Here is a 115343-nt window from a genome sequence, read left to right on the forward strand (position 1 = left end):
ATTTGACTTAGAGCCATTTATATTAATTATTTATTTATTGAATTAAGCATTCAAATTATAGTGAACGTGAAGCACCTTTGTAAACAACACCACGTCTTGAATCAACTGTGACAGTTTCACCATCTTTGATTGCTGAAGTGGCATCTTTAGCACCAACAACTACAGGTAATCCCATAGCAATTCCAACAACAGCGGCGTGTGATGTCAAACCACCGTTTTCAACAACTACGGCTGAAGCTTTTTCAAGAGCTGGAAGGTAATCTTTGTCAGTCATTTCTGTAACTAAGATGTCCCCTTCGTTGACCTTTTCGTTAGCTTCCTTAGCTGAGTGAGCAACAACGGTCTTACCAACTACTGATTCTTCACCAACACCTTGGCCTTTAACAAGCTTTGAACCGATCAATTGAACCTTCATTACGTTTGTAGCACCAGTTTCACCAACTGGAACACCAGCAACGATCAAAATCAAATCTCCTTCTTTAGCAAAGCCACGTTCTTGAGCTTTTTTAGCAGCTAAGTCGAACATTTCATCAGTATTTTCTGGTCTTTCAGTAACGATAGGATCAACACCCCAGTTAACTGTTAAACCACGTTGTGTTTTTTCATCAAATGTGATTGCCAAAATATCAGCACTTGGACGATATTTAGAAATCATACGTGCTGTATAACCAGATTTAGTAGCAGCAACGATTGTATTGATGTTTAATTCTTCGGCAGTTCTAACAACGGCTTCACCGATAGATTCTGTAACGTTTGAACCCTTGTAATCTTCGAAACGTTGGATAGCAAGTTCGTTATTTGTATCGAGTTGCTTTTCTGTACGTTCGTCGATGTTAGCCATAGCAGCAACAGATTCTACAGGGTAATCACCATTAGCACTTTCACCAGAAAGCATAGTTGCATCTGTACCATCAAGAACAGAGTTAGCAACATCAGTAACTTCGGCACGTGTAGGACGTGGGTTTTCTTGCATTGAATCAAGCATTTGTGTAGCAGTGATAACTGGTTTACCAAGAGCGTTACACTTCTTGATTAATGATTTTTGAACGAATGGAACATTTTCAAATGGAATTTCAACACCCATGTCACCACGAGCAACCATTAAACCATCAGAAACTTGTAAGATTGAATCAATATTGTCGATACCTTCTTGTGATTCGATCTTAGGGAAGATTTGTACATATTCGCAGTGTTTTTCTTCAAGGATTTCACGAATATCCAAAACATCTTGAGCTTTACGAACGAATGATGCAGAAATGAAGTTAATACCGTTGTCACAACCAAAACGAATATCTGAGGCATCTTTTTCTGTGATACCAGGAAGACGGATTTCAACACCAGGTGCATTAACACCCTTTCTTGAACCGATCATACCTTCGTTTTGAACTTCTGTAACTAATTCGCGGTGTTCGTCATCTTTTTCTGTGATCTTCAAGTCAACAAGACCATCATCGATCAAGACATGTCCACCAACATGAGTATCATCGTAAAGACCAGGGTAAGTAACAGCAATCTTTTCTGGGTTACCAGTTAATGAGTCATCCATTGAAATACGGATAACATCACCGATCTTAGCTTCAAACTTGTTACCTTCTTGAGGTGTTGTACGGATTTCAGCACCCTTTGTATCAAGAACGATACCAACTGTCTTGCCAGTGATCTTTTCTGCTTCGTGAACCATCTTCATACGTGACAAATGTTCTTCATGGTCACCGTGTGAGAAGTTGAAACGGAAAATATTTGCGCCAGCTTCGATCAATTTTGTAATTGTTTCAACATCATTACTAGCAGGTCCGAGTGTACTTACGATTTTTGTTCTTTTCATTAGAATCCTCTTTTCAAAATTTTGTTGTCTTTAATTTACAACATTAACAAATTAAATGAAACTATCTACTCAATGATTTATTCAAATCATACAAGTCAAGATCAGGTTTGTGCTTGCCATCAAACAAATCAAGCATGTTATGGTATGTCAACTTGTTGTCTTCCATACCAATTGCAACTCCACCTTTGCCGTCTTCAAGTAAGTCGACAGCATAGGCGCCCATTTTGCTTGCCAGAACACGATCTCTAGCAGTTGGTGAGCCACCACGTTGAACGTGACCTAATACAGTAGCACGTGCTTGGAAATCACCATACTTGTTAAGCTTATCCATAAACTCATCAGCATGCATAACACCTTCGGCTAAAACAACGAGCATATGTTTTTTGCCTTTTTCACGACCACGTTTGATCCGATCAGCGATTTCACCGATGTCGAAGTCACGTTCAGGAACAACGATTTCTTCGGCACCACCGGCAACACCAGCCCAAAGAGCGATATCACCAGCACCACGACCCATAACTTCAATAACGAAAGTTCTTTCATGGGAAGTGGCTGTATCTCTAATCTTATCAATTGATTCAATAACTGTTGAAACAGCTGTATCAAAACCAATTGTAAAATCAGTGTATGGAATATCGTTATCGATCGTACCTGGAAGACCAACAGCATTATATCCATGTTCAGTTAAGCGTAATGCACCATGATATGAGCCATCACCACCGATGACAACAAGTGCATCAATACCAAACTTTTTAAGTTGTTCGATACCTTTTAATTGACCTTCTTCTTTGGCGAATTCGGGATATCTTGCTGAATACAAGAAAGTCCCACCACGTTGAATGCGGTCTGATACATCAGAAGCTGTTAGTGGAAAAATATCACCAGCAACCAATCCAGCATATCCATAATTGATACCAAACACTTCAAGACCCTTGTCAAGGGCTCGACGTGTGACTGCTCTGATAGCAGCGTTCATACCAGGGGCATCTCCACCACTGGTCAATATACCAATACGCTTCATTTATTCACACTCCAAATTTATTTGTTTCTAAAACAAAACCTAGTAAAATATAACATTTTTTTCACATTCAGTGTAGAGCTGAAAACGTTTTAATCATAAATTAGTTACCTTTTTTAAGGAAAACGTTCCTATCACCCAAAAAGCTAATCAATTTTTGCTTAATTTCCTCATTAAAATTAATCCAGCAATTAGATTTTAATAAAACGGCTTGTTTTTCAGTCTCACGATAAATTATCACAGGAGTTTTTCCTGGTGAAGTTTCTATCAATTGATAAAGTCGATTCAAATCATTTTGATCATCCAATGATTTTTTAACTCTTAAATATAAAACGATTTTTGGCAACTGAATCATGAATTGATGAGGGTCAACGATTCGATCAGCAATAACTTCCAAATCGCCACGAAGTCCGTCATTCGGAGTCCCGCTAACGACCCAAATTTTACCCTCAAGGGCTTGATCAGCAATTTTTTGATAAAGTCTAGGAAAAATTGTTACCGAGATCGATCCAGTTTCATCTTCGAAAGTGGCAAAAGCCATCTGCTGACCCTTCTTGGTCCGGATCACTCGCATGTTTTTAACTAGGCCCACCATATAAATACTATTTTGTTTGAATCGATTCAAATGATTTATCTTAACGGTGTCGATTTTCGTTAATCTTTGACGATATTTTTCGACTGGATGACCTGAAACATAGATACCCAGAAATTGCTTTTCTTGATTCAATTTTTCACTCAAGGAGTAATCATCCATTTGATGCTTCTTGGGTTCTAAGGCGTCAAACAAGGAAATATTATTTCCAGCCAACTGGATGCTTTCAATCAAATCGCGCATATCATAAAGTGTTTCTTTACGGTTACGATTAAATTCATCAAATGCTCCGATCAAAATCAAAGGCTCAAGATAATCATTTTTAACAAAGCGAACATCGATCCGTTGTAAAAAGTTCAAGGCACTAGTGAATTTACCACTCTGAACTCGTTCATTAACTATTGCCTGAGCAAAATCACGTCTCATCCCTTTGATACTTAAAAAACCAAACCTAATTGCCTGACCATGAATCTGAAAATCATAGTCACTCTGATTGAGATCAACATTCTCAATCTTAATACCACGGTCTTTAGCCGCTTGGATATAGTTAGCAATTTTGGCTTCATTATTCAAATTTGAATTCATCAAGCAAGTGAAGAACACAGTTGGATAATGAACTTTAATATACGCCAGCCAAAAGGCAATCATTGAATAGGCAACTGAATGGGATTTATTAAAACCATAATTACCAAACGTTTCAATATAGTTATAAACATTTTCTGCTGCTTGTTGTTGATGACCAAGTTGGACTGCTCCATCAACAAACTTTTTATGATTTGCAGTCATTAATTTTTCATTTTTCTTACTGATTGCCCGTCTTAAAAGATCGGCATCAGCCAAAGAGAAACCTGCCATTTCTGACGAGGCCTGCATGACCTGTTCCTGATAGACCAAAATACCGTATGTTGGCTTCAAAATTTTGACCAAAGACTCATCAGGGTATTCAACCTTTTCTTGACCATGCTTACGAGCAATAAAAGTTGAAATGTTTTGCATTGGACCTGGACGATACAGAGCGTTAGTAGCAACAATGTCGTTAAAACTAGTTGGCTTCAATTGTCGCAAGACGCTCTTGATACCTTCTGATTCAAATTGAAACACCCCGTCTGTGTCACTACGTTGAAATAACTGAAGAGTTTCCTGATCATCAAGTGGGATCGACTCTGGTTTAAAGACTTGACCGGTCTGCTGACTGATCATTTGGATTGCCTTATCCAAAATAGTCAAGTTTCGTAGCCCCAAAAAGTCCATCTTCAAAAGTCCTAAACCTTCGACATTGTTTTTGGTTTGCTGGGTCAAATTGATACCATCTGATTCCAGTTGAACAGCCACGATATCAGTCATATTCTTCTGACTGAGGACGATACCAGCGGCATGGGTAGAATAATGCCGCGGTAGGCCCTCAAGACGTTGAGCGGCCTTAAATATCAGTTTGTTCTCAGCTGACTCATTTGCCAATTCTCTCAATTTAGTTGAATCATCGAACGCAGCTTTCAAAGTCACATTTTGACCATTCTGCGCGTGTGGAATCGCATTCGACCATTGCGACATTTGAAATTGTGTTTGACCAAAAGTTCGAGCAATGTCTCGCAATGCCATTTTAGCTGCAAGTGTCCCGAAGGTAATGATCTGAGCCATATGATCCGAACCGTATTTATCATGCATATACTGGACCATCTCGTCCCGACGGTCGTCCGGTAGATCAAGATCGATATCAGGCATATTAACTCTTTGTGGATTTAAAAACCTTTCAAAAAGTAAATCATATTTGATCGGATCGACTTGAGTGATGCCCAAAGTATATGAAACTAACGAACCAGCTGCAGATCCACGACCAGGGCCAGTTTTTATCCCTACTTCATGGGCGTGCTTGATCACATCCCAAACAATCAAAAAGTAGTCTGAAAAGCCCATTTCTTGTATGACCCCAAGTTCATAATTCAATCGCTGCTGATATTTAGCCTCAACCTGTCCATGAAATCGTTTTGACAACCCTTTAGTCGCTAAGCCTTTTAAAAATTGTTCCGAGGTAACACCTTGTGGGGTGTGAAATTCGGGTAACTCAGTCGACTTGAATTCGATCAAAATGTTGCATTGCTCCGCGATCTCATCAGCATTTTGAAGTGGCTGTTGGAGATCGACATTATCATATTCAGCAGAAATATTTTCTGGTGTGCGTAAATATTTTTCACCATTTTCAGACAGCTGATTAATATTTTCGATTTTGTCACCGGTCCGAATATTATTCATGATCTGATATGGCAAAACATCATCAGATTTGATATAACGAACATCATGCAATGCTACCAGTGGTGTATTTGTCTCAGCTGAAATCTTTCTGACTCGTCGGACATTATTTATTTGATCAGCAAACAGACCGACACCTAAATAAACTGACTCTGGGTCGCAATTTTGTTTCAACAAACTCAAATATTGTTGATAATCATCGATCTTTAAAACTTCTGCCCCCGTAGCTGGGGTGATAATAAAGAGCCCCGATAACCAGTCGAAAAGATCAGTCAACTGAGTTGAGTCTTGGGACATGATCATTGAAGAAATTTTTAACAAGTGATGATATCCTGCAGTAGTTTTGGCTAAGAGTATTAATGGATAAACATTTTGATCAACTAATCCTTGCGTTTCAATCGTCAAACCAATAATTGGCTTGATCCCCTTCTCATTACAGTATTTATAAAAATCAATTGAACCATATAAATTATTGACATCTGTCAAAGCCAACGATTTGTAGCCCATTTCCTGGGCAACATCGACCAACTCTGTCAATCTTATGGGACTTTGCAATAAACTGTAACTGCTCATAATTTGTAATTGTGTTTGCAATTTCAAGCCCCCTTCAGTTAAAATTATAACAAATCTATTAGAAACATTATTGGTGAAAAACTTAATTTATGTTAAACTACGTAAGAAAGCGAGATGGAAAAAGATGAGATATGTTGCAGTTTTCTTTTGGGCAATCGTATTAGGACAAGTTGCAGGATTTATTGGTGGTGCACTTAACCAACAAACATATAATTTCCAATTAACTTTGATCGTAAGCATAGTTTTTGCCGTTATTTTCAGTATCATTCCATTTATTTTCAGAGATAAAGATGATAAAAAGAACGCCTAAGGTGGTCTTTTTTTATTTTTCAAATACAAAAGTCGCAGACTCACTTAAGTGAATCTGCGACTTTTTGTATATCATCATAACTTTTGAATGATTTACTTGGTGACATAGACATAAAACGCATCATCAGCAAGATCCATATTAAATTCAATATTATGAGACTGATATGGTTTAATGGTGGTTTTACTGCTTTCGTTCAAATGCTTCAATTGCTTATTAAAATGCTTTATAACGGCTTTTTGATTTGCACCGGATAACTGGGCAATCAACGACAAACTAGCCTTGAACTTCGTTAAATTAGCTTTCCGGTTCCTGTCTGACAGTGAGCCCTTCATAGCCACTCCCATTAAGTTCGAACCTTGAACATTGAGATACATCTGAGTACCGTTATTCCGCTTATATTTTAAAATTCCATCCTTGGCAATCAATGGTAATTGATCACTTTGGACACCATCTAGCAATGAATAGTAATTATATTCTTGAGCAAAGGCTGTATAGTCAGCTATTTCAGCTATCTTATTAACTGTCACACTTTGACTTTGTTTTTCCTTGCCATTACTTACTGTCAGACGGACAGTTTGGTTTTGGGCTGAAACTGGAACTGAAAAAGCAAAATGCTTGTTATGTAGCTTAACTTTCTTTGTCTTACCGTTTAACGTATAGGTAAGTTTATCGGCCTTAGTAGTTTTTCCCTTAATGACAGCGACTAAACCAGTCGCATCATAATTATCTTTGGTAGTATGGATTCCTAAGTTAGAACAGCCACTTAAAAACATGAAGAAAAGTGGAATAAATAAAATCAGAAAGTACTTCTTTTTTTTCATAGTCATTCCCCATTCATACAAAAAAAGCCAAGCCGCAACGACTTGACCTGTTTAATTAAGCTTGTGCATCATTTTTGTCATCGATAACTTTGTTACCTTTGTACATACCTGATGGTGAAACATGATGACTTAAACGATATTCACCAGTAGTTACATCAAATTGCATGTTAGGAACACTCAACTTGATATGTCCACGTCTTGAACGTTTCTTTTGTTTACTTGTCTTTCTTGCTGGTACTGCCATATGTAAAAACTCCTTTATCTTTATATTACTTAATCAAATCTAACGTTTAATATAATACTAGCATAAAAACGTTACGGCAAGCAAAAATCTAATTTTGTTTACTTTTTGTTTGATTATCCTTGAGTGCATCAGCTATTTGATTATCATCTGAGATTTTAACGTTCGATAATTCCTTCTTAGCTGACCGGGATAACTTTTGGTCATCTTTTTTCTTGGAATTAGTATTATTGGCCAATAGTACAGTCACTAATGCTCCTAACAGTAAAGTAACAATGATCAAAAGAATCAATGGTAATTTTACTTTAGTGAATCCAAAATTTACTGTGACAGGATCGATATTTAAAATTGCAAAGATAACAACGACCAATACGATGATTAATCCAATCACAAATCTCCATTGTCTCTTCTTATTATTCATAATTAAAATCCCCTATTTTCGATTTCCAAAAGTCCCTGCTATGTAGTCTCCCACACTTGGTGCCATTTTGTAAAGGACACTGGCAAATTCCATGATCCTGGGACGATTGATCTCCCGCTTTTTACGGTTGAAAGTTTTGACGATTTCTTTAGCCAATTGATCAGGTTGAATCACAAAATTCGAAACTGATTTAAGATAATTGCCACTCTTATCGGCAATATTGAAGAAATTAGTTGCAACGGGGCCAGGATTAATTGTTGTAACAAAAATATTTAATGGCTTCAATTCCAATCGCAATCCATCAGAAAAGCTAATTACTGCTGCTTTTGTAGCTGAATAAGCAGCCGATTTAGGTGTTGTGATCTTACCGGCCATTGAACCGACATTAAAAATATGTCCATGACCATTTTCAATCATATGACTTGCAACTAACCGTGTCAGTAACATAAGCCCTAACACGTTCACGCGAAACATTTTTTCAATTGTGTCAAAATCAGTTTCTAAATAATTATTGAAATCTCCAAAACCAGCCGCATTGACTAAAACGTCGACTTGACCAAAATTGCTAAAAATAGTTTCGGCACCTTTTTCAATTGCTTCCGGATCACTCATATCGATCGACAAATAAAAATGATTGGAATATTCACTTCCTAATGAAATACATTGTTCTTTAACTTTTGCCAATTTCTCAGAATTTCGAGCAACTAAAATCAAATTAGCCCCCGCCTCAGCCGCATTTAATGCTACATCTTTACCAATTCCTGAAGATGCTCCTGTGACTAAAACTGTTTGATCCAATAAATTAACCATGACCATCCCTCTTTTCAATTAGTTGAATGGAACTGGATAGATATCAAAATCTTTTACTACCCGGGTATTATTAAAAATCTTTCGTGCTTCATTTTGTAATAACAAGGCTGACTTTCCAGTATACCTTGCAGATATGTGCGTCAATAGCAAACCTTTTACATGACATTTCTTGGCTACTCGTGCAGCCTGAGATGCTGTCGAATGAAAATAACTATAAGCCAATTTTTTATCTTCTTCAGAAAAGGTCGATTCATGAACTACAACATCTGCATGATCCACTAAATGGTCGATTTCTGGAGTGTAACGAGTATCTGAGATAATCGAAACGATCTTTCCAGCTTTATCCGGTCCGATAAAATCTTTCCCATCTAAATCGGTCCCATCTGGCAATGTGACAACTTGCCCTGCTTTCAACTTACCATAAATTGGTCCATTTGGAATATTGAATTGTTTTAATTTATCAACTAATAATTCACCAGTTCGAGGTTTTTCGACTACCCGATATCCATACGAGGCAATTCGATGTTCCAATTTACCCGCATAGACTGAAAAAGTACTGTCATTAAAAATTTCTCCACCAGTTTTCAGTTCAATGTATTTGATCCGATAACCAAGTTTCGTTCCAGTCACACCTAATGAAGTTTCAACGAATTTTTTTAAACCGACTGGTCCATACAATTCAAGTGGCGAATTGCCACCTTGATTCGCACGACTTGATAATAAACCTGGCAATCCAAAAATATGATCGCCATGCAAGTGTGAAATAAAGATCTTGGCAATTTTTCGAGGGCGAATATTCGTCTCTAAAATCTGGTGTTGTGTTGCTTCTCCAACATCAAATAACCAAACCTCATTGCGTTCATCTAATAATTTCAATGCAGTACTGGAAACATTGCGACCTTTTGAAGGTACACCAGCACCAGTTCCTAAAAATTGTAATTCCATACAAAAATCCTATCTATTTTTTATCTAAGTCTTTCAATATTTGTTTGGCTACATATGATGAATAATACATAGAACCATCTGGGTTTGGATGAACTTGGTCATCATAGAACCAATCAGGATGGCCTTTCGAATAGCCGTTCCAATCAATAACAGAAAGATTCTTATACTTCTTTTGCGATTTAGCTAATAAATCATTAACTGGTTTTTCCCAAGGACGCGACGGAACAAAGACATTGATCCAGAAGACGTGACGCTTAGGTCCAACTAATTTCATTACTTGATCAAGTTGTTGTTCATTGAATGGTCCATTAGTACCAAGACCGACTAAGACGTTAGGTGCTAATACTCCTTTGTCTTTATAGCCCTGTAAAATATCAACACTGGCTGATAACTGACGACTAACAGCAGCATCGATCACAACTTTGTTGTCGTCGAACAACTTGTTAAAGTTGTTCAACCCATCGGCCATGACGGAATCACCAACACCAGTAAGTTGAAGATCCTTCAGCCTTTGTAGCTCGACCTGTGTTAGACCATACTTCTCAAATTCTTTATTAACTGGATGAGACTTAGCTAATTTCTTATATTTAGCCATTTGAGCTGCCGTTAATTCAGAACCATCAGAACCTTTATTCTTATTCTTTTTCAAGTTCTCAATAGCTTTTTGACGTTTAGCACTGCTATTCTTAGTATTTTTCTTAATAGTTTGAGCTAATTTACTGTTATTTGCATCAGGTTTAGGAGCTGACGTTGCTTTTACAACCCCATATCCACCAGTAACACAAATAATAGCAATTACCAATGCCAAGACACGGCTAATAGCTTTAGATGATTTAAAGAAGTTCTTAACATCACTCCAGTGAGCTTTCGATAATGGCTTTTCAACGAAACGGTACGAAAACTCAGTTATCAACAGAATCAAAATAACTTCAATGACTGGATATAACACTGGATGATCAGCAATGTTCCTGAACTTAGACTCAAAGAAGATCATCACTGGAAATTGATACAAATATAATCCATAACTTCTTGCACCAATATAATGGAACACTTTATTGGACAATATCCTATCCCAGAATGCTCCTGGATGAGCTACAACGGCAATAAAAATACATGTAACGACTGAGAATATAAACATTCCACCACGATATAAGAATGGTGAAGAATCCTTGACCGTCAAAATCATGAAAATCATCAAAGCAAACGAAAGTAATCCTACTATGTTGAGAATCACTTTATCGCTCTTCATGACCCCGACTTTCAGTTTCTCAGCTGGCCAGATCAAGGCTAGGCCACAACCTAATAGTAACGAATACAGTCTCGTATCAGTTCCATAGTAGACCCGACTAGGATCAACTCCTGGTTGGTAAAGTACTGCCATCCAGATTGCCGAAATGATTGAGATGATGATCGTAAACCAAAATACGCGGCTCTTCTTTAGACCCATCTTGGCGAAGAGCAATAATAATAATGGCCAAAAAATATAAAATTGACCTTCAATCGACATTGTCCATAAATGGGTGAATGGCGATTCGTTATTAGCAAATCGTTCAAAATATGATTGACCGTTAAAAATTTGCCACCAATTATAGACATTTAAGACATTAGTCAAAAATATCTGGTCAAAGTGGTAGAGTAAATTTTTCAAAAATAAAACAATATATGCACCTGAAGCTAGGAGTACAAACAATAGCCCTGGATAAAGCCTACGTACTCTTTTAACATAAAAATTTCCTAGCGAAAATTTATTTCCTGCATCGACTGTATTATAGAAATGATCTGTAATTAAATAACCCGATATCAAGAAAAAGATGGGCACACCTAGGTACCCACCAGAAAAGACGTTTGGGTTCAAATGGTACATAATTACGCCGATCACACCAAGTGTACGCAATCCGTCAAATCCGCCAATGAATCTTCTTTTTGGTGACTTATTCATAATATTAACTACCCCTAATTACTAAATAAACTCGAATGTGAAATCAAGAATTGTAACTGAATCGCCGGTTTCAGCACCGGCCTTGATCAATCCTTCTTCAATACCCATACCCTTTAGTTTTCGAGCAAAGCGCATGATACCATCTTGATGATCCAAGTTACTCATCGTAAGTAATCTTTCAACCTCATCGCCGGTAACTTCAAAGTGATGCTCGCCAGTGCGAATGATCTTAAATTTATCTGCTTTTGGTTGATAGTTGTATTCAACAGTTTCGTCATTAACAACATTGAAGTGAATTGGTTCAGCATGTGCAAGGACCTCACTTGTATGGTTCAACAATTGTTTAACACCAGTATGTTGAATACTTGAAATAGCAAAAATATCAGCATCTTCTGGTAGTTTCTGCTTAAATTCATCTAATCTTTCTTGTGAACCTTCAATATCCAATTTAGTTGGTACGATCACTTCTGGACGACTCAAGATATTTTCATCATAAGTACCCAATTCCTTACGGATGGCTAGATAGTCTTCATAAGGATCACGTCCATTATTTGGATCCATATCTACTAAGTGTAAGATGACCCGAGTTCTTTCGACATGACGTAAGAATTGAATCCCGAGTCCAACACCATTTGAAGCGCCTTCGATCAAACCAGGCAAATCAGCGATCACGAAATCATTCCCGTTATCTAATTGAACCATCCCTAAATTAGGGTTCAAGGTCGTGAAATGATAAGCCGCTATCTTAGGTTTTGCTGAAGTTGCTACCGATAAGAGAGTTGATTTACCAACAGATGGGAAACCGACCAATCCAACATCAGCAATCAATCTAAGTTCTAAGCGAATATGTTTTTCTTGACCAGGTTCTCCGTTTTCAGCAATTTCTGGAGCTCGATTTTTTGAGTTGGCAAAGTGAATATTTCCACGTCCACCTTTACCACCTTTTGCTACTACTAATTCTTGTTCATTATCGACCAGATCACCGACCAATTGACCACTATCTTCGTCATATACTGAAGTACCAGTAGGCACAACAATATAAATGGGGTCAGCTTTTCTTCCGTACATTGACTTGATCTGGCCATTCTGTCCAGCTGAAGCCTTAAAAATACGTTTGTAACGAAAATCCATCAAGGTATTCATACCTTCATCAGCCTTTAAGATGACGTCGCCTCCGCGACCACCGTCGCCTCCAGCTGGTCCACCTAGAGGGACATACTTTTCATGTCTGAACGCAACTGAACCGTCGCCACCTTTTCCGGATCTGACAGTGATTTTTACATTATCTACAAACATTTAAGCCCTCCTTTCTTCCTATATCCTATTAATTTGATTATCATTTTTAAATTTTAGCACAAAAACAGTCTTCATCATACTTCAAAACCTAAAAGACTGTCCACTTATTTTTATCGCAAATGAATGACTTTGAATTTTTTTGAAAGAATTTGGAAGATTATGATTGATTTTGAATGAATTTGCTGTATTATATTTCGAGGAGGTGATTGAAAGTGCTTACCGAGGAAAGGCATCAAATCATCCTGAAGCAACTACAACTTCACAATATCGTAAAACTACAAGATCTGATTCCTTTGACTGGTGCTTCCGAATCGACTCTTAGGCGTGATCTGCAGGACTTAGAAGAGTGTCACAAACTCCAACGTATTTATGGTGGAGCACAAAACATTTTGTCATATCATGACGAGCCTGCTCTTTCGCAAAAAATATCTACCAATACTGATGAAAAAGATAGTATTGCCAGATATGCTGGCGACTTAGTTCAAAATAACGAGGTCATCTTCTTGGATGCTGGAACTTCTGTTCAAGCAATTATTCCTTATTTATCTAAAGCAACTGACCTATTGGTAGTAACTAATAGTGTTGTCAATGCATCCATTTTAGCTGACTATCAAATCGAGACTTTTGTCCCTGGCGGAAAATTAAAAGCAAGCACCAAAGCTTTAGTCGGCTCCACGACGACCAAAACATTAACTGCCTTTCATTTCGATAAGGCATTCTTAGGAACCAATGGCTTTTCAGTCAAGGCTGGATATACGACTCCTGACCCTGAAGAAGCTGATACTAAGAAAATTGCTTTGTCCAATTCCAACGAAAGTTACATTTTGGCAGACGGTTCTAAATTAGAACAGGTCAGTTTCACACGTTTTGCAAACTTAGATGAGGCGACTTTGATCACTAATGAATTACCAGTCAAATCACTTGAGTTACTCAAAACACATACTAAAGTTATGGAGGTTAAATAATTGATCTATACTATCACAGCTAATCCATCGATCGATTATGTATTACGACTCAAAGAGCTTGTCCCTGGCGAGATCAATCGGACAAACAATGATGTCAAACTCCCAGGTGGAAAAGGGATCAATGTTTCTCGCATTTTAAACGAGTTACAACTAGATTCAACTGCTCTTGGATTTGTGGGGGGAGCAACCGGTTCATCTTTTGAACAATTGCTAAAAAAACATCATTTGCAAACTGACTTTACTCAGGTTGCTGACGATACCCGGATCAACGTCAAGATCAATGCCACTGAGCAAAAACAAGAAACTGAGATCAACGGCGGCGGTCCAGTGATCACCGACACAGAAAAGCAAAAGTTCTTTGATCAAATGAAAAAAATTGGTCAAGGTGACGTCGTAGTAATGTCTGGAAGTTTACCTCAAAAAGTTGAAACTTCTTTTTACTTAGATATCGCCAAGATGATCCAGAAAAATGGTGCTGACTTCGTGATCGATACTACAGGTCAGGCCTTACTTGACACTTTGCCTCTACATCCATTAGTCGTTAAACCGAATAATCACGAATTAGCAGATTTATTCAAGACTGATTTAGATACAGAGCAAGATATCATTGACCACGCCAGAAAACTTTTGGAACAAGGTGCTAAACATGTACTCGTTTCCATGGCTGGCGATGGCGCTTTGTTAGTCACTAAGGATCATGCCTACAAGGCCAATGCTCCTAAAGGTACGGTCGTTAATTCTGTTGGAGCTGGTGATTCAATGATTGCTGGCTTCGTGGGTACATTCATGAAGACTGAAGACCCAATCGAAAGTTTCCATCAAGGTGCTGCCTGTGGCTCTGCTACTGCTTTTAGCCAAGACATCGCTGTCAAAGAAAAAATTGATGAAGTTTATCAAAGTATCAATATTACAAAATTGAGCTAGGAGGAAAAACAATGGACCTTAAGGAACTACTTCTTAAAGACGCCATGATCATGGATCTCAAGGCTACCACTAAAGCTGAAGCCATCGACGAGATGGTCTCTAAGTACTATGAGATCGGCGTGATCGATGATAAAGAATTATATAAATCAGATATTTTAAAACGTGAAGCACAAACTAGTACTGGTATCGGTGACGGGATCGCTATGCCACACGCGCGTGACAAGGCTGTTCAACGTGCCACAGTACTTTTTGCTAAGAGTAAAGCCGGTATCGACTACGAATCACTTGATGGTCAACCTACTTACCTCTTCTTCATGATTGCTGCTCCAGATGGGGCTGATAACTTGCACTTGCAAGCTTTAGCCGCCCTCTCATCACTTTTGATCAACCCTGATCTAGTGGCCAACTTGAAGAAAGCCACAACTGCTGATGAAGTTCAAAAACTTTTCAGTGATGCCATGGCTGCAAAGGAAGCAAAAGATAAGGCTGATGAAGAAAAAGAAAAAGCTCAAGAAGCTGCTGCTAAAGAGGCTGCTGAAAAAGCCAATGATTCTAAGAAAAAGCCATACGTTGTTGCTGTTACAGCTTGTCCTACAGGTATCGCCCATACATATATGGCTGAAGCCGCTTTAAAGGAACACGCTGAAAAATTAGGTATCGACATCAAAGTTGAAACTAATGGTTCTGAAGGCGTTAAACATAAACTGACAGCTGCCGATATCGACCGTGCTGATGGTGTTATCATCGCAGCCGACAAGAAAGTCGACATGCCTAGATTCGATGGCAAGCACTTGGTCAACCGCCCTGTTACTGATGGTATCAACAAGTCTGATGAACTGATCAATCTAGCCGTTGAACAAAAAGCCCCTATTTTCCATTCACAAGGTGGCGCAAGTTCTGAAGAAGAAGAAAGTTCAGAAAAGAAATCTCTTTGGTCAAAAATATATGCTGACTTAATGAACGGTATCTCGAACATGTTACCATTCGTTGTCGGTGGTGGTATCTTAATGGCCATCTCATTCCTACTCGAGCCATCAGTAGGAAGTCATTCACAATGGTTCGTCTTTTTCCATGGCATTGGTAATTATGCTTTTGAATTCTTGATCCCAATTTTGGCAGCTTATATTGCTGAATCGATTGGTGATCGCCCCGCCTTACTACCTGGTTTTGTTGGTGGTTACATGGCTTCTCAAGCCAGTGCTTCCATTATTTCTTCCAAGAGTCCGGCCGGATTTATCGGTGGTCTACTAGCTGGTTTTATCGCTGGTTGGATCGTCGTTGGTTTGAAGAAATTACTCAAGGGCTTACCAAAATCTCTTGATGGTCTAAAACCAATCTTGCTTTACCCTGTACTTGGTCTATTAGCTACTGGTGCAGTTATGTACTTTGCCATCGATCCTGTCTTTGCGATTGTTAACCACGCGATCACAAGTTTCCTTGAGTCGATGGGTACCGGTAATGCCGTCATTCTTGGCGCTCTACTTGGTGGAATGATGTCAGTTGATATGGGTGGTCCTTTCAACAAGGCTGCTTATACATTCGCCATCGGTACTTATACCGCAACTGGTGACGGTGCTTTAATGGCTGCTGTTATGGTCGGTGGTATGATCCCACCTCTAGCAATTGCTATTGCAACTACTTTCTGGAAGAACAAATTTACTGAACAAGAAAGACAAGCTGGTCTTTCTAACTACGTTCTAGGTATCTCCTTCATTACCGAGGGTGCCATCCCATTTGCTGCCAGTGATCCACTTCATGTTATCGTTTCTAGTGTGATCGGATCCGTTATTGGTGGTGGCTTGACACAGCTATGGCAGGTTAATGTCCCTGCACCTCACGGTGGTATCTTTGTTACTCCATTAGCATCTAATCCTGCCTTGTATTTACTCGCAGTGGTGATCGGTGCGATCATTGCTGGTGTAATTTACGGTTTATGGAAACCTGCTAAAAAAGTTGAAACTACTAAATAGAATTTATGATAAATTAATAACCCTATCTCAATGAGATAGGGTTATTTTTTACATCTTTTTATATTTTTTATGAGTTTCAATACTCGATAAGGTGATCTTGATCGTCTGAGCAGTCGTTTGTGGTATTCCCAAATCAATGATATCTTCGATCGGAGCTTCTTTGATTTTTCTGACTGAACCATACTTTTTGAGCAGTTTAGTCCGTGTCTTAGGACCTACGCCTTGAATGCTATCAAGCTGTGAGGATAAAGCATTCTTACTTCTGGTCTTGCGTTGAAAAGTGATTGCAAAACGATGGACCTCATCTTGGATCCTTTGTAGCAAATAAAATCCTTGGCTCTTTTGGTCTAAAGTGACGGCTGTACCTTCTTCACCAAAAATCAAATGCGAAGTATTGTGGTGATTGTCCTTGACCATTCCTGCGACCGGGATGTTGATACCGAGCTCATTTTGCAACACATCCATAACTGCTCGCAACTCGATGATCCCACCATCCATTAAAATCAAATCAGGTAAAGGTTTCTCCTCTTTGAGCAAACGTGAATAGCGACGATAGATAACTTCACGCGTGTTGGCGGCTTCATCAGCACCGGAATGATCTTCTAATTCATATTTGATCTTATATTTACGATACATACTTTTTTCGGGACGGCCATCTTGGAAAACGACCATGGCTGAAACTGGATTGGTGCCTTGAATATGCGAGTGGTCAAATGATTCGATGACGTGTCCATATGGCAAATTGAGCGCCTTGAAAATCTGCTCCTGAGCACCATAGGTTTGACGATTATCCAATTCCATTAAACGAAATTTTTCCTGCAAGACTAACTTGGAATTTTCAGCTGCCATGTCCATCAAAGCTTTCTTCTGGCCTCTTTGTGGAGTTCTAAATGGCACTTTCAGGACATCTGATAAAGTATCTTTATCTATATTGTCAGGAACCAGGATTTCTCTAGGCATGACCTGATTACGGCGATTATAAAATTGCAGGATAAAGGTCGACAACTCTTCTTCTGGTGAATTGACACAAGCAAAAACTCGTTTCTCACGTTTCATCAAACGAGCTTGGCGAATGAAGAAAACTTGGGTCGAGATCCACCCTTTTTCAACGTAATAATTAAAAATATCACGTGGGGTGCTATCGTTGGAAATGATTTTCTGCTTTTCAACAGTAGCTTCAATATATTGAATTTGGTCACGTAATTCGGCAGCACGTTCATATTGCCGGTTTTTAGCGGCAGTTACCATTTTATTCTTCAAACTGGCTTTTACTTCGCCAACGTTCCCACCCAAAAAACGTTTGATTTTTTCAATCTGACGGTCATATTTTTCCTGCGGGACCTCTTTGAAACAAGCCCCAAGACATTGACCCATATGATAGTACAAACATGGACGTCCCAAATGTCCCTGACAGCGTCTGAGTGGATAAACTTTCTGAAGAAAGTTAAGTGTACCTGAAGCGGCATAAACGTTTGGATATGGGCCAAAATAGTACGCTCCATCTTTTCTGATCTGTCCAGTGATCTCCATCTTGGGATCTCGCTCATTGGTTATTTTGATATAAGGATAGCCTGTCCCCTTCTTAAGTCTAATATTGTAATAAGGCTGATGTTTTTGGATCAAGGTGATTTCTAGTAAAAAAGCTTCCTTGTCGTTAGATGTGATAATTGTTTCAAAATCACGGATCTCAGAAACTAATTTAGCAGTTTTCCCCTCGTGAGAACTTTTAAAATATGATCTAACACGATTCTTGAGGTTTTTTGCTTTACCAACATAAATGATTTTAGAATTGATATCTTTCATCAAATAACAGCCTGGTCTAGGCGGTAACAAACTTAATTTATGTTCTAAGTATTCTGTTGCCAATTTCTAACCTCGTTTCTTCATAAATAAACTAATTATGCCTATATTATTTTAAGCTTATATTTTTAAGTTGCAAGGAATTGAGATTTTCCTCCAAACGTTCTATAATGGATTTAAATAAGAATTAAGCCATACCTGAAAGGGGCTGATACCGATGGGCTTAACAGTGAAACGTGAAAATGATTTTGGAAGTTTGTTTGATAAATTTGCCTCACTTCCCGATGATGTTAAAAAAAATGTAGAACGTGTCGATTCTGCAGATAAGAAATCTTCTAAAAAAACAGATGATTCAAAAGAAAATAAGTAACTTCTTCTACTCAGTTATATTTACAACCTGCCTGAATTGTGATGTATCTGTAGTATGATTATCGTTAGTTCTAAACAAAACCCTTTTGATAGTTTTCCGAAACACCATTCAACGTTTGAATGGTGTTTTGTTTTGCCCAAATTTTGTAGTAACATTAAGTTGAAATCGATTTCAAGGGGGAAACTATTTATGGATTTTGTGGACAGAAACTTAAGCAGACATTTTGAAGAAATGATCGAATCATCAACTAAAGGTTTGAATTTATATCAACATACAGATCTAACTGATTTTCCATATGCTAACATCGTTATCGTTCATGGTTTAGCTGAGCATTCAGGCAGATATGACACCTTGGCTAACTTCTTTTTATCCCATCATATGAACGTCTTTCGATATGATCAAAGAGGACACGGTAAATCAGAGGGCAAACGAGGCGATCTAACTAATACAGATGAACTTCCAGACGACTGCAAAATCGTCATTGACATTGCCAAGTCACAATTCCCTAATCTTCCAACATTCTTATTAGGACACAGCATGGGTGGACATACAGTTCTAAAGGTGGCCACGAAATATCCTGGCATCGTCGACGGCATCATTGCAACCGACCCACTGTCTATTTCTTTCGGTCCTAAAGTTGATGGCGATCCAGAATCATATATCAAAAATGACCTAGCCAATGGAGTCAACACCGATCCAAGAGTCATCAAAAAATATAATAGCGATCCGATGAATTTAAAAGAATACACCGTTGGTTTGATGAACACTTTACGTGATAGTACATCTGAATTAAAACAAAATTTAGATAAAGTTGTCGATCCTATTTTATTATTGCATGGTGCTGATGACGGCATTATCCCAGTTGCAGACTCATTAGAGATATATCAAAAATTTGCCACAAAGGATAAAGAAATTCACATTTATCCACATTTGATGCATGAAATTTTAAACGAGCCTTCCCGTAAATGGGAAATTTATGAAGAGATCCTTTATTGGATCAAAAAACATAGCTATTAGAAATCAAAAAAACTTCTAGACTCTTTGAGTTTAGAAGTTTTTATTCATATTCAATAAAATGTGCATCAATTACAGGATAATGACCTGTCTTATCTAGTGAGTGCCCCTCACCATATACTTTGATACGGTCATTTTCCTTAATATTGGTAATTCCCTTGGCAAGATCGCTTAAATGGTAATCAACGACTACTAGATCAGATTGATTAGATTCGTTTAGATCCATAATTATTTGACGACCAACTTTGTCATTGGCAATTACTTTTTTGACTTTTCCCCATTGATCGATCAAGTGACCACGATAAAGAGAATTATTTTGTGACAGTTCAGTATAAGTCACATAATCATAATCAGATTGATTTTGTTTAAAATCCTCCACTGAAACCTGAGGTTTGCGATCATCTAAATCAGCTTTGACTGTATCGACCTTTTCAACAAATGGAAAAGAACCGGTAAATTGAAATTGAACTGGATTTATTGCATAAAAAATCACTGGAGCAAGACTGGCCAAAATCAGGATGTACATTGCGTAATGAACCCATCTAATCTTGATAATTTGAATCAATGCGACAATGATCAAAATCGCCAATAATTCCCCAAATAAAACCGTAAGTACCATAAAATCCCCTAATCGTTATTTATTGTGGCAGTTTCAACAATTACTAACTGTATCAAAAATTTATCTATGACACCACCCCAATTTATCCAGGTGTGACTGCATTGACTTTAGTAATATTGTCATTCCCGGCTAAATCCTCAACGACGTTAACATAAGTTAATTTATGTGGCAACTTGACCTCATAAACACTCGTGTATAAATAACCATCATCGGTCTTATTAGCTTTATAGCTGACATTGTTAACGACAATGTCTTTTTCTTTGAAATATTCTTGAATAAACTGTTTAAAATCGCTTTTGTGTAAGTATTGTATTTCTAAATTACGAACTGGACTGACGCGGACAAATCTCTTCAAAAATGCAATCACACCATAAACGACAATAAAACTAGCAATCGCGATGACATAGTTACCCATTCCGACTGCTAAACCTAAACATGCAACTACCCAAAGACTGGCGGCAGTCGTTAGGCCTTTGATCGAATGATGTTCAACAATGATCGTTCCGGCACCTAAGAAACCAATTCCACTAACTACTTGAGCAATCAAACGAGCATCATCAGCACGAACGATACCCTTATATTGTGGATATTGACGAGCTATTTCTAAAGCGTTGAAACCAATTTCTTTTTGGATCAATGCAATGATACAAGCACCTAGACAAACAAGAATATGAGTTCTGATACCTGCGGGACGATGTTTCTGAGCTCGATTATAACCAATCACACCTGAAATCACAGTTGCCAGGATCAAACGAATAACGACTGTTGCAATATCTAATTGAAATGTCAATTGAAGGACTTCTTTCTATTTAAGTTGCAGATATTAAAATACCTGAAAAAGGATTTCAACTTTTTCGATTATTGTAGGTCTTTCAACCAAAGAGGTAGGACTTCCGATAATTCTGAAAATGTTCGATCAAATCGATGATCGTACCATGGATTTTTAATTGCTCGACTCGAACCAGTAATATCATAAGCTTGTTTGATTTTTTCGGACATTCCTGCTGGAGCAATATTTTTAAGATCAATAATATTCTGGTCGTCCATTCCAATAACAATATCAGCGGCTGCTATATCATCAGCAGTAATTTGTTGAGCCTGATGAGCAACCAAAGGTATTGAATGTTTCTTAAGTTCAGCAATGGCACCTGGATGTGGAGAATTCCCAATTTCATAATTGGCAGTTGCCATAGATGAAACAGAAAATTCTGATTGCAAATTATTTTTTTGCAGCAAGTCATCGAACATCATTTCAGCCATTGGGGACCGACAAATATTGCCTAAACAAACAAAAATAACTTTCTTCATGGGATCACTCCTATTTGATCAAACCTAAACGACGTTTGACGTCTTCTAACTGTTTTTCTAAAACGGGATCACGACGACTCAAGACATCTAAAGTGGAAGCCTGGTCATCTTTATCTACTTTTGATGACTTTTGATTATCCGTCTGCTCTTTTTTGCTATTCCTTGTAGAATCAGTCGATTTCTCTTCACCAGTTAACTCAGCTTGATATTTACGAACCCAAGCTGCAACTTGTTGATATGAAATATCATACTTTTGCCCGATTGCTTTATAGTCATTTTCCTTTAAAGCATCAGCAGCAATGTTTTTTTGTTGTTCGTTCGTGAATTTCATTAGTATCATTACTCCTAAATTACATTATCAGTCAAAATTATACCATACTGAAATGGCTGACAAAGTCATGCTAAGACTGATTTTAATATTCTTTTACCAAAATCATTTTGACAATTTTTCAGTCAAAATATTATCCATACAATTAATAATATTAGTTGCTCAAAAATATTAAATATCAATCAAAAATTGTCAGCTAGCAGCCTCTGAATAATATCATTTTATAGTTATTTGATAGTCGAAAATATAATAATTACTTCGACTATTTAATCAAAATACAGTTTTAAAGAAAAAATATCGTATCAATTCTAAGTTGAATTGATACGATATTTTGTTTTGGACTGTCAAATACAGTCTAGTCTAATCCGGTGATTCAAATCATTCCTACCTCGGTAGAAATGACAATAAATTGGATATATTTTACTGAGCAAACTATCCCAAAGTTTTCTTAGATAAATAGAAGAGGTATCCAATCACCCAGTTATTTTGACTAACGATCACAATTACCCAAAATAGTTATTCTTATAGTCTTACCAATAGACTCATAATCTTTAGGTCTATACCAGTATAGTATTTATAAACAATTTTGTATACCTTGAATAAGCAATATCTAATCATTTAATTATTTATATTTGCTTAAAAATTTTACCACTACAATATTTTCGTTATTAGTAATATTTTCAGATTTTAAATTAAAATAGCCACAAAAAACGAGACATTTCGTTTTACAGAAATATCCCGTTCAAGGTTTCTGACTCTTTGAAATCACTTCGAGGAGTCTGTTATCTGATATAGATTATGAAATAGATTATATAGGAGTTAGTATTGTTTTTAAATCTGTTTATGTAATCATTGCTGATTACGTCTGAATAATACAAAATTTTTATGAAAAAGACAAATTATTGGTCCATCAAATTTGATTAGTTAATCATAATTCACTAAAAATATCAATTATCTTTTGCGTATGTGGACCAGCCTTCAATGAACTACGGTAGATCAACATGATATAAAATGGTGGGAATGTCTCATCTACGACATTCAGCTCTTGGATCCCTTCAACAACTTGTAAGGCCGTCTCCGTTATCAAACTGATGCCTTTATTGCGCTTAACTAAATCGAGCAAAAGTCGGTAATCACTAGTTTGATAAATAACATTGGTAAAAACATTGTACTTCTCGATTATATTATTGACGATCAATTGATGAACAGAACTTTCATCTAAAATCAAAACATCCTCATTTTGTAGGTCACGTATCTTTAATTCTTTAGGAAATTGACGCTCTGAACTGGCAATGATCTTGAAATTGTGGACTTTGATGATATTAAAATCAAAATTACCATTTTCTGGGATCCGTGTCGTCCCTAATAGTGCGATATCGATATCACCATTATATAACTTATCGAGCAACTCCTTTGAACCTGAACGAACTGGCTCGATCCTTGACAGGAGATCATTGTCCCGCAACTGATCAAAAACAAGTGGGACTAAATAATTGGTAATGATTGGTGGAAAGCCCATTTTGATTCGACTGTCCCTGATCCTCTGCAAATCTTTTTGCATCAAATGGTCTTCGCGGAGGATTTTTTTTGCGTGGGCTAAGATTTGATCACCAGCATGAGTCAAAGTTACCGAATTAGCATAACTCTTACGAACGATCAATTCAGTTTGATACTCAGTCTCTAATCTTTTGACGGCATATGTAATAGTTGGCTGACTTACGCCGAAATAATGAGCCGTGTCGGAATAACTCTTCAACTCCTGCAGCTTAACAAAATACTTTAAATCCTTAACATTCATATTTTCACCTATAAATATTTTTTATTAATTATAACACATTTGACTATAAAATTTATAAGGGTTTATAGTACACAAAGTAATTAAACGGGAGGCATTTTTATGACTGAAAAAGGTTTTAATGTATTAAATAACCCATTTGTTAATAAGGGAACTGCTTTTACTGAACAAGAAAGAAAGGATCTTTCACTTGAAGGATTACTTCCTCCTTTCGTTCAAACTTTGGACCAACAAGTTGAACAAACTTACGCACAATATCAAAAACGTGACTCTGATCTTGCTAAGAGAATTTTCTTGATGGACATCTTCAATGAAAATCGAGTACTTTTCTTTAAGTTATTCAGTGAACACGTCAATGAATTCATGCCAGTTGTTTACGATCCAACTATTGCTGACACAATTGAAAATTACAGTCGTTTGTTTGTGGATCCACAAAACGCTGCTTATCTTTCAATTTATGATCAAGACAATATCGAAAAAACTTTGAAAAATGCTGCTGGTGACCGTGACATTAAATTGATCGTGGTTACTGACGGTGAAGGAATCTTAGGTATCGGTGACTGGGGACTTCAAGGTGTCGACATTTCTGTTGGTAAATTGATGGTTTATACCGCTGCTGCAGGCATTGATCCTAAATCTGTTTTACCTGTTGTCTTGGATGTAGGTACTAATAATCAAAAATTATTAGATGATGACCTATATCTTGGTAATCATGAAAATCGTGCCACAGGTGACAAGTATTACAACTTTGTTGATAAGTTCGTTGACATTGCTGAAAAGACTTTCCCAAACATGTACTTACATTTTGAGGACTTTGGACGTAGCAATGCTGCTAACATTTTAAACAAATATAAAGATAAGATCTTGACTTTCAATGACGATATTCAAGGAACAGGTATCATCACTTTGGCTGGTATTTTGGGCTCACTAAATATTTCTAAGCAAAAATTAACTGACCAAGTTTATGTTTCATTTGGTGCAGGTACTGCCGGTGCTGGTATCTTAAAACGTATTTTTGATGCCATGGTCGAAGAAGGCTTGTCTGAAGAAGAAGCTAAAAAACGTTTCTACATGGTCGACAAACAAGGTCTATTGTTCACAGATACAGAAGGTCTAACACCAGAGCAAGAACCATTTGCTCGTGACCGTAGTGAATTCGACAATGCTGATCAACTTACTGACCTAGCTTCAGTTGTTAAAGAAGTTCATCCTACTATCTTAGTTGGTACTTCAACACAACCTGGCGCATTCACTAAAGAAATCGTTACAGAAATGGCCGCTCATACAGAACGTCCAATCATCTTCCCTCTTTCAAACCCAACTAAATTAGCTGAAGCAACAGCTAATGATTTGATCAAGTGGACTGATGGAAAAGCGTTAGTTGCCACTGGTGTTCCTGCTGGTCCTATCAACTACAACGGCGTTGACTACAACATTGGTCAAGCAAATAACGCTTTGGTTTATCCAGGACTTGGTTTAGGTGCATTAGCTGTTAATGCTAAATTACTTTCTGACGGAATGATCAACCGTGCCGCTCACTCACTTGGTGGGATCGTTGATCCTGAACAACCTGGTGCTGCAGTATTGCCTCCAGTTACTAAATTGGACCAATTTAGTTTAACTGTTGCTGAAGGCGTTGCTGATCAAGCAATCAAGGAAAACTTGAGTGACTCAACAGATGCCAAATCAGCTGTTGAAGACTTCAAGTGGGAACCTAAATATTAATTAAACTATTCAAATAATAAGGGGATATCATAATGGGAGCATTTATTACTTCATTAGAGAGCGTTGCCGAAATCGTTATTGTGATTGCACTTGGTTTTTGGCTTCGTAATTCTGGTCGGCTCGGTGATGAGTTCAAGGGGAACATTTCATTCTTGATCATGAACATTGCCCTACCTGCCTCAATCTTCGTTTCAGTTTTGAAATACCTTAGCCGAGATAAATTAGCTAGTTTATCCGGTGGACTTATTTTCGCTTTCGGAAGTTTTGCCGTCAGTTACATCGTAGCTTGGTTGATGACAAAGATCTTACGGATCAGAAAAGGTCGTCGTGGTACTTTCATCAACATGTTCGCCAATGCTAATACAATTTTCATTGGACTACCATTGAACATGGCTCTATTCGGTACAAAGAGTTTACCTTACTTCTTGGTTTACTATGTTATGAACACTATTTCAACTTGGGCAATCGGTGTCTTCTTCATCTCCGGTGATGATCCAACTGTTGAAAAGAGTCAGAAAAAAGACTTCAACTGGAGAAAACTTTTACCAGCTCCTCTAGTTGGTTTCTTAGTTTCATTAGTATTCCTATTGTTGGCTATTCCAATCCCTGATTGGATCACTAAGACATTAGATATGGTCGGTGGTATCGTTACACCAATGTCACTTATCTATATCGGTATCATCTTAGCCGATGCAGGTTTGAAATCAATCAGATTCGACAAAGATACTATCTGGGCTTTGATCGGTCGTTTCATCTTCGCACCAGCTATCATGATTGGCTTTGTTCTATTGGGCGCTTCAATGGGACATGGCTTACCACAACTTGAATCAAGTACTTTGATTATCCAAGCAGCTGCTCCAGGATTAGCGGTCTTGCCTATCTTAGTTGATCAAGCACATGGTGACGTCGATTATGCAACTAACTTAGTTACGACCTCAACCGTACTATTCGTTGTCGTTGTTCCAATCTTAATGCAAGTCGTCAACTTTATTTAATCAATTAAAAATGAGTACTCGTCAAAAGACAGTACTCATTTTTTTGTGGCCAAAATCACGATTGTTTGTAAAATTTTATCCTTCCCCATCTTCAGTTGATTTTCTGGAACCTTGATGAATAGCTGTCCACCTCGATACTCAACACCAAAATGGTCGGCTATGCGCGTTATCGTCTCATCTAAGGTCCCTAATGATTTCAGTTGTCCAATTACCCGACGGTCGACTTTTAAGGTACTAGATCCCTTCTGTGTGGATACATGAATATCGATCGAAGTCAATTGATTGAGTTTCAATGGAAAGGTCAGTGTTTTATTCATCATAGTTTTCCTCCTTATTACTTTTTTTGAAGATTTGTTATACTACTAATGATAATAACTTAAGGAGGTTTTGTCTTGTCACTTATAAATTTAAGTTATCGGACGAATTATTTACATACTTATTTCAAAACCACCGCAGTCATTCCTGATACGAATGAAAAAGAATATCCAACTTTATTTCTACTTCACGGATACACCGGCGATGATTCGGCCTGGATCAGACATACAAACATCGAAAAACTAGCTCGTAAATATAACATTGCCGTCGTCATGCCAGAAGCTAGGAATGCCTTTTATACCGATTCTGATTTCATCCCCTACTATTCATTCTTTGTCGATGAATTGATCGACAAATTAAGAAACAATCTACCGTTAGCAACTAATAAAGCTGAAAACTTCATTGCGGGTTCCAGTATGGGCGGTTATGGTGCTCTGAAAATAGGTTTCAAAAATCCTGATCTTTTCAGTCATGTAGCGGCACTTTCACCGATTACAGATATCATCCATTTCCGTAATAACCCGCAAACACCGATGGCTAACAACACTTTTGATACGATTTTTGATAGTCCTGAGAAAATTGCTGACAATCAGTTGGTCAATATTGTCTCTAATAAAAATTACAGCCAAAAGATCATGACTATTTGTGGAACGGATGATTATATGTATCAAGATAATCTCGACTTCAAAAATTTCATGACAAATAAAATCGGTAAAAATTATACTTGGCACGAAGTATCCGGAAATCATTCTTGGGATACTTGGGTCGATAATGTCGAGACGATCTTCCGATGGATCTCCGAATAAAATGAAATCAAAAAAGACAATCTGCAGAAAGAAAATGCTGATTGTCTTTTTTAGTTTATTAAGATTTATTACCAAACAAACAAGCCAACGAAGCCTGCCGAAAGCAAGGATACTAGGATACCTGAAAGTAACATGTATCCAACATTTTTTGAGATGACATCATTTTTTTGCTTATCAACGATCCCTTTGAAACAACCAATGATCATTCCTAAAGTTGAAAAGTTAGCAAATGAAGTAATGAAGACGGTCAGAACAGCTTTGAAGTGTGGATCAAAGTCATTGATGATTTTTGTGACCTTGCCCATTACTACGAATTCGTTAGTAACTAATTTGGTACCCATATATTGAGCCATTTGGAATGAATCATGTGAGCTTAGACCCAACAACCAGGCAAATGGATACATGATGACTCCTAAGATGTGTTCCAAAGTCAGCCATGGATTGACTAATTGGAGAACTTTATCGATCAAGGCGGCCAAGGCAACGAAAGCAATAACATTAGCTGTGATAATCAAGATCAATTTTCCAGCACCGAGGATCGAATCACCCAAGAATGAGAAAAATGGTTCCTTCTTGCCATTATCATCAGTATCACTGACCGTGGCAACTGTATCTTCACTTGGATCGACCGTAACTGGATTTAATAAACTTGTCACAATAATTGCATTAATAATATTGATCGGTATCGCGGTTAAAATAAACTGCCCCGGCATCATTTGAATATATGCACCAATGATCGATGCTGTGACACAACTCATTGACATCATGGCTAAGGTAACGTTCCGCTCAGCCTTCATTTTCTTAAGCTGTAAACCTGATACAGCTAAAGCTTCAGTATTACCTAAAAACATCATTTCAACAGCGAAGAATGATTCGAATCTAGGCTGTCCAGTGATTGCTGACAAACCTTTTCCGATCCATTTAATGATGAACGGTAAAACTCCGATATAAGTTAGGATATCGAAGAGCGGGACGATCAATAGGATCGGTAATAAGGCACTGGTAACGAAGTCCATACTTTTGACATGGACCCAACTAGGCAAGGCGAATTCAATCCCGACATACGCAACTTGAACCAGCCAATCAAAACCGGCTGCTGCACCAGAGACAATATCACGACCGACACTCATGCTGGTCAAAAACCAAGCTAAGACCAAATTCAAAACGACCATTACAATAATCGAACGCCACTGGATTTTTTTACGATGTTTTGAGAATAAAACACCGATGGCTAAAAATACGATAATTCCAATAATATTAACAATCAAATACATACTCATCTTACTTAATCTCCTTTTATCCCTCCAATTGTTTATTAAATCATATCATCAATTGAGGTTAAAAATGTCAAAAATGACTATTTTATTATTAATATCATGTGATAGAAATTGATATTAGGTATTTTGCTGTTAACTATAAAAAAAATCATCGATTCTATTAATATAATCGGTGATCTCAAGTGATATTTTCTCGGGTATAACTTTTGTTTAAGACATAAACAAAAGTTAAGCCTCAAAAATTAACGTATTGATTAATGATCTGATCCACCCTTTGACGTAATTCGTCCAAAGTATGATTTTGTTGTGTTTGACACTCATCAGCCTGACGGTCGCAAAGAAGGCACGTCCGCGGTTCAAGATCCAATTCTTTGCGGGTAACTTCAGAAACATTATCATTAACAACGCCAAAAACACTGATTTCTGAAATTGGGCCTAGTGGTTCTTCTTCTTCGTAATTGACTGCTTGCTGTTTTAAATAAGCTGCATCCATTTCAATTATCAAAAAGGCCTGTGGTCCACTGGATAGATCCCACAAAACTTCCTTTAAAACTTTATATTTTTTCAAAAACTCATTAACTACAATATTAAATGCCCGACTAATGTAACGATTATTTTTAATTGGACCCGGAATCCGCATTGTAATATTTAGCAAAGCACAATTTTCCGGTATCTCATCAACTAAATAATTTTCTTCATCGCGTGCATTTTGACGACTTTTTACAATTTGTTCGTCAGTTTTAACGTATCCTTCAGAAAATACTTTTACCATTTATAAAACCCCAATGATTTAAATTTAATATAGCAGAAATTTATTTGTTTATTTTATATAAAACATCAAATTTATTCTACCACGAAAACCTATTATATTGCCGATACTCGCCTAACTTAACAGTTATTTTTTCCTTGGTCAGCTTAATCAAGCATATATGACAAAAAAAGTGCTTTGAAAATGCCACTAAGGCATTTTCAAAGCACTTCACTTTTGAGGATTATTTGAGATAGGAATAGAAATGAAATGAAGTTAAAAAATAGTTTTAATCTAGTGCATGTAACTTTTGAACAATATTGTCATAGAAATTGACCATTGGGTTTCTCAAACTTGCAGCCTGTTTAGTATCTGCAAGAATGAAGTCCTTATGATCCCAACCTTGTTCTGGATCGTTATATTGCCATACACCTGTCTGGGTATCAGGTGTATCGTCATCTCTGACAGCAGCTTGGTTCAATGGATATTGTGCCGAAATAACTGGCACTTCACCATCGTTTGGCCACCATCTTGGATCGTTACCATGAGCACCAATATAAGCTGCTCCGATAACATCGACTGAATTCATCGTTGACATTGGAACATAACGTCCTAATGCATTGGGTTTTGTTGCAATACCGGAATAAGTAAAGTAGTGTTCATCAGGAGCAAGATCAGTTCTGGCATTGATCGAATTTGCCCCTTTAGTTGTTAAATCGTAAAGTGAGTTATCAGTTGTCTTCCAAACCTTACTATTAACAGCAGATTTCAAAAAGCTCAAACTTGATTGACCTTGTTTTCTAGTCAATCCCCATTGGTCAAGCTTGTAATCATTTGAAATGACTACCTTTGGAACTTTGACGCCCATAATGGCACCAGTATAAAGCAAGTTTCTAACGACTTGCAAATTACCAACATCAGTGGCAGTTGGCGTACCATTAGAAGGTGCAGCAACAGTTACGACTGAATCGACCCAATCCTTGCCACCTTGAAATAGTGAACTAGTGTCTGAGCCAGTAGCCTTAACTTCTTCAGGACTACCATTTCTGAGTAATGTATCTAACTCACGAACGGTTTGACCACCCATTGAATGACCTAATAGATGGACTTTATTAGTGCCATTCCATTGTGGATAGATACCTGGGAATGTTCTCCCATAACGATCATGACCATATTTTTCAGCATGGACTTTACCATAATCAACGGTACCACCTTTGATGTAATAATAAAGTTCCACTGCCCGATCATAGTCACTACTATATGGACTGACTGTACCTTCAAGAGCGTTAGGTGTTTTACCATTGGTACCATAATTTAAATCTTTAATAATATCAGTAGTAGTGCCGCCCCAATAAAGGTTGTCGCCATCTTCGCCACGTCCCCAGCCTGTTAAGCCATTAACGAAAACTACTGGGTAGTCATTTGAAGCATAACTGGTATTGACCAGTCCAGTAAATCCAATAACGGCAAAAAACAAACCAAATAATAAGGCAATTATTGATTTCTTTTTCATTGTGAAATCCTCTCCTTCCCTATGTACTCGATAATACTGCATGTAAGCGGTTTCTTCAATAGTTCTTCACAATTATGTCGTTTCTATTTTACAAATATAATTTCCTAAATTATGACTACATTCATAATAATCAACCATAAAACTACGATAATCAGATTTAAAAGCAAAATTTTTAAAATTAATTTCAGAAAATAAAAAAATGTGCCGATTTTTAAAAAATCAGCACATTTTTTAGTATTTTAATTTACTTGATCTTCAATTTTTTCAAGCTATCTTCAATCGTGGTCAACGGAGAATCTATCTCAGCTAGTGTAGCGGCTGTATAGGCTCCTTCTACCAAGGCCACGTCATATTTATGGACATCTTTGTCGGTCATTTCGAGGAACATTTCTAGATTCATCTTCGAACTTCCCAGATCATAAAATGCCAAGATAGTCTGACCTTGATTGTCATCAAAAGCTTTTTGGATATTTTCTAATGATGAACCGATCTTACCTTCGTCAGTCCCACCAGCATATGTTATCGAAAGACTTGGTGCAGCTTGGCTAATCAAATCTTTGACACCTTCAGCTATTTTTGGTGAATGAGAAACTATCACGATTCCATATTTCATTATTTTTCTCCTAACGCTTCAATTAATGAGTCGAATAAATAGGCACTGGATTGTGATCCGGGATCAAGATGACCGACGGATTTTTCTTCCAAATAACTAGCCCGGCCTTTAGTTGCAACCATACCTTTTGTTGATTGCAAGGCTTGATCGACCTGATCAGCTGTCAACGGACCAGCACTTAAATCGTCGGCAACTGGTTGCCAAACATCGATCATCGTTTTCATCTTAACATCTGATTGTCCACGTCTTTTAATGCCATCAGCACCAACTTGAACTAATTTAGCTAAGTCAGCTTCATCTTTGGCCGCCTTGGACATATCTAAAAAGGCCGTCCCATACAAAGGACCTGAGGCTCCGCCAACTTTTTGGATCATCGCAAATGCAGTCGTCTTGAATAAGGCGGATAAATCAGCAGGCGTCTGCTTATCTAGAGCTTCTTTGACCGCTTTAGCTCCACGCTCCATATTAGTCCCATGATCTCCATCACCAATAGCAGTATCCAACTCATTCAAAGTTGACACATTTTCATCCAACTTACTGGTAAATAATTTGATCCATTGTTCAGCATTCGTTAATTCTAATTTCATCTTTTTTTCACCTACCATGCAATCGTTTTTACAGGCTCTTTCAGCCATTTTATCCAGTCATCGTCCACTTTCATTATAGTCAAAGATAAACCTTGCATATCAAGCGAGGTGACCATATTGCCAACTTTACTAAATCCAACCTCAATATTTTGTTTCTTTAACTGGTCGAGAACATCATTGGCGAAAATAAATTGTTCCATTAGCGGAGTAGCACCCATACCATTAACGAGAACAGCAAATTTACCATCTTTCTTAGCGAAATCTTTTGTGATTTTATTTACTAAATCAGCGGCTAATTGTTTTGACTTGCTGATCTTCTCGATCGAATATCCACGTTCATTGTGAATACCAATGCCAAATTCAATCTCGTCATCCTTCAGCTCAAATCCAGGATGACCGACTGCAGGCACAGTAGCTGCATGTAAAGCGATACCGATAGTCTTGGTATTCTCGATAACGGTCTTGCCTAGTTGTTCCAACTCATCAAGTGACTTGCCAGCCCGAGCAGCTGCACCAATGATCTTTTCAACTAAGACGGTCCCAGCAACGCCACGTTTACCTTGAGTAAATTCACTGTTTTCAACAGAAATATCATCATCGACAACGATCGACTTGACCTTGATGTCATCAGCCTCTGCCATTTCTTTAGCCATGTCGAAGTTCATCACATCGCCAGAATAGTTCTTAACGATCAATAAAACCCCTTGACCATGGTCAACGGCCTTGATAGCTTCATAAATTTGATCAGGTGTTGGTGAAGTAAAGATCTCGCCCGCAACAGCAGCTGATAACATGCCATCGCCAACGAAACCAGCGTGCAATGGTTCATGTCCACTACCACCACCAGAAACGATGCCAACTTGCTGGCTATCCGCAAAATCATCATCATTTCTGACAACGGCGGTAGTATTTGGGATCTGTTTTACTAATTCATGATTGACTCTGACCAAACCTGAGATCATCTCAGGTACGATATTTTCAACCTCATTGATAATTTTTTTCATCCAATCCTCCTCACGTTTTACAAACAACAAATTCATTATAACGTAAACGCTTTATTTATATGAAAAATTAGCCAATAAAAAAAGCCCTCCCGGACAGATCAGTCGATTTCTCCACGAAGAACTTTATTCAGCATCCAGGCAACCCCGTCTTGATTATTGGTTTTGGTTACTAGGTTGGAAGCTTTTTTGACCTCTGGCATCGCATTTTCCATAGCGACCCCATGACCAACTCCACGCAACATCTCTAAGTCATTACCATAGTCACCGAAACACATAAAATCATTGATTGAGATCTGTGAAAAGGTCGAAAGTTTCTGCAAAGCGGAAAATTTCGTGCAATTCAAAGGATTGATCTCATAATAATATTTTCCAGAACGACTGACTTCAACTGGTAAAGAACTATATGATTCAATGATCTTGATTAATTTTTGAGCTTGTTGTGGACTGGCACTGAAGCAAACCTTATAAATGACATTATCTTTATTCTGAGCAATTTCTCGAAATCCTTCAATTGAACTTACCAAAATGGTCTTCGAACTGACTCCATGATAATAGGTTGCTCCACTCAATTGAGGATCAGAGATATAAGTCGTATCTAGACTATCCAAAACGACTTTAAAATCTTCATTCAAGACCCCTTTCAACAATTGATCGATCACTTTGGGATCAAGTGGATGATCATTAAGTAAATGACCATTTGGATCAACAATCACAGCCCCATTCAATAAAATTTTATACCCAGGTACTTTCAAATCACGTTCTAAATACTGTTTGACTGAGTTCAAAGTTCGACCTGAACAAATGGCAAATTGCATCCCTTGGCTGACTGCCAAACGAATCGCCCGTCGATTAACTTGCGAGATCTCACTTTGACTATTTAAAAGGGTCCCATCTAAATCGGTCCCGATGAAACTGATCATAAAATAACTCCTAACTGATTGTTCATTTTTATATCTAATGCTAATAGGATAACATTAATTTTTGTATATGAAAGTATCAGTTGCTTAGACCAACTTCATCAAAAAATCAGCAAAATATTTTGGAGCTTCAAAATGAATATTGTGACCAACGCCAGATACAATCGAAAGTTTGGCTGATGGTATCTTCTGCTGCAATAAATGGCCAATTTTAACAAATTTCTGATCTTTTTCGCCCGCAATGATATCGACCGGTAGATCATTCAAAGTATCCAATTCATCCCAATGATTAGGTTGCTGGCCTGTTCCCATTTCTCGCAAAGAATTGGCTACATTAGTCGGGTCTTGATCAATGCGTTGTTGATGCATGAAAGCAAAATCAGTTTCAGAAGTATTCTTTTGGCTAGCAAATAAAGGCATATTTTCCCAATCATGAATGAAATCATCCATGCCAACTTGTAATACCTTATCAGCTAATCTGTGGTCATGAATTTGTCGCTGCAGCCGTCGTTCTTTATCAGCAATACCGGCTGTGGTACTTTCCAAAATCAAATGCTTGATCATTTGGGGATACTTCAATGCAAAAGCAATGGCGATCCTGCCACCCATTGAATAGCCACATAAATAAATGTTCTTTAAAGACAACGCAGTAAATATCTGACTCAGATCAGCAATTTGTTGACTTTGTGAAAAGCGACTAGGCTCAATCGATTGCTGTCGATTATCGGCAAACCCTAACAAATCTATAGTCAAATATTGACCTGAAAAATCTTTGATACTTTTATCAAAGTCATGTTTAGAACCTAGAAAACCATGCAGCATGACAAAAACATGCTGACTTGGATCAGTTATTTTAGTCTGATAATGATAATCAACGCCATTAATGGTTATTTTTGACATAGTTGTTCAATTCCTTTTTAAGACCAGCATCAAAATCACGATGATCTTGTAAATTCTTGATTCGATCACTAGTGACTTCAATGATTTTTTGATGTTTGGGAGTCGATAGACTAGCAATCAATTCAGCTTGGTCAGTCGCCTGATAATAGTCGAAACCATAAAGTTTGGCGACCTGATCAAAATCAATATCTTGAGGTGTTCCAAAGAGTTGCTCAAAATACTCTTTAGCATCGGCCTGTGGCAAGAAAGAGAATATCCCCCCACCATTGTTATTGATAACAATGATTGTCAAAGAGAGGTCATATCTCTTGGCCATCATCAAGCCATTCATATCATGAAACAGTGCCAAATCACCAATCAACAGGTAGTTATCACTTGAAAAAGCACTCACGCCAAGGGCAGTCGAAACGACTCCATCGATTCCATTGGCACCGCGATTACAGTATATTTGACGAGTTTCTTTGCCTTGATAGAAGTTTTCGAAGTCACGGACAGGCATACTATTGCTCAAAAAAATGTTGGCATCTTCAGGTAAATGCTCATCCAAAATTTGTGGGATCATCAATTCTGAAAAATCATTTTCGAGATATCTAGTTTGATAGTTGGCTACTTGATGACTTAGCTTCAATAGTCTTTCCGTAAATTGTGGTTCACTTGTTAATCCCTCGATAGTCAGTTGTTCGATCAGATCTAACTCGTCGATATCGACAGTCTCATTACTGCTGAGCGTGTGATCGGCTAATCCATTATTGGCCACGTTAATGATCTCGGTCTCACTTTCGATTGCTTGCAACCATCTGGAAGTCGGTGCTGAAACCAAGGTCCCACCAAATCTGATCACGACATCAGGTCGATAGTCGCTATTTTCTGATAAATCATAATTTTTGACGATTTGATCAAAGTTAGTGATGACTTCAGGAGAATTTTGACGAATATTAGATAATACATCAGCAATGACGGGAATATTTTGTTTCTGAGCTAGTGCCAATAACTCTTGATGATAATCTTTGACTTCTGGTCCGGCCAAAATGACTAGCTTACGTCCACTCAAGTGATCGATGAACTTTTGATTCAAACGAGTTTCTGAATTGATAGCCGCAATTTTTTTCACGATTGGATCTTCAGTATTTAATTCCGGCATCAGCGGTTTTCTAAAAGGTAAATTTATTTGAACCGGAGCTATCGGACGCTTTTGAGCAGCTAAGACGATCCGCTGAGTCTCAAAGGTAACGTAATCTTTGATAGTATCAACGGCTGTTTGAAGGTCAAAAGAAACAAAATCTTTAGTATTTGATCCGTATAATTTCATTTGATCGATTGCTTGAGGTGCTCCAATATTGGACAACTCCATCGGACGATCAGTCGTGATGACGACTAAAGGGACCTGTGATAATTTAGCTTCTGCAATTGCTGAAGCATATTCAGTGGCAGCAGTCCCTGAAGTACAGATCAAAGCAATCGGTCGACGATTTTTCTTTGACAAACCAAGCCCAAAAAAACTGGCGCTTCGTTCATCAACATCAATAAACAAATTCAAGTCATTATTTTTTGCCATCTCAGCCAATAAAATCACCACTGGGGTACTCCGTGAACCTGGAGAGATAACAAAATCTTTGATCCCGGAAACTATCAAAGATTGTAAAAAGATTTTTATATTCTGTGTCAAAGCCTTGGTCACTCTATTTATCCTCCAAATACTGCAACAATTTAGTCATTGGTTGAAATTTCAATTCTGTCTCTTTAAATTCCGTTGTCCCAACTGAATCGGGCATGATACCCGCACCAGCAAACATCAGAAAATTGGTCTTATAAACATACATTGATCTGATGGCAACGATCATTTCGCTGTTGTTAGCTAAGGTTATATAGCCAACTGGTCCGCCAAACAAAGCCCGGCCTTGTGATTCCAAGCGGTCGATCAAATGCAGTGCTGAAGTCAATGGCAACCCGCCTAAGGCAGGTGTTGGATGCATCACTGAAATCAGTTTGAAAACATCAGTCTTTGGCTCCACTTGAGCACTGATCGGCGTATATAAATGTTGGACAGTCTGGTTTTTTAGGATCATTGGTTGTCTTTGATACTGCAAGTTCTCAGCAAATCTGCTGACACGGGTAGCAATCTCATCCACAACGATCTGGTGCTCTTGACGATTTTTATCGTCTTTGAACAGTTCAAGAGCCTTGCGGTTGTCCTCAGTTTCACTATTACCTCGACCAATGGTACCAGCAACAGCGGCAGTCCAAAATTGTGTGCCATCTATTTTAAAGAGGCGTTCTGGCGTTGCACTTACAAAACATTGATCTTTGACCCTCATCATAAAGTGATAGGTCGTTTGATTTAAGGCTCTTAAAGCTTTCAAGGTCTTATACCAATCCAGTTCACCAATGATCGTACCCTTTTTGTAACGTCCCAAGACGACCTTTTTTAAAGAATTCGACTGTTTGATCTCAGTAGCTAATTTGTCGACCTGACGGTCCCACTTTGGATCCAAGTCGACCAAATCAAAACCAGTCATCTTCTTATCTGATGTGGCTAGTTCGATGATCGTATCGAGAACACTTTCCAATGAATCTTCGGAAAATTTATGCAATTTGATCTCGGTGATAACGGTTTGCTCAGGGGTCACTTTCATAATGATCCGAGGTAAAACGAAAATCCCAGTCTGCCAATCTTTGAAGAGTGATTTTGCCTCAAACTTCTCATCGAAAGGAAAACCTCCCAACACTGCGATAGTATCAAGATCTATTTTATCAGGGATCTGACGCTTGATATCATCAAACCACTGACTAACTTTTTGCAAATAATTACTATTTTGATCCGGAGAGATCCGCAAAGTACTGCCGATCCCTAACCACTTAGTCGTTTTGTCACTGGATTCGAAGTAACTGAATATTTCTTGTTGCAAAGCAGCGTAAATCAACTGTTGCATCTTCGTATCGCTGTATTTCCCGTGCATCTGGCGGACATTCAACATTTTGGAACACTCCAATTAAAAAATTCTGACAAAAAGGGTTGAGAAATAGCATCTCAACCCTTCGTTTTAGTCGTTATTACGAAAATCGATCAACTCATGATTCATCATCTTAGTTTGATCATAAACTTGTGCGTATATATTATATAATTTTTGATATTGTTCAACTTTATCTGGTTCAGGCCAGTAAGTCTTACCTTTTTTCACGAATTGGGTCTCACATTGCTCTAAGCTACTAAACCATTTTACTCCAACTGCAGCAATCATGGCAGCTCCTAGTCCAGGTTCTTGAGCATTTTCTAAGGTTTTGACCTTGGTGTTAAAGACATTAGCTTGAATTTGTAACCAAGTTTCACTCTTAGTACCACCGCCAATTGAATAGACAGTATCAAAATGTTTCCCATGTTCATGATAAATTTTTAGGATATCGGCATATGAGAAGATCACACCTTCTAAGACTGACCGAACAAAGTCAGATTTGGTATTGATACTGGATACTCCAATAAAACTTCCACGGATCTTACTATCTGCGTAAGGTGTTCTTTCACCAACGATATAAGGCGTAAAGATCAAACCATGTGCACCGACTGGCGACTTATCAGCTAAATTAGCGAAATCACTCAATGATTCACCATCACCAAATGTTTCGTAAAGCCAGTTCAAACTGTGTCCAGCCGCTAAAGTGACTCCCATTGAATAATATTTATCAGGGATAGCATGATTAAAGAAATGTAACTTGCCTTGATAGCCTTGATCATCATTTTCATATTTCAAAACGACACCGGATGTTCCAGTACTGATCATGACTTTATTTTCATCCAAGATACCTGCACCTAAAGCTCCAGCTGCATTATCTGCTGCACCAGCGAAAACTTTTGTTTCCGTAGACATCCCTGAGTATTTTGCATATTCAGAACTTATTGTTCCAACAGAATCAACAGAATTGACTAGTTTTGGACAAATCGACATGTCGATCCCTAATTTGTCACCGATCTCTTGGCTCCATTGTTTTTTAACAACATCCAAAAGGACTGTCCCAGCAGCATCAGAATATTCCATACTGATGTCACCAGTCATTCGATAACGTAAATAATCTTTTGGCAACAAAAATGTTTTAGCTTGTTTGTAGATCAAAGGTTCATTTTCTTTGACCCATAAGATCTTAGGTAAGGTAAATCCTTCTAAGGGAACGTTTTTAGTGATCTTGATAAACTCATCACCGCAAACGTCCATGATCTCCTTACATTGTTTAGTAGTTCTTGTATCGTCCCACAAAATTGCTGGACGTAAAATCTGATTGTCGGACCCTAATAATACTAATCCATGCATTTGACCAGAATAACTGACCCCTTCAACTTGATTGAGATCGATGTGGTCCTTTAATGCTAAGTTGACAATGGCAACAGTCGTTGCAGTGACCCAATCCTCGGGATTTTGTTCACTGTAACCAGGTTGTGTTTGTGATAGCGATAAGCTAGCACTCTCCTGAGATATTATCTGACCTTCCTTGTCCATTACAGAAACCTTCACAGAACCGGTTCCTAGGTCGACTCCCATTACATAACTCATCTATTTTTATACTCCTCAAAATTAGAGTGTCTAACTAAGCATAGTTTTCAAAAACTAATTCAAGCCACTATTTTGAGTGACTTTTTATTGTGTTCATGAAGTTCAGCCTCATCACACATTTTTATACTGCAAATGGTTTTCACCAGTGATATTTTGCAGCCTCTTTGTTTATAGTAAACAGTGTATAACATAACTTTACTTAACACAAAGACGATATATAGCTTCCGCATAAATTTTCATCGCTGTGTTCATATCTTGAATACTCCAGCGTTCATTGACTTGGTGCATAAAGTCCGGTGTAGTAGGCAACATTGCTCCAAATGCCACCGTATTTGGCATCGTCCGTGCAAATGTGGCTCCACCGGAAATCGTCGGTTGAGATTTCAAATCGCCAGTGACATCTCGATAGGTCGATAACAAAGTCTCGACCAACTTGCTATCAGTCGGTACATACAATGGCGCTAAATAGTCAAAATCTTGATAAGTCAAAGTAAATTTTTGCACTGCTTCTTTTAATTGCTTGATCAATTGATCATGGTCGATCTTCACGGGAATCCTTAAATCAATCTGTAGCCTAGATTGCTTTGAATCGATCTGTAAACTAGAAATATTAAAGGTCAATCTACCAGAGACATCATCTGAGACATCCCCTAGTAAATTAGTCCCGTTGGCATCTTCACCAAAAGCTTTGAGAAATTGAAAAGCTTCAATCTTTGGGAAAACATCTGCCAGAGCGATCCCTAATCGAACAGTTGAATTGATACCTTCGGGGGCATTCATCGCATGTACCGATCGACCCTTAACGATGATCTGATCAACTTCTTGATCAGCATCAAATTGATGTTCTTCCAAAGATTTTAGTACTTCATTTTGTTTAGGTCCGCGATAAATGGACTGACCAGGCACAGCATTGAACGAATCGACTACGTTCATCTGTAATTCATCCGATCCTGGACCAACTAAATAAGCTTGTTGAAGACCCTTTTCAGCATAGATCAATGGAAATTCAGCATCAGGAGCAATACCCAAATCAATAGGACGCTCCTTTTTATTATATTCCGCTAAACAACGCCACAAAGTCTCCTCATCGGTCCCAAAAATAAAGCGGATCTGGTAGGTAAATTTTTGACCTGCGTCAAGCAATGCTTTTACAGCATACATGGCTGCGATCGTTGGCCCTTTATCGTCTTGAGTCCCGCGACCAAATAATTTTCCATCTCGTTCCTCTAAATGATAAGGATCACTATCCCAATCATCTACATTACCGGCGGGAACTTCATCCAGGTGACAAACGAGACCAAAGGTCTTATCCCCTTGACCGACATCGGCATAACCATAATATCCATCTGGGTCTTCAAAAGTCTTGAACCCCATATCATCAGCAATCGAAAGAATTGTTTCCAGAGCTTTTTTGGGTCCAGGACCAAAGGGTGCTTTATCGCTCGCTTCACTTAAATACGAAGGGACCGCGATCACTTTTTTCAAATCTGAGATAGCTTGTGATTGGATCCGATCAGTAATAAAGTTTTCCATCATGACACTCCTTTTTTCCTAAATATGTAACAAAAAAGTTCTGAATTAAGCATCTTATCATAATTCAGAACTATTGAAAAATTTCTTATTTTAAAGTTTTAGCATCGAACAAATCACTAAAAAGACAATCGAGAAGACGAACAAGATCAACATCAATTTCCCAATATATTTTAGCCAAGTGCCGATCCCGACATGTGCTACAGCCAAGGAACCCATAACGATGGCAGACGTTGGTGTGACTAAATTAACGAACCCTGAGGCAGATTGAAAAGCGGTTACGACTAACGAGCCACTGACACCAGAAAACTTGCCTAGAGGTCCAATGATACCCATAGTAGCAGCCGCACAGCCGGAACTTGATGGAATCAAAAATGACATTGGGATATAGAAGATATACGTTAAGGCAATAAAGACTCCTGATGATAATCCTTGCAGGCCAGTTTCTCCAGCATGCAAGATGGTTGCGGTGATATTCCCATCATTCATAACAACTTGAATACCACGAGCAACCGCCACGATCATAGCAACATCTAACATATCGCCCATCCCAGACATAAAACTATTGATAAAGTCAGTTTCGCTCATCTTGAAAATGAACATGATCAAAACTGAACCAATCAAGAATAAAGTCGTGATCTCAGTAAAATACCAATTACCCAACGGCAAAATATTGGTGCCGACAAAATCACCTAAGAATGGCACATGAGTCAGCCAATGAGTGAAATCATCAAAAATGGTGAACTTAGAATTCAAACTCGTCCAAGGTATCAAACTACAGATCATGATAACGAAGATTAAGATGAAAGCAACCAAAACATGTCTTTGTTTAGGGCTTAATTGATCAACAACTTCATGGTCTTTGTCGACGAATTCTTTTAGATCTCTTTGACGACGTTCAAAAACATATGAATTCTCTGGGTCCTTTTTTACTTTAGTGGCGTAATGCATGACATATAAAATTGAAATAACCAATACACAAATAAAGAAAATCAGACGAGAACCGATACCGATACCTGGTGAGATATGGATCGTTTCTGAAGCGACGCCAGTCGCAAATGGGTTGACTGTTGAACCAATACACCCCACTTGGGACCCGATCAAAGAAATCGAGATAGCAGTGATACTATCATAACCAACTCGGACCATGATCGGAATCAAAATCGGTACAAATGCAATCGTCTCTTCACCCATCCCAAAAGTCGATCCACCGATGGCAAACAAAGTCATAAGAAATGGTATCAAGACTTTCTCTTGTCCAGCATATTTTTTAACCACTGAACCGATACCGTCATCTAGCATCCGAGTTTTCGTAGTCACACCTAAGAAACCACCGATGACCAAAATGAATAACGAGACAGAGATAGCCCCGTCGGTGGTTTTAGTACCGAGCATTCCTTTGATCGGTGCTTCAAAGATATTCCAAAGCCCTTGAGGGGAATTGGCGCGACTTTGATACGTACCAGCAATCACATTGCCGGCCCTAGTCGTTTCATATTGACCTGCGGGTATAAGCCAGGTCAAGACTGCCACAACTATTATTAATAAAAATAAGATTGTAAAGGCCGAAGGCATTCGCAATCTTTTATTTAAGTTTAGCATTTATCTAACCCCTATCTACAATGGTTTTATGATACGAGTAATTATCGTAAAAAACAACAGTTCTGAAGGGTCAAATTGGGAAATTTTAATTTTTTGCTAATTATTGGATAAATTTGCTAATAACTTTTTCTGTTCAAGATAATCTTGCTTACGTAAATCAACACGTTTTTCCCAGCCAGAACAGATAAATTTTTCTTCAGGTGTTTCTGGCACTAATTGTGGAAAATCGACTTGGCCAAATTGACGTAAAGTAATCAAAGTCGAAAAGCTCGTAAAAGCGACGGCCGATTCTTTAGTTTTCATATCAGTAGCGATTATTTTAGTAAAGACTTCGATGGCTCGATTTTTTGCGCCACTGACATATGAGATAACTCGCAAATAGTCTTTAGTCGTCAATGGTTGCCAAAAATTAGTGTGATCGTAATTAGCAGTCGCAAATTTAACATTGACGTATTTGAATGCCGCCAAACCAGCATTCTCATCGAGAATACTGAGCGTCTTGCCACCAAAAAGCGTTCCTTTGTCATTTAAATCACCATCAAAAACCAAACGGTCACTGATAGCTTTAGTCTGTGCACAAGTTATTTGATCCATAAATTTACCCCTCTCGATTTATTGAAACATAGATTCAATGATCTCCTTAGCTGGACGGACTTGGTTGATCTCACCGGCAATCGTCCCCGACATGAACGAACCAGTTTCCACATTGCCATCATAAACCGCCCGACCTAAAGAACCAACTAATAATTTTTGAGCTTCCGAATCATCTGAACTTGTTTGTTCCATCTGAGCCACTTTTTCAGTCAACGGAGTTTTCAAACTACGTACCTTGTCTCTCAAACTATTCCCGGTCACGATCGTATCAGTGTCTCCAGCTTTTAAAACTAGTTGTTGATAATTTTTAGCAATTGGAGTTTCACGGGCCCCTAAAAAGGCAGTACCTACTTGAACTCCACTCGCTCCCAGAATAAAACTAGCGGCCACGGACCGTCGATCAAAGATACCACCGGCAGCAATGACGGGCAGATCAACTGAATCAACGACTTGTGGCACTAACGTCATCGTCGTCAATTGACCAATATGACCTCCGGATTCCATTCCTTCAGCCACGACTGCATCGACACCGAGATCTTGCATCTTTTGGGCCAATTTAACATTAGGTATGACCGGGATTACTTTGATACCAGCCTGATGCAAATCGTCAAAATAAGGAGCCGGCGTCCCCGCTCCAGTCATCACTACTGGGACCTTTTTTTCAAGCAAAACTTCAACCAACTGATAAATATTGTCTTGTTGCAACATCAGATTGACGCCAAAAGGATTATCAGTCTCACGCCTGACTTGATCGATCTGGTCAGATAATCCATCTTTATCCATACCAACTGAAGTCAAAACGCCCAATCCACCTGCGTTGCTGACAGCACTGACCAATTTGTGAGTTGAGATCCGGGCCATTGAACCTTGGATCAAGGGATATTTTATCTTAAGTAGTTGATTGATTTTCATAATTTCTCTCCCATTAAATAGCTATACTCAGAATATCATAATTTATTGGATACGCTTTCTTAATAGGAAATAAAAAAAACACCTAACAGGTGTTTGAACATTATTTTATAAATTTGAGCAATCGATTTTCCGATAATTGGCGATTGATGGTTTCAAGCTGACTAGGTCCGTTATAGATAAAGCCAGTATAAACTTGCACCAAACTAGCACCGGCATCGATGGCAGTTTGAGCATCCGTGGCCGTAAAGACCCCACCGGAAAAGATGATCGGCAACTGATCAGAAAATTTGGTACGAACTGCCTTAGTCAAACGCAAAGATTTTTCAAACAATGGTTTACCACTCAAACCGCCCTTTTCAATTTTGTTCTTGGAAACCAATTGATCTCTGGAACGACTAGTATTCGCCAAAATGATACCATCCATCAGTGAATGGGTGCGCTCTAAAGTATCCAACAGCTCTTCTTTGAGCAAATCACTACTGAACTTGCAAAAAATTGGGGTCGACAAGTTCAATGCTTTGATCTCTTGCAATAGATCAGTCAATATTTGTGGTTCTTGTAAAGATAAAACGCCCGCTTGATTAGGACAACTTAAATTAAGTGCCAAATAATCAGCAGCATCGGATGCAAATCTCACATCATCGACCAATTCTGAAACCATTTGACTTGTATCCAAGCCATGAGAAGGAGCAATGCTCAAACCAATTTTTGTCTTATGATCGACTTGTTTGATCCGTTTAACAACTTCTTCGATCCCATCATTGTTCAAGCCCATCCGATTGATAATGGCACTATCTTCTGGCAAACGAAAGATCCGTTTTTTCGGATTGCCATTTTGAGCTTGCTTAGTAACACTACCTACTTCAACAAAGCCAGCACCTAAGGCACCTAAACTATTGAAAAATTGACCATTCTTATCGAAACCAGCAGCGATCCCGACTGGTGAACTAAAATCGACCCCTTTAACAGTCGTTTTCAAGGTAGTCCTGTTTTTGACCCAAAACATTTTTTGCAGAGGTTTCGTATGATGATTGAAAACTTTCAAACCATCAGCCACAATATGGTGATCGACTTCTGGATCAACAGCAAAGATCAGCGGACGAACTGCATGATACCAATCCATTATTTGCACCAGCTCTCAGGATCTTTATACCATTGATGTAATAAGTCCACATCTTCTGATTGAACGTAGCCTAACTTTTCAGCCATTTTGATCATGACTGGATAGTTGGTCAAAGTTTTCAAAACAGTTTCGTTCTCAGCCACATTTTTATCAGCTTCAGGTAAGTTATAAGTGAAAATAGCAGCTGTGCCAACCACTTCGGCTCCAGCAGCTCGGATAACGTCAACTGCTTCGAGGACGCTACCTCCTGTTGAGATCAAATCATCAATCACGACTACTTTGTCACCTTTGTTCAACCAACCCTCGATCTGACGCTTAGTACCATGTCCCTTTGGCTTTGAGCGAACATAATTCATTGGCAAATTCAAAATATTAGCGACACCACTAGCATGAGGAATACCGGCAGTAGCGACGCCACTAATGACGTTAGCTTCTGGATAATTTTTTTTGATTAGATCAGCTAGATCCGTAGCAATCTGTTGTCTGAATTCTGGATAAGCAATCGTCATGCGATTATCAGTATAAATTGGTGATTTTATCCCGCTGATCCAAGTGAAAGGTTCTTGGGGACTGAGTTTCACTGCTTTGATTTTTAATAAATTACTAGCAATATTTTCGGCAACTTGATTATTTTCCATTATTTCCACTCCTGATAAATATCTTTGTAGGCAAAAAAGCCGTCGTTTGCTTGGGTGATCGGACGTCCGACAACAATCCCGTCACTACCCAATTCTCGAGCTTGACTAGGTGTTGCCACTCGTTTTTGGTCACCGACCTGAGATGACTTTGGTCGAATACCAGGCGTTATACAGAGAAACTCTGGACCGGTCACATCTTTGATCATTGGCACCTCAAGAGCGGAGGAAATAACTCCATCAGCTCCATTGTCATAGGCTAATTTTGCTAGATGAGTGACATAATCCTGCGATTTTAAAGGGATCTGCAATTCGTCCTCTAATTCAGTTTGACCTAAGGAAGTCAATTGTGTCACAGCCAACAGCTTAGTATTGCTATCGGCTAAACCTTTTTTAGCTGCAGCAATCATTTCTGAACCGCCACTGGCGTGAACCGTTAGCATTTGAACATCCCACTTGTCGATCATCTCGCAAGTCCTTTTAACAGTGTTAGGGATATCATGTAATTTTAAATCCAAAAAAATTTTATAGCCACGATTTCGTAAACTACGTACGAACGGATAGCCAAATTGGCAAAACATCTCTAGTCCGATCTTCAAAAATAAATCGGTATCCTTGGGAAATTGGCTTAAAAACTGTATACATTCAAAATCATCGGCAAAATCTAGTGCCACTATTACTGGTTTATCCATTTCTATCCCCCATCTTTAATAAACTTGTTTCCCGGCAACAAAAGTCTTTAAAACACGACCACGAACCTTTTCTCCAATAAATGGACTATTAACTCCCTTAGAGAGAAAGTCAGCTTTGTCGATCGTATAAGCGTTATCTAAATCGATTATCGTAAAGTCAGCTGGTCGGTCGAATAATATCTGTCCGGCATTCTTTAATCCAAAAAGATCCGCCGGTTTGGCCGACATCAACTGCAATAGACCTCCCAAGGTCATCACACCTTGTTCAACCAAGTGCGTATACATCAAAGCAAAAGAAGTCTCGATACCGGTGATACCAAAAGCACTCTTCAAAAAGCCTTGATTTTTCTCATCAACCGCATGTGGTGCGTGATCGGTCGCAATCATGTCGATCGTGCCATCTTGAATCCCTTCGATCAAAGCGGTCCGATCTTTTTCACTTCTTAGTGGTGGGTTCATCTTAAAATTGGCATCATCGCCCACGATATCTTGGTCACTCAACAACGAATGATGAGGCGTGACTTCACAAGTTACATTGATACCAGCATCTTTGGCGATCCGGACCAAATTGACGCTCTCGGCCGTCGAAATATGGCAAACATGATAATGGACACCTGTCTGCTTGGCTAAAATCAAGTCTCGAGCTAACTGAGATGTTTCTGCGGCTTCATTGATCGCCGGTAATCCCAACTTCTTGGCCGTTGGTCCTTGATTGATAACACCATGATCAAACAGATCCTGGTCTTCGACGTGCGCTGCTAATACTCCCTTAAAAGAGGCAATTTCTTCCATGGCGTCAAACATCGACTTTGCATTGCCAATACCGTGGCCATCATTAGAAAAGGCAAAAGCTCCAGCTTGGTGCAACTTATCGATATCTACCAATTGACTACTGACCTCATCTTTAGTTACTGGTGCATATTGTAAAGTATGAATCAGTGATTCTTTTTGGTTCAAAGTCAATTGAGCTTGAAATTTTTCGATCGTATCAGGAACCGGCGTAACATTTGGCATCGCCATAACAGTCGTGAAACCACCATGAGCCGATGCTCTTGAACCAGTACTTATCGTTTCTTTGTGGGTCTGGCCCGGTTCACGAAAATGAACGTGGACGTCGACCAATCCCGGAGTCACTAAATTATTTTTAGCATCGATCACTGTAGCTTGGGGAGCTTCGATTTTTTCTTGGACTTGTGCAAATTTCCCGTCTTTGATCAAAAGATCACGGTTCAAAATATTATTATCGTAAAATAATTTGGCGTTTTTTATTAGCAATTCCATCTGTAGTATTCTCTCCTTGCAAGACTGCTTCGATCATTGCCATTCTCATAAATACTCCATTGTGCATTTGTTGGAAGATGTATGATTTGTCACATTCAACCACATCATCGGCAATCTCAACACCACGATTAACAGGTGCTGGATGCATGATCATCGCATCGTCTTTCATCAAATCAACTCTTCGCATATCAATGCCATAATCTTTGAAGTAAGCTTCTTTTGAAAAGCCTTGATTCTCATCGTCTGACAAACGTTCGTGCTGAACTCTCAGTAACATGACAACGTCCATTTCTGAACAAAGATCATAGACTGACATGTGAGGACCGAATTCTTTAAATTCATCCGTATACCACGAGTTTAACCCACCAAAGCTGACTTGTGCACCTAATCTTGATAAAATTTCGGCATTAGAATGTGCCACACGTGAATGAGACAAGTCACCAATGATGCCAATTTTTAATCCTTCAAATTGTCCAAAATGCTCCAAGATCGTCATCATATCTAACAATGATTGTGAAGGATGTTGGCCAGTCCCGTCACCTGCATTGATGATCGGAATATTGATATTTTTTCCTAAAAGATCTTGATAAAATTCATCTTGAGGATGTCTGATGACGGCGACCGATGCGCCAATGCTTTCGATAGTTCTAACAGTATCATAAAGAGTTTCGCCCTTAGTAGTCGAAGATGAGCCAGCTTCAAAAGCAACTTCTTTCATTCCTAAGTTCATTTCGGCAACTTGAAAACTTGATTTTGTTCGAGTGCTATTCTCAAAAAATAGATTCATCGCATACTTATCAGTTCCAGCTAAGGAATGTTTGCCTGATTTGAATTCGATCGCACGGTCGATCAATTGATAGACTTCTTGGTTTGAGAATTGTGACATAGAAAGTATATTTTTCATTGTTTTCCTCCAAATAAAAAGGACTCTAGTTTTCACCAGCGTCCTCATGTGTAGAGTTTCCCCCACTAAATCTTTGAGACCTCACTGGATCTGATTAAAAATTCCTTTTATTTTATTTTTTGTAAACAAAAAACTTCCTATCCCACAAGGTTAGGAAGTTTACACTTTTAGCACAAATGTATTTAACCTTCCAAGCCTCACAGGACTTGTTTAAAAGTTTTCGTTGCAATTAATATAAGTTAAATTCAAATATTAGTCAAGCCCTTTCTCTGTGATCGAACTAGTTTCAGCGACTGACTTTTTCTGAGTATATCTGCTACCAAATACAAAGCCAAATATGACTGTTAACAAGGGGTTCAACCAGACATAAAAAGCAAACGGGATAAAGACTAGTGGGCTGACGTGTAGGATACCAGAAATAAAGATCCCACTGACGCCCCAAGGGACCAATGCATTGATATCAGCTCCACCGGTTGCTAAAACTCTCGATAAATATTGAGGCTTGATACCTTGTTGATCAAAATTCTTCCGATATGTAGTACCTGGCAAAATGATCGATAAGTATTGCTCACCCACTAAGAAATTGACGCCAATAGCACTGATGATCGAAGTCAAAATTAGTTTACCTGGAGTATTGACTTGTTCACGCAATTTATTGATCAAGTTGTCTACCACGCCTAACTTCAATAAAACTCCACCTAAGGTCAGAGCGACTAAAATCAATGAGATGCTATCTAACATGCTAGAAACTCCGCCGCCAGATACGATTGCATTGATTTTCTTATCAGGAGAATTTAATTTGAATCCTTGCATGATCTGTTGACTGATGGTTGCAAATGTTGGATGATCGATCACCACATGCATCAAGATAGCTGTCAATGACCCGACCAAAAGCGTTGGGATAGCGGGAACTTGCATCAAGGCGCAGATTATCAAGATGACGATTGGGATCAACATGACCGGTGAAACGAAAAAGTTACTCTCCAATGCATTGATGATGTGATGAACAGAACTCATATCAGGATTAGAATTCGTGTGCCCTGCGACTAAGAAAATGATGGCAGCGATCAAAGCCGACAACAAAGCCGTGTGCGAAATGGTCCGGATATGATCAAAAACGTTATCGACACCGGCGATACCAGTCGATAGATTAGTCGTTCCTGACAGTGGTGACATGTTGTTCCCAAAGAGGGCTCCGGAAACGATCGAGCCAGCTGTCAAAGCAGTATTGATCCCCATAACTTGGCCAATGCCCATGAAGACGATACCTAAAGTACTGATGGTCGTAAATGAGCTACCAACGATAACTCCGACTAAACAGCAACTAACAAACACAGTGAACAAGAAGAAACGAACGTTCAACAATTCCAGACCATAGACCATGATTGTCGGAATAACACCTGACATCAGCCAAGCTGAGACCAACACACCAATCATGATGAATATTATCATTGGGATGATCCCAGGTTTGACCCCATCGATTATCCCTTGCTGTAATTCGTTCCACGAAAAACCTCGAAAATGTCCATAAAAAATCAATAAGGTAAACGTCAATAAAATCGGAATTTGTGGCGTTAATTGTAATTTGATCATCATAAAGGCTAACAAGCCAAACATGACGACCATGATAATGAGACTTTCCCAAAATGTTAATCGATTTTCTTGTTTCATTTTTGTCATCGCCTTAGTATATCTATTTGATTTCAGCTAAGAAATACTTCTTCTTACCACGACGGATCACGATGTATTTACCATCGAATGAAGTGCTTGGATCGATCATCAAAGTAGTGTCAGTTAATCTTTCACCATTGATACGAATTGCACCATTTTGAATATCTTCACGTGCTTGACGTTTAGATTTATCAACATTGGCGGCGATCAACAGGTCAACTAGATTGATTTCATCTTTAGTGATCTCAGCACTTGGAACACCATTGAAAGCTTGAGCTACTTCAGCAGTTGTCAATTCTTTGATCTCACCTGAGAACAAGACTTCAGTGATCTTTTGAGCAACTTTCAAGGCATCCTCACCATGTACAAAAGTTGTAACTTCTTCAGCTAATTTTCTCTGTGCTTCACGTTTCTCCGGATGAGTTTTCACTTTTTCAGCCAAATCTTCGATCTCATCTTTTGACAAGAAAGTAAATTCCTTCAATAAATTGATAACATCTCTGTCATCTTGGTTGAACCAAAATTGATAAAACTCATAAGGAGAAGTCTTCTTAGAGTCTAACCAAACAGCTCCACCAGCAGTTTTACCAAATTTAGTTCCATCAGCTTTCAGCAATAATGGAATAGTCAAAGCGTAGACTTCAGCATCTTGACCTTCAGCTTTGTGGATCAAATCTAGTCCGGCAGTCAGATTACCCCATTGGTCACCACCACCGACTTGTAACTTCACGTTGTGTTGACGATAAAGTGTTAAGAAATCGAGTGATTGTAAAATTTGATAGGTAAATTCAGTAAAGGAGATACCAGTTTCCAAACGGCTGGAAACAATTTCCTTATTCAACATTGTATTAACATTGAACAATTTTCCATAGTCACGTAAGAAATCTAAAATGCCAATTTGAGCCGTCCAATCATAATTGTTGACCATTGTGAAACTAGGGAAAATCCGTTTAGCTTGTGAACTTAAAGCTTCAACATTGTGATCGACTTGTTCCATAGTCTGCATAGGACGTTCAGCCTTTTTACCACTTGGGTCACCGATCGAACCAGTTGCTCCACCGATAACGATATAAGGATGGTTGCCAGCCTTAGCAAAACGTTGCAAAGTCATGAATGGTAATAAATGTCCGATGTGCATTGAATCTCCAGTGGGATCCATACCACAATAAAGTGCGATGGCTTCCTTTTCGGTCAGTTTCTTTAGACCCTCTTCATCTGAGGTTTGATTGACCAAACCTCGCCACTTTAATTCATCAATAATATTCATCAAAAAATCCTCCTAAAAATTATCCTACGAAACAAAAAAAGAGCGTCTCTGCATATTGCAGGGACGCTCTTTGCGCGGTACCACCCAAATTCAAATAGCACACGCTATTTGCTCTTACTCCTGTATCGTAGGACACGAAATCTTCATTTTGTATTTTGTCGCGACAACCTGCTTGACTCGCACCAACCGTCAATTCTCTGAACACTGAGTTGCTCAACTACTTGAGTTAAAATGAAAATTTAATTTATGTCTAAAATGATAGCAGACGAAAAAAAAATTTCAAGTCAAAATTAAATTTTTCCAATTGTTGTATAATAATTCTAATTTAAGAAACGGAGATGACTAGCTTGTTGATCGATGATTTTGACAGTGATAGTGAAGAAATATTGCAACCAGATCAACGTAACAAGCCCATCGCAAACTTCCCTAAAATCATCATTGCACCATTTTATGGTGACATGGTCCAAAAGTTTGCCATCGACAACGGCTTGCCCATTATTGGTAATTCTAAATCTTTGAATGGTTCAAACTATGTTTACAGATATCAATTTCATGACTTGCGTTTGGGATTGATCATGGCTCCCGTAGGTGCTCCTCAATGTATCGAAACGATGGAAGACTTGCGGATCATGGGTGCGACCAAATTCATTACTTTTGGCACTTGCGGCGTGTTGGATACAACCATTGGTAAAGGAAAAATCGCCATCCCTAGTACTGCCGTCCGTGATGAGGGTACTTCTTACCACTACCAACCCGCTTCTGAGACTATTCAGATGCCCAAAAAGACACTCCAGATCATTCAAGAAGCTTTAAATACAGCTCAAATACCTTATATGGAAGGCAAAACTTGGACGACTGATGCAATTTACCGTGAGACTAAAAACATCTTTCAAAAGCGTAAACGCGCTGGTTGTTCCTTCGTGGACATTGAAGCCTCTGCCATCCTTGCTTGGTCAAAATTCCGCCAGATCGAAGCCTATCCATTCTTTACCACGGCTGACAACCTGGACTCCAAAATGTGGGAAGTTCGTTCAGACTATCGGGACGATATCCCTACCGCTTTAAAAGCAGCTCTAGCAATTGCTAGATTGATCAACTAAACACAAAAAAATGACTATTCGATTTTTATCGAATGGCCATTTTTATTTTTAACCAACAGTTCCTTCCATTTCGTAACTGATCAAACGGTTAAGTTCAACAGCGTACTCCATAGGTAATTCTTTCGTAAATGGTTCAACGAATCCCATGATGATCATTTCCGTCGCCTTAGATTCACTAAGGCCACGACTCATCAAGTAATACAATTGTTCCTCAGAAACTTTCGAAACTTTGGCTTCATGCTCCATTGAAACATTTCCGTTCAAGATTTGATTATATGGAATCGTATCTGAACTGGAATCCTCGTCCATGATGATCGTATCACACTCAACGTGGGCTTTCGATCCGTCAGAATTACGTTCAAATCTAACAGTACCACGATAATCGACCGCTCCACCGTCTTTAGAAATAGATTTGGAAACGATTGAAGAAGATGTGTTCTTAGCATTATGGATCATTCTTGCACCAGCATCTTGATCAACGTTGTGTCCAGCAACGGCAATCGACAACATCGTTCCTCTGGCACCTTCACCATCAAGATAAACACTAGGATATTTCATAGTGATCTTTGAGCCAAGATTTCCATCGACCCATTCCATTGTGGCATTTTCCATGGCCTGAGCACGTTTTGTCTCAAGACTGTAAACATTATTCGACCAGTTTTGAATCGTCGTATAACGTACGTATGCGTCTTTCTGAGCAAATACTTCAACGACAGCAGCATGTAAACTGTCTGATGAGTAATTAGGTGCCGTACATCCCTCAACATATTGGATGCTGGCGCCTTCATCAACGATGATCAAAGTACGTTCGAATTGTCCGGTATTTTCAGCGTTCAAACGGAAGTATGACTGGATAGGAATATCCAATTTAACACCTTTTGGCACATAAATAAATGAGCCACCAGACCAAACAGCGCCATTTAAGGCAGCAAATTTATTATCGTTAGGATGAACTAGTTTACCAAACCACTTACGGAACAGTTCGGGATATTCTTTCAAAGCTGAATCTGTATCTGTAAAGATGATTCCCAGTTTATCGAACTCATTTTTCATATTGTGATAAACAACTTCTGATTCGTATTGGGCAGATGAACCGGCCAAATATTTTCTTTCAGCCTCTGGGACACCTAAACGATCGAAAGTATTCTTGATATCTTTAGGGACATCATCCCAATCACGGTATTTCTTATCAGTTGGCTTTTGATAATACAACATATCTTTGAGATCCAAACCAGATAGATCTGGTCCAAAATCTGGCATAGGCATGCGACGATATGTCTTATAACAATTTAGTCGAAAGTCTAGCATCCACTTAGGCTCGCCTTTTTCTTTAGAAATTTGACGAACGACATCCTCAGTTAAACCACGTCCTGTTGAGAAAACTGGCTTAACGTCGTCGTGAAAGCCAAAATCATAATCTTTATCTAAATCCAGTGCTTCAACAGATGAAGCAGCATCTTCATTATTTTTAGTGTTTTCTGTTTCTGGCATTCTTTTCACCCTCCTATGTCAGTTACTTTTTATTTAATGCTTTATGCAATGCCTTCCAAGCTAATGTGGCACATTTGATTCGGGCTGGGAATTGTGAAACTCCCTTTAAAGTAGCTGCATCATCCAAGATATCGGTATCAGTCTTTTCTCCTAAGATCATATTAGAAAAATCTTCGACCATATCTTCGGCAGTATCGATATCTTTATTCATTACTGCATCAGTCATCATACTGGCTGATGCCTGGCTGATGGTACAACCATAACCACTAAAAGCTATGTCAGCAATTTTATTATCTTTAACTTTTACATCCAGTTGTAATACATCCCCACAAGTAGGATTTTTTAATTCGATCTGATTGGTCGAATCATCTAACTTACCATGATGATGTGGATGAGCTGAGTGATCCAAGATGACTTGACGATATAAATTATCCATTTTAGACAGTGCCATTTTTGAAAAACTCCTTTGTTGCGACAATTGATTTAACTAACGTATCTGCATCTTCTACCGTATTGTAAAAATAAAAACTAGCCCGTGCAGTAGCATTGACGCCTAAATAACCCATCAATGGTTGAGCACAATGATGTCCAGCTCGAACAGCGACTCCCTCCATGTCTAAACCTGTGGCTAAGTCATGAGGATGCAGATCCTTCAGATTAAAGGAAATGACGCTGGTATGTTTCTTAGGATCATGTGGTCCATAAACGATCAAATCATCGATTTTCAACAATTTTGGTAAAACATAGGCAACTAACTTATTTTCATAATCGAAAATGTTTTGCATACCGATCTTTTCCAAATAATCCACCGCATCACCTAGAACGATTGCTCCGGCAATATTTGGTGTCCCAGCTTCAAACTTCCAAGGTAAGTCATTCCAGCTAGTCTCATATAGATGAACAAAATTGATCATCTCGCCACCATAATCGACCGGTGGCATGGCATTCAATAGTGCTTCTTTTCCATAAAGGACACCAATACCAGTTGGTCCAAGCATCTTATGTCCAGAGAAAGCCAAAAAATCGCAGTCGAGATCTTGGACATCGACAGGCATATGTGGAACTGATTGAGCACCATCAACGACCATCACAGCACCATGCATATGTGCTAAACTAGCTAATTCCTTAACTGGATTGATCACACCTAAGACGTTAGAAACATGGGCAATTGAAACGATCTTAGTTTTATCAGTGATCTTCTTTTTAGCATCTTCAAGATCGACAAAACCATCTTTGTCTAATTCGATATACTTCAAAGTAGCATGTTTTTTAATAGCCAATTGTTGCCAAGGAATCAAGTTACTGTGATGTTCGAGATAAGAAATAACGATCTCGTCACCTTCATGAATATTTTCTTCACCGAAACTACGGGCGATAATATTCAACGCATCTGTTGTCCCTTTGGTATAAATGATCTCATCACTGTGTTGAGCATTGATAAACTTTTGAATCTTAACTCGAGCTGCCTCAAATTGCTCAGTTGAACGTTCAGCTAACGTATGGACGCCACGATGGACATTCGCATTGTCGTGCTGGTAAAACTTATCAATGTCATTGATGATTGCTTGAGGTTTCTGCGTCGTAGCTGCATTATCAAGATAAACTAGGTTTTCATCATTAACTTTTTGATTGAGGATCGGAAAATCCTCTCGCCATTGATTAGTCTTGTTGTCCATTCAAAAGCTTCCTTTCGATCATTTCTGTTAGTCGATCACGGACTTCTTCTTCAGGGATTTCTCTGATAACAGAACTTAAGAAGCCACGGATAACTAATCTTTGAGCCGTCTTTTCATCGATACCACGACTCATCAAGTAGTACATTTGATCTTCATTGACCCGACCGACACTGGCAGCATGTCCGGCGGTAACATCATTTTCATCGATCAACAAGATTGGATCTGCATCACCACGAGCGGTTCTTGAAAGCATCAAGACACGGCTCTCTTGTTGAGCATCAGAGCCACGAGCACCCTTGACGATATGGCCAACACCATTAAAGGTCAAAGTTGACGATTGTAGAATGACACCATGTTGCATAATATGGCCGATCGAATGTTGACCATAGTTAGTAACCTTGGTGTCGATCCCTTGGACTTGTTCACCAGTTGTGATAGCAACGACTTTAGCCTCTGTATGTGAACCTTCGCCACGAAGATCAGTTCCAAAGTCACCAACAACTTTGGCATCATTCATGAAACCAATAGCCCAGTCCAATTCCGAATTATTACCAACATATCCATGACGGTTCAAATAAGTTGAAACATTTTCTCCAAATTGATCAAGTGCTGAAAAATGAACATGGGTATTGTCTTCCGCAACTACTTCAACAACCACATTGGCAATATTTTCTTCGGTATTGCCACGACTCAAAAAGTTTTCCAAGTATGTCACTTCGCTACCTTCATCGGCAACCACAAGTACATGATGGAAAAAATCTTTCTTTTGATCGTTATCTTGTAGATAAACAGCTTGAATCGAATCCTTGATCTGGACATTTTTAGGAACATACAAGAATGAGCCACCGTTCATCAAAGCTAAATTCAATGAAACCAAACGATTCTCGGCTGGTTTCATAGTTTTAGTCAACAAATATTTTTGAACCAATTTTGGGCATTTTTGCATAGCTGTCCAAATATCTGTAAAAATGACCCCTTGTTCTGCTAATTTTGGATCTAATTTGGAAACTAATGTTTGATCACCATCTTGGATCAACAAATTATTAGTTTCCGGTTGATCAAATTTTTGGTCAGTATTCACCTCAGCAAAAGGATTTTTGGGGTGATCCAGACGCCAACTTCTATAATTGATTTTTTCATAAACAGGTAATGACAATTCTTCTGAATTGATCAATGCTTCTTCACGCATTTTTTGAAACCATAAGGGTTCATTATGATTTTTTGAAAAAGCAACGGTTGCATCCATAAAATCATCTTTTAAACTAGGTCGCATAATTATCCCCCTTAAATTTCATCCGTTAATTTAACATCAAGATTTAAATCATCACGTAAACCAGCATATCCCTCATCTTCAAGTTTCTTAGCCAAATCGGGACCACCACTTTTGACGATACGTCCGTCCATCATTACGTGAACTTGGTCAGGCACAATATAATTCAACAATCTTTGATAGTGAGTAATGATCAATGAACCAAAGTTATCTCCGCGCATTGAATTGACACCACGGGAAACGACTTTCAAGGCATCGATATCAAGTCCAGAATCAATTTCATCCAAAATAGCGAATTTAGGCTCGATCATCAGCAATTGCAAGATCTCATTACGCTTCTTTTCACCACCAGAAAAGCCTTCATTTAGGTAACGTTCTGACATTTCATCGGTCATATCCAGAATCTTTTGCTTTTCATCCAATTTTTTCATGAATTGCATAACTGGGATCTGGTCATCGCTTTTACGGCGTGCATTGATTGCGGCACGCATAAATTCGACGTTAGTAACTCCAGCAATCTCAGCAGGATATTGCATTGCTAAAAATAGGCCAGCTCGAGCTCTTTCATCAACAGGCATTTCCAAGATACTTTTGCCATCCAACAAAATATCTCCCTTAGTGATCTTATAAGTGGAATTACCCATAATTGCTTGTGATAGTGTTGATTTACCAGTTCCGTTAGGTCCCATAATAGCGTGGATCTCTCCGGTACTCATTTTTAAGTTAACGCCTTTTAAAATTTCTTGGCTTTCATCTGTTTCATCATCAGTAACTGAAACATGTAAGTCTTTAACCTCTAATGTAGACATGCTATTCCCTCCGTCGTAATTAATAAATACAACTTCCATTATGCGCTTTCACAGAATAAAATAACAAATCAATATTAAAAATATTCCTAAAATAAATTAATTTTATTCCTATAATGCTTTATTATTAATGAAATTATCTCTAGTCTATACCAAAAAAGCCAGAACATTAAGATGTTCTGACTTTTTTTATTTCATATGATCTTCGATCCACTGCCAAACTTCATCTTTTCCTGATTTGGTTTCGGCACTGAATAACTGTAATTGGTCGGTCTGATTGATGTTCATCGTTTTATTAACGATACTAGTCGTCTTGTTCCATTGGTTCTTTTTGACCTTATCCATTTTAGTTGCTACGACCAATGTCGGTAAATGATAATAACTAACATATTGATACATGGAGATATCATCATCACTCGGTGCATGGCGTCCATCAACTAAAATCACCACGCCCCGTAGTGGTTTTCTAGTCGTTAAATATTCTTCGATCATGACACCAAATTCTTCTCGTTGTTTCTTGGAAACTTTGGCAAATCCATATCCGGGAACATCTACTAAATACAATTGATCTTCAATATTGTAAAAATTTAATGTTTGGGTCTTTCCAGGAGTGCTCGAGGTCCGGGCAAAACTTTTACGATTGATCAAAGTATTTATCAGACTTGATTTTCCAACGTTTGACCGACCTAGCAAGGCAATCTCAGGATAGCCTTCGTCGGGATATTGCTTAGCGCTGACTGCGCTTAAGTTCATCGATACATTATTTACTTCCATATTCCACCTCAGTCAAATCATTTTATCATCTTAAGGATAATAAAAAAAGCTGCCCTTAGGCAACTTTTCCATCTTTTAGAATCAATTCTGGTTTTTTGACGCGTTTTACAGCATCTTTGGTGACTTTGATCGTATCAACATCATCGCGAGCCGGCACTTCATACATTGTATCCATCATCGTTTCTTCAACGATTGAACGCAATCCACGAGCACCAGTATTTCTTTCGATTGATAATCGAGCGATTTCTTTTAGAGCACCATCAGTGAAATCAAGTTTTACGCCATCGATATCCATTAATTCCTTATATTGTTTGACCAAGGCATTCTTAGGTTTAGTAAGAATATCAACCAAGTTTTGTTCAGTCAATTTGTCCAAGGCAGTGACGATTGGAATACGACCGATAAATTCTGGAATGATACCAAATTTCATCAAGTCTTCTGGAATGATTTGTTGCATCAAACTCTTTTGCTCATTAAGTGATTCATCTTGTTCAGCACCAAAACCAATTGTCTTATCACCAAGACGGTTCTTAACAATCGTTTCGATGCCATCAAAGGCACCACCAACGATAAATAAGATGTTAGTTGTGTCGATTTGAATCAACTCTTGTTGAGGATGTTTTCTACCACCCTGTGGTGGAACACTAGCAATTGTTCCTTCAAGGATCTTCAACAAGGCTTGTTGAACACCCTCGCCAGAAACATCACGTGTGATTGAAACATTCTCACTCTTTTTAGCAATCTTATCAATTTCGTCAATATAAACAATACCATGTTCAGCTTTTTCGACGTCAAAATCAGCATTTTGCAAAAGCTTCAACAAAATGTTCTCAACATCTTCACCAACATAGCCAGCTTCAGTTAATGTGGTTGCATCAGCAATAGCGAATGGTACTTTGAGAATTCTAGCCAAAGTTTGGGCTAAGAATGTTTTACCGGAACCGGTAGGTCCGATCAAAGCAATGTTACTTTTTTGTAATTCTGTTTCGCCATCTTTTGAATGTTCCATCTTATTAACACGTTTGTAATGATTGTATACGGCAACGGATAATGCTCTTTTTGCATTAGGTTGACCAATGACATATTCATTAAGGATCTTGTTGATCTCAACTGGTGTTGGAATGTTATCAAGATCTAATGGTGTGTCTTCTCCTAGCTCTTCATCAATGATCTCTTTACAAAGATCGATACATTCATTACAAATGTAGACGCCAGGTCCCGCCACAATTTTCTTTACTTGATCCTGAGTCTTTCCGCAGAAAGAACAACTAATTGTACCAGTAGTTTCTGTACTATCAAACATTTATTCATTCTCCTTAAGTAGTTCCAATACTTTGAAAAGCTTAGCATTGACCGCCGTGAGAGTAAAGTAATAAGCCCATAAAAAAAATAAGAAGCTTAATAGCTTCTTATTAATTACTTTATTTTTCTACAGAAGAATCAACGATTAATTCAATGGCCTTCTTAGCAGCAATATCATGAGCTAACATATCATCTGTTAATGCACCACGAACAGCTTTCTCATCCATCTTATATTCATCAGCTAATGACTTGATTTCATCTTTGATCTCATCGTCTGTTGGTTTGATTCCTTCTTTAGCAACAACTGCTTCAATAACTAAGTCAGTCTTAACACGTTCTTCGGCATCTTTAGAGAATTGCTTCTTCAAATCATCCTCTGTTGTACCTGTCATTTGATAGTACAACTTAGGATCGATACCTTGACGACGTAAGTTAGCTAAGTATTGGTTCATTTGGTTGTTAACTTCTGTGTCGATCATTGCTTGAGGGATCTCGTCGATCTTAGCATTTTTAACTGCTCCAGAAATAGCTTCTTCTTGAATGTTTTCTTCAGCTGTTTCCTTCTTTTGATCCTTGATTTCATCATGGATCTTCTTCTTCAAGTCATCTAATGTATCAACATTTTCGTCAACATCTTTGGCAAAGTCATCATCTAACTTAGGTAATTCCTTTGATTTAACTTCGTGAACTGTTGTCTTAAAGATAGCATCTTTACCAGCTAATTCTTTGGCTTGATAGTCTTCGGGGAAAGTAACCTTAACATCAACTGTTTCGTCTTTACTTGCACCTACTAAGCCATCTTCAAAGCCAGGAATGAAGCTGTTTGAGCCTAACTCAAGTGAGTAGTTTTGTGCACTACCACCATCGAATTCTTTACCATCAACAGTACCAACATAGTCGATAACTACAGTATCACCAGTTTCAACTTTACCATCTTTAAGAACTAATTCAGCCTGTTGTTTTTGTAATTCTTCAAGTCTCTTTTCAATGTCGCCCTTAAGAACATTACGTTTTTGTTTCTTAACAGCAATTCCAGTATAGTCTCCTAATTCAACATCAGGTTTAACTGTAATTGTGGCACTGATAGCCCAAGGCTTGCCCTTTTCCATTGATTCAACATTGATTTGTGGTTGATCAACAGGGTCAACTTTAGTATCGTCGATAGCTTTTTGATAAGCTTCTGGCAAGACACTATTCAAAGCGTCTTCATATAATGCTTCTTCACCATACATGCGGTTGAAGATTTGACGAGGAACTTTACCCTTACGGAAGCCAGGGACGTTCAAGTTTTTCTTTACACGATTAAAGGCTGTGTCTAAACCTTGCTTAATTGTGTCTTGGTCAATTTCAAATTTTAATTCACCAGTATTTTTTTCTTTTTTTGTAAATTTAGCCTTAGCAGACATTTTATCCCTCCGGTATTTCACGATCTCATACTTTGTAATATTACCTTAAAAAGGTGGTCTTGTAAATGTTTCGTACGATTTATTCGCGTTCTTGGGTATTTTACCATAAAAAAAAGTCGAGACCAAAGTCTCGACTTTTTAAAAAATTCCAGTTTAGTCTCAGATTAGTCCATGATGTCTGTAACAACACCAGCACCAACAGTACGTCCACCTTCACGAACAGTAAACTTAGTACCCTTTTCAATAGCAACTGGGGCAATTAAGTCAACTTCAAATGTTACTTGGTCACCAGGCATAACCATTTCTACGCCGTCTGGTAATTCGATAACACCTGTAACATCAGTTGTATGGAAGTAGAATTGAGGACGATAGTTTGAGAAGAATGGAGTATGACGTCCACCTTCTTCTTTTGTCAAGATATAAACTTCACCCTTGAACTTGTTGTGTGTTTGGATTGAACCTGGTTTAGCAAGAACTTGTCCACGTTCGATTTGATCACGGTTAATACCACGAAGAAGAACACCAACGTTATCTCCGGCTTCACCAAGATCCAATGTCTTTCTGAACATTTCAAGACCAGTTACAGTTGATTTTTCGATTTCTGGTTTCAAACCAACGATTTCAACTTCATCACCGACTTTAACTTCACCACGGTCGATACGACCAGAAGCAACAGTACCACGTCCAGTGATTGTAAATACATCTTCAACAGGCATCAAGAATGGCTTGTCGTTTTCACGACTTGGTGTTGGGATATATTCATCGATAACATCAAGAAGCTTTTCAACATTTTTGATTTGTTCTGGATCACCTTCAAGAGCTTTCAAAGCTGAACCACGGATTACAGGAATGTCATCCCCAGGGTAATCGTATTCTGAAAGTAATTCACGAACTTCCATCTCAACTAAGTCAACCAATTCAGGGTCGTCAACAAGGTCAGTCTTGTTTAAGAAGACAACGATGTAGTCAACACCAACTTGGTGAGCAAGCAAGATATGTTCACGTGTTTGTGGCATAGGACCATCAGTAGCAGCAACAACAAGGATGGCACCATCCATTTGAGCAGCACCAGTGATCATGTTCTTAACGTAGTCAGCATGTCCTGGAGCATCAATATGTGCATAGTGACGCTTTTCAGTTTCATACTCAACGTGAGCAGTATTGATTGTGATCCCACGTTCCTTTTCTTCTGGGGCCTTATCAATATCAGCGTAATCTTCAGCTTTAGCTAAACCTTTGTCAGCCAAAACCTTTGTAATTGCGGCTGTAAGTGTAGTTTTACCATGGTCAACGTGACCAATTGTCCCAATATTTACATGGGGCTTAGTTCTCTCATAATGTTCTTTTTCTGCCATTACAAAGAATCCTCCTAAAATTTCATTTCATAAGATTATCCAAAGAAAATGTTCTCTAGACGGCTCTTTACTGAAAAATTATACTACTTTCAGAGGTGAAAGCAAAGGTATTCAGCTCAAATCACCAACTAAAAATATACTCTTTGGATTATACGGGGCGTGCTTTAAATTGTAAACACCCTTTTGATAAAAACTCTTAATTTATTGCTGAAAAGAGTTGATCAACGAATCAAATCGTTTGATCCAGTTCTCAACTTTCTTGCGTTCTGAACTTTCACTTACCTGTGATTCGTCTAATAAACCATACCGCATCAGGAATACTTTTGTCCATAGGGAAGGATCCTTAATTATTTCAGAACCGAATGGATAGACCATTGCAGCATAAAGTGAAAGCTCGCTTCGCAGATTTTCAAGTTGAACTTGATTTTCAGTATCGATCAATTGTTTCTCCAACTCATCACACATCGCTAAATAAACATCAGTCGACATGATGGGTTTTAAGCGGATCGGGTTACAAGTCTTGTTCTCACCATAAAAGGAGATATTCAACTCTTCATCGATCCCCAATTTGAAAACATTCTCCAAAACTTCACTTTTAAGTAGTGGATGTAACAAAGGATTTTGAAGTAATAACTTAACACAATCTAAATAGTTTTTCTTATCAAACTCACGAAGGCTTCTGATTAACTGGATCTGATCGACCACATTCATTGTGACGATCGAACTGATTTTAGCCTTGATCTCCTTCATTTTTGGTTTAAATGAACGGATATGACGCTCCTCTGATAATTGGACCCGTGCTTTGAAGTCATCCACAAATTTTTGTTGGATCGTCGATAACTTGTTTTCTTTATAAAAATGGAGCATCTGATTGGCTAATAAATAATCATTATTTTCCACGACGATGTCCACTGCTAATTTAGCAGCATCGGGATCACTCAAATAGTAATTGAAGTAATCCAAGATCACTGCTTCAGCTTGATCAGCATCTTTTTGATTTAGTAAGGCAGCAGCCAATCCTTGATTGATCAAAAAAGTCTGCTTGATGCTGTACGCTTGTGAGTACAAATCGACAGCATCTTGCCAATTTCCCTTATCAAATGCATCATCAGCTTGATCTAATATCCTTTTTAGATTATTTGAATCGTCCATTTTTTACCTCGTTATAATAAAAAAAGCTGTGACAAAAAGTCCTAGCTTCTCTTAAATCATTCTTTACAAAGTATTGTGCTGATTATACTTATTTACTTTTTGATTTACGATGTCTGTTTTGATTAACTTCCATAATAACAGGCAAAATCACTGGGTGACGATTTGTTTGTTCATATAAGAAATGATTTAGTTTCTCACGAACGCCCTGTTTCAAGTCTGACCAGTCAAAATCCTTACTATTTTGCAAGTAATCGGTAATTTCCTTAACGATCAAGTCTGAACTCTCGCTAAGCAAATCACGACTGGTTCTCATATAAACGAAACCACGTGCAGTGATCTTTGGCTTAGCAACAACTTTTTTCTTTTTCCTGTCAATCGTGGCAACAGCAATGAAAACACCATCATCAGCCAATAGTTCACGATCACGTAAAACGATACTACCAATATCACCAACACCGATACCATCGATCATCGTATCTCCAGCATCGATTCCTTTACCGATATAGAATTGACCATTTTCATAATTCAAAACATCGCCTTTTTTAGTTAGGAAAATGTTTTGATAAGGAATACCTGTTTCGTGGGCGATCCTAGCATGTGAATCGAGTAAACGATATTCACCTTGAACTGGGATAACGTTAGCTGGTTTCAACAGATTTATCATCAATTGAAGATCAGTCTTATTAGCGTTACCTGAAGGGTGCATATCATCCCCTAATGCCTTGACCTCAGCATCGGTCCGGTAGATCATATCTCTTGTCTTGGCAAAAGTCGTATCTAGAGAGTGTGACGGCGTCGTAGCAATAAAGACTAAATCACCTTTTTCAATATTAAATTTAGTTTTTGCGGATGGATTTGCCATCTTTTGCAGCAACTTAATGGGCTCACCCATTTTACCTGTTTCGATCACAACTAAATCTTTTTGATCGATTTTTGACAATTCTTTGTTAGTAACGAGTAGTTCTTTATTTTTGATTTCCAAATACCAGAGCTTCATTGCTGTTTTAAGAATCTTCTCAGCATCCATGCCAGATAAATAAACTCGTCGATGTGTTTTATCAGCTGCATCAAGGATCTGTTGCATCCGTTGAATATTTGATGCTACTTGAGCAACGATGATTCGACCCTCATGATAGCTGAATGTATCGAGGATATAATCATAAATATCAGTTTCGTTAGAATTTTCATATGGTGATTCAGCATTAGCGGAGTCACTCAATAAAGCAATAACGTTTTCGTTACCAATCTGAGCAATGCGACCTAAATCAGTCTTGTACAATGGTAAGGCAGCCTGATCAAACTTGAAATCACCTGTGTAGACAATCTCGCCTTCTTGAGTCTTGATGACTGTACCTAATGAATCAGGAACTGAGTGAGTCGTCTTGAAGAAGGATACTGTTGCTTCAGCAAAATCAATTGCTGTCTTCTCATCGATTACATGGAAATTATTAAATTTCTTGCTTCGAGGATCATTTGAACAGACAATCTTAGCAAGTTCAATTGTCATTTTGGCACCGAAGACTGGGATATCGTAATCGCCAACCAAATAAGGAAGTGCACCAATAGCATCAGCATGTCCATGGGACAAGAAGATACCAACGACTTTATGGATATTTTCTTTAATATAAGTCATATCAGGAACAACAACATCGATCCCATATAAATCGTTATCTGGATATTGTAATCCAATATCTAAAATATAAATTTCATCATTTACTTCAACAGCGTACATATTTTTTCCAGTCTCACGTACGCCACTTAGAATCATAATTTTAATTTTTTGACTCATTTTTTCATCTCTCATTTCATAAAAATAGCATAGATCACAAAATTATTTTGCGCTTTTTTAAGTCCATTTAGACTACTTGAGCTATACCTGAGTAATATTCTAGCACATTGTGAAGTACAATAAAAACATAATAAAAAAGGAGACCCGCAGGGTCTCCTTTTGATAACAATTTTATTAACGACGTAAACCTAATGACTTAATCAATTCACGGTAACGTTGAACATCCTTGTTTCTCAAGTATGATAACAAGTTACGACGGTGACCAATCTTCTTAAGCAAACCAACATATGAATGGTGGTCTTTCTTGTTTGTCTTCAAGTGAGCGTTCAATGCGTTGATGTCATAAGTTAAAACAGCAACTTGAACTTCTGGAGAACCTGTGTCTCCTTCTTTACGTGCATATTGTTTAATAACTTCGTTCTTTTTTTCTTTTGAAATAGCCATGCTTTTTCACCTTTTCCTATATTATTTAGCCATACTATGCAAAACGTTGGTGACTCGTTTAACAGAGTGATGGTTAACACAGATATAAACATTACTATATTTAGCAACTTTTTTCAAGGATAGTTTTTTTGAACTATTCATTGCATTGCGTGCTGACCTTAGGTATAATACACGTATTGTGTTTATAACAAAAGGTAATCGGAGGTGAAATAAATGCCACAAATTAAATCAGCTATCAAACGTGTAAAGACTGCCGAAAAAGCTAACCTTCGCAACAACGCACAAAGAAGTGCTATGCGTTCTGCAATCAAGAACTTCGAAACAGTTGTTGCAAACAATGGTGACAATAAAGAAGACTTATACAGAACAGCTGCCCGTGCAATTGATATGGCTAAATCAAAAGGATTGATTAAAGCTAATAAGGCTGCACGTGACAAGTCACGTCTTTCAAAACAAGCAAACTAATAAATTTGTAAGCAGCATATTTGTTGCTTATTTTTTTTACCCTCAAAAGGGCCAATCATAATGATTGGCCCTTTTTGAATGCTTTAGGCAAATTTGGCAATAAAAAGGTCGAACAATAATTCTTTATCACCTTGTCCAGACTTAACTTGATAATCCAGCTCTACTATTTGATGAAACATATTGACTAATTGACTGATCTTCAATTTTCTGGATTGTTGTAAAGACATTTTGACTCGATAAGGGTGTATCCGCAATTGCTTAGCTATTGTAGACTCACTCAGACCCTTCTGACTCAATATTTTGGTTTGAATCAACGATCGTAATTGAGATGTGAAAATAGCTGTCAATAAAATTGGATCGATCTTCTGTAAAAGAAATTGACGGTATAATTCTTCTGCTTGAGTGATATTTTTCTGCAGGATCTGATTCATTAGGTCAAAGACGTTATCATCTAGACTTTGTGGAACCAACTGATCAACTGCCGCTTGGTCAATTGTCTTCGTCCGTAAAGCATATAATTTCAGCTTATTGAGTTGATTAAGCGCATCCGAATAACTGCCTTTTGTTTTAGAGATCAAGAGATCTAGCGCCTGAGGTTCAATTTTGAAGTTCTCAGTTGCCAATTGACTTTGAAGAGTCTTTGCAAGTAAATGATTATCCAACTTACCTGCTTCAACATTCACGGCGTTTTTCTTCAATTGCTTATTGATTTTTTTTCTAGCATCTAATTTTTCATAATTAGCAAAAATGACTAGTACAGTCGAGGGTGCAGGATGCTGAATGTACTTGATCAAAACATCTGGGTCCTGGTCAACTGTATGTCGTTTTTTCTCAGCCGTCATAAAATAAGGATTGTCAGCAAAGACTAATCGACGTTCACCAAAAAACGGTGCAGAGATGGCTTCACCTACTAAATCAGCTAGAGGAACATCCTCTAAATCAAAGCTAGAGAAATTCATTTCTGCTTCCTCTGGAGTCAATAAATGCTTGAAAGCCGTTTGAATCTGACTAATGAAGGCAGACTCTTGTCCAGTCAAATAATATACTGGTTCGATCTGCCCCTTTTTTAGTTGTTGCTTTAGTTCAGTTAATTTCATTTAATTCTTCCTCAAAAACGTTGTTAGGCGCTCATGGCCAAATGGATAATAATACCAAGTAATCATACCACAATCGGCCGTGTTCAAGCTTTTGATTTGATGCTCCTTCAAACGTGATAAAGTCTCTTTATTAGGATGGCCGTATCGATTATGGCGTCCCGCAGAAATAAACGCTATTTGAGGCCTGGTTTGATCAAGTAATTTATCCCCACTGGCAGTTTTAGACCCATGATGTCCGGCTTTTAAATAATCTATTTTAAAAGCACCTAATTCTAAAATCTTGTTTTTATTTTCTATATCGAGATCACCAGTAAACAACCATTTTTTAGTTCCTTGCTCGGATAACAGTGTCAAAGAATCACCGTTCTCACCAATACTTTTCTTGTTAGGCCACAAAACCTGCCAATTGCTACGTCCGATTTGAAAATCATCGCCCCTTTTTCGTTTTTGGAAAATAATTTGAGGATGCTTGTCGATAGTATCTTTTATCCTTTTATTTTGCTCTAAACCGATCCCAAAATTGACTCGTTGGACTGGGAAACTATCCAATAAAGTTGTTAAATTGCCAATATGGTCGACATCTTTATGTGATAGAAAAACTTCATCGATTTTTTTTATACCTCGATAATGCAAGTAAGGAATCGTTGACTGTTTAACTTGATCATTGGTAATCCTTTTTTGCCAAGGCTTTTGGGGGAAACCCAATTTACCTGCTGTATCGATTAAGATTATTTTGCGAAACCCCGGCGTAGTAACCAAAATACTATCACCTTGGCCAACATCAATAATTGAAACACTGCCAAATATAGGGATTTTGATATAAATGACTGTCGATATAAACAGAAGGCAAAAATATTTTAATGGTCGGCGCCAAATTCTTTCCTGATTAAGCTGCAATAAAGCTAGGATCAATAACACCAGCACTATGACAATGGGAAATTGACCAATCACAAGATTCAATTCTGATAATTGGGATAATCGATCCATCAGTGAATACATGTACGAGAAAATATCATTAAAAACATTCCAGATTGATAAAAAACTTGGGAAGATGGCTGCCAGAATGGTGGTTGGCAAAATCAAATACATGAATATCGGGACAAAAACAATATTCATCAATAAAATTAGTAGATTAAATTGATAAGTATAGAAACAAATAATGGGCAGACTAACAAGATTCATTTTTAAAGTCGACTCAAAAATACTTTTAGCTGTCAAATATAATAGTGATCCTGCCAGAACAAAGCTCAACTGACCGCCCATCTCAATTAGAGCAAACGGATCAATCCATAAACAAATCAACACAGTTAAAGCAAATATATCTAATTTTGAAGATTTAAGCGAAAATTTTTTCAAAATAATCGTCACGATCGATAAAACCACTGCACGACAGATACCTGTTTTTAAACCTACAAAGATCGCAAATATCGGCAATATCAATAATAAGATCCAGTCGATGAACTCAATCGTGATATGAAGTGCCGAAGTAATTTTTTTTAAAATCGTAATCAATAAAAGTACGTGCAGTCCTGACAAGCTGAACAGATGAATGATCCCTAAAACACTCAATGTTTGCAAAACACCGTTATCATTTGGACCACTGTACCCTACCAGTAAGCTTTGCGTGTGTATTCGAAGCCATTTCGGCAGTTGCTGCAAATAATTAATGAAACTGATCCGAACCTGATAGATCCATCCCGTCAAATCATGAGGCTCAGCAATCCGTAAATTAGTTATCTTGTCGATTTCGACTGTTTGAAATACATGATGATGATTAGAATATCTCTTAAAATCAAATTCTCCGGGATTCCTTGCTCCATCAATTTCTTTTATCGTTTTGATTTTTATAACCGCAGACTGAACCGTTTTATCACTTTGCCACCGACTTTTTTCAAAGGGAGTTTTCAGCCAGTAGAAAAATTGTGCTTTATTACGTCCATTATCAATTTGGCCACTCAGCAAGTCACCATTGACTTTTAATTTATCAGGCAAAAATTTAACTTGCTGTGTTTGATTCTCATGGCCGAAATTTTGATAGTGAATAATTTTTTAATTGACGACCACAAAATATCCGCCAAAAATCAGCAAAAATAATACTGTGACGATCATAATAGGTGTTTTTTTCAAACAAACTATCCTGACCATCAATAAAAGAAGGATTATTGCTGAGATCCATTTAACATCAGTAAAAAACCAAGTTGAAAGAACTGTTACCGACAAAGCTGGAAAAATCCAAAAATTTTTCACTAGACTGTTAAAGAATCCTTCAATGATTCAATCGATTTATCACCGAATCCACCGACCTTTTTCAAATCTTCTATTTTGGAAAAATTACCATTTTTTTGTCGATAATTGAAAATTTTTTCGGCTTTTTTAGGACCGATTCCATGAACATTCTTGAAATCATCAGGAGTGGCTGAATTTAAATTGACCTTTTGTTCACTGCCTCCAGTGCTAGATGACGTCTGCGATGCTGTTGCTGTTGGAGGAGTCTCTCCTTTTTCAGGAACAAAAATTTTCATTGAATCAGTTATTTTTTGAGCCTGGTTCAATTGATGAATATCTGCGCCTTGACTAAGACCACCAGCCATTTGGATTGCATCTTGGACGATCGAACCATTAGACAAACGATATACTCCAGGTTTATTGACTGCTCCTGATATGTCAATAACTAAAATTTTATTTCCTTTTTGCGAAGATTTTATCTTACTGTCCTTTTCCGATGTAACTTGATTCACCTTAGATACCATTGGTTCAGATGGTTTAGTTGGTTGCTCCATTTGATGAACTACAAAATAACCAACTACCAAAATGCTAAGAACTCCTATAATGATTTTATTCTCTTTGATTACCTCTATTACTTTATCCATTTCATCACCTCAAAACTAAATTACGCAAAAAATTGAGATGATTGCAAAAAAAGCTCCAGTTGAATTTTCAACTGGAGCTTAAATTATTTTATGTAATAAAGTTATTTTTTCAAATAACTAATAGCATCATTCAAATTCTTAACTGGCACGATCTTCATATTAGTATGAATTTTTTTAGCAGCTTGTTTAGCTAAATGATAGTTATTAACGTAATCAGGATCATATTTCTTGATTTCCTTAGTTACTGGATCATTGGGTGCAAAGAAAATCATAGCCCCTTCAGCTGAAGCAGCATAAACCTTCTTGTCGATCCCTCCGATTGGTCCAACTGTGCCATCAGGAATGATAGTACCGGTACCGGCGACTATTCGACCTTTTTTAAGATTTTGATGACTGATCTGTGAATATACTTGTAAGGTGAACATCAGTCCAGCCGATGGACCGCCAATTTCACCAGCATTGATCGAGGTCGGCGGATCACCTTTCGCCACCGAATCATCGGTCAACGTTATACCTAATCCATATCGCTTAGTTTGGGCCAATTTAACTAAGCTACCGCTAGTAGTCTTAGTCTTACCATCACGAACGAATTGAATTGAAACATGGGAATTTTTATTTTGTTTTCTTACATAGTTAATAAATTGCGTGGAACTCTTGAATTTATAACCATTAATCGAATTGATAGTGTCACCGATTTTCAATTTGTTTTTGAAATCAGAGTTTTTGGTGACATCCATGATATAAACACCCTTATAGACCTTCTTAAAAGGTTTGTGGGTCTTACTGTATGCTGCTTGGATGGCATTATTGGTAGCTGATTTCATATAATATTGCTGAACTTGGAAATACTGTTGACTATCTTCATCCCCCATTAATGCTTGTTGAGGTGTGACCGTCTCAAAATCATTCCCTAAAGCTCTAATCAAAAAATATGGTGTTGCCTTAGTTAATCCAACTGTCGTTAACAATAAATCACCTTTTGATTTATCATGTTTACCATCAACTTTGACGTATTGCGAAGTCGACTCCGCACTGCCAGGGACTTCGATATAATAATTGGTTGGAAAATAGAAGAATAATACAACCAAAACAACTATAAAAATTCCACCGAGTATCTTATTCCGAGATTTATTAAATTTCAACTTGTTAGTTTCCCTTCTGTACTCGTTTAGTTAACTCCACTGCTACGTGCTGAGAAACAAATTTAGTGATATCACCATTAAACTTAGCAACTTCCTTGATCATCGAAGAAGAAATAGTACTGTATTTGCTGTCAGAAATGAAAAATATCGTTTCGATATCATCATCAATTGCACGATTTATCGAAGAAACACCAGATTCATAGCCAAAGTCATCAGCATTACGCATCGACCGAACCAAAAAGTGAGCACCCTGCTCTTTGGCTAAGACAGTCGTCAATTTATCTTCACCATCAATAACGACCACATTATCCAAATCAGCGGTTTCTTCCTCGATAAATTGCTTCTTTTCTTCATAAGTAAACAAATATTTTTTTGATGTATTAGTCATCGGAGCAACTACAAGCTTGTCAAATAGTTTTGCTGCTCGTCTGATAATATCAACATGACCATTTGTGATTGGATCAAAGCTACCCGCATAGAGTCCAATTCTTTGAGACATTAGTTACCTCCAAATTTATACAAAACGACCTTTGTATCTTTATAATCTTTTTTTCTTAACAATTCCACACTTCCAAGACCGACCAAATCTACATCGTAGTCAGTTTCATCAACAATAATTGCATTATCAGCCAATAAATTATTGTCGATCATTGTTTTGATCAAATCCTCGGTGATCTTCATCCGATATGGTGGATCCAAAAATACCAAATCAAATTTAAGAGACTGTTCAGAAAAGGAGAGCAAAGCATCATTAGCAGATCTTTTCATGATGCTGAATTGCTCCGCATGTCTAGTTTTTTCAACATTTTCGGAAATAACGTTGATTGCCTTATAGGCCTTATCTACTAAATAAGCCTTCTCATACCCTCTTGAAACTGCTTCTATACCTAAAGAACCAGTCCCAGCAAATAGGTCCAGGGCAATCCCTTGTTTAAAGTAAGGAGTTATCATGCTGAACATGGCCTCCTTTACTTTACCGGAGGTTGGCCGAGTATTTTTACCGGGAACTGGTTTTAAGTTTAAACCGCGAAACGAACCTGAAATTACCTTCATTTATTCTTCTCTCTCAGAATTTTTTTCGGGGATCTTCATGGCAAAGTGTTCATCTAACTCTTTTCGGTGTGCCATGGAGATCCGTTTAACATATTTTTTTGTTTTCAATTCACTTTTTACTTTAGCTACACGATCGGAATTGATGTACATTATGACATATTTCATTTTTGGTGATGAATAATAAATTGTTCCAAATCTTTGTAGTTTACGTTTCCATTTCATCGAATACAACCAGACATAAATAGCCTGGCGTTCAGTTTTTTCAAACATTGAATCACCTTAACTTTTTACTTTGAAACTTTTCAGTAGCTTCCAGATTTAATGCGATCCCTAAAGCGACCGATAAAATCATCATACTGGAACCACCATAACTAATAAACGGTAAAGTAACACCGGTCAAGGGAATAAACCCTAACAATCCACCAACATTTAAGAAAATTTGTGTGAAGAAGATTGTTGCTATTCCATATAAAACTAATGATGTGTATGTATTCTTTGTGCGTAATCCCACCAATAGAAGTCGGAAAATAATCAAAGCTAGCAATCCTAGGACCACTAAAACACCTATGACACCCAATTCCTCACTAATAATTGCCAAAATAAAATCAGTATGTGGTTCTGGTAGGTAACCTCTTTTTTGAATACTGTTACCTAACCCAACACCAAAGATACCACCGTTACTTATTGCGTAAAAGGAATTGACCAGCTGTGCACCAGCCTTTTGTTCCAATTGGAACGGATGCAGCATGGCCATGATCCGTTGATACTTATAACCGCTGATCAAAAATGACGGTTTAAATATTAAAACCACACTCATAAATACTACCCCTGCTGCCACGATACTGCCATCGAGAATAGAAATGATTTTCGTGGGAATCGATGATGCGGAGATCATTACCAAGGTGATGATTCCTAAAATGAACGCACCACCAAAATCAGGTTGAATTCCAACCAATAAAATAATCACCAACAGAAAAGCAATTTGACGCCAGTTATCACCGATAATATGGCCAAATTTTGCATCAGTTAAACGTTGCTCCTTATTGGACAATACTAAGGCCAGATATAGTACAAAAACTAACTTAGCTAACTCTAAAGGCTGAAAATTTATCGGTCCTAACGTCAGCCAAGCTGAAGCACCATTAACACGGCTACTTGGATTAACTACTCCCATGATAAGCAGAACTATCAATGATATCAAAGTAATTAATCCTAAGACTGACAAAATCCCGCGGCTTTTCAAGATACTGAGCCTCAAGGAAAAAACTATATAGCAAAGAATCAGTCCCAGAACAACATAAAAAGCCTGTTTAACTAAATATTGGGTGGTGCTTCCGCCATTTACCATATTATTATAAAAGCTTGCTGAATAGACCATAACTACTCCGATCCCCAGCAAGATGAGATACGGGATAACGATCCACAGGTCAATAAATTTTAATTTTTTCACATTCAAACTCCCGAAATCTAATAATAAGATTATACCACCAATCAAATTATCGTTACTACCATCAATAGTTTATCAAATATAATATTCAAAAAAAATGAGTACCTCATTTTTATGAGATACTCATTCATTTTAACCTAACATTAGTAGCTTAACTTAAATTAAGCCTTTTTTGACATTTTACGTTGCTTGTCATACTTTTTACGTTCATTTGTATCAAGAATCTTCTTACGAAGTCTAACAGTCTTAGGTGTTACTTCACAAAGTTCATCTTCGTTCAAGAATTCAATTGATTGTTCAAGTGACATATCTTTTGGAGTCTTGATAGCGGCAGCATGATCTTTACCAGAAGCACGAGTATTTGTAAGGTTCTTACCTTTAGTAACAGTAACCGCGATATCTTGGTCACGATTACTTTCACCAACGACCATACCTTCGTATACATCAACACCAGCACCGATAAATAATGTTCCACGATCTTCAACTGATTGCAAACTATATGTAGTAGATGGACCTTGGTTGATTGAAACTAAAGCACCAGTTCTTCTACCTGGTTCCCAATTCTTAACAACTGGCTTGTATTCAGCAAATGTGTGGTTCATGATTCCATAACCACCAGTCATTGAAAGGAACTCTGTTGAATAACCGATCAAACCACGTGATGGGGCTGAGAATACCAAACGAGTTTGGCCATTTCCAGTACTTTCCATGTTAGCCATGTCACCTTTTCTTTGTGACATTGAATCAATCACGGAACCAACGTATTCGTCAGGTGTATCGATTGTAACTTCCTCAAATGGCTCGCTGTTGACACCATCGATATTCTTGTAGATAACTTCTGGACGTGAAAGTTGCAATTCAAATCCTTCACGACGCATTTCTTCAACAAGGATCGAAAGATGAAGTTCACCACGACCTGAAACCATCCATGTACCAGCTGTACCAGTATCTTCAACCTTAAGAGAAACATCAGTATGAAGTTGTCTTCTCAAACGATCGTCGATCTTTCTAGCTGTAACTTCTGTACCTTCACGACCAGCAAATGGAGAGTCGTTTTGCAGGAACATCATTTGTAGTGTTGGTTCATCAATTCTCAATAATGGCAAAGCTTCTTGGTGGTCAACTGGCGTAACAGTTTCACCAACATAAATATCTTCCATACCAGAAACAGCAATTAGGTCTCCGGCTTTAGCTTCAGTGATATCTACTCGATCCAAGCCCATGAAACCAAATAACTTAGTAACTCGGAAGTTCTTCGTCGAACCGTCCAACTTCATAACTGTAACGGAGTCACCAACTTTAATCTTACCTCTGAAGACACGTCCAATACCAATACGACCAACGTAGTCGTTGTAGTCTAGTAAGGCAACTTGGAATTGTAATGGTTCGTCTGAATTGTCAACAGGAGCTGGAATAGTCTTGATGATAGTATCAAACAATGGAACCATTGTGTGTTCTTGATCTGCAGGATCTGATGAATAACTTGATGTTCCATTGATAGCTGAAGCATAAACAACAGGGAATTCAAGTTGGTCATCGTTAGCACCTAATTCGATAAACAATTCAAGAACTTCATCCACAACTTCTTCTGGACGAGCACCTGGACGGTCGATCTTATTAATAACAACGATTGGTGTCAAATGTTGTTCAAGAGCTTTTTTAAGAACGAAACGTGTTTGTGGCATTGTTCCTTCATAAGCATCAACAACTAGCAATACACCATCAACCATTTTCATGATACGTTCAACTTCACCACCGAAATCGGCGTGTCCTGGTGTATCCAAAATATTAATCTTTTTGTCCTTATAATCAACCGCTGTATTTTTGGAAAGGATTGTGATACCACGTTCTCTTTCAATTGCGTTTGAATCCAAGGCACGATCTTGGATTTGATAATGTTCCCCTAATGTATCTGATTGTTTTAACATTTCGTTAACTAAAGTAGTCTTACCGTGGTCAACGTGGGCGATAATAGCAATATTTCTAATATCTTCTCTTCTTTTAGTCAAATTACTTCTTCCTTCCATATAACAGTGATTGAATAACTTGCAATAAAAAAACTGTGATTGTAACTCACAGTTTAAGCTAAATTTTAACTGTCTTGAGTACTTCTGAAACTGCTTTCTTTGTACCAGCTATTACGACTTGTGATTGTAGCATATCAACGGGCTTCTCGTCAACTCTTGCAACGCTCAAACCCAAGCTCTCACAAAGAACTCGACCAGCTGCTAAGTCCCATGGTTTCAAGTATGACATGTAAATAATTTCTTTTCCAGTCAATAAGTGTTCAAAAACTATTCCTGCACAACCAAAAATCCGAATACCACTACTCTTACCAACCACATCTTGGGTATTCAAATAATTTTTCAGTACCATCGGTCCACTGATGACCACTAGGCCTTCTTTTAATTCCTGATTGATTGGCTCAGACAATCGTTGATCATTTTCAAAGACACCTAGCTCTGGGCCACCATGGTAAATCTTATCTTGCATGACATTGATGATAGCTCCTACAAATGGCTCACCATCTAAATATACTCCGACCATCGAAGCAAAGCTATCATGACATTTAACGAAATTCATCGTTCCGTCAATTGGATCAACAAAGAAGACCAAGCCAGACATCGACTTGATATCGTCACCAAAACCTTCCTCACTTACAACGGAGGAATCTGGATAGTGTTCTTTAATTATTTCAACAATCCCCTTCTCAGTTGATTTATCAAAATTTGTCACTAAATCATTGGGACCAGACTTAGTGTTAACATTCTTGTTCATTTTAACTTCTTTTACTAGTTTGCTAACTACATCATGAAGTAGTCCAACCAGAAAATTATCTATTTCTTGACTTTTTTCTTTCATTATGAAGCCTGACTTTCTCGTTACTTGGTGTGGAGCGACTTTGTTTAAAAGCTTGATAAATTGAATAACCGGATTCTTCCTCAAATTGACGATCAAGTTGCTTTTGTTCCATTTTCATTGGCACAACGCGGCAAAATTGACGATATTTATCCATAAAAGTATCTTTTTTTATTCCAGTTTCATATACGGCCTCAACTGCATTATATAAAGCAATTACATCAACAATATCTTGCTCAGACCATTCACTGTCAAGCGGGTAACTATAATTCGGTCTCATGTCGATCTCCTCCATCCCTTACCTCTTTACTATACAAAAAAAGCGATGCAATTGCATCGCTTTTAATAAACTTTAAATATGTGTAGGATAACCAATCAAGATATCAGCAGCTTCTTGAACTGGTTCGCCAAGTGTTGGATGTGGATGAATTGTTAATGCAACATCTTCTGCATTTAATTGACAATTGATTGCCAAACTCAATTCAGAAACTAATTCACTTGCACCAGGTCCAACGATTTGACCACCAATCAAAGTACCAGTCTTCTTGTCGGCAACTAATCTAACAAATCCTTCAGCTTCGTCTAAGGAAACCGCACGTGCATTACCAGCAAATGGGAATTTGGCAACATTTGTATCAATTCCCTTATCATTTGCTTGTTCCTTTGTTAAGCCAACACTGGCCAACTCTGGATCAGTAAAGCAGACAGCTGGAACTCCAATAAAGTCATTAGCTGTGTTCTTACCTGAAATTGCACCAGCAGCAACTTTAGCTTCAAAGAAGGCCTTATGAGCTAGAGCAGGTCCAGCAACGATATCACCAACGGCATAAATGTTATCAACAGAAGTACGGCCTTGTTCATCAACCTCGATCAATCCATGATCATCAGTTTTAACATCTGTCATTTCCAAACCAAAATTGTCTGTATTTGGACGTCTACCAACTGTAACCATGCAATAATCAGCTTTAACTGTATCAGCTTTACCGTCGACTTCATAAGTAACAGTAACGTCATTGTCAGTTTCTTCGGCTTTTTTAGCCATGGCATTTGTGATGATTGTTACACCTTTAGCTTCCAAACTCTTCTTAACGATTGAAACCATATCCTTTTCAAAGTTAGGAATAATTTGTCCAGTACCTTCAAGAATTGTTACGTGAGCACCCAAATCAGCATATGCACCAGCTAATTCTGATCCAACATAACCACCGCCGATAACGACGAATTCCTTAGGGATTTCTGGTAAATTCAAACCACCAGTAGAATCGATGATACGTTTACCAAATTTGAAACCACGGATCTCAACAGGACGGCTTCCTGTGGCTAAAATCAAATTCTTGAATTTGATAGTTTGGCCGCCACCATTGTCCATAAATTGACGTGGGCCACTTGGCATGACTCTTAATTGAGTATTGCTATCAAGATAAGCTTCACCATTGATCAATTCAACCTTGTGTTTCTTAAGTAACATTTGAACACCATTAGTCATACGATCAACGACTTTTGTTTGCTTCCATTCTTGAGTCTTAGCAAAGTCAATTTCTGCACCAGTAGTTGTAATACCATAAACCGATGAATCACGGTCTTGCTTTAATCTATTACCTGCAGCGATCAATGCCTTAGAAGGAACACATCCAACATTTAGACATACACCACCAACGGTATCAGATTTTTCGATCACAGCAACGCTTTGACCGTATTCAGATGCACGGATGGCAGCAACATATCCACCAGGACCTGAACCAATAATAACTGTATCTTTTTCAATCACATTTTCTGCCATTTTTAAACTAACCCTCCATTAATAACATATCTGGATCATGTAGAAGCTTATTCAATAGATTCAATGCATTCTGTGCCAAAGCACCATCAATCAATCTGTGATCATAACTTAATGATAGCTTGAGCATCTTACCTACTTGAATATTGCCATCGTCATCGACATATGGTTCATTTGCAATTTTACCGACACCTAAGATAGCAACTTCTGGTTGATTGATAACTGGTGTAAACCAGCCACCACCAATTGAGCCAACATTACTGATAGTAATTGATCCGCCGGACATCTTGTCCATGCTTAATTTATTGTCATAGGCAGCTTGCGAATTTTCAGTGATCTCTTTAGCAATTTCAAACATACCCTTTGAATCAGCGTTCTTAATATTTGGAACGTATAGACCATGGTCGGTATTAGTTGCGATACCAACATTAAAGTAATGCTTGTAAACAATTTCATCAGTTGTATTATCAATTGATGCATTGAATTCAGGATATGCTTTCATAACAGCAACTAAAGCTTTGACAATGTATGGTAAGAATGTCAAATGGATATCTTGATCGGCAGCCATTTGCTTATATTTCTTACGATTTGCCATCAATGCTGAAACTTCCACGTCATCGAAACTTGTAACATGTGGTGCAATATCTTTACTGCTACGCATAGCTTTAGCAATGACTTTTCTAGTCATAGACATCTTTTCACGTGTTTCAAGTTCAGGTGTTTCTGATTTGTATGGTTTAACTGGTTCGGCTGTTGTAGTCTTTGCAGTCGATGCATCAGCTGAAGCTCCTTCAGCTGATGTGGCACCACTTTGAGCACCGTCAACATCGGCCTTTGTGATTTGACCGTGTTTCCCAGATGGAGAAACGGTTGAAAGGTCTACGCCTTTATCACGTGCATATTGACGAACTGATGGCATTGCCAAATAGTTCTTATCGGCAGAACCAGTTGCAGCTGCAGGTGCTGCAGTCTTGTCAGCAGTGTCTTCTGCTGGAGCTTCTTCCTTATTATCTTCAGATGCTGAATCATCTTTAGCAGCTGGAGCGTCATCATCAGGAGTATCTGGTGATCCATCGTCAATCACGATCAAAGTGTCACCCACTTCAACAGTATCTCCTTCTTGTGCTACAAGCTGTTTAACAGTACCGGATACAGGAGAAGGTAGTTCCTCAACTGATTTATCATTTTGGATTTCAACTAAAGAATCATCTTCTTTAACTTGATCTCCTTCTTTAACAAGCCAGCTAGCAACTTCACCTTCGGCCATTCCTTCACCTAATTCAGGTAATTTAAATTTAAAGGCCATGTTTAGAACCCTTCCCTTCTATGCATTAAAAAATTAGTAGTTTAAAATTTCATTTGCTTTTTCAACAATTTCATCTGCGCCTGGAATCCAATAATCTTCACCTTGTGCAAATGGATAAACACTATTTGGAGCGGCAACTCTACCAATTGGTGCATCGAGAGAGAGGATGGCATCTTCAGAGATTGCGGAAGCAACTTGTGCTCCAACACCTGCCATCTTTTGTGCTTCTTGAACAACAACAACTTTATGAGTCTTCTCCAATGACTTAAAGATAGTAGCTGTGTCAATTGGTGAAACAGTTCTCAAGTCAATGATTTCTACAGAAATATTATCTTTTGCCAAAGTTTCAGCAGCTTTTTTAGCTTCGTTTACCTCGGCACCATAAGCCACGATAGTTAAATCTGTTCCTTCTTGAACAACATTTGCCTTGTCCAAAGGAACTGTGTACTTGCCATCAGGAATATCATCTTTCATTGAACGATATAACTTTAAGTTTTCCAAGAACATAACTGGGTCATTATTTTCAACAGATGAGATCAATAATCCTTTGGCATCATATGGATTACTTGGCATTACAACACGTAATCCTGGAACACCTGTAAAGAAGTTTTCCAAATTATCAGCGTGCATTTCAGCAGTATGTGTACCACCACCATAAGGTGTACGGATTGTTACTGGAGAAGTTTGTTTGCCGTTGAAACGGAAACGCATTCTAGCCTGTTGACCTGCAATTTGGTCAATGGCTTCAAATGAGAATCCCATGAATTGAATTTCTGGAATTGGACGGAACCCTTTAAGTCCAAGTCCGGTAGCTAGTCCTAAAATACCTGATTCAGCTAAAGGAGTATCGAAAACACGATCTTCGCCATACTTGTCTTGTAGGCCTTGAGTGGTTCTGAAAACACCACCGTTTTTACCGACATCTTCACCGAAGATCAATGTCTTTGGATCGTCTTCCAAAACGATATCCAAAGCATCAGTGATTGCTTGAATATAGGTTTTCTTTGACATTATTAGTTCGACTCCTTTGCTTCAAATTTTTCGATTTCTTGCTTCATTTCTGGAGTTGGGATCTCGAAAGTACGTTTCAACATATCTGAGACTTCATCCTTAGGAGCTGCATCAGCTTCCTTGATATCGTCCTTAAATGAAGCTTTGTACTCTTCAACGAGTTTATCCTCTTGCTCATCTGACCAAAGTCCCTTATCTTCCAAGACTTTTCTTAGACGAATGAGTGGGTCTTTTTCATGCCAAGGTTTGACTTCTTCTTCTGTTCTGTAACGTTTTGGATCATCACCAGCACTTGAGTGAGCACCGTAACGATAAGTCAACGTTTCAATCATAACTGGACCGTTTCCAGCTGTGATGTAATCACGAGCAGCCTTAGCAACTGTGTAACAAGCCAAGATATCCATACCATCTACTTGAACACTTGGGATACCAGCAGCAACGGCTTTTTGTGATAGTGCAGGAGCAGCAGTTTGCTTCTTCCTAGGAGTAGAAATAGCGAAACCATTATTTTGAACGATGAACAGTACAGGAGCTTGATAAGCACCGGCAAAGTTCATACCTTCATAACTATCACCTTGAGAAGTACCACCATCACCTGTATAAGTGAAGGCAATAGTGTCCTCTTCCTTGTTCTTCTTGATACCCAAACCAACACCGGCAGCTTCATCATATGCAGCACCAATAATGATTTGTGGCATCATTGAGTTTGCTTTATATTCATTACCTAACACGTGGCCACGTGACCAAAGGTAAGCTTCAGTAACAGTAGCACCATGTTGGATAAGTTGTGGAACGTCACGGTATGCAGGGAGTAGGTAATCTTGTTTCTTCATTGCCAAAACAGTACCCATCTCGGATGCTTCCTCACCTTCGGTCGGAGCATAAAATCCCATCCGTCCTTGACGAGAGAAGTTCATAGTTTGTTCATGCAATGCACGTTCCCAAACCATCTTTTTCATAAATTCAACTAAGTCGTCATCAGAGAATGAATCAAATGCATCTTGATCCACTACCTTAGAATTTTCATCCAAAATCTGAATTGGCTTAGGTAAATTTGCCAAGTCTTTCTTAATTGCTTCAAAATCAACAACTGATTTATTTGCCATTATTCACATTCCTTCCATAAAAAGCTAAAACGCTCACAAATTTTTGTAAGGGTTTTCAATAACTTTAGTTTATCATTGTTAACAGAAAAGACAAGTTCATTTCTGTAACAATTTTCATTTTTAATTTAAATCGATTTCATTATCAGATTTACCGTTGTTCAATTCATCCATCATTGAATCGAGTGAGATCGTTGCCATGTTCTTTACAGCGGTAGTTGTATAAAAGGCAATATGTGGTGTCACGATAATCTTAGGATTATCGATCATCTTACTCAAAAGTTGATCATCTAATTGTTCTGAACTGCGATCTGTATTGAAAATCCCAACTTCATTTTCATATACATCCAAAACGGCACCAGCCAATTTTTCTGAAACGACGGCATCATAAAGATCCTGAGTATTGATCAAATCACCACGCCCAGTATTTACAACAATCGCATTATCTTTCATTCCCTTGATCGTATCTTTATTGATGACAGTGTTTCCTTTGCCTAAACTTGGTAAATGAAGTGTCACAACATCCGATTTCTGTAACAATTCCTCTAATGAGTCAACATATAGTCCTTGTTTTTCAATATCTGGATTTTGATACTTATCAAAAGCAAGCACCTTAGCACCAAAGCCTTGATAAATTTTGATAGCTGCTCGACCGATCCGACCAGTTCCGGCAACACCAACAGTCAGTTCGTTTAATTCACGTCCGATATCAGGTGCCCATTTGAAATTATGTTTATCAACTTTTCTGATCATTGATTTCATGCTTCTTAGTAAAATCATCAGGCCAGTGACTGAATATTCAGCAATCGCAGTTGGTGAATAACTAGGAACATTCGTCAATTTGATATCATTTTTCTTTAAAGCATCAAATGGTACATTATCGACACCGACATTACGTAATGACAAAACATGAATATCAAAATCATGCATTTTGTCAAAAATTGCAGGTTCATATGGTAGCTGTTGATAAGCAACAACACCATCAAACCCTTTTGCCTGTTCAATTGTTTGGGGATTCAATAAATCTGACACAATTTTAACTTCAACATTATTATCCTTAGACCATTCTTCAATGTATGGTCTTTCATCATCTCTAACACCGTAGTCAATGAGTTTCATTTTACAGTCCTCCAAAAAATCAATTTATAATACAGCTTAATCATAATTGGTCTTGACCATTAAACCAACCAATATCTGGATTAATAATCAAAACAATGAAAAAAATATTAAAATATTTGTTTTATTTTCAGTAATCCCCCTTTAAAATTTGTTAGCCTCAATGAACTTTTTGCAAGTATTTTTATGTAAACGTGTTCATTTGCCACACAATGCGATTCTACCATACAAGTTAATTTTTGAAAATTGTTAATCGGTCAAAGAAAATAATTTAATTTAGTAAAAAAAATTACTCAAGTACTTTATAATGTAGTTACTAGTTAATTTCAGGAGGCAATTATGTATTTAATGAAAGATATCGTCCGCGATGGTGACCCGGTTTTAAGAAAGGTCAGCCAAGACGTTAAGTTTCCTCTTAGCGATGAGGATAAAAAATTAGCTCACGACATGATGGAGTATTTAGTTAATAGTCAAAATGAAGAATTCGCTGAAAAACACCAATTACGCGCTGGCGTTGGTTTGGCCGCACCACAAGTTGGTGTATCCAAAATGATGGCTTCAGTTCTGGTACCTAATGAGGAAGAACCTGATAAGCCATTACTTAAAATCACTTTGATCAACCCTGTTATTGTTCGTAACTCAGTACAAAATGCAGCTTTAGATCAGGGTGAAGGCTGCCTATCCGTTGACAAAGATGTTCCTGGATTTGTACCCAGAGCCGACCGTATCACTATCAAATATGATGATTTTGACGGAAACTCTCAGACATTGCGTGTCAGAGATTACCCTGCTATCGTCTGTCAACATGAAATAGATCATCTAAATGGTCATTTATATTATGACAAGATCAATAAAAAGAATCCTTTCGAAGTTGATCCAAGCACAATCGTCATTTCCTAATTTGGCGCATTAATGACGGTCTATAAAGTATACTTGCAATTATATATATGTTAAAATTGTGGTACTTGTTGATTACTCAACCAAATGGACTGAAAAAAACTTAATTAAATAAAAACATTTAAAAATTTATTTTGAATCAACCAAAAGGAGAAATTATAGTGATATACAAAGTTTTATATCAAGAAACATCTCAAGATAACCCCCGTCGTGAATACACACATTCCCTATACATGGACGCTGAATCAAGTATCGATGTAAGAGAAGCAGTTGAAAATAATACAAATTATGACATTGAATTAATTCAAGAATTAGATGAAAAACATCTTGAATACGAAAAGCAAAGTCCTGATTTCAAACTCACGGAGTTTTAATTAATGACTTTAAAAGTTAAAAACAATGAAGTTTCTGTTTTCGCCATCGGGGGCCTTGGCGAAATTGGAAAGAACATGTATGGAGTTCAATACCAAGATGAATTGATCATTATTGATGCTGGTATTAAATTTCCTGAAGATGAACTATTAGGTATTGACTATGTAATTTCTGATTATAGTTACTTAGTAGAACATCAAGATAAAATCAAAGGTCTATTCATCACCCATGGTCACGAAGACCACATTGGTGGTATTCCTTATCTTCTTCAAAAGTTGCCAAACATTCCGGTATATGCTGGCCCATTAGCATGTGCTTTGATCAAGGGTAAACTTGAAGAACATGGCTTATTACAATCAACAAATTTGAATGTTTTAAGCGAAGATTCAGTAATCAAGTTCCCTAAAACAAGCGTTTCATTCTTTAGAACTACCCACTCTATCCCTGATACATTAGGTGTTGCAGTCCATACACCCGAAGGTATCATCGTTGAGACTGGAGATTTCAAGTTTGATTTGACGCCTGTTGCTGGCTTGCCATCACCTAATCTTCAAAGAATGGCAGCTTTGGGACAAGAAGGCGTCTTATTATTGATGTCTGATAGTACAAATGCTGAGATCCCTACTTTCTCAAAATCAGAACGTTCAGTTGGATTAACGATTCACCAAATATTTGAAACTATTCAAGGTCGGATAATATTTGCTACCTTCGCATCAAATATCTATCGTGTTTCTCAAGCTGTCGATGCAGCTATTCAACAAGGTAGAAAAATTGCTGTTTTTGGACGAAGTATGGAATCTGCGATTGAAAATGGTCGTGAATTGGGATATCTAAATATTCCAGATGAAATGATGATTGATCCTCATGAACTCAATCACGTACCAGCGATCGAAACCCTGATCCTTTGTACAGGATCACAAGGTGAACCATTAGCTGCTCTTTCAAGAATAGCCAATGGTACTCACCGCCAAATCACTATCCAACCTGGGGATACTGTTATTTTTTCAAGTAACCCTATTCCTGGTAACACAATCAGTGTTAACCACTTGATCAACCAACTTTCTGAAGCTGGTGCCGAAGTAATTCATGGGAAAGTAAACAATATCCATGCTTCAGGTCACGGTGGTCAAACAGAACAAGAACTGATGCTCCGTTTGATGAAGCCAAAATTCTTTATGCCAATTCACGGTGAGTATCGGATGTTGAAGATCCATACTGAATTAGCTGAACTATGTGGCGTCCCACAAGACCATTCATTCTTAATGGAAAATGGTGACGTACTAGCTTTAACTAAAAACTCAGCTCATCGTGCCGGTCACTTCCCTGCTGGAGACGTCTATGTCGATGGTAAAGGTGTCGGTGATATTGGAAACGTTGTTATCCATGATCGTCAATTACTTTCTGAAGAAGGTATGGTCGTGGTCGTTGCAACTATCGATTACAAGAAACACATCGTGCTTGCTGGACCAGATATTCTCTCTCGTGGATTTGTCTACATGCGTGAATCAGGTGAATTGATCAATCATGCTCAGAAACGAGTTTTCCATTTGATCAAAAATGCCTTTGATGACGATGAAGCCAATGTCACAGAGGCTCATCTAAAACGAATCATTATTGATGGGTTACAAGATTTCTTATATAAACGGACAGCTAGAAACCCTGTGATTTTACCAATGTTAATTTCAACTTCAATTTAAACAGATCAAAAAACAGATTATTGATCTGTTTTTTTATTTGGAATAAGGAGTCTTACCAGAATTATGGCCAAGATAAAAAAATTGGAAGTCATTTATAACCGAAAAGCCGGTAATGGACAATCTAAAGATTCATGGGAAAAGGTTGCTGAATTTTTAGGCAAAAATGATATCAACTTCAAGATGCATCAAACTAAACAAGATGGTGATGGCGTTATGATAGCCAAAATTTTAGCTGATGGGTTAGATCCAGCTACAATGATCCTAGTCATTGGTGGCGACGGAACTCTTAATCAGTCACTCAATGGCGTCATGCAGTCAAATCATCCTGACACACCATTAGCTTACATCCCAAGCGGTTCTGGTAATGATTTCAGTCGCGGGATCAAAATCAAGAAACAAAAGCCTTTAATCTTACTACAAAAGATCTTAGCGATGGAAAAACCAGTTTCAATCGATGTTGCCAAAGCCTCAAATTTGAAAACAAAAGTCACCAATTATTTTGTCAATAATATCGGGATCGGTTTTGATGCAAGTACGGTTTATTACACCAACCACTCCAAACGTAAAAACATTTTGAATCATCTACGATTAGGAACGCTTTCCTATGTCTCATCCTTGATCAAAGTTATTCGTCTTCAAAAAGGTTTTCCAATCAAAGTCGAATATAACGGTCAGAGCAAAGATTTTGATAATGCTTATATCGTCACAGCAACCAATCATCCCTACTTCGGTGGTGGTATCGCAATCGATCCTAAAGCCAATCCTTTTGATCACAAGCTTGATCTCGTCGTAGTCAACAAGATTACAGGTAAAACTTTCGTAAAGCTATTCGTCAAATTGCTTACTAACGGGAGTCATTTACAAGACAAAAACGTCTGGTACATCCAAGAACCTAGTTTTACCGTTTACGACAAACACATTGAACACGGTCAAATGGATGGTGAAGAATTAGGACAACACGAATTTGCAATCCATTTTGAAACAACTAGTCATAAATTCTGGTTACCAATTAACACTATTGATTATTAAACGCAAAATAGCTAATCTGATAAAAATCAGGTTAGCTATTTTTTTAGTTATTTAATTGTTTCTCCATGCCAGTCCAACATACCTCCCAGCACATTGACAACGTCATAACCCTGTGCGGACAACCTCTTACAAGTTTTTTTACTGTCAACTCCTGAATGACATATAACATACGTTTTTTCACTAGGACGATATCCACCCTTTTTTATCAATTTATAAGGTATGTTAGGGACATTGGGAATATGTCCCTTTTTATATCTTTCAGGAACACGTACATCAATAATATTTAATTCAGGATTATCGTCTCTTTTTACTTGTAATTCATCGGTGGTAATATTACTTACTTTTTGAAAATACCACATTATCAATTCATCCTCTCTTTTGATGCAAAATTCTTAATAAAAGTAATTGCAATAGCAGAACCAATGAAAAACTTAATAAATCATAATAATACATCGGATTGGCGATATTGTTTGGAATTATCAAGAAGACAAAAATAAAAATCGAAAGAATCAATAACCAAACATATCGAATCGAATGACCAAAACTATGATTCTTAAAAATTGTTTTGATCATATTCAAAATCACTAAAAACAAACTGATTGCAAGTAAAAATATACATAACCAAAGCGATAGTGAAATTGGATACTGTTCATTCATATATAAAATCTGCCGCATAAAGCCAAGATGAGTATTATAAATTTCATTTAGCTCAAATGGTATCCAAATAAAGAATAATTCCAAAAATCCCAAAAATATCACATAAAATTTTTGCCTAAGACTCATAACATTCTCCCCTCTATCAATTAAAATATGAATCAATTACTTTAAAAATACACTTATTCAATTCTGAAATATTGTTTATACCTTTGACCAAATTCATGCATTTGCCAAATCCACTTGCCGCATCCACAACTTTCAGTCTTCCCTGTTGAATATTTGTTTCATCAGTATCTATATACGCATTTTCAAAATTAAAAAATTGTGGCTCTAAGATACATAATGCTGTCAACCCATCCCAATTGATAAATCCATCAAGATCCCAAGTTTGAAGATTGAAATCCATCCATTGATTTACAATATTAGTTATCCATATTGATTCTTTTGAACCATGCTGGCCTAAGTATTTTCTAATGGTTGAGCGACAAATAGGAGCATTAACCAAAAATTGACCACTAATTAACGTTATCTCAGCAGAACTATGTAATACTCTTAATGATGCTTGAGGGGCAATCGATAAGTTGAGTTCCTCTACAGAATGACTTTTGATTTTTAACGGGGAAAAAATTCCACCCATAATAAAAATTTCTTTAACTTGTTCAAAAAACTTTGGATAAAAAAAACCAGCATCAGCTAAATTTTGTAAACTACCAGTAGCCAAAATAGTTACTTGATTTGGGTAACGTTTAATTGAATCTATCAAAAATTGGGCAGCATCTGAAGGAGAATTGGTAAATTCATGCTTTTCTGCACCGCAATAAAATTTCACATCAAGGTTAAAAATATTTTTCAACGTTTTGCTTTGATGAAAAACCTCAGACACTGTTACATTTCCAAATGTCAGACTAGTACCTAATAGTTCAACCTCTTTTTTTTGATATAAATAAAGCAACGTTAAACCATCATCAATATCTTTATTAGTCATTCCCATGGTGTTGTCACAGTCATAAATTAATTTCATTCAAATCTTCCTATCAATGCATGATATGACTCCAAATCGCTTTTATAGTCAATATCATATAATTTAGGTGCAAGATACATTTGTTTGTTTTGCATTTCAATCAATTTTTTTGTCGTTTCAAAGACTGATGAAGTGCTCCAACTAATATCAGCATTCAAATATGGATAAGGATCCTCATCGTTAACACCAATCAAATAATAACCACCGTCATATGTAGGACCTAAAGTCATTTCTGATTCAGCTAAGTGTTCAAAGGTTTCATGGATTATTCCCTCAGTCAACTGTGGAATATCACTACCTGTCAAAATAATCTCTTGGTAACCCAAGCCTTGAACCGTTTTAATAGCATTACTCATTTTTTCACCAATTGAATTGCCGGATTGAATAAATGTATGAATCTCATTAGGCAAGATATTTAAAAACGACACGCCAAGAGAATCATCACTCATTCGATAAGCAAAATAAATATCAGCAAATTTAGATATTCCAATACTCATATTAATTAACCTAATTAACATTTGTGATTGTATTTGTGCAGCCCCTTTAGCTGTGTAGTCAGAAATTAGGCGGGTTTTTACAAAACCTGGACTAGGAATTTTTGAAAAAATAATATATGCATTTTTCATGCGTTGACTCCATATTTTTTTAGTAATGGTAATGAAAATTTAGGATTTAAAAAATCTCGACACTTGTGATAAATATTTGGATTTTTAATCGGCTTATCTTCATAAGTCGTGACCAACATTGCACACCAAGATAGTGCCCGTAATAATAAAAACGGCATATAATGTTGAATATTTTGAAATAATTTTTCCGATGATTGATCCGTTAATTCTGCGTATTTTTTAATAAATAAGATACGATCTTCGTTACTTATAATCTTTGAGCTCCGAAACAGAGTAGTCGTTTCTGCCATAAACTGTGTTAAATCTTGAACGGCATTTGAATAAACGGTTTTCTCCCAATCGATTAACCAACCATAATTATCAGTAATCAAAAAATTACTCGAATTTACCTCAGTATTAACCATACATTTTGATTGAGTACTAAAATAGGCATCTTGATTATTACTCAAGCACCAATCTAATAAATCAAAAACAATTTGTTTTTGTTCATCAGATAATTTGTTGGTCTGATAAACTGGATCCAATAAAATTTTTGCCTCAGAAATTCTATCAAAACAAAGATTGTCTTCACTTATTAAAGATTGTTGTTGTTCAGAACTTAATTTCAAACTATGTATTGAAGCAAATATTTCAGCAGCTTTATATAAATCGGTTGAATAATTTAACGATTGACCAGGAAGAAATTGTTCAATTAAAATGTCGTGGTTAAAAATTTTCTTATTATCATCCAGGAATATTGGCATCGGTGTGTGTCTAGTTCTACTCAAAATTTTTAATGCATTAAATTCATACCTTGCTTGCCGTTTGACATTGATCTGAGAGCCATAGTTCATTCTAAATACAAGTTGCCGACCACTGGAATCAATTATTAAAAAATTACGATTATATTCACCCTGGGCCAAATATCTAACTTGATGAATATCCTTTAATCCTAGTCGTCGAAAGATATGATCATTCCGTAAATATTTAGTTATCTTGTTGACGATATCCTCCGCCATTATTACTTACCTCGATAATACATCTGTTTAATAATTTTAGGAGAGACTCCTAATTGGAATGCCATTTTATAAACCTGCATTTTACAAAATGACTTTAGATGTCCTTCTTTTTCATATTTTCTCGAACTGGTAACTATAATAAAATCAAACTCTTGTGCATGATAATTATTCTTTTTCAGTAATTTACTGAATTTATAGTCTTCCATGATATCAATTTCAGGAAAACCACCAAGTGAGTCATAAATATATTTCTTTATGAATAATCCTTGATCACCAAAGATTAATTTACCAATTTTACTTCGCATCTCGGTGCCAAATTCCATGATCTTATAAAACTGATCATTTCGGTCGAAACGTAATTTGAAAAAACCAATTTTATTTGATGTTTTCTTCAAAATATCAATCGGTGATCCTTGAGGAAAATGAGAATCTGAATGTAAAAATAAGAGATTACTTCCTTTTGCTACGGAACCGCCTAAATGTAATTGTTTTCCTCGACTGATATCACTAGTTAAATAAATAAAACTTTTATCGATCCATCTGGGACGAGATCTTTTTTCACCATCAATAATTATAATTTCGATTTTAGACAAGTCCCATTGTTTCAATTCCGCCAATAATTTTTTTAAAGATTTATCATCTTGATAAACTGGAATAATAACTGATAGCCACATTTTTAAAACACCACCGGTAATTGTTTAAAGTAAAATTTATAGCTTTTCCCAATTTTAAATTGACTACTATTGGAATTTATTTGAATCTGCACTTGATCAATGTTCAGAACCAAACGATTTTCATTAACAATCCAGTTAATTTCTTTGACGACTGCCTCAAAAGCAAAATAATCAGTCTTATCAACTGTAATTAAGTTTGAAAATGGTATATACAATAATTGTCTCGAATCCGATTTGATTTCAACTGGTCCTCTATATATTGATGATATAAAACAATTTTCATCTAATTCTCCAGGAATAAAATTAGCTTGACCTAAAAATTTAGCAACGGCAAAACTCTCTGGATGTGTTTCAATTTCCTTTGGAGTTCCCTTTTGCATAATTTGTCCATCAATCAAAATTGCTACCTGATTGGATAACAAATAGGCTTCAGTTTTGAAATGAGTAACAAAAACAATTGTCATTTTAAATTTTTCCTGAATCTTTTTTACAAAGTTCAGCATTTCAAGTCTAAGATTTTCATCTAAACTTGAAAATGGTTCATCCATCAATAGCAATTTTGGTTGAAGGATCATTGCTCTAGCTAGAGAAACTCTTTGTTGTTGCCCACCAGATAATTCATGTGGATAGTATTCCGCCAAATCAGCAATATCCATTGTTTTCATTATTTTTTGACAACGAATATTAATTAATGAGCGCGACTTTTTTTTAACTCTAAGACCAAAAGCTATATTTTGAAATACTGTCATATTTGGAAACAATCGATAATCTTGAAAAATCATGATTCCTTTTGGAACAATATTATCTGAAGAATAAAACTTCCCATAACTTGGTTGATCTATTCTAGCCAAAATATTTAACAGGGTGGTTTTACCACCTCCTGAAGGTCCTAAAATTGCCAAGATACTATTATCATTGATCTCTAAAGAAATATTTTTTAAAATTCTACGGTGATTTTTTTCCTGATTAATTGCTTCTAGATAATATGACATTACGACAAATGTCTTCCTCTCCGAAATATCAAAACTTTTTCAATTATATACAATGGAATAATGGTCACTATTAAAAAAGTGATGGCATAAATTGCTGCTATTTTATATCGTCCCGCCTGAGTAAAAGGAAACATCCTCACAGACAAGGTCAGATATTTCCCATCACCAATCATTAGAGTTGCTAAATATTGGGTCATCGATACAATATAGGTCATTAAGATTGCACCTTTCAGGCCGTTTTTACTTAATGGTAAAGTAACCCTGATAAAGGTTTGCCACCAATTGGCACCTAAATTAGTACTAACTCCTTCATATTTATCTCCATACAAAGCTAAATTATCTTCTAAAAGTTTGATTGCATACGGAAGACAAAACATACAATGTACGCTAACAACACCAAAATAACTACCATTAATTCCATATTTAATCATCATAAAATCCATGTTGGTAATTAAAGCAGTACTTGGAATTATCAATGGTAAATAAATTAAAAGGTTCAATAATTTTCGACCACGAAAATCATAATGAGACAACGCAATTGCAGTCGGATAAGCAATAATTAGAGTTAATAAAATGGTACCAAAAGCTAATGATATACTTTACCATAAAGATGAGATCAACTCTTGATTGGTCAAAAGAAATCTGAAATAAGCTCCGAAGTTGATTTGCTGTGGGATAATATTGGGATAAAACCAAGCTTTTCCACTGGCTAAGATAATAATTATTGCTAGCGGTAATAAAATAAAAATACTTGTTATTCCAAAAATTAAGTTAACCTCTTTATTTTTCATTGAATTCAACCTTGATTCCATTTCGAAAGTGATTTAGAAATTTTTAATAAAATCAAAGCGAAAATTATCGAAAATACTGATAAAATCACATTCAAAGCCATAACTAGTGGCATTTTAGTAATATCACCTTGCACGTAAAAATTGTATATATAGACTGGCAACAATTCTTTTTGTTGATTACCCAACAAGAATGGTACTTCATAAGACCCAAAATTAAATGAAAAATTGATGATGAAGGCATTTATCAGTGATGTTTGAATTAAAGGTAAGGTAACTTTGCAAAATGCTTGAAATTTAGAGGCTCCTAAATTAAAGGCCACATCGCGATAGTCGATCTTCATACTACTCAAAACTAATATCAATGAAACAACTACAAATGGGATCTCTTTCCAAAGATAAGTAATCACAACGCCGATTTGCCATGGATCATTGACTAATAATGGAAACTGATTGCTTGAACTTATCCACCCTAATTTGAGTAAAATACCTGATATTATTCCTGTTTGGCTAATTAGTTGTAATAGCGCCAAAACAATAAAAACATGCGGTAACATTACCGGTATCTGTGTGAATCTAGTGAAGACCTTTTTCCAGATTCCAGTTGTCCTTTGAAGACATAGCGCCAAAAACAACCCAATAATACAAGCAAATGCCGCACTTATCATCGAAAAGATGAATGTACGTAAACTAATAGTTATAAAACTCGGATCACTAAACGCACTAAGATAATAATCTAATGTGATTTTTCTTAATTTAACGATAGGATAATAGCCGAGACTTGTAATAATCGATTTCAAAAAAGCATTTAAGAAGAACAAGCAAAAAAAGATACAGAATGGAGTTAATAATAAAACAAGCTTTCGTTTACTTGCCATTCAAAACATGATCCTTCCATAGTTGTTCAGTAATTGCGATTTTCTTACCAGATATTTCTGGAATTCTCTTTTTTGAAAGTTCCTTCATCGAAACTGTTCCATTTTCTTGACTAGATTGATTCATCACTTTTGTCATTTCTGATGGAACTTTATCAACAGAATATGGTGATACCGTGGCTCCATATTTAGGTTGAAGACGTTTTGTTTGGGCTTCTTTACTCAACATTGTATTGATCAAGACAATGGCTGCTGCTTTATTGGATGATGTTTTTGGTATTGCTAAATAATTGTAGTTACCAATAGTTCCTTTATCAAAAAGAAATGTTTGTGCATCATCGGTGAATTTACCAGCATCTTTTTGAGTTGCAACGTACATTTGATTATATGAAAAATCTAAAGCAAATTGATGATCAGCAAACATTTTATCCAATTGTGCGGTGGTCTTGGGATAGGTTTGCCCTTTTTGCCATAAATAAGGTTTTAACTCGTTCAAATATTTTAAGCTAGGTTTGATAGCTTTATAAATACCATCTTTAGTAGTGGGTGCTTCATTTAACGTTTTATAACCGACCGTTTCATAAATAATATTTCTAATAAAGGCGCTTCCAGTAAAATCGGGAGGAGCCACATATGTCAATTTACCTGGATTTTTCTTGGCCCATGACAATAGTTCTTCGGCGCTGGTCGGATAATCACCATTAAACATTTCTTTGCTACCAATCATGACTAATTGAGCATTACCATAAGGAATTTCTTTTTTGTCAATTGACGTATCCATATCCTTTTGGACGTCAGAATCATCTTTTGAAATATACTTTCTCATATTAGGAATTAATTTAGGATCAACTTTCGCGAGTAAATCAATTTTTTTTGCATTGTAAAAATTCTCACCGTTTATCCAAATCACATCCATATTACCAGTTGCTTTATTGGCTTCTTTCTCTGTTGTAAGTTTATTGATAATCGTGTCGATATCCATCGGGACCCTTTTAACAGTGATTCCCTTTTTCTTCATCATTGGTGTAATAACATCATCGACCCATTTGTTTTGTGTATCAGAACCACCAAATCCATAGTAAGAAACAGTTTTTCCTTGAGCTTGTTTTAAAGCTTGATGATAACTAGTTGGCATTTTTTTTGCAGCAGTCTGATTACTATTGCTACTGCATCCACATAAAATCGTAAATGGCAAAAGTAATAATATAACCTTTAAAATATTTTTCCCCTTCAAATTTTCCTCTCCTCTGTTTAAATCATCTTTTTATGTTGACCAATTTTCTTTGGTATATATGCAAGCAAAAACAAGATAATTCCACATATAGTAAATTTAAGTGTTAATGACCATGAAACACCTTGTGTCAGAATATCAGAGGCCAAATAAGCATAAATAAAGCAAGCTGGTAACATTGTGACGGCCGAAACCAGAGTAAATCTCCAAAACTTCATTGGGGTTAGTGCATAGGCATAGCTTTGAATAGCATATGGAAAAATAGGCACCATGCGAGTTAAAATCAAAAACGCTACTCCATTTTCATCAACCCCATGCATGATTTTCTTAAAAGTCGAATTATCTGAATACCTTTGGTATACCTCGTCACGTAACAAAGTTCTCCCCAGTAAAAACGATATGCTTGCTCCGACAGTACTGCCAATAACTGTCAATAATCCGCCTAAAAATCCCCCATAAGCAATTCCTGCAATAATTGCTAATAAACCTCCAGGAAGCATAAAAACGGCTGTTACAATGCATAATATGATAAATACAAAATAACCAATGAAGCCTTGATCCTGAAACCAGGATTGCATTGCTGGAACGTTTTGCAACTGATCAACTAAACCGGTTTGATAAAAAATAATTAAACCAATGCCAATAATTAAGATAAACGCAATTACTTTTTTCATTTTTACCCCTTCCTTGAAGAAAAAATTATCTACCAGATTTATTCTGAATCATTTTCTTCATAGCTAATGACAACACAACTAGCACTACAAAAGAGATACCACCAATGAACAGCAACAATTTGTTTCCAGTTAAACTCCCGCCCACTAATGAATATACAATAGTTGCAGGTAACTGTCCTATGCCAGTCGCAATCAAAAATTTGTTAACTTTCATGTCAGTGAATCCAGCTCCGTAACTAACTTCATCGAATGACACGAATGGTAACAATCTTAAAATAATAATAGTATAGTTTCCATAATCATTAAAAAATTCGTCAACCTTTGATAAAGCACGTTTACTGATGACTTTTTCTGCTAATGGACGTCCTAACGCCCGTGCTATGTAAAAACAAACCAAGGCACCCACCATAGCACCAGTCCATGATAAAGCAGCTCCAAAATACCAATTATATAAATATGCATTTACTAAAGTGATTATAAATGCGGGTAATGGTGCTAGAACTGATTGAAAAACCATTAATAAAATTGATATCAATGGTCCCCAAATTCCAAAATTCTTGATATAGCTTCGTAATGCTTGGATATCCATTTTCATTAACATACTAGTTATAGTGTCAACAAATGTACGATATGGGGAGAACACATAATATCCCCCAACCAGAATAATCAAAATGATAAACATTAAAACGATCCCAATTTTTTGTTGCCTTGAAATATGTTTGTAAGTTTGTGAATTTTCAAGTTGTTTATGATAAAAATAATAAACTGATCCCCACAGTAATAAAACAACCACCCATATCACTAATAAAATGATACCAATCATTGATATGAATTGTCCTGGAACATTAGTTATCTCATAAAAAAAGTCCCTAAAACAACAATTAGCGGCACCATATGGTAAACCGCTAATAGAGTGAAAAATGAAATTAAAGAAACAATCATTGTTTCAGGAAATTCAAACATTGCCCATGTTTGTCCTTGATGGATTCCAAAATATTGAAAAAAAAGGTATATTATCAAAACGGTAATAATAAAGAACCCCATTTCAAAATCAAGTGAACCTATCCATTTAAAATGATGAGGAATTAACGAAACAAACATTCCCAATATTAAACTGTTAAAGAATATTTTTAATCGTCTCATTAACAAAACTCCATTTTTAATATTGAAAATCTATTTCAAAATCTTAACATTGTCCGAACGTGGACTACCTACTTGTACTTGATACTTAGCAGGATTCTTTTTATGTGCTTTATTCCATGCATACCATCCACCATCGAAAACGTGAATATTCTTCCATCCAGCTTGGTAACAGATGAAGAATGCAGTTGTTGCTCTCCAACCAGTTCCACAATAAAAATCAATATTGCTTTCCGGTGTGATTCCCCATTCTTTCCATGTTGGAGCAACTTGACTGGCGGATTTTACCGTACCATCTTTCTTTAAAAGATAAGCTGAATCGGCACTAGTCTTACTTGTTTTAGCATAAACCGCACCCTTTGGTTCACCTTTTTCTTTGATATATGAATATCCACTAGTCTTTCCAGTAAATTCTTTCCAAGATCTGTTACTTGCTAAAATAACATTTGGATCAGCTTTTTGTTGTTTTTTAAAGTCAGCTGGTGTCTTAATCTCATATTGTGAATTTAATGGAACTTTTGAACCAAAACTCTTAGCTGATTTAACTGACTTTTCAGCACCTTTTTGTATCTTGTAATCAGCTTTCTTCCAATTATTATATCCACCATTTACAATCTTGATATTATTAACACCGGTATATAATGCTGCAAAAGCAACTCGTGATGCTGCATTGATATCTGTTGAGTAAACAATCAACGTTGTTTTACTAGTAACACCATGCTTTAAAAGCAATTTACGCAACGTTTTTCCAGAAAGTAAATTCCATTGATTCTTCTCAGATTCAACCGAATTAGTATTAATATGCATCGCACCAGGAATATGTCCCTTCTTAAAGGCTTTGTCATTTCCATATGAAGCCTCAAAAATCTTATAATTCTTAACGTTCGTCTTATTATTAATGACCTTATTGACCCATTTGGGGCTCACAAAAACCTTCGGACCTTGACTTGTTTGCTCATTATCTGATGTAGCAGATTTAACAGTGTTCCCACCAATTCCAAAAGTTAGTGATGAAATGGTCATTATCGCAATAAAAAACAATATTGAAATTTTTCTAATATTCTTCATATTCCCCCACCTAAAACAAAAATTTAGTTGTAGCACTACATAACAACAAGCAGAAAGCAATCTTTTAGCTTGTTATACATTGAACTTGTCGACGCTTTCATTATAAACATGAAAATTTATAAAAACAATTATTGATTTAATAAGTAAAGACAGGATTAACTTTTATTTATTAAAATAAAAGGATTGATAAATAAATCAGTTTAAATATCGTCATTTTTGAACGTCTATAGTAATTGATATATCAGTGATAAAATCGCTTACAAAAATTAAAATTTATCTAATTCACTTAAAACTATTTTTCTATTCTTTTTAAAAAAAATTATATAAAAAAACCAACCTTATCATCATCAGGTTGGTCGATTAAATTTATTTTGATTTCATAAAGGAATGAGGAGTCACACCTTCCATCCCAATCATTGGATCAATTGAATTTGACATAATTTTGGATAGTGTTAGACGATCATCAGTTTCCTTCAAAGTATCGTCTATTTTTGTTTCATCACTAATTACTGTCTGATTAGCTTGATTTGTTGCCACTTCTTTTCCCGTTGCTGGAATCTCTTTTTTGAACACGTTAGCAAGGCGTTCCTTAAGTGTCGTATTGCGTTCACTAGATTTGTCCTTGATGGCACGTTCAAAGGCACTTCGATCACCTAGCATTACCAATGATTTCTTTGAACGAGTTATGGCGGTATATAGCAAGTTTCGACGTAGCATTCGTGATTCTTCGTTCACCAGGGGCAAGATAACGATCTCAAATTCAGAACCTTGTGCCTTATGGATCGAAGTACAATAAGCCAGAGCAATATTGGTCCAATCTTTACGGTCTAAAGTCACTTCATTGCCGTCAAAATCAATTACGATCTTATCCACCTTATCGGTATTCTCCTTTGCCAAAATGATTCCGACAATCATACCTATCTCGCCATTAAAGACATTATCTTCTGGTGAATTGACTAAATAGACAACTTTATCTTTGATGCGGTAGTGAACATTACCAATAGAAACTTCTTTCCTCTTTTGAGTCATCGGATTGACCACATTTTGAATCGTTTGATTCAAGTTATCGATTCCTGCCGTACCTCGGTACATTGGTGCTAAAATTTGCACATCAGCAATATTATACTTTTTGATCAAAGATTTCTGAATTATTTGTGAAATAACATCTGGGACATTCCGACTGGACGAACTAAAAAAGCTTCGATCGGCCTGATTTTGAAAAACCTCTTCTTTGACGATTCCTTCATTGATATCATGTGCTAACTGAATAATAGTCGAATTATCATCCACTCGGTGAATATCAGTCAGAATAGTACTCGAAAAGACTCCACTCGAAATCATATCTGCAAAAATTTGGCCTGGTCCAACAGATGGCAATTGGTCCCTATCACCAACTAGAACTACCTGTGTCCCCGGTTGAACTGCCGAAATCAAAATTTTGAACAAGCGTGTATCGACCATCGACATCTCATCAATAATCAATAATTTACAATCCAAAGTAGGTTCAGCGTATTCGTCATCAGCCGTCCCTGTCAGACCTAACAAACGATGAATCGTCATCGCTGGCAAGCCAGTTGTCTCCCCCATATGTTTAGCAGCTCGACCAGTTGGTGCGGCTAACGCAATCGCATAATCTTCTGAAGAGGGATCAAGTGTGGCATTGTTCAATTCACTGTACATCGCCACGATCCCATTAATGATAGTCGTTTTACCAGTTCCAGGACCACCTGTCAGGAGGAAAACAGGATTGCTTAAAGCTTGCTTGATAGCTTTTTGTTGTGAATCATCATACTCAACCTTAAATTGTGTTTGAACTTGTTTCAAATACTTCGAATAATCACGGTCTTTCCACTCAATACCCTTAAAAGATCCATTGATCATTTTCAAGGCTGATGCGATTGACCATTCACTATCATAAATATTTTTATCATAGACTTTACCATTTTCAACGATGACTGAACCATCGTTGACTAGCTCTTTCAAACAATCAACGATTTTTTCTGGAAGATCATTCCCGGTGTTACGTGAACTCAACGTTTGAACTGATTTTCTCAATAACTGTTCCTGTTCGACATATGAATCTCCAGATTCATTGACTGCATTGGTAACAATCTGAACCAATGCTCCTTTTATCCGCCGAGGGTCATCTTCTGCGATCCCTAATTGACGAGCTAATTCATCGGCTCGTTTAAAACCAATGCCGCGAATCTCTAAAACTAATTTGTAAGGATCCTCAGTGATCTTGTCGAGAGTTTGTGGACCATACTTTTGATAGATCCGGGCTGCTAAGACGCTTCCAAAACCATAGTTGTTCAGTTGAAACAAAGCTTGTTCTGCCTGGTTGCTGTTGCTTATCTGATCAACGACTTTTTGGGTCTTTTCTTTGCCTAATTTCAAAAAATCGAGTGCCGTTGGGTCATGCATGATTTTATCAATGGCATTATTTCCCAATTTATCAACAATTTTTTCAGCTGTCTTTTTACCTACTCCAGGAAATTCTTCACCGGAGAAAAAACTAACTAATTCTTTACGGCCACTTGGACGACTATGATGATAAGTTTCTGCTTGGAATTGCTTACCGTATTTAGGATGGTCAACTAAATGTCCGACAAATTTATATTCTTCTTCTTCCTCAATTTGACCAAAGCTTCCGGTAATAACAATATCCGAGGCATCCCAGTCAGTATTTGTTTTCTTGATCTTGATCGTAAAAATCTTGAACAGGTTTTCGGGATTCTCAAAGAAAATTGCTTTAACGGTACCGACAAAATATTGTTGTTGATCATCAGTCTCAGTCATTTTTTTCTCCATTCTCCTGTAAGTACTTTTGCAGATCTGCTAATTTCTTTTCATGTTCAAGATAGTACTTTTCATCAAGTTGTCGGGCTTTGTTTAAATATTCTTGATATGGTTTTTCTAAATTCATTGAACAAATGCCGATATTAAAATAATACTTGGCCTTAGGTTTTATTTGGATGGCTTTTTGATAGATTCCGATAGCTGAATCAAAATTACCATTAGCCATCAAAAGGTCGGCCAACAATTCAGACGAATCAACATCTTGAGGGTTCTTCTCTGAAGCTGTCAGTGCAAAAGCAATCGCAATTGAAGTCTTACCTTGTTCATTAAGAGTTTTAGCCTTCATAAAATAAGCTTCAAATCCGAAATCTTTCTTAATCAATTGATCAAAAATATCGTCAGCTTTATCATATTTTCCGGCTGTATAATAAACATTCCCTAGGTTATAGATCAACTGAGGATTTTTAGGAAAGATCGTCAAAGATCTGAGTAACAATTCTTCAGCCTGTTCAACATCTCCAACCGACACTAGTTCAGTTGACAATTCTAACGTCACATCAAGTTGGTGATTATCTTTATCCAATTTTTTTACTAACTCATGAATGTGACGCTTTTTTGCTTCTTGTTCCTTATTCATTTAACTACCTCAATTAAATCGTATCTGTACTTTCAAGTTTCTTATTTAAGTATTTGGTTTCATTCCATTTAACTAATTCATAATGACCATTATCATATTTGATATGCGTCAAACTGGTATTCGATAAACCACCATTTTTTCTCAGGTCAGCGATCTTGGTGCCTAACAATGCTTGAATCATCGCTACTAATGCAGCTCCATGACTGACAAATAAAATAGTAGCATCTGAATCTGTCTGAGCTACTATTTCATTAATAGCATCATTGGAACGTTTGATGACCGACTCAAATGATTCACCTTGAATTTTTTTGGCATCATACTCAGCTGGTGCATATCGAAAAGCATGGATCACATCGGGAATCTTTTTTTCTAGATCAACGAATTTTTGACCTTCCATCGTTCCTAAATCAAATTCCATTAAACCATCAACAACTGTCAGGGGAATTGATTTACCAAGATCTTTGATCAGAATCTCAGCGGTTTTTTTGGCACGTAAAATTGGACTTGTATAGGCGTGTTGAATGGGTACATTTTTTAATCTTTTGGCTAACAAACTAATATCATGAATACTTTCTGGCAAGAGTGGTGAGTCACCGTGACTTCCTTGATATTTTCCCTCTAAATTCCACTCTGTCTTACCATGTCTTACAAAATAAAGCTCCATACAAACTTACCTCTCAAAGTCATTAATACTACAATTATGGAGATTTTTAGAATTTTTTTCAAGTTTGAGGATAAAAAAACAGCCACTATTCTTAAAATTGAATAGTGACTGAAAAATTTTGCTAGTAAAATTTTGAAATATGTTGAATTAAATGTATTGTAACTTCTTAGCCTTCATGTATGCAGCATCGATAGTTGCTCCACCTAAGCACTCTTCACCGTCGTAGAAGACTACTTCTTGTCCAGGTGTGATTGCTCTAACTGGTGTATCAAAATCAACTGCAACAGCTCCATTGTCCTTAACATGGACAGTTACGCCGACATCTTGTTGACGATATCTGAACTTAGCTGTGGCATGGAACTCGTCACCATAGTCTAAGCCTGTGATGAATGAAAGATCCGTTGCCTCCAAATGGTCAGCATACAATCTAGGATTCTCAAATCCTTGGTCGACATAAAGAATGTTCTTAGACATGTCCTTACCAACAACGAACCATGGCTCGTTTGACTTACCATTTCCACCGATACCAAGACCTGATCTTTGACCGATAGTATAGTACATAAGTCCCATATGTTGACCCTTTACCTCACCGTCAGGTGTCATCATTGTGCCACCTTGAGCAGGCAAGAACTCACCCAAGAACTTACGAAAGTTTCTCTCACCAATGAAACATACACCAGTTGAGTCCTTCTTCTTAGCAGTAGCTAAGTCATACTCCTCAGCAATACGACGTACCTCTGACTTTTGCATACCACCGATTGGGAACAAAGCCTTTTGTAGTTGATCTTGCTGTACAGTACTCAAGAAATATGTTTGATCCTTGTTAGCATCGCCACCACGTAATAAATGAACTACGCCATTATCATCACGGAATGATTGTGCGTAATGACCCATAGCGATGTAATCAGCATTTAACTGGTTAGCATAGTCTAAGAATGCCTTGAATTTAACTTCCTTATTGCACATAACGTCTGGGTTTGGAGTTCTACCCTTACGATACTCTGCTAAGAAATATTGGAACACACGATCCCAGTACTCCTTCTCAAAGTTTACGGAATAATAAGGAATTCCGATTTTATTTGCTACCTTGGCAACATCTTCGTAGTCTTCTGTGGCAGTACATACTCCTGAATCATCAGAGTCGTCCCAGTTCTTCATGAAGACACCGATTACCTCATAACCTTGTTGTTTCAACAAAAGAGCACTGACAGAAGAATCAACTCCTCCACTCATTCCAACAACTACGCGCTTTTTTGCATTATCCATAATTTACCCTCTTATTTCTTGATCACAATGTTCTTTTCTTGCAAAAAGTTCATCATGAACTTGTAATCGTCGATTTCCGACTTTGTATCTTTTCCTTTATAAATATTTAAGTTGTGCAAACCACTTTTATCTGTGATCGCCATTTTTAGATGGGAGAAACCCTCTGAAATTGTGATTTTTAATAAATATCTTGCATCATATGGTGAAGTGCCAGAAATAGGCCGTTGTAATTTAAAATGGTCGTTTCTACCTTCAACAAAACCTGCATCTAATAGTGAATATTTTTTGACATCTGGATTGATTTCATAAATATCGTTATCGCCTAATACTTGAGCTTGATTTTTTTCCATAATAGAATCCCCTTAATTATTAAATTCTCAATAATTAGTTTGGTCATCTTTTATTAATTAGTCAAGTCTGAAACAATTTCTATTAATTTTTTACTAAAAGTATCGATTTCATCCATCGTATTATCTTTACCAAAGCTGATCCGAATTGAATCTTGAATTTTGGGACTGTCAGCCCCAAACATGGCCACTAAGACATGTGAAGGTTCAAGACTTCCAGCCGTACATGCGGATCCACCTGAAACTGCGAAACCTTCAAGATCTAAACGAGTTAGTAAAACTCCGCGATCAACTCCTGGCAAATATAAGTTTAAAACATGGTTTAATGCTTTGGGGCCCTTAGGTCCATTTACTTCATATTTAATGTGTTGATCGGATAAATGTTTTTCGATCCGTTGTTTGAAACTATAATAACTTTCACGACGACGTTTCTTTTCAGCTTCATCAGCTAATTTAACAGCTTGAGCAAACCCTGCGATTGCTGGAACATTTTCAGTTCCAGCACGACGTTTAGTTTCTTGGTCTCCACCTTTAATGAATGATGGGATATGAATGTCCTCATTTTCATAAAGGAAACCAATAAATTTAGGTCCGTTCAATTTGTGAGCAGAAGTCGACATCAAATCAATATGAGTAGCCTTCACGTCGATCTCTTCAGTTCCAAAAGCTTGAACTGCATCGGTATGAAAGTATGCTTGATGATCTTGTAAAAGTTCACCGATTTCAGAAATGGGATTTACTGCTCCGACTTCATTATTTCCATACATGATGGAAACTAAGATCGTATCATCGGTTAAAGCGTCTGCAACTTGTTTAGCTGAAATTTCACCATTTTCATTTGGTTTCAAGTAAGTAACATCAAATCCAATCGATTCTAAATAAGCCATTGGTTTCAATACTGCTTCATGTTCAGTTGCATCAGTGATAATGTGTTTTCCTTTATCCTTTCGAGACAAGGCAGTTGAAATAATTGCCGTATTATCACTTTCAGTACCACCACTAGTGAAAATAATTTCAGAGTCTTTACAATTAATGCTTTGAGCAATTGTGTGACGACTTTCATCCAATATTTTTCTCGCTTGGCGTCCGTAAAAGTTAGTGGCTGAAGCATTACCAAAATTATTTTTCATTTGGTCATACATCACGTCAGAAACTTCAGGAGCCATTGGCGTAGTGGCAGCATTATCTAGGTACGTATACCCCACTTTAAAAATCCCCTTCTTGTTCTATTCCTGATCTAAAAAACTTAATAGCATTTGAACTGACTTTTTACCGGCTTCAACTACGAAATCATCGAAGTTAACACTGGCATTTTCGTCACCAACATCGCTCATTGCACGAATAACTACAAATGGAGTCTGGAATTGCGTACATACTTGAGCAACCGCAGCACCTTCCATTTCAGAAGCTAAAGCGTCTGGAAAGGCTTTTTTAATTGTAGCAATTTTTGCTTTATCGTCAATAAATTGGTCTCCAGATACGATCAAGCCTTTATGATAAGTCAGGTTGGTTTTATCGGCTGCAATTTCAATTTGATTAATATAGAAAGGATCTGCATCAAAATAAAGAGGACTACCTGGTAATTGTCCCATAGCATAACCAGATTCAGTTACATCAACGTCGTGATAAGCTAATTTATCAGAGATAACGATATCGCCAATTTTTAAGCCTTCACCAATACCACCGGCTGAACCAGTATTAACGATAAAATCCGGTTGATATTTTTCATTTAAAATAGTAGCTGTCATCCCAGCTTGAACTTTACCGATACCACTTTGGGCTAAAATCACTTGATGATCAACATAACCACCTTGAGTAAATTCAACACCGGCAATAGTTTCCGATTTAACAGCATCCATACTATCCTTAAATAATTTGATTTCTTCTTCCATTGGTACGATTACGCCAATTTTCATTTGTTACAGCTCCCTATATAAAAAATAAAATTAAAAATACAATAATAATTAAGCCGAATACTGTAATAATCGCAATATTTAGCTTTTTTTTCAACTTATTTGTCTTATGTTCAAAAGATAATTCTTTTTCTTGCTTAATTTGATCAGGATGTTGCTGACGATAACGTTCTTCAACTTCCCGACGTTGTTGATCATTGATTTGTTCCTGTTGTCGTTGCACGTCATTCTCCGATACGACCGAATTTAGCGGTGAATCCTCAGCTGACCTATTTTTTGACTTAAAAAGATTTTTGAAACTTGCAAACATGTTATTCACCCTTAGCTTGAAGTAATTTCCAGTACGTTACCGCAAAAATCGTTTTTCCATCGCAGATCGAACCATCTTCAACAGCTTTTTCAGCCTCAGCCAAAGTCAATTTTTCAACATTCAAAAACTCATCATTGTCTAATGGCCGTTTATTCTCAACTGGCTTAAGATCCTTAGCCAAATAAATGGTGATCTTTTCATTTGAATAACCAGGACTAGCAAAAAAGGCTGTTGCCTGATCGAGTTTGTCAGTTGTTAATCCTAATTCTTCGTTCATTTCTCGTAGGGCAACTTCTTTTAAATCGTCCCCTTCATCTGGATCTATCTTGCCAGCAGGTATTTCCAAAGTCTCCTGTCCCAATGGTGCTCGCCACTGACGGACAAAAATCATTTTGTCATCGACTAAAGGAATAATTCCCACGGCTCCATGATGTTGAACGATTTCTCTAATTGCTGGAATACCATTTGGTAAAACAACTTGTTCGACATCGACGTTAAAAATTTTTCCGCCAAACATCCTTCTTGAAGCTACAACTTCTTCATAATATTTAGAGTCTTCTTTACGCATCGTAGCACCCCTTTGATTAGAAAATTCCAATGCTCATTTAATTGTAACATGATGAATAGAATAACATATTCAACCATCAAAAAAACACAAAAAAAAGACACCTCAATCATAAAACCAATTTTACTGATTGAAATGTCTAATAGTTTAATTATTCAGCTTCTGATTCCTTGATGGTAATATTGACTGCTTGAGGTCCCTTATACCCTGGGGCAACTTCAAAATCAGCCTCTAAGCCTTCTTGGATATAGAAATCTTCCCGATTCAAAATCGAATCGGCAAAGAAGAAAATATCGCTGTCACCATTATTGATGAAACCAAAACCACGTTGTTTATTGAAGCGGACTATTTTTCCTGTAAACATAAGTTTGACCTATCCTTCAAAACCTTCATTAATTGCTTCTGGATATTCCTCAGTCACAATTTTAGCACATCTAGCACAGAAATCAGGGAAATTAGGATCAGAACCTACATCTGTCTTAGTCATCCGACATCTTGAACAAACTTTTCCTTCAGCCTTTTCGACCAAGACTGCTTCATTCTCATACTTATCAGCATTTTCTGGTGCTGTTTCATCACTAATTTCAAATTGAGAAACAATCAATAATTGACCAAGGTTACTGTCAATACTGTTCAAAGTTTCTTTCAATTCATCATTTGGATAAACTGTGACTTTAGCTTCTAATGATTTACCGATCAGCTTGTTATCACGAGCAACTTCCAATGATTTCAAGACGTTGTCACGGAAGTCCATGAATTTGCCCCATGTTGCTTTGATATGTTCAAAATCATCTTCAATTTTGACCTCAGGCATGTCTGTTAATTGAATATATTCTTCAGGTTCTTTCAAATATTCAAATACTTGTTCCATTGTATGTGGCAAGATTGGTGTCAACAATTTACTAATAGCAACTGCTGCATCATAGATAACAGTTTGCATTGAACGACGTGAATGTGAATCTTCAGCGTCAATGTAAACGACATCCTTAGCAAAATCTAAATAGAAGGTGGACATCTCATTCGTCAAGAACTTCAGAACTGACTTATTGACATTAGCAAAATCATACTTGTCATAATCAGCTTTCACATTAGTGATCAATTCATTGAGTTTCATGACGATATACTTATCTTCTGGACGTAAATCATTATAGACTACTCTATTGTCTTTTGGATCAAAGTCAGTTGTGTTGGCCAACATGAATCTAATAGTATTTCTGATTTTGCGATAAGCTTCAGATGTTTGCTTGAATGAGTCGACTGACACCGAAACATCAGAACTTGAATTAACTGATGCGACCCACAGACGGATGATCTCAGCACCAAATTGCTTTTCAATATCGCTTGGAGCAATAACGTTACCAAGTGATTTACTCATCTTGACACCATTCTTATCCAAGGTGAATCCTTGTGATAAGACAGCTTTATAAGGTGTTACACCAAAAGCAGCAACTGATGTCAAAAGCATTGAATTGAACCAACCACGATATTGGTCGGAACCTTCGAGCACTAGGTCAGCTGGGAATGTCAAGTTATCTCTTAACTTGGCAACGCCAGCATGAGCTGTCCCAGAATCAAACCAAACATCCATGATATCTGTTTCTTTAGTAAACTCACCATTTGGACTATTGGGATTTGTATATCCTTCTGGTAATAAGTCTTTGGCTTCTTTTTGGAACCAAATGTCTGATCCATATTTTCCAAAGAGGTCGGCTACGTGATCGATGATCTCTTTGGTCATGATTGGTTCGCCATTTTCAGCATAGAAAATTGGCAGTGGAACACCCCATGCACGTTGTCTTGAAATAACCCAATCACCACGATCACGGACCATGTTATAAAGACGTTTCTTACCCCATTCAGGAATAAAGTCAACGTTTTCCAATTGGTCGAGAACTTGTTGTCTGAAGCCATCGATTGAAGCGAACCATTGTGGTGTTGCACGGAAGATAACTGGCTTCTTTGTCCGCCAGTCATGTGGATAACTGTGGGTGAAGAAGTTTAACTTGAGCAAGGAACCATTTTCTTTCATCCGATCAGTGATCATCTTGTTAGCTTTATCATAGAAAACACCCTTATATTCAGGAATTTCGTCTGTAAAGCAACCATGAGCATCGATTGGTGAGAAGATTGGTAACTTATACTTCATACCAACAACAAAGTCATCAGCACCAAATCCGGGGGCTGTATGAACTAATCCAGTACCATCATCCAAAGTAACGTGGTTACCTAAGATAAGTAGTGAGGCTTGGTCATAAAGTGGATGTGTGGCTGTCAATCCTTCAAGATCGGTACCTTTGAATTCTTTAAGGATCTCAACATTTTCCCAACCTAAAGTTTCTTTCAAGAAACTGATCCGGTCTTCAGCTACAACATATTTTTTACCATCGGCATTGATTTGAACATAATCGAATTTTGGATTTACACAGATAGCTTCGTTAGAAGGGATTGTCCATGGTGTAGTTGTCCAAATAATGAATGAAGTATCATTATCCAATAGATCTTTACCATCGCGTACCTTAAAGGCAACGAAAATCGATGGTGACTTGATATCTTTATATTCAATTTCAGCTTCAGCCAAAGTTGATTCTGAAGATGGTGACCAATAAACAGGTTTTTTACCACGATAAATGTAGCCCTTGTCGACCATTTCCCCGAATACTTTAACTTCTTCTTTTTCAAATTCTGGTTGATAGGTAATGTAAGGATTATCCCAGTCTGCTGAAACACCTAAACGTTTGAAGCCATCCATTTGCTTCTTGATTTCTTTTTCAGCAAATTTTTGGCACATTTTACGGTATTCAGACATACCGATTTCCTTACGCTTAACACCCTTTTTAGCTAATTGTTGTTCAATTGGCAAACCATGAGTATCCCAACCAGGAACGTATGGTGATCTAAAACCATTCATTGATTTATAACGAACGATGATATCCTTTGAGATCTTGTTTAAAGCATGTCCCATGTGGATATCACCATTGGCAAATGGTGGTCCATCTAATAATTCGAAAGTTGGTTTACCCTCATTTAATTTTTGACGCTTTTCGTATACTTTATTGTCGAGCCAATCTTTTTCCCATTCGGATTCTTTATTGGGAAGATTACCACGCATAGGAAATTTTGTTTTTCCTAAATTCAATGTGTCTTTTACTCGCATTGTTCTACTCCCTTTTTTAGAATAAAAAAAGAATCCATCCAAACTAGGACGAATTCTCGCTGTACCACCTATTGGTATAATTACTAAACTAATTTAGAAAAGTTGATATCCGCGTTTACTTAATTTACTGATCTCACACTGTCATCAGCTCGCTGGAAATGTTTTAAACTTGGAGTGGTCTTTTCTTTATTTTTCCTCATCAGAATCAAAATTGAACGTTGGACCATTCTGGTCATTATTGATCGTATAAGAATCTGATGTCTTTTCATCTGGAATGTTATCATTATAATCCACTTGCTCTGGATTTGAAACACCTTGAACAGAATTCTCTGAATCAGACTCTGAACTAGCAACTTGTCCATCATCAGCCTGAGAATCAGCCATGCCAATACGTTGCTTCAAATCTTGAGTAGAAGTCTGTTCAAGCATCTTATTCCACTCAGGACTTTCAACATAGTCCATTTGTTGTTGCAACATTTTTTGAACCGTAGCTCTAAAGGCACTAGTCTTTCCTTTCAGATCATCAGTCTGGATCGTTACTTGACGAGCCTTATCTGATGCATCCTCAAGAATTTGGTTGGATTTTTCAGTTGATTGATCTAATAATTCTCTGGCTTTAGTTTGAGCCTCTTCGGAAATAACTTGAGCTTCCTTTTCAGCATTCGATTTGACTTTATCAGCAGCATCTTGAGCCACCAAGATAGATTGATTCAAGGCATCTTTCATATCAGTAAAATACTTCAATTGAGATTGAGTTTGTTTCAACTCTTTTTGTAATTGCGTATTTTGTTGTAGTGCCAAATCATAATCGTTGACGACCTGATCCAAAAAATTATCAACTTCTTCACGATCATAACCACGGAATTTACGATCAAATTCTTTATTATGAATTTCAACTGGTGATAATACCATCCAACAAACCTCCGTTATTTTCTAATTATGTTCACGAACAAAATATATTTATTGTTACGAGATTTACCCATAATATTTCTAACTAAAATCCGGCCATAGCCTCTAACACTAATAGTATCATACAGTGTTACAAAGGAGCTGGCATTTCTTTGTGGAACCCAGTTCAACTGAACACGGCCGTGTTCAACCAGAGCTTTTGATTGTGTCCTAGACATCCCGTACACTTCAGCAATCAAGGTATCGATCCGTAAAGATTGGACGTTGATAGTTTCATCTTCCGAATCATCGATTGGCATCAAAAGATCATTTTGAATATCCTTTTTAATCAAATGAATCTTGAATGGTCCAATTTTATCGACCTGTTCCTCAAGATAATTACTTATGTTGTCAAAAGCAAAAAATTGCCATCTTTTTCCATCAGTAATGATATCGCCGAAGTGATCACGGTCAATACCTGCTCCAGTCAAAGAACCAAGTATTTGTCCATGATGAAGATTTGCAAATTTTTCTGGGTAACGCACCTCAAACAATTGTTCATGAAAATCTTCCTGTTGGGGTACAAAATAATCAGGAGCAATCATGCCCCTGACTCTTTCTGCACCTTCATATCCACCATAGTAGTGAACAAAAAGATCATCATATTTATTAACCAAATTATCTAAAATGGTTCTTTGTCGTTGATTCAAAAAATCAGTCAACTGTGGAATGTACATCGACTGCGTTCGAAGTAACAGATCACCAATCTTATCGATAAAAGGTTTTTCTTCAGGGCGAAAGTATCCACCACTTAAACTAACCTTTTCTTTATCACTCATCAGATTATAATAAAAATCACTTTCTCTAAGACTTGAACTAAGACCAAGGCAATAATCGGTGCAAAATCAATCATACCGATTCGAGTTGGAATTATCCGAGAAATCAAATTTAAAAATGGTTCCACTGTCGATGCAATAAATCTACCAAAGGCAGAATTATACAAGGCAGGTATAAAAGTTAATAAACAATATATCACGATCAACATTTCATAGACCGTAAAAAATAATGAAATGATACTAGGTAATCCGGTCATCACTCGATCCATTCAATGTTTCCTCCATTATTCACCTATATCAGGGATACTGCCATCTATTGAAAACTTAGGTGGCGTGCAAAGAAAAATCTTATCTCCAACACGTTTGATTTCGCCATTTAAAGCAAAAACAGTTCCTGATAAGAAATCAACGATCCTCTTTGCTTGTTCGTCATTAATATTATTAAAGTTAACGATGACAGCTTTACTATTTAATAATTGTTTTGCAACAATTTTAGCATCAGCATAAACTCGTGGCTGATAAATAGCAATCTTACTATTACCACTTTTAGCAGTGCTACCTGAATCAATTGAGACTACCTTTTGGTTATTTGAGTAATCAGTTGATTTAGCCTCAGGTTGTTGTGCTTGAGTGTCATAATTTTCATCATCGCTAATACCAAAAAAACTACCTAGTTTTTCAAATGCCATAATTATAGCTCCCTATCATTTTTTTCTACGCTTAAAAATTGGTGGTGTCGAATCATCATCATCATCACTTAAATCAATAGTTTCTGGTTTTTGGAAGATTGCAAAATCACTCTTTTGACCAGAAACATCATTGTTTGAATTATTGTCGTTACCAACTTGATCAATATCCCAGTCAGCTAATGGATCGTTACTAGGTTTTTTGTTAGGTTGTGCAGCGGCTTGGTTATTATTGTCATCTTCAGGATTAGTGAAGACAGCATTTGGATTGTTCAAATTAAGGCGACGCTTAGGTTTTTTATTTTTTGTCTCTTCACTTTCAACACCAGTAGCGATAACTGTAACTTTAACTTGATCGCCAAGTGTTTCATCAATGGAAGTACCAAAAATAATATTAACGTCTTTAGTTGCTTGGTCAGTAACTATTTGAGCAGCATCTTGAGCTTCAAATAGTGATAGGTCTGGACCACCGGTAATGTTTAGCAAGACTTGTTTTGCACCATCGATTGAAACTTCCAATAGTGGTGAAGAAATAGCCTTGTTAGTAGCATCAGTGATTCTGTTCTCACCATTAGCGGTACCGATACCCATTAAAGCTGATCCTTGATCGGACATAACTGTCTTAACATCAGCAAAGTCAAGGTTAACAAAACCAGGTGAAGTGATTAGATCTGAAATACTTTGAACACCTTGACGTAAAACGTCATCAGCAATACTAAATGCTTCATTCATTGGTGTCTTCTTATCAACTATCTCAAGCAACTTACTATTGGCGATGATAACTAAAGTATCAACATCTTTTTTCAATTCAGTGATACCATCAGCCGCAAAACGTGAACGCTTTGAGCCTTCAAAGGCAAACGGTCTAGTAACGACACCAACTGTCAAGGCACCACTTTCTTTAGCAATATTAGCGACGATAGGTGCAGCACCTGTACCAGTACCACCACCCATTCCGGCAGTGATAAAGATCATATCAGCACCCTCAAGTGCCTCCTTAATTGCTTCTTCACTCTCTTGAGCAGCCTTTTGTCCAATCTCAGGATTAGAACCCGCACCTAAACCACGAGTCAATTTAGGTCCTAATTGAATTTTGGTTTCAGCTTGGGAACTTTCCAAAGCTTGGACATCTGTATTAGCAGCTATGAATTGGACACCTTTGATACCAGTGTCGACCATGCGATTAACAGCGTTTCCACCAGCGCCACCAACACCAATAACTTTAATTACTGCCCCCGTATTATCATTTGAATCTAATGAATATTCCATTAAGGAGTTCCTCCTATTACCTGTCTTGAATATAGTTAACTTTATGCATTAATCAAAAAACTTACTCCAGAAGTTCTTGATTTTATCCATCTTTTCACCCTTTTGCGGCTTCTTCTTTGGCGAAGACTGCTGCTTTGATGATTGTTTTGGTGATGGTTCAGTTTCTGGTTCTTGTTCAGGATAAACTTTTGGTTGAACATTTGGTCTTGAAGCTGAGTCTAATTGATTAATTGCAGCACCGTTGACTACATTGTCAGCAATAATTCCAATATCATTCAAATTTGATGCATATGTTACTAAGCCTAAACCTAAGGCATATGAAGGATATCTCATCCCCATTTGTGCCGGAACATAGCTTCTGACCTTTACACCAAATACTTGCTTGGCAAGCTCCTCAATCCCTGACGTAGCTGCTACACCACCAGTTAGGACTATTCCGCCTGGTAATGATAAAGCACCCGCATCATCAAGTGGTCCTTTTAACCGAGTAAAAATTTGTTGAAGTCGTGCTTCAATGATCTCGGATAAATATTCCTCAGAAATTGTTTCAGGTTCTGACTGGCCTACTACATCAACACTAATTGTATCATCAGTGTCGGCATTTGCCGAGTCAGCAGTACCATAATATATCTTTAATTGAGCTGCATTCTCAATTGTTGTGTTAAGGACGACTGAAATATCATGAGTGACATAATCGCCACCCTCAAAATCCACGGTCGATAATTTTAAATTGTGGTCGTGAACAACTGAAGCAGTCGATTGACCAGCACCCATATCAATAATCACAGCTCCAAAATCGCCTTCGCCTTCATTCAAAGATACTTGGCTCAGTGCCATTGGTGTGATTACTTTATGGACAATTTGTAAGCCGGCTTTTTGAATCGCCTTCTTAGTATTATGAACAATTGTTTTTGGTGCAGTGTAAATGATCCCCTTCATTTCCAAACGAACACCAATCATTCCCCTAGGGTCACGAATATTATTGAATCCATCAACTGAAAACTGCTTTGGAATCAATGAAACGACTTCGCGCTCACTTGGTAAATTAGAGATCATCGCTGCTGCCATTACTTGGCGAACATCATTTTCATTGATCTCTTTTGATTGTGTTCCAACGGCAATCATTCCTTGACACTTTTCAATTTGTAACATATTAGCGGATATCCCGACTACAAC

The 115343-nt window shown here is 37.3% G+C and carries 113 protein-coding genes (1 of these 113 running past the window's edge); 15 read left to right on the forward strand and 98 right to left on the reverse strand.

What is annotated here, in order from left to right; translation table 11 throughout:
- Positions 1-55 precede the first annotated feature (55 nt).
- From pyk to dnaE, 3 genes are all read right to left on the reverse strand, one after another.
- Positions 56-1825: a pyruvate kinase gene (pyk, locus tag FC27_RS02390; RefSeq protein ID WP_010623752.1), complete on the reverse strand. Its 1770-nt coding sequence runs from the start codon at positions 1823-1825 to the stop codon at positions 56-58.
- Positions 1826-1886: 61 nt separating this feature from the next.
- Positions 1887-2846 carry a 6-phosphofructokinase gene (gene pfkA, locus FC27_RS02395; RefSeq protein ID WP_010623753.1) on the reverse strand — a complete coding sequence of 320 codons (960 nt, stop codon included), beginning with the start codon at positions 2844-2846 and terminating at the stop codon, positions 1887-1889.
- Positions 2847-2946: 100 nt separating this feature from the next.
- The gene (gene dnaE / locus FC27_RS02400) at positions 2947-6276 is read right to left on the reverse strand and encodes a DNA polymerase III subunit alpha (protein ID WP_010623754.1); all 3330 of its coding nucleotides are present in this window, start codon (positions 6274-6276) and stop codon (positions 2947-2949) included.
- 103 nt (positions 6277-6379) lie between these two features.
- On the opposite strand from dnaE, the gene FC27_RS02405 reads away from it, so the two are divergent.
- Positions 6380-6565: a YjzD family protein gene (locus FC27_RS02405; RefSeq protein WP_010623755.1), complete on the forward strand. Its 186-nt coding sequence runs from the start codon at positions 6380-6382 to the stop codon at positions 6563-6565.
- A gap of 92 nt (positions 6566-6657) precedes the next feature.
- Here the strand turns inward: FC27_RS02405 and FC27_RS02410 are convergent, their stop codons facing one another.
- The 7 genes from FC27_RS02410 to obgE all read right to left on the reverse strand — a co-directional run bounded on the left by FC27_RS02410 (position 6658) and on the right by obgE (position 13038).
- Entirely contained in the window at positions 6658-7386 is a 729-nt protein-coding gene (locus FC27_RS02410) for a hypothetical protein (RefSeq protein ID WP_010623756.1), read from the reverse strand.
- Between the two features lie 55 nt (positions 7387-7441).
- Positions 7442-7630 (reverse strand): 50S ribosomal protein L32, encoded by a 189-nt coding sequence (rpmF, locus tag FC27_RS02415; RefSeq protein ID WP_010623757.1) that lies wholly within the window; start codon positions 7628-7630, stop codon positions 7442-7444.
- A gap of 88 nt (positions 7631-7718) precedes the next feature.
- Positions 7719-8048 (reverse strand): lipopolysaccharide assembly protein LapA domain-containing protein, encoded by a 330-nt coding sequence (locus tag FC27_RS02420; RefSeq protein ID WP_010623758.1) that lies wholly within the window; start codon positions 8046-8048, stop codon positions 7719-7721.
- A gap of 12 nt (positions 8049-8060) precedes the next feature.
- Positions 8061-8858 (reverse strand): SDR family NAD(P)-dependent oxidoreductase, encoded by a 798-nt coding sequence (locus FC27_RS02425; RefSeq protein ID WP_010623759.1) that lies wholly within the window; start codon positions 8856-8858, stop codon positions 8061-8063.
- Between the two features lie 18 nt (positions 8859-8876).
- A complete protein-coding gene (rnz, locus tag FC27_RS02430) occupies positions 8877-9803 on the reverse strand; it encodes a ribonuclease Z (RefSeq protein WP_010623760.1) in 927 nt (308 codons plus the stop codon).
- Between the two features lie 13 nt (positions 9804-9816).
- On the reverse strand, positions 9817-11742 hold the full coding sequence (locus FC27_RS02435) for an acyltransferase family protein (protein ID WP_010623761.1): 1926 nt from the start codon (positions 11740-11742) through the stop codon (positions 9817-9819).
- A 21-nt stretch (positions 11743-11763) separates the two neighbouring features.
- Positions 11764-13038, reverse strand: a complete 1275-nt coding sequence (gene obgE / locus FC27_RS02440) for a GTPase ObgE (RefSeq protein WP_010623762.1) — start codon at positions 13036-13038, stop codon at positions 11764-11766.
- Positions 13039-13250: 212 nt separating this feature from the next.
- On the opposite strand from obgE, the gene FC27_RS02445 reads away from it, so the two are divergent.
- The 3 genes from FC27_RS02445 to FC27_RS02455 are packed head-to-tail and all read left to right on the forward strand — an operon-like array spanning position 13251 to position 16897.
- The gene (locus FC27_RS02445) at positions 13251-14003 is read left to right on the forward strand and encodes a DeoR/GlpR family DNA-binding transcription regulator (protein WP_010623763.1); all 753 of its coding nucleotides are present in this window, start codon (positions 13251-13253) and stop codon (positions 14001-14003) included.
- A complete protein-coding gene (pfkB, locus tag FC27_RS02450; protein WP_010623764.1) occupies positions 14004-14927 on the forward strand; it encodes a 1-phosphofructokinase in 924 nt (307 codons plus the stop codon).
- An 11-nt stretch (positions 14928-14938) separates the two neighbouring features.
- Positions 14939-16897, forward strand: coding sequence for a PTS fructose transporter subunit IIABC (locus FC27_RS02455; protein WP_010623765.1), 1959 nt, complete (start codon positions 14939-14941; stop codon positions 16895-16897).
- A 48-nt stretch (positions 16898-16945) separates the two neighbouring features.
- On the opposite strand, the gene uvrC is transcribed toward FC27_RS02455, so the two are convergent.
- Complete coding sequence (gene uvrC / locus FC27_RS02460; protein ID WP_010623766.1) at positions 16946-18763, reverse strand: excinuclease ABC subunit UvrC; 1818 nt, start codon at positions 18761-18763, stop codon at positions 16946-16948.
- Positions 18764-18914: 151 nt separating this feature from the next.
- On the opposite strand from uvrC, the gene FC27_RS11740 reads away from it, so the two are divergent.
- Positions 18915-19067, forward strand: coding sequence for an SPJ_0845 family protein (locus FC27_RS11740; protein ID WP_153381861.1), 153 nt, complete (start codon positions 18915-18917; stop codon positions 19065-19067).
- A gap of 189 nt (positions 19068-19256) precedes the next feature.
- Positions 19257-20084, forward strand: coding sequence for an alpha/beta hydrolase (locus FC27_RS02465; RefSeq protein ID WP_010623767.1), 828 nt, complete (start codon positions 19257-19259; stop codon positions 20082-20084).
- Between the two features lie 40 nt (positions 20085-20124).
- Here the strand turns inward: FC27_RS02465 and FC27_RS02470 are convergent, their stop codons facing one another.
- The 5 genes from FC27_RS02470 to FC27_RS02490 all read right to left on the reverse strand — a co-directional run bounded on the left by FC27_RS02470 (position 20125) and on the right by FC27_RS02490 (position 24134).
- Positions 20125-20700, reverse strand: a complete 576-nt coding sequence (locus tag FC27_RS02470) for a hypothetical protein (protein ID WP_010623768.1) — start codon at positions 20698-20700, stop codon at positions 20125-20127.
- 82 nt (positions 20701-20782) lie between these two features.
- A complete protein-coding gene (locus FC27_RS02475; RefSeq protein WP_010623769.1) occupies positions 20783-21490 on the reverse strand; it encodes an MgtC/SapB family protein in 708 nt (235 codons plus the stop codon).
- Positions 21491-21558: 68 nt separating this feature from the next.
- Positions 21559-22008: a low molecular weight protein-tyrosine-phosphatase gene (locus FC27_RS02480; protein ID WP_010623770.1), complete on the reverse strand. Its 450-nt coding sequence runs from the start codon at positions 22006-22008 to the stop codon at positions 21559-21561.
- 10 nt (positions 22009-22018) lie between these two features.
- Positions 22019-22339: a helix-turn-helix domain-containing protein gene (locus FC27_RS02485; protein WP_010623771.1), complete on the reverse strand. Its 321-nt coding sequence runs from the start codon at positions 22337-22339 to the stop codon at positions 22019-22021.
- Between the two features lie 925 nt (positions 22340-23264).
- Complete coding sequence (locus FC27_RS02490) at positions 23265-24134, reverse strand: LysR family transcriptional regulator (protein WP_010623772.1); 870 nt, start codon at positions 24132-24134, stop codon at positions 23265-23267.
- 99 nt (positions 24135-24233) lie between these two features.
- Here FC27_RS02490 and FC27_RS02495 point away from each other — a divergent pair, with 99 nt between their 5' ends.
- Positions 24234-25856, forward strand: a complete 1623-nt coding sequence (locus FC27_RS02495; RefSeq protein WP_010623773.1) for a malolactic enzyme — start codon at positions 24234-24236, stop codon at positions 25854-25856.
- A 32-nt stretch (positions 25857-25888) separates the two neighbouring features.
- Entirely contained in the window at positions 25889-26851 is a 963-nt protein-coding gene (locus tag FC27_RS02500; protein ID WP_010623774.1) for an AEC family transporter, read from the forward strand.
- A 35-nt stretch (positions 26852-26886) separates the two neighbouring features.
- Here the strand turns inward: FC27_RS02500 and FC27_RS02505 are convergent, their stop codons facing one another.
- Entirely contained in the window at positions 26887-27171 is a 285-nt protein-coding gene (locus FC27_RS02505; protein ID WP_029508112.1) for a hypothetical protein, read from the reverse strand.
- Between the two features lie 72 nt (positions 27172-27243).
- Here FC27_RS02505 and FC27_RS02510 point away from each other — a divergent pair, with 72 nt between their 5' ends.
- Positions 27244-27972, forward strand: coding sequence for an alpha/beta hydrolase (locus tag FC27_RS02510; protein WP_010623776.1), 729 nt, complete (start codon positions 27244-27246; stop codon positions 27970-27972).
- Between the two features lie 68 nt (positions 27973-28040).
- Here the strand turns inward: FC27_RS02510 and FC27_RS02515 are convergent, their stop codons facing one another.
- The 22 genes from FC27_RS02515 to tyrS form a co-directional block, all read right to left on the reverse strand.
- Positions 28041-29246, reverse strand: coding sequence for a NupC/NupG family nucleoside CNT transporter (locus tag FC27_RS02515; RefSeq protein ID WP_010623777.1), 1206 nt, complete (start codon positions 29244-29246; stop codon positions 28041-28043).
- A gap of 238 nt (positions 29247-29484) precedes the next feature.
- Positions 29485-30021, reverse strand: a complete 537-nt coding sequence (gene citX, locus FC27_RS02520) for a citrate lyase holo-[acyl-carrier protein] synthase (RefSeq protein WP_010623778.1) — start codon at positions 30019-30021, stop codon at positions 29485-29487.
- Positions 30022-30286: 265 nt separating this feature from the next.
- On the reverse strand, positions 30287-31510 hold the full coding sequence (locus tag FC27_RS02525) for an esterase/lipase family protein (protein WP_010623779.1): 1224 nt from the start codon (positions 31508-31510) through the stop codon (positions 30287-30289).
- Between the two features lie 244 nt (positions 31511-31754).
- Positions 31755-32123: a dihydroxyacetone kinase phosphoryl donor subunit DhaM gene (dhaM, locus tag FC27_RS02530; protein ID WP_010623780.1), complete on the reverse strand. Its 369-nt coding sequence runs from the start codon at positions 32121-32123 to the stop codon at positions 31755-31757.
- Complete coding sequence (dhaL, locus tag FC27_RS02535) at positions 32123-32710, reverse strand: dihydroxyacetone kinase subunit DhaL (RefSeq protein ID WP_010623781.1); 588 nt, start codon at positions 32708-32710, stop codon at positions 32123-32125. Before dhaL ends, dhaM begins: the two co-directional genes overlap by 1 nt.
- Positions 32711-32721: 11 nt before the next feature.
- Entirely contained in the window at positions 32722-33714 is a 993-nt protein-coding gene (dhaK, locus tag FC27_RS02540) for a dihydroxyacetone kinase subunit DhaK (protein ID WP_010623782.1), read from the reverse strand.
- A gap of 98 nt (positions 33715-33812) precedes the next feature.
- Positions 33813-34634 (reverse strand): Cof-type HAD-IIB family hydrolase, encoded by an 822-nt coding sequence (locus FC27_RS02545; RefSeq protein ID WP_010623783.1) that lies wholly within the window; start codon positions 34632-34634, stop codon positions 33813-33815.
- A gap of 84 nt (positions 34635-34718) precedes the next feature.
- Positions 34719-35531 carry a 2-succinyl-6-hydroxy-2,4-cyclohexadiene-1-carboxylate synthase gene (gene menH / locus FC27_RS02550; protein WP_010623784.1) on the reverse strand — a complete coding sequence of 271 codons (813 nt, stop codon included), beginning with the start codon at positions 35529-35531 and terminating at the stop codon, positions 34719-34721.
- Positions 35512-37209 (reverse strand): 2-succinyl-5-enolpyruvyl-6-hydroxy-3-cyclohexene-1-carboxylic-acid synthase, encoded by a 1698-nt coding sequence (gene menD, locus FC27_RS02555; RefSeq protein ID WP_010623785.1) that lies wholly within the window; start codon positions 37207-37209, stop codon positions 35512-35514. Before menD ends, menH begins: the two co-directional genes overlap by 20 nt.
- A 1-nt stretch (position 37210) precedes the next feature.
- Positions 37211-38506 (reverse strand): isochorismate synthase, encoded by a 1296-nt coding sequence (locus FC27_RS02560; RefSeq protein ID WP_010623786.1) that lies wholly within the window; start codon positions 38504-38506, stop codon positions 37211-37213.
- A gap of 66 nt (positions 38507-38572) precedes the next feature.
- On the reverse strand, positions 38573-40072 hold the full coding sequence (gene xylB, locus FC27_RS02565; protein ID WP_010623787.1) for a xylulokinase: 1500 nt from the start codon (positions 40070-40072) through the stop codon (positions 38573-38575).
- A gap of 195 nt (positions 40073-40267) precedes the next feature.
- Entirely contained in the window at positions 40268-41605 is a 1338-nt protein-coding gene (locus FC27_RS02570; RefSeq protein WP_010623788.1) for a M20 family metallopeptidase, read from the reverse strand.
- Between the two features lie 90 nt (positions 41606-41695).
- Entirely contained in the window at positions 41696-43204 is a 1509-nt protein-coding gene (locus FC27_RS02575) for a YfcC family protein (RefSeq protein WP_010623789.1), read from the reverse strand.
- A gap of 96 nt (positions 43205-43300) precedes the next feature.
- Positions 43301-43798: an acyl-CoA thioesterase gene (locus FC27_RS02580; RefSeq protein ID WP_010623790.1), complete on the reverse strand. Its 498-nt coding sequence runs from the start codon at positions 43796-43798 to the stop codon at positions 43301-43303.
- 18 nt (positions 43799-43816) lie between these two features.
- Positions 43817-44710, reverse strand: a complete 894-nt coding sequence (locus tag FC27_RS02585; RefSeq protein ID WP_010623791.1) for an NAD(P)H-dependent flavin oxidoreductase — start codon at positions 44708-44710, stop codon at positions 43817-43819.
- Between the two features lie 100 nt (positions 44711-44810).
- Positions 44811-45833, reverse strand: coding sequence for a quinone-dependent dihydroorotate dehydrogenase (locus FC27_RS02590; RefSeq protein ID WP_010623792.1), 1023 nt, complete (start codon positions 45831-45833; stop codon positions 44811-44813).
- Positions 45833-46471, reverse strand: a complete 639-nt coding sequence (gene pyrE / locus FC27_RS02595; protein WP_010623793.1) for an orotate phosphoribosyltransferase — start codon at positions 46469-46471, stop codon at positions 45833-45835. The genes FC27_RS02590 and pyrE overlap by 1 nt, the downstream gene beginning before the upstream one ends.
- Entirely contained in the window at positions 46471-47160 is a 690-nt protein-coding gene (gene pyrF, locus FC27_RS02600; protein ID WP_010623794.1) for an orotidine-5'-phosphate decarboxylase, read from the reverse strand. Before pyrF ends, pyrE begins: the two co-directional genes overlap by 1 nt.
- A 15-nt stretch (positions 47161-47175) precedes the next feature.
- The gene (locus FC27_RS02605) at positions 47176-48441 is read right to left on the reverse strand and encodes a dihydroorotase (protein WP_010623795.1); all 1266 of its coding nucleotides are present in this window, start codon (positions 48439-48441) and stop codon (positions 47176-47178) included.
- Positions 48401-49345, reverse strand: a complete 945-nt coding sequence (locus FC27_RS02610) for an aspartate carbamoyltransferase catalytic subunit (protein ID WP_010623796.1) — start codon at positions 49343-49345, stop codon at positions 48401-48403. Before FC27_RS02610 ends, FC27_RS02605 begins: the two co-directional genes overlap by 41 nt.
- A gap of 252 nt (positions 49346-49597) precedes the next feature.
- A complete protein-coding gene (nhaC, locus tag FC27_RS02615; protein WP_010623797.1) occupies positions 49598-51016 on the reverse strand; it encodes a Na+/H+ antiporter NhaC in 1419 nt (472 codons plus the stop codon).
- A 22-nt stretch (positions 51017-51038) separates the two neighbouring features.
- On the reverse strand, positions 51039-52283 hold the full coding sequence (gene tyrS / locus FC27_RS02620) for a tyrosine--tRNA ligase (protein ID WP_010623798.1): 1245 nt from the start codon (positions 52281-52283) through the stop codon (positions 51039-51041).
- Between the two features lie 347 nt (positions 52284-52630).
- On the opposite strand from tyrS, the gene FC27_RS02625 reads away from it, so the two are divergent.
- Complete coding sequence (locus tag FC27_RS02625; protein ID WP_010623799.1) at positions 52631-53383, forward strand: nucleoside phosphorylase; 753 nt, start codon at positions 52631-52633, stop codon at positions 53381-53383.
- Positions 53384-53431: 48 nt separating this feature from the next.
- Here the strand turns inward: FC27_RS02625 and sufB are convergent, their stop codons facing one another.
- From sufB to rpsO, 12 genes are all read right to left on the reverse strand, one after another.
- Positions 53432-54874, reverse strand: a complete 1443-nt coding sequence (sufB, locus tag FC27_RS02630) for a Fe-S cluster assembly protein SufB (protein WP_010623800.1) — start codon at positions 54872-54874, stop codon at positions 53432-53434.
- A 22-nt stretch (positions 54875-54896) separates the two neighbouring features.
- Positions 54897-55325, reverse strand: a complete 429-nt coding sequence (gene sufU, locus FC27_RS02635; protein ID WP_010623801.1) for a Fe-S cluster assembly sulfur transfer protein SufU — start codon at positions 55323-55325, stop codon at positions 54897-54899.
- On the reverse strand, positions 55312-56550 hold the full coding sequence (locus tag FC27_RS02640; protein ID WP_010623802.1) for a cysteine desulfurase: 1239 nt from the start codon (positions 56548-56550) through the stop codon (positions 55312-55314). Before FC27_RS02640 ends, sufU begins: the two co-directional genes overlap by 14 nt.
- Positions 56534-57823, reverse strand: coding sequence for a Fe-S cluster assembly protein SufD (sufD, locus tag FC27_RS02645; RefSeq protein ID WP_010623803.1), 1290 nt, complete (start codon positions 57821-57823; stop codon positions 56534-56536). Before sufD ends, FC27_RS02640 begins: the two co-directional genes overlap by 17 nt.
- An 11-nt stretch (positions 57824-57834) precedes the next feature.
- Positions 57835-58629: a Fe-S cluster assembly ATPase SufC gene (sufC, locus tag FC27_RS02650; RefSeq protein WP_010623804.1), complete on the reverse strand. Its 795-nt coding sequence runs from the start codon at positions 58627-58629 to the stop codon at positions 57835-57837.
- Positions 58630-58815: 186 nt separating this feature from the next.
- Complete coding sequence (gene yihA, locus FC27_RS02655; protein WP_010623805.1) at positions 58816-59400, reverse strand: ribosome biogenesis GTP-binding protein YihA/YsxC; 585 nt, start codon at positions 59398-59400, stop codon at positions 58816-58818.
- A gap of 55 nt (positions 59401-59455) precedes the next feature.
- A complete protein-coding gene (gene clpX / locus FC27_RS02660; RefSeq protein ID WP_010623806.1) occupies positions 59456-60703 on the reverse strand; it encodes an ATP-dependent Clp protease ATP-binding subunit ClpX in 1248 nt (415 codons plus the stop codon).
- A gap of 118 nt (positions 60704-60821) precedes the next feature.
- The gene (gene tig, locus FC27_RS02665; RefSeq protein WP_056938064.1) at positions 60822-62108 is read right to left on the reverse strand and encodes a trigger factor; all 1287 of its coding nucleotides are present in this window, start codon (positions 62106-62108) and stop codon (positions 60822-60824) included.
- Between the two features lie 164 nt (positions 62109-62272).
- Entirely contained in the window at positions 62273-63463 is a 1191-nt protein-coding gene (tuf, locus tag FC27_RS02670) for an elongation factor Tu (protein WP_010623808.1), read from the reverse strand.
- Between the two features lie 201 nt (positions 63464-63664).
- Positions 63665-64615: a tetratricopeptide repeat protein gene (locus FC27_RS02675; RefSeq protein WP_010623809.1), complete on the reverse strand. Its 951-nt coding sequence runs from the start codon at positions 64613-64615 to the stop codon at positions 63665-63667.
- Between the two features lie 88 nt (positions 64616-64703).
- Entirely contained in the window at positions 64704-66404 is a 1701-nt protein-coding gene (locus FC27_RS02680) for a ribonuclease J (protein WP_010623810.1), read from the reverse strand.
- Positions 66405-66578: 174 nt separating this feature from the next.
- The gene (gene rpsO, locus FC27_RS02685) at positions 66579-66848 is read right to left on the reverse strand and encodes a 30S ribosomal protein S15 (RefSeq protein WP_010623811.1); all 270 of its coding nucleotides are present in this window, start codon (positions 66846-66848) and stop codon (positions 66579-66581) included.
- Positions 66849-67061: 213 nt separating this feature from the next.
- On the opposite strand from rpsO, the gene rpsT reads away from it, so the two are divergent.
- Complete coding sequence (gene rpsT, locus FC27_RS02690) at positions 67062-67313, forward strand: 30S ribosomal protein S20 (RefSeq protein ID WP_010623812.1); 252 nt, start codon at positions 67062-67064, stop codon at positions 67311-67313.
- Positions 67314-67396: 83 nt separating this feature from the next.
- On the opposite strand, the gene holA is transcribed toward rpsT, so the two are convergent.
- The 16 genes from holA to FC27_RS02770 all read right to left on the reverse strand — a co-directional run bounded on the left by holA (position 67397) and on the right by FC27_RS02770 (position 84097).
- Complete coding sequence (gene holA / locus FC27_RS02695) at positions 67397-68410, reverse strand: DNA polymerase III subunit delta (protein ID WP_010623813.1); 1014 nt, start codon at positions 68408-68410, stop codon at positions 67397-67399.
- On the reverse strand, positions 68411-70402 hold the full coding sequence (locus FC27_RS02700) for a DNA internalization-related competence protein ComEC/Rec2 (RefSeq protein ID WP_056938065.1): 1992 nt from the start codon (positions 70400-70402) through the stop codon (positions 68411-68413).
- 254 nt (positions 70403-70656) lie between these two features.
- A complete protein-coding gene (locus tag FC27_RS02705) occupies positions 70657-71280 on the reverse strand; it encodes a helix-hairpin-helix domain-containing protein (protein ID WP_010623817.1) in 624 nt (207 codons plus the stop codon).
- Between the two features lie 101 nt (positions 71281-71381).
- On the reverse strand, positions 71382-72422 hold the full coding sequence (locus tag FC27_RS02710) for a SepM family pheromone-processing serine protease (protein WP_010623818.1): 1041 nt from the start codon (positions 72420-72422) through the stop codon (positions 71382-71384).
- Positions 72423-72426: 4 nt separating this feature from the next.
- The gene (coaD, locus tag FC27_RS02715) at positions 72427-72921 is read right to left on the reverse strand and encodes a pantetheine-phosphate adenylyltransferase (protein ID WP_010623819.1); all 495 of its coding nucleotides are present in this window, start codon (positions 72919-72921) and stop codon (positions 72427-72429) included.
- A complete protein-coding gene (gene rsmD, locus FC27_RS02720) occupies positions 72921-73475 on the reverse strand; it encodes a 16S rRNA (guanine(966)-N(2))-methyltransferase RsmD (RefSeq protein WP_010623820.1) in 555 nt (184 codons plus the stop codon). The genes coaD and rsmD overlap by 1 nt, the downstream gene beginning before the upstream one ends.
- A complete protein-coding gene (locus tag FC27_RS02725; protein WP_010623821.1) occupies positions 73476-73745 on the reverse strand; it encodes a DUF2129 domain-containing protein in 270 nt (89 codons plus the stop codon). It lies immediately after the preceding gene.
- Between the two features lie 4 nt (positions 73746-73749).
- A complete protein-coding gene (locus tag FC27_RS02730; RefSeq protein ID WP_010623822.1) occupies positions 73750-74925 on the reverse strand; it encodes an FtsW/RodA/SpoVE family cell cycle protein in 1176 nt (391 codons plus the stop codon).
- Positions 74926-75083: 158 nt separating this feature from the next.
- The gene (gene typA / locus FC27_RS02735; protein ID WP_010623823.1) at positions 75084-76931 is read right to left on the reverse strand and encodes a translational GTPase TypA; all 1848 of its coding nucleotides are present in this window, start codon (positions 76929-76931) and stop codon (positions 75084-75086) included.
- A gap of 76 nt (positions 76932-77007) precedes the next feature.
- The gene (locus tag FC27_RS02740) at positions 77008-77784 is read right to left on the reverse strand and encodes an inositol monophosphatase family protein (RefSeq protein WP_010623824.1); all 777 of its coding nucleotides are present in this window, start codon (positions 77782-77784) and stop codon (positions 77008-77010) included.
- Positions 77756-78061, reverse strand: a complete 306-nt coding sequence (locus FC27_RS02745; RefSeq protein WP_010623825.1) for a UPF0223 family protein — start codon at positions 78059-78061, stop codon at positions 77756-77758. Before FC27_RS02745 ends, FC27_RS02740 begins: the two co-directional genes overlap by 29 nt.
- A 72-nt stretch (positions 78062-78133) precedes the next feature.
- Entirely contained in the window at positions 78134-79561 is a 1428-nt protein-coding gene (lpdA, locus tag FC27_RS02750) for a dihydrolipoyl dehydrogenase (RefSeq protein ID WP_010623826.1), read from the reverse strand.
- Between the two features lie 7 nt (positions 79562-79568).
- Positions 79569-80864, reverse strand: a complete 1296-nt coding sequence (locus tag FC27_RS02755; RefSeq protein WP_010623827.1) for a 2-oxo acid dehydrogenase subunit E2 — start codon at positions 80862-80864, stop codon at positions 79569-79571.
- Between the two features lie 33 nt (positions 80865-80897).
- Positions 80898-81875, reverse strand: coding sequence for an alpha-ketoacid dehydrogenase subunit beta (locus tag FC27_RS02760; protein WP_010623828.1), 978 nt, complete (start codon positions 81873-81875; stop codon positions 80898-80900).
- Between the two features lie 2 nt (positions 81876-81877).
- Positions 81878-82981, reverse strand: coding sequence for a thiamine pyrophosphate-dependent dehydrogenase E1 component subunit alpha (locus FC27_RS02765; protein WP_010623829.1), 1104 nt, complete (start codon positions 82979-82981; stop codon positions 81878-81880).
- A 120-nt stretch (positions 82982-83101) separates the two neighbouring features.
- Positions 83102-84097, reverse strand: coding sequence for a D-2-hydroxyacid dehydrogenase (locus FC27_RS02770; RefSeq protein WP_010623830.1), 996 nt, complete (start codon positions 84095-84097; stop codon positions 83102-83104).
- A 336-nt stretch (positions 84098-84433) separates the two neighbouring features.
- Between FC27_RS02770 and def the strand changes: the two genes are divergently transcribed.
- From def to FC27_RS02790, 4 genes are all read left to right on the forward strand, one after another.
- Positions 84434-84994 (forward strand): peptide deformylase, encoded by a 561-nt coding sequence (gene def, locus FC27_RS02775; protein ID WP_010623831.1) that lies wholly within the window; start codon positions 84434-84436, stop codon positions 84992-84994.
- 158 nt (positions 84995-85152) lie between these two features.
- On the forward strand, positions 85153-85365 hold the full coding sequence (locus FC27_RS02780; RefSeq protein WP_010623832.1) for a DNA-directed RNA polymerase subunit epsilon: 213 nt from the start codon (positions 85153-85155) through the stop codon (positions 85363-85365).
- A gap of 3 nt (positions 85366-85368) precedes the next feature.
- Positions 85369-87060 (forward strand): ribonuclease J1, encoded by a 1692-nt coding sequence (gene rnjA / locus FC27_RS02785; protein ID WP_010623833.1) that lies wholly within the window; start codon positions 85369-85371, stop codon positions 87058-87060.
- A gap of 63 nt (positions 87061-87123) precedes the next feature.
- Positions 87124-88089, forward strand: coding sequence for a diacylglycerol/lipid kinase family protein (locus FC27_RS02790; protein WP_010623834.1), 966 nt, complete (start codon positions 87124-87126; stop codon positions 88087-88089).
- Positions 88090-88136: 47 nt separating this feature from the next.
- Here FC27_RS02790 and FC27_RS02795 read toward each other — a convergent pair whose 3' ends face one another.
- The 31 genes from FC27_RS02795 to ftsA form a co-directional block, all read right to left on the reverse strand.
- Positions 88137-88448, reverse strand: coding sequence for a rhodanese-like domain-containing protein (locus FC27_RS02795; RefSeq protein ID WP_010623835.1), 312 nt, complete (start codon positions 88446-88448; stop codon positions 88137-88139).
- A 440-nt stretch (positions 88449-88888) separates the two neighbouring features.
- Complete coding sequence (locus FC27_RS02805) at positions 88889-89767, reverse strand: nucleoside hydrolase (RefSeq protein ID WP_010623837.1); 879 nt, start codon at positions 89765-89767, stop codon at positions 88889-88891.
- On the reverse strand, positions 89764-90393 hold the full coding sequence (locus FC27_RS02810) for a TIGR04282 family arsenosugar biosynthesis glycosyltransferase (protein WP_010623838.1): 630 nt from the start codon (positions 90391-90393) through the stop codon (positions 89764-89766). Before FC27_RS02810 ends, FC27_RS02805 begins: the two co-directional genes overlap by 4 nt.
- A complete protein-coding gene (locus tag FC27_RS02815; RefSeq protein ID WP_010623839.1) occupies positions 90390-91391 on the reverse strand; it encodes a phosphotransferase in 1002 nt (333 codons plus the stop codon). The genes FC27_RS02810 and FC27_RS02815 overlap by 4 nt, the downstream gene beginning before the upstream one ends.
- Before the next feature lie 2 nt (positions 91392-91393).
- Positions 91394-92065 (reverse strand): TIGR04283 family arsenosugar biosynthesis glycosyltransferase, encoded by a 672-nt coding sequence (locus tag FC27_RS02820; RefSeq protein ID WP_010623840.1) that lies wholly within the window; start codon positions 92063-92065, stop codon positions 91394-91396.
- A gap of 2 nt (positions 92066-92067) precedes the next feature.
- On the reverse strand, positions 92068-93057 hold the full coding sequence (locus FC27_RS02825) for an ABC transporter ATP-binding protein (RefSeq protein WP_010623841.1): 990 nt from the start codon (positions 93055-93057) through the stop codon (positions 92068-92070).
- Positions 93057-93590, reverse strand: a complete 534-nt coding sequence (locus FC27_RS02830) for an ABC transporter permease (RefSeq protein WP_076613316.1) — start codon at positions 93588-93590, stop codon at positions 93057-93059. The genes FC27_RS02825 and FC27_RS02830 overlap by 1 nt, the downstream gene beginning before the upstream one ends.
- Before the next feature lie 66 nt (positions 93591-93656).
- Positions 93657-93848, reverse strand: a complete 192-nt coding sequence (locus FC27_RS02835) for a hypothetical protein (protein ID WP_010623843.1) — start codon at positions 93846-93848, stop codon at positions 93657-93659.
- Between the two features lie 5 nt (positions 93849-93853).
- On the reverse strand, positions 93854-94723 hold the full coding sequence (locus tag FC27_RS02840) for an ABC transporter permease (RefSeq protein WP_010623844.1): 870 nt from the start codon (positions 94721-94723) through the stop codon (positions 93854-93856).
- A complete protein-coding gene (locus tag FC27_RS02845) occupies positions 94713-95954 on the reverse strand; it encodes an ABC transporter substrate-binding protein (RefSeq protein WP_010623845.1) in 1242 nt (413 codons plus the stop codon). The genes FC27_RS02840 and FC27_RS02845 overlap by 11 nt, the downstream gene beginning before the upstream one ends.
- Positions 95955-95971: 17 nt before the next feature.
- Positions 95972-96625 carry a TVP38/TMEM64 family protein gene (locus tag FC27_RS02850; RefSeq protein ID WP_010623846.1) on the reverse strand — a complete coding sequence of 218 codons (654 nt, stop codon included), beginning with the start codon at positions 96623-96625 and terminating at the stop codon, positions 95972-95974.
- Between the two features lie 25 nt (positions 96626-96650).
- Entirely contained in the window at positions 96651-97448 is a 798-nt protein-coding gene (locus FC27_RS02855) for a TVP38/TMEM64 family protein (protein ID WP_010623847.1), read from the reverse strand.
- Positions 97449-97474: 26 nt separating this feature from the next.
- Positions 97475-97768: a hypothetical protein gene (locus tag FC27_RS02860; RefSeq protein WP_010623848.1), complete on the reverse strand. Its 294-nt coding sequence runs from the start codon at positions 97766-97768 to the stop codon at positions 97475-97477.
- Positions 97769-97798: 30 nt separating this feature from the next.
- Positions 97799-98833 (reverse strand): sulfurtransferase, encoded by a 1035-nt coding sequence (locus FC27_RS02865; protein ID WP_010623849.1) that lies wholly within the window; start codon positions 98831-98833, stop codon positions 97799-97801.
- Positions 98834-99199: 366 nt separating this feature from the next.
- Positions 99200-101644, reverse strand: coding sequence for an SF1B family DNA helicase RecD2 (gene recD2, locus FC27_RS02870; protein WP_235807879.1), 2445 nt, complete (start codon positions 101642-101644; stop codon positions 99200-99202).
- Positions 101625-102269 (reverse strand): tetratricopeptide repeat protein, encoded by a 645-nt coding sequence (locus FC27_RS02875; protein ID WP_010623851.1) that lies wholly within the window; start codon positions 102267-102269, stop codon positions 101625-101627. The genes recD2 and FC27_RS02875 overlap by 20 nt, the downstream gene beginning before the upstream one ends.
- Positions 102270-102282: 13 nt before the next feature.
- Positions 102283-102933 carry a histidine phosphatase family protein gene (locus FC27_RS02880; RefSeq protein ID WP_010623852.1) on the reverse strand — a complete coding sequence of 217 codons (651 nt, stop codon included), beginning with the start codon at positions 102931-102933 and terminating at the stop codon, positions 102283-102285.
- A 147-nt stretch (positions 102934-103080) separates the two neighbouring features.
- Entirely contained in the window at positions 103081-104199 is a 1119-nt protein-coding gene (gene mnmA, locus FC27_RS02885) for a tRNA 2-thiouridine(34) synthase MnmA (RefSeq protein WP_010623853.1), read from the reverse strand.
- 11 nt (positions 104200-104210) lie between these two features.
- Complete coding sequence (locus FC27_RS02890) at positions 104211-104549, reverse strand: hypothetical protein (protein ID WP_010623854.1); 339 nt, start codon at positions 104547-104549, stop codon at positions 104211-104213.
- A 53-nt stretch (positions 104550-104602) separates the two neighbouring features.
- Positions 104603-105751, reverse strand: coding sequence for a cysteine desulfurase family protein (locus FC27_RS02895; RefSeq protein ID WP_010623855.1), 1149 nt, complete (start codon positions 105749-105751; stop codon positions 104603-104605).
- A gap of 21 nt (positions 105752-105772) precedes the next feature.
- Positions 105773-106462, reverse strand: a complete 690-nt coding sequence (locus FC27_RS02900; RefSeq protein ID WP_010623856.1) for a 5'-methylthioadenosine/adenosylhomocysteine nucleosidase — start codon at positions 106460-106462, stop codon at positions 105773-105775.
- Positions 106463-106475: 13 nt separating this feature from the next.
- The gene (locus FC27_RS02905; RefSeq protein WP_156402500.1) at positions 106476-106682 is read right to left on the reverse strand and encodes a hypothetical protein; all 207 of its coding nucleotides are present in this window, start codon (positions 106680-106682) and stop codon (positions 106476-106478) included.
- 88 nt (positions 106683-106770) lie between these two features.
- The gene (locus FC27_RS02910; RefSeq protein WP_010623858.1) at positions 106771-107337 is read right to left on the reverse strand and encodes an NUDIX hydrolase; all 567 of its coding nucleotides are present in this window, start codon (positions 107335-107337) and stop codon (positions 106771-106773) included.
- A gap of 148 nt (positions 107338-107485) precedes the next feature.
- On the reverse strand, positions 107486-107698 hold the full coding sequence (locus FC27_RS02915; protein ID WP_010623859.1) for a cold-shock protein: 213 nt from the start codon (positions 107696-107698) through the stop codon (positions 107486-107488).
- Between the two features lie 9 nt (positions 107699-107707).
- On the reverse strand, positions 107708-110488 hold the full coding sequence (ileS, locus tag FC27_RS02920) for an isoleucine--tRNA ligase (protein ID WP_010623860.1): 2781 nt from the start codon (positions 110486-110488) through the stop codon (positions 107708-107710).
- A 186-nt stretch (positions 110489-110674) separates the two neighbouring features.
- A complete protein-coding gene (locus FC27_RS02925) occupies positions 110675-111400 on the reverse strand; it encodes a DivIVA domain-containing protein (protein WP_010623861.1) in 726 nt (241 codons plus the stop codon).
- A gap of 14 nt (positions 111401-111414) precedes the next feature.
- Entirely contained in the window at positions 111415-112215 is an 801-nt protein-coding gene (locus FC27_RS02930) for a YlmH family RNA-binding protein (protein WP_010623862.1), read from the reverse strand.
- On the reverse strand, positions 112215-112481 hold the full coding sequence (locus FC27_RS02935) for a YggT family protein (protein ID WP_010623863.1): 267 nt from the start codon (positions 112479-112481) through the stop codon (positions 112215-112217). Before FC27_RS02935 ends, FC27_RS02930 begins: the two co-directional genes overlap by 1 nt.
- Before the next feature lie 15 nt (positions 112482-112496).
- Positions 112497-112901 carry a cell division protein SepF gene (locus tag FC27_RS02940; RefSeq protein WP_010623864.1) on the reverse strand — a complete coding sequence of 135 codons (405 nt, stop codon included), beginning with the start codon at positions 112899-112901 and terminating at the stop codon, positions 112497-112499.
- A 15-nt stretch (positions 112902-112916) separates the two neighbouring features.
- Positions 112917-114167 carry a cell division protein FtsZ gene (gene ftsZ / locus FC27_RS02945; RefSeq protein WP_010623865.1) on the reverse strand — a complete coding sequence of 417 codons (1251 nt, stop codon included), beginning with the start codon at positions 114165-114167 and terminating at the stop codon, positions 112917-112919.
- Positions 114168-114215: 48 nt separating this feature from the next.
- Positions 114216-115343, reverse strand: the 3' portion of a protein-coding gene (gene ftsA / locus FC27_RS02950; protein WP_010623866.1) for a cell division protein FtsA. It continues 222 nt past the right edge of the window; only the last 1128 of its 1350 coding nucleotides appear in the window; the start codon falls outside the window, past its right edge — the gene reads right to left on this strand; the stop codon is at positions 114216-114218.

The organism is Companilactobacillus versmoldensis DSM 14857 = KCTC 3814 (assembly GCF_001434295.1).
In the GTDB taxonomy this organism is placed as follows: domain Bacteria; phylum Bacillota; class Bacilli; order Lactobacillales; family Lactobacillaceae; genus Companilactobacillus; species Companilactobacillus versmoldensis.

Excerpts from the sequence above, each read along its gene's own strand:
- pyk (WP_010623752.1), bottom strand. The coding sequence starts at position 1,825 with ATGAAAAGAACAAAAATCGTAAGTACACTCGGACCTGCTAGTAATGAT.
- pfkA (WP_010623753.1), bottom strand. The coding sequence starts at position 2,846 with ATGAAGCGTATTGGTATATTGACCAGTGGTGGAGATGCCCCTGGTATG.
- FC27_RS02405 (WP_010623755.1), top strand. The coding sequence starts at position 6,380 with ATGAGATATGTTGCAGTTTTCTTTTGGGCAATCGTATTAGGACAAGTT.
- FC27_RS02410 (WP_010623756.1), bottom strand. The coding sequence starts at position 7,386 with ATGAAAAAAAAGAAGTACTTTCTGATTTTATTTATTCCACTTTTCTTC.
- rpmF (WP_010623757.1), bottom strand. The coding sequence starts at position 7,630 with ATGGCAGTACCAGCAAGAAAGACAAGTAAACAAAAGAAACGTTCAAGA.
- FC27_RS02420 (WP_010623758.1), bottom strand. The coding sequence starts at position 8,048 with ATGAATAATAAGAAGAGACAATGGAGATTTGTGATTGGATTAATCATC.
- FC27_RS02425 (WP_010623759.1), bottom strand. The coding sequence starts at position 8,858 with ATGGTTAATTTATTGGATCAAACAGTTTTAGTCACAGGAGCATCTTCA.
- rnz (WP_010623760.1), bottom strand. The coding sequence starts at position 9,803 with ATGGAATTACAATTTTTAGGAACTGGTGCTGGTGTACCTTCAAAAGGT.
- FC27_RS02435 (WP_010623761.1), bottom strand. The coding sequence starts at position 11,742 with ATGAATAAGTCACCAAAAAGAAGATTCATTGGCGGATTTGACGGATTG.
- obgE (WP_010623762.1), bottom strand. The coding sequence starts at position 13,038 with ATGTTTGTAGATAATGTAAAAATCACTGTCAGATCCGGAAAAGGTGGC.
- FC27_RS02455 (WP_010623765.1), top strand. The coding sequence starts at position 14,939 with ATGGACCTTAAGGAACTACTTCTTAAAGACGCCATGATCATGGATCTC.
- FC27_RS11740 (WP_153381861.1), top strand. The coding sequence starts at position 18,915 with ATGGGCTTAACAGTGAAACGTGAAAATGATTTTGGAAGTTTGTTTGAT.
- FC27_RS02465 (WP_010623767.1), top strand. The coding sequence starts at position 19,257 with ATGGATTTTGTGGACAGAAACTTAAGCAGACATTTTGAAGAAATGATC.
- FC27_RS02470 (WP_010623768.1), bottom strand. The coding sequence starts at position 20,700 with ATGGTACTTACGGTTTTATTTGGGGAATTATTGGCGATTTTGATCATT.
- FC27_RS02480 (WP_010623770.1), bottom strand. The coding sequence starts at position 22,008 with ATGAAGAAAGTTATTTTTGTTTGTTTAGGCAATATTTGTCGGTCCCCA.
- FC27_RS02485 (WP_010623771.1), bottom strand. The coding sequence starts at position 22,339 with ATGAAATTCACGAACGAACAACAAAAAAACATTGCTGCTGATGCTTTA.
- FC27_RS02490 (WP_010623772.1), bottom strand. The coding sequence starts at position 24,134 with ATGAATGTTAAGGATTTAAAGTATTTTGTTAAGCTGCAGGAGTTGAAG.
- FC27_RS02495 (WP_010623773.1), top strand. The coding sequence starts at position 24,234 with ATGACTGAAAAAGGTTTTAATGTATTAAATAACCCATTTGTTAATAAG.
- FC27_RS02500 (WP_010623774.1), top strand. The coding sequence starts at position 25,889 with ATGGGAGCATTTATTACTTCATTAGAGAGCGTTGCCGAAATCGTTATT.
- FC27_RS02505 (WP_029508112.1), bottom strand. The coding sequence starts at position 27,171 with ATGATGAATAAAACACTGACCTTTCCATTGAAACTCAATCAATTGACT.
- FC27_RS02515 (WP_010623777.1), bottom strand. The coding sequence starts at position 29,246 with ATGTATTTGATTGTTAATATTATTGGAATTATCGTATTTTTAGCCATC.
- citX (WP_010623778.1), bottom strand. The coding sequence starts at position 30,021 with ATGGTAAAAGTATTTTCTGAAGGATACGTTAAAACTGACGAACAAATT.
- FC27_RS02525 (WP_010623779.1), bottom strand. The coding sequence starts at position 31,510 with ATGAAAAAGAAATCAATAATTGCCTTATTATTTGGTTTGTTTTTTGCC.
- dhaM (WP_010623780.1), bottom strand. The coding sequence starts at position 32,123 with ATGAAATATGGAATCGTGATAGTTTCTCATTCACCAAAAATAGCTGAA.
- dhaL (WP_010623781.1), bottom strand. The coding sequence starts at position 32,710 with ATGAAATTAGAATTAACGAATGCTGAACAATGGATCAAATTATTTACC.
- dhaK (WP_010623782.1), bottom strand. The coding sequence starts at position 33,714 with ATGAAAAAAATTATCAATGAGGTTGAAAATATCGTACCTGAGATGATC.
- FC27_RS02545 (WP_010623783.1), bottom strand. The coding sequence starts at position 34,634 with ATGATCAGTTTCATCGGGACCGATTTAGATGGGACCCTTTTAAATAGT.
- menH (WP_010623784.1), bottom strand. The coding sequence starts at position 35,531 with ATGTCAAAAATAACCATTAATGGCGTTGATTATCATTATCAGACTAAA.
- FC27_RS02560 (WP_010623786.1), bottom strand. The coding sequence starts at position 38,506 with ATGTTGAATGTCCGCCAGATGCACGGGAAATACAGCGATACGAAGATG.
- xylB (WP_010623787.1), bottom strand. The coding sequence starts at position 40,072 with ATGAGTTATGTAATGGGAGTCGACCTAGGAACCGGTTCTGTGAAGGTT.
- FC27_RS02570 (WP_010623788.1), bottom strand. The coding sequence starts at position 41,605 with ATGGAAAACTTTATTACTGATCGGATCCAATCACAAGCTATCTCAGAT.
- FC27_RS02575 (WP_010623789.1), bottom strand. The coding sequence starts at position 43,204 with ATGCTAAACTTAAATAAAAGATTGCGAATGCCTTCGGCCTTTACAATC.
- FC27_RS02580 (WP_010623790.1), bottom strand. The coding sequence starts at position 43,798 with ATGGATCAAATAACTTGTGCACAGACTAAAGCTATCAGTGACCGTTTG.
- FC27_RS02585 (WP_010623791.1), bottom strand. The coding sequence starts at position 44,710 with ATGAAAATCAATCAACTACTTAAGATAAAATATCCCTTGATCCAAGGT.
- FC27_RS02590 (WP_010623792.1), bottom strand. The coding sequence starts at position 45,833 with ATGGATTGGTATCATGCAGTTCGTCCGCTGATCTTTGCTGTTGATCCA.
- pyrE (WP_010623793.1), bottom strand. The coding sequence starts at position 46,471 with ATGGAAAATAATCAAGTTGCCGAAAATATTGCTAGTAATTTATTAAAA.
- pyrF (WP_010623794.1), bottom strand. The coding sequence starts at position 47,160 with ATGGATAAACCAGTAATAGTGGCACTAGATTTTGCCGATGATTTTGAA.
- FC27_RS02605 (WP_010623795.1), bottom strand. The coding sequence starts at position 48,441 with ATGGAATTGCTAATAAAAAACGCCAAATTATTTTACGATAATAATATT.
- FC27_RS02610 (WP_010623796.1), bottom strand. The coding sequence starts at position 49,345 with ATGAAAAATATACTTTCTATGTCACAATTCTCAAACCAAGAAGTCTAT.
- nhaC (WP_010623797.1), bottom strand. The coding sequence starts at position 51,016 with ATGAAACAAGAAAATCGATTAACATTTTGGGAAAGTCTCATTATCATG.
- tyrS (WP_010623798.1), bottom strand. The coding sequence starts at position 52,283 with ATGAATATTATTGATGAATTAAAGTGGCGAGGTTTGGTCAATCAAACC.
- sufB (WP_010623800.1), bottom strand. The coding sequence starts at position 54,874 with ATGCCAGAAACAGAAAACACTAAAAATAATGAAGATGCTGCTTCATCT.
- sufU (WP_010623801.1), bottom strand. The coding sequence starts at position 55,325 with ATGGCACTGTCTAAAATGGATAATTTATATCGTCAAGTCATCTTGGAT.
- FC27_RS02640 (WP_010623802.1), bottom strand. The coding sequence starts at position 56,550 with ATGGACAACAAGACTAATCAATGGCGAGAGGATTTTCCGATCCTCAAT.
- sufD (WP_010623803.1), bottom strand. The coding sequence starts at position 57,823 with ATGCGACCTAGTTTAAAAGATGATTTTATGGATGCAACCGTTGCTTTT.
- sufC (WP_010623804.1), bottom strand. The coding sequence starts at position 58,629 with ATGTCTACATTAGAGGTTAAAGACTTACATGTTTCAGTTACTGATGAT.
- yihA (WP_010623805.1), bottom strand. The coding sequence starts at position 59,400 with ATGGAAGTAAATAATGTATCGATGAACTTAAGCGCAGTCAGCGCTAAG.
- clpX (WP_010623806.1), bottom strand. The coding sequence starts at position 60,703 with ATGTTTGATAGTACAGAAACTACTGGTACAATTAGTTGTTCTTTCTGC.
- tig (WP_056938064.1), bottom strand. The coding sequence starts at position 62,108 with ATGTCTGCTAAGGCTAAATTTACAAAAAAAGAAAAAAATACTGGTGAA.
- tuf (WP_010623808.1), bottom strand. The coding sequence starts at position 63,463 with ATGGCAGAAAAAGAACATTATGAGAGAACTAAGCCCCATGTAAATATT.
- FC27_RS02675 (WP_010623809.1), bottom strand. The coding sequence starts at position 64,615 with ATGGACGATTCAAATAATCTAAAAAGGATATTAGATCAAGCTGATGAT.
- FC27_RS02680 (WP_010623810.1), bottom strand. The coding sequence starts at position 66,404 with ATGAGTCAAAAAATTAAAATTATGATTCTAAGTGGCGTACGTGAGACT.
- rpsO (WP_010623811.1), bottom strand. The coding sequence starts at position 66,848 with ATGGCTATTTCAAAAGAAAAAAAGAACGAAGTTATTAAACAATATGCA.
- rpsT (WP_010623812.1), top strand. The coding sequence starts at position 67,062 with ATGCCACAAATTAAATCAGCTATCAAACGTGTAAAGACTGCCGAAAAA.
- holA (WP_010623813.1), bottom strand. The coding sequence starts at position 68,410 with ATGAAATTAACTGAACTAAAGCAACAACTAAAAAAGGGGCAGATCGAA.
- FC27_RS02705 (WP_010623817.1), bottom strand. The coding sequence starts at position 71,280 with ATGGATAAAGTAATAGAGGTAATCAAAGAGAATAAAATCATTATAGGA.
- coaD (WP_010623819.1), bottom strand. The coding sequence starts at position 72,921 with ATGTCTCAAAGAATTGGACTCTATGCGGGTAGCTTTGATCCAATCACA.
- rsmD (WP_010623820.1), bottom strand. The coding sequence starts at position 73,475 with ATGAAGGTAATTTCAGGTTCGTTTCGCGGTTTAAACTTAAAACCAGTT.
- FC27_RS02725 (WP_010623821.1), bottom strand. The coding sequence starts at position 73,745 with ATGTTTGAAAAAACTGAACGCCAGGCTATTTATGTCTGGTTGTATTCG.
- FC27_RS02740 (WP_010623824.1), bottom strand. The coding sequence starts at position 77,784 with ATGAAAGAAAAAAGTCAAGAAATAGATAATTTTCTGGTTGGACTACTT.
- FC27_RS02745 (WP_010623825.1), bottom strand. The coding sequence starts at position 78,061 with ATGAGACCGAATTATAGTTACCCGCTTGACAGTGAATGGTCTGAGCAA.
- lpdA (WP_010623826.1), bottom strand. The coding sequence starts at position 79,561 with ATGGCAGAAAATGTGATTGAAAAAGATACAGTTATTATTGGTTCAGGT.
- FC27_RS02755 (WP_010623827.1), bottom strand. The coding sequence starts at position 80,864 with ATGGCCTTTAAATTTAAATTACCTGAATTAGGTGAAGGAATGGCCGAA.
- FC27_RS02760 (WP_010623828.1), bottom strand. The coding sequence starts at position 81,875 with ATGTCAAAGAAAACCTATATTCAAGCAATCACTGATGCTTTGGATATC.
- FC27_RS02765 (WP_010623829.1), bottom strand. The coding sequence starts at position 82,981 with ATGGCAAATAAATCAGTTGTTGATTTTGAAGCAATTAAGAAAGACTTG.
- FC27_RS02770 (WP_010623830.1), bottom strand. The coding sequence starts at position 84,097 with ATGAAACTCATTGACTACGGTGTTAGAGATGATGAAAGACCATACATT.
- def (WP_010623831.1), top strand. The coding sequence starts at position 84,434 with ATGTATTTAATGAAAGATATCGTCCGCGATGGTGACCCGGTTTTAAGA.
- rnjA (WP_010623833.1), top strand. The coding sequence starts at position 85,369 with ATGACTTTAAAAGTTAAAAACAATGAAGTTTCTGTTTTCGCCATCGGG.
- FC27_RS02790 (WP_010623834.1), top strand. The coding sequence starts at position 87,124 with ATGGCCAAGATAAAAAAATTGGAAGTCATTTATAACCGAAAAGCCGGT.
- FC27_RS02795 (WP_010623835.1), bottom strand. The coding sequence starts at position 88,448 with ATGTGGTATTTTCAAAAAGTAAGTAATATTACCACCGATGAATTACAA.
- FC27_RS02805 (WP_010623837.1), bottom strand. The coding sequence starts at position 89,767 with ATGAAATTAATTTATGACTGTGACAACACCATGGGAATGACTAATAAA.
- FC27_RS02810 (WP_010623838.1), bottom strand. The coding sequence starts at position 90,393 with ATGAAAAATGCATATATTATTTTTTCAAAAATTCCTAGTCCAGGTTTT.
- FC27_RS02815 (WP_010623839.1), bottom strand. The coding sequence starts at position 91,391 with ATGGCGGAGGATATCGTCAACAAGATAACTAAATATTTACGGAATGAT.
- FC27_RS02820 (WP_010623840.1), bottom strand. The coding sequence starts at position 92,065 with ATGTGGCTATCAGTTATTATTCCAGTTTATCAAGATGATAAATCTTTA.
- FC27_RS02825 (WP_010623841.1), bottom strand. The coding sequence starts at position 93,057 with ATGTCATATTATCTAGAAGCAATTAATCAGGAAAAAAATCACCGTAGA.
- FC27_RS02835 (WP_010623843.1), bottom strand. The coding sequence starts at position 93,848 with ATGAAAAATAAAGAGGTTAACTTAATTTTTGGAATAACAAGTATTTTT.
- FC27_RS02840 (WP_010623844.1), bottom strand. The coding sequence starts at position 94,723 with ATGGCAAGTAAACGAAAGCTTGTTTTATTATTAACTCCATTCTGTATC.
- FC27_RS02850 (WP_010623846.1), bottom strand. The coding sequence starts at position 96,625 with ATGAAAAAAGTAATTGCGTTTATCTTAATTATTGGCATTGGTTTAATT.
- FC27_RS02855 (WP_010623847.1), bottom strand. The coding sequence starts at position 97,448 with ATGATTGGTATCATTTTATTAGTGATATGGGTGGTTGTTTTATTACTG.
- FC27_RS02860 (WP_010623848.1), bottom strand. The coding sequence starts at position 97,768 with ATGAGACGATTAAAAATATTCTTTAACAGTTTAATATTGGGAATGTTT.
- FC27_RS02865 (WP_010623849.1), bottom strand. The coding sequence starts at position 98,833 with ATGAAGAATATTAGAAAAATTTCAATATTGTTTTTTATTGCGATAATG.
- recD2 (WP_235807879.1), bottom strand. The coding sequence starts at position 101,644 with ATGGAGAAAAAAATGACTGAGACTGATGATCAACAACAATATTTTGTC.
- FC27_RS02875 (WP_010623851.1), bottom strand. The coding sequence starts at position 102,269 with ATGAATAAGGAACAAGAAGCAAAAAAGCGTCACATTCATGAGTTAGTA.
- FC27_RS02880 (WP_010623852.1), bottom strand. The coding sequence starts at position 102,933 with ATGGAGCTTTATTTTGTAAGACATGGTAAGACAGAGTGGAATTTAGAG.
- mnmA (WP_010623853.1), bottom strand. The coding sequence starts at position 104,199 with ATGGATAATGCAAAAAAGCGCGTAGTTGTTGGAATGAGTGGAGGAGTT.
- FC27_RS02890 (WP_010623854.1), bottom strand. The coding sequence starts at position 104,549 with ATGGAAAAAAATCAAGCTCAAGTATTAGGCGATAACGATATTTATGAA.
- FC27_RS02900 (WP_010623856.1), bottom strand. The coding sequence starts at position 106,462 with ATGAAAATTGGCGTAATCGTACCAATGGAAGAAGAAATCAAATTATTT.
- FC27_RS02910 (WP_010623858.1), bottom strand. The coding sequence starts at position 107,337 with ATGCGTAAAGAAGACTCTAAATATTATGAAGAAGTTGTAGCTTCAAGA.
- FC27_RS02915 (WP_010623859.1), bottom strand. The coding sequence starts at position 107,698 with ATGTTTACAGGAAAAATAGTCCGCTTCAATAAACAACGTGGTTTTGGT.
- ileS (WP_010623860.1), bottom strand. The coding sequence starts at position 110,488 with ATGCGAGTAAAAGACACATTGAATTTAGGAAAAACAAAATTTCCTATG.
- FC27_RS02925 (WP_010623861.1), bottom strand. The coding sequence starts at position 111,400 with ATGGTATTATCACCAGTTGAAATTCATAATAAAGAATTTGATCGTAAA.
- FC27_RS02930 (WP_010623862.1), bottom strand. The coding sequence starts at position 112,215 with ATGAGTGATAAAGAAAAGGTTAGTTTAAGTGGTGGATACTTTCGCCCT.
- FC27_RS02935 (WP_010623863.1), bottom strand. The coding sequence starts at position 112,481 with ATGGATCGAGTGATGACCGGATTACCTAGTATCATTTCATTATTTTTT.
- FC27_RS02940 (WP_010623864.1), bottom strand. The coding sequence starts at position 112,901 with ATGGCATTTGAAAAACTAGGTAGTTTTTTTGGTATTAGCGATGATGAA.
- ftsZ (WP_010623865.1), bottom strand. The coding sequence starts at position 114,167 with ATGGAATATTCATTAGATTCAAATGATAATACGGGGGCAGTAATTAAA.